107 protein-coding genes and 2 tRNA genes (2 of these 109 running past the window's edge) are annotated in these 112,667 nt (G+C 72.0%); 43 read left to right on the forward strand and 66 right to left on the reverse strand.

The features are described 5' to 3' along the window. The 7 genes from FIP57_RS14550 to FIP57_RS14580 all read right to left on the reverse strand — a co-directional run. A protein-coding gene (locus FIP57_RS14550; RefSeq protein ID WP_148574276.1) for a M3 family metallopeptidase crosses the window boundary here: on the reverse strand, positions 1-407 show its beginning. The gene continues 1,546 nt to the left of window position 1, outside the view; only the first 407 of its 1,953 coding nucleotides appear in the window; the start codon lies at positions 405-407; its stop codon lies beyond the left edge, outside the window. Positions 408-420: 13 nt separating this feature from the next. After that, positions 421-1,701, reverse strand: coding sequence for an ATP-dependent Clp protease ATP-binding subunit ClpX (gene clpX, locus FIP57_RS14555; RefSeq protein WP_148574721.1), 1,281 nt, complete (start codon positions 1,699-1,701; stop codon positions 421-423). Positions 1,702-1,910: 209 nt separating this feature from the next. After that, positions 1,911-2,561, reverse strand: a complete 651-nt coding sequence (locus FIP57_RS14560; protein ID WP_275266171.1) for an ATP-dependent Clp protease proteolytic subunit — start codon at positions 2,559-2,561, stop codon at positions 1,911-1,913. After that, a complete protein-coding gene (locus FIP57_RS14565) occupies positions 2,558-3,160 on the reverse strand; it encodes an ATP-dependent Clp protease proteolytic subunit (protein WP_148574722.1) in 603 nt (200 codons plus the stop codon). The genes FIP57_RS14560 and FIP57_RS14565 overlap by 4 nt, the downstream gene beginning before the upstream one ends. Before the next feature lie 105 nt (positions 3,161-3,265). Continuing rightward, positions 3,266-4,483 (reverse strand): alpha/beta hydrolase, encoded by a 1,218-nt coding sequence (locus FIP57_RS14570; RefSeq protein ID WP_148574278.1) that lies wholly within the window; start codon positions 4,481-4,483, stop codon positions 3,266-3,268. A gap of 96 nt (positions 4,484-4,579) precedes the next feature. Then, entirely contained in the window at positions 4,580-6,019 is a 1,440-nt protein-coding gene (gene tig, locus FIP57_RS14575) for a trigger factor (RefSeq protein WP_162529820.1), read from the reverse strand. Between the two features lie 160 nt (positions 6,020-6,179). Beyond that, positions 6,180-6,252 (reverse strand) — tRNA-Pro (locus FIP57_RS14580). Between the two features lie 147 nt (positions 6,253-6,399). Here FIP57_RS14580 and FIP57_RS14585 point away from each other — a divergent pair. Beyond that, positions 6,400-6,473 (forward strand) — tRNA-Gly (locus FIP57_RS14585). A gap of 7 nt (positions 6,474-6,480) precedes the next feature. On the opposite strand, the gene FIP57_RS14590 is transcribed toward FIP57_RS14585, so the two are convergent. From FIP57_RS14590 to FIP57_RS14615, 6 genes are all read right to left on the reverse strand, one after another. Beyond that, the gene (locus FIP57_RS14590; RefSeq protein ID WP_148574280.1) at positions 6,481-7,608 is read right to left on the reverse strand and encodes a PP2C family protein-serine/threonine phosphatase; all 1,128 of its coding nucleotides are present in this window, start codon (positions 7,606-7,608) and stop codon (positions 6,481-6,483) included. Between the two features lie 76 nt (positions 7,609-7,684). Beyond that, the gene (locus FIP57_RS14595) at positions 7,685-8,530 is read right to left on the reverse strand and encodes an Fpg/Nei family DNA glycosylase (protein ID WP_148574281.1); all 846 of its coding nucleotides are present in this window, start codon (positions 8,528-8,530) and stop codon (positions 7,685-7,687) included. After that, positions 8,523-9,050 carry a ribose-5-phosphate isomerase gene (locus FIP57_RS14600; protein ID WP_148574282.1) on the reverse strand — a complete coding sequence of 176 codons (528 nt, stop codon included), beginning with the start codon at positions 9,048-9,050 and terminating at the stop codon, positions 8,523-8,525. Before FIP57_RS14600 ends, FIP57_RS14595 begins: the two co-directional genes overlap by 8 nt. Before the next feature lie 48 nt (positions 9,051-9,098). Continuing rightward, positions 9,099-9,989: an alpha/beta hydrolase gene (locus tag FIP57_RS14605; RefSeq protein WP_148574283.1), complete on the reverse strand. Its 891-nt coding sequence runs from the start codon at positions 9,987-9,989 to the stop codon at positions 9,099-9,101. Between the two features lie 2 nt (positions 9,990-9,991). Further along, on the reverse strand, positions 9,992-11,803 hold the full coding sequence (gene metG / locus FIP57_RS14610; RefSeq protein ID WP_148574284.1) for a methionine--tRNA ligase: 1,812 nt from the start codon (positions 11,801-11,803) through the stop codon (positions 9,992-9,994). 52 nt (positions 11,804-11,855) lie between these two features. Then, the gene (locus tag FIP57_RS14615) at positions 11,856-12,479 is read right to left on the reverse strand and encodes a mycothiol-dependent nitroreductase Rv2466c family protein (RefSeq protein WP_275266167.1); all 624 of its coding nucleotides are present in this window, start codon (positions 12,477-12,479) and stop codon (positions 11,856-11,858) included. A gap of 138 nt (positions 12,480-12,617) precedes the next feature. Here FIP57_RS14615 and FIP57_RS14620 point away from each other — a divergent pair, with 138 nt between their 5' ends. After that, positions 12,618-14,018 (forward strand): serine/threonine-protein kinase, encoded by a 1,401-nt coding sequence (locus FIP57_RS14620; RefSeq protein ID WP_162529821.1) that lies wholly within the window; start codon positions 12,618-12,620, stop codon positions 14,016-14,018. A gap of 59 nt (positions 14,019-14,077) precedes the next feature. Beyond that, a complete protein-coding gene (pepN, locus tag FIP57_RS14625) occupies positions 14,078-16,645 on the forward strand; it encodes an aminopeptidase N (protein WP_148574287.1) in 2,568 nt (855 codons plus the stop codon). Positions 16,646-16,684: 39 nt separating this feature from the next. Here pepN and FIP57_RS14630 read toward each other — a convergent pair whose 3' ends face one another. Beyond that, positions 16,685-17,065, reverse strand: a complete 381-nt coding sequence (locus FIP57_RS14630; protein WP_148574288.1) for a DUF5130 family protein — start codon at positions 17,063-17,065, stop codon at positions 16,685-16,687. Next, the gene (locus FIP57_RS14635) at positions 17,052-17,429 is read right to left on the reverse strand and encodes a hypothetical protein (protein WP_148574289.1); all 378 of its coding nucleotides are present in this window, start codon (positions 17,427-17,429) and stop codon (positions 17,052-17,054) included. The genes FIP57_RS14630 and FIP57_RS14635 overlap by 14 nt, the downstream gene beginning before the upstream one ends. Before the next feature lie 60 nt (positions 17,430-17,489). On the opposite strand from FIP57_RS14635, the gene FIP57_RS14640 reads away from it, so the two are divergent. Further along, the gene (locus tag FIP57_RS14640; protein ID WP_148574290.1) at positions 17,490-18,506 is read left to right on the forward strand and encodes a mechanosensitive ion channel family protein; all 1,017 of its coding nucleotides are present in this window, start codon (positions 17,490-17,492) and stop codon (positions 18,504-18,506) included. Between the two features lie 45 nt (positions 18,507-18,551). Here FIP57_RS14640 and FIP57_RS14645 read toward each other — a convergent pair whose 3' ends face one another. Then, positions 18,552-18,977 (reverse strand): OsmC family protein, encoded by a 426-nt coding sequence (locus tag FIP57_RS14645; RefSeq protein WP_148574291.1) that lies wholly within the window; start codon positions 18,975-18,977, stop codon positions 18,552-18,554. Positions 18,978-19,084: 107 nt separating this feature from the next. On the opposite strand from FIP57_RS14645, the gene FIP57_RS14650 reads away from it, so the two are divergent. Next, on the forward strand, positions 19,085-19,498 hold the full coding sequence (locus tag FIP57_RS14650) for a globin domain-containing protein (protein WP_148574292.1): 414 nt from the start codon (positions 19,085-19,087) through the stop codon (positions 19,496-19,498). A gap of 29 nt (positions 19,499-19,527) precedes the next feature. On the opposite strand, the gene FIP57_RS14655 is transcribed toward FIP57_RS14650, so the two are convergent. Beyond that, entirely contained in the window at positions 19,528-20,415 is an 888-nt protein-coding gene (locus FIP57_RS14655) for an acyl-CoA thioesterase (protein ID WP_203231277.1), read from the reverse strand. A gap of 66 nt (positions 20,416-20,481) precedes the next feature. Between FIP57_RS14655 and FIP57_RS14660 the strand changes: the two genes are divergently transcribed. Then, a complete protein-coding gene (locus tag FIP57_RS14660) occupies positions 20,482-21,699 on the forward strand; it encodes an acetyl-CoA C-acetyltransferase (protein ID WP_148574293.1) in 1,218 nt (405 codons plus the stop codon). A 134-nt stretch (positions 21,700-21,833) separates the two neighbouring features. Here the strand turns inward: FIP57_RS14660 and FIP57_RS14665 are convergent, their stop codons facing one another. The 4 genes from FIP57_RS14665 to FIP57_RS14680 all read right to left on the reverse strand — a co-directional run bounded on the left by FIP57_RS14665 (position 21,834) and on the right by FIP57_RS14680 (position 26,849). After that, positions 21,834-22,766 carry a type IV toxin-antitoxin system AbiEi family antitoxin domain-containing protein gene (locus FIP57_RS14665; protein WP_148574294.1) on the reverse strand — a complete coding sequence of 311 codons (933 nt, stop codon included), beginning with the start codon at positions 22,764-22,766 and terminating at the stop codon, positions 21,834-21,836. A gap of 232 nt (positions 22,767-22,998) precedes the next feature. Continuing rightward, entirely contained in the window at positions 22,999-24,681 is a 1,683-nt protein-coding gene (gene ettA, locus FIP57_RS14670) for an energy-dependent translational throttle protein EttA (RefSeq protein WP_148574295.1), read from the reverse strand. Between the two features lie 110 nt (positions 24,682-24,791). Beyond that, positions 24,792-25,262, reverse strand: a complete 471-nt coding sequence (locus FIP57_RS14675) for a single-stranded DNA-binding protein (protein WP_148574296.1) — start codon at positions 25,260-25,262, stop codon at positions 24,792-24,794. Between the two features lie 120 nt (positions 25,263-25,382). Then, positions 25,383-26,849, reverse strand: coding sequence for a glycine hydroxymethyltransferase (locus FIP57_RS14680; protein WP_148574297.1), 1,467 nt, complete (start codon positions 26,847-26,849; stop codon positions 25,383-25,385). 342 nt (positions 26,850-27,191) lie between these two features. Here FIP57_RS14680 and FIP57_RS14685 point away from each other — a divergent pair, with 342 nt between their 5' ends. The 7 genes from FIP57_RS14685 (at position 27,192) to FIP57_RS14710 (ending at position 33,402) form a co-directional block, all read left to right on the forward strand. Beyond that, on the forward strand, positions 27,192-28,916 hold the full coding sequence (locus FIP57_RS14685; protein WP_148574298.1) for a nitrite/sulfite reductase: 1,725 nt from the start codon (positions 27,192-27,194) through the stop codon (positions 28,914-28,916). Beyond that, positions 28,913-29,074, forward strand: coding sequence for a hypothetical protein (locus FIP57_RS23720; RefSeq protein ID WP_203231278.1), 162 nt, complete (start codon positions 28,913-28,915; stop codon positions 29,072-29,074). Before FIP57_RS14685 ends, FIP57_RS23720 begins: the two co-directional genes overlap by 4 nt. Then, positions 29,071-29,817: a phosphoadenylyl-sulfate reductase gene (locus FIP57_RS14690; RefSeq protein ID WP_148574299.1), complete on the forward strand. Its 747-nt coding sequence runs from the start codon at positions 29,071-29,073 to the stop codon at positions 29,815-29,817. Before FIP57_RS23720 ends, FIP57_RS14690 begins: the two co-directional genes overlap by 4 nt. 65 nt (positions 29,818-29,882) lie before the next feature. Further along, positions 29,883-30,626, forward strand: a complete 744-nt coding sequence (locus tag FIP57_RS14695) for a sirohydrochlorin chelatase (RefSeq protein WP_148574300.1) — start codon at positions 29,883-29,885, stop codon at positions 30,624-30,626. Between the two features lie 38 nt (positions 30,627-30,664). Beyond that, entirely contained in the window at positions 30,665-32,062 is a 1,398-nt protein-coding gene (gene lpdA, locus FIP57_RS14700) for a dihydrolipoyl dehydrogenase (RefSeq protein ID WP_148574301.1), read from the forward strand. Positions 32,063-32,167: 105 nt separating this feature from the next. Then, entirely contained in the window at positions 32,168-33,031 is an 864-nt protein-coding gene (locus FIP57_RS14705) for a hypothetical protein (RefSeq protein ID WP_148574302.1), read from the forward strand. After that, on the forward strand, positions 33,028-33,402 hold the full coding sequence (locus FIP57_RS14710; RefSeq protein ID WP_148574303.1) for a GntR family transcriptional regulator: 375 nt from the start codon (positions 33,028-33,030) through the stop codon (positions 33,400-33,402). Before FIP57_RS14705 ends, FIP57_RS14710 begins: the two co-directional genes overlap by 4 nt. Positions 33,403-33,600: 198 nt before the next feature. On the opposite strand, the gene FIP57_RS14715 is transcribed toward FIP57_RS14710, so the two are convergent. Genes FIP57_RS14715 through FIP57_RS14725 form a run of 3 tightly spaced genes read right to left on the reverse strand, consistent with a single transcriptional unit; the run spans position 33,601 to position 35,143 of the window. Next, on the reverse strand, positions 33,601-33,966 hold the full coding sequence (locus tag FIP57_RS14715; RefSeq protein WP_148574304.1) for a hypothetical protein: 366 nt from the start codon (positions 33,964-33,966) through the stop codon (positions 33,601-33,603). 35 nt (positions 33,967-34,001) lie between these two features. Beyond that, on the reverse strand, positions 34,002-34,376 hold the full coding sequence (locus FIP57_RS14720; RefSeq protein WP_148574305.1) for a DUF3037 domain-containing protein: 375 nt from the start codon (positions 34,374-34,376) through the stop codon (positions 34,002-34,004). Then, the gene (locus FIP57_RS14725; protein ID WP_203231279.1) at positions 34,373-35,143 is read right to left on the reverse strand and encodes a HipA family kinase; all 771 of its coding nucleotides are present in this window, start codon (positions 35,141-35,143) and stop codon (positions 34,373-34,375) included. The genes FIP57_RS14720 and FIP57_RS14725 overlap by 4 nt, the downstream gene beginning before the upstream one ends. Before the next feature lie 78 nt (positions 35,144-35,221). On the opposite strand from FIP57_RS14725, the gene egtB reads away from it, so the two are divergent. Next, positions 35,222-36,535 carry an ergothioneine biosynthesis protein EgtB gene (egtB, locus tag FIP57_RS14730; RefSeq protein WP_238993491.1) on the forward strand — a complete coding sequence of 438 codons (1,314 nt, stop codon included), beginning with the start codon at positions 35,222-35,224 and terminating at the stop codon, positions 36,533-36,535. On the opposite strand, the gene FIP57_RS14735 is transcribed toward egtB, so the two are convergent. From FIP57_RS14735 to uvrB, 9 genes are all read right to left on the reverse strand, one after another. Further along, entirely contained in the window at positions 36,519-37,337 is an 819-nt protein-coding gene (locus FIP57_RS14735; protein ID WP_203231280.1) for a DUF427 domain-containing protein, read from the reverse strand. The genes egtB and FIP57_RS14735 overlap by 17 nt on opposite strands. Positions 37,338-37,427: 90 nt before the next feature. Further along, positions 37,428-38,039, reverse strand: coding sequence for a DoxX family protein (locus FIP57_RS14740; RefSeq protein ID WP_148574307.1), 612 nt, complete (start codon positions 38,037-38,039; stop codon positions 37,428-37,430). 74 nt (positions 38,040-38,113) lie between these two features. After that, complete coding sequence (locus tag FIP57_RS14745) at positions 38,114-38,659, reverse strand: SDR family NAD(P)-dependent oxidoreductase (RefSeq protein WP_148574308.1); 546 nt, start codon at positions 38,657-38,659, stop codon at positions 38,114-38,116. A gap of 82 nt (positions 38,660-38,741) precedes the next feature. After that, positions 38,742-38,987, reverse strand: coding sequence for an SDR family NAD(P)-dependent oxidoreductase (locus FIP57_RS24095; RefSeq protein WP_238993492.1), 246 nt, complete (start codon positions 38,985-38,987; stop codon positions 38,742-38,744). 40 nt (positions 38,988-39,027) lie between these two features. Further along, positions 39,028-39,222 carry a ferredoxin gene (locus tag FIP57_RS14755; RefSeq protein WP_148574309.1) on the reverse strand — a complete coding sequence of 65 codons (195 nt, stop codon included), beginning with the start codon at positions 39,220-39,222 and terminating at the stop codon, positions 39,028-39,030. Further along, positions 39,219-39,728: a pyridoxamine 5'-phosphate oxidase family protein gene (locus FIP57_RS14760; protein ID WP_203231281.1), complete on the reverse strand. Its 510-nt coding sequence runs from the start codon at positions 39,726-39,728 to the stop codon at positions 39,219-39,221. Before FIP57_RS14760 ends, FIP57_RS14755 begins: the two co-directional genes overlap by 4 nt. Before the next feature lie 8 nt (positions 39,729-39,736). After that, positions 39,737-40,720, reverse strand: coding sequence for an NAD(P)/FAD-dependent oxidoreductase (locus FIP57_RS14765; protein WP_148574310.1), 984 nt, complete (start codon positions 40,718-40,720; stop codon positions 39,737-39,739). Between the two features lie 161 nt (positions 40,721-40,881). Further along, a complete protein-coding gene (locus FIP57_RS14770; RefSeq protein WP_148574311.1) occupies positions 40,882-41,874 on the reverse strand; it encodes a TerC family protein in 993 nt (330 codons plus the stop codon). A 199-nt stretch (positions 41,875-42,073) separates the two neighbouring features. Next, positions 42,074-44,200: an excinuclease ABC subunit UvrB gene (gene uvrB, locus FIP57_RS14775; protein ID WP_148574312.1), complete on the reverse strand. Its 2,127-nt coding sequence runs from the start codon at positions 44,198-44,200 to the stop codon at positions 42,074-42,076. 66 nt (positions 44,201-44,266) lie between these two features. Between uvrB and FIP57_RS14780 the strand changes: the two genes are divergently transcribed. The 4 genes from FIP57_RS14780 (at position 44,267) to FIP57_RS14795 (ending at position 48,447) form a co-directional block, all read left to right on the forward strand. After that, positions 44,267-45,547 (forward strand): phospholipase D-like domain-containing protein, encoded by a 1,281-nt coding sequence (locus tag FIP57_RS14780; protein WP_238993493.1) that lies wholly within the window; start codon positions 44,267-44,269, stop codon positions 45,545-45,547. A gap of 118 nt (positions 45,548-45,665) precedes the next feature. Further along, positions 45,666-45,977 (forward strand): hypothetical protein, encoded by a 312-nt coding sequence (locus FIP57_RS14785; protein WP_148574313.1) that lies wholly within the window; start codon positions 45,666-45,668, stop codon positions 45,975-45,977. A gap of 34 nt (positions 45,978-46,011) precedes the next feature. Next, positions 46,012-47,472 (forward strand): zinc metalloprotease, encoded by a 1,461-nt coding sequence (locus FIP57_RS23725; protein ID WP_148574314.1) that lies wholly within the window; start codon positions 46,012-46,014, stop codon positions 47,470-47,472. A 12-nt stretch (positions 47,473-47,484) separates the two neighbouring features. Continuing rightward, entirely contained in the window at positions 47,485-48,447 is a 963-nt protein-coding gene (locus tag FIP57_RS14795; protein WP_148574315.1) for an MvdC/MvdD family ATP grasp protein, read from the forward strand. Between the two features lie 15 nt (positions 48,448-48,462). On the opposite strand, the gene FIP57_RS14800 is transcribed toward FIP57_RS14795, so the two are convergent. Further along, on the reverse strand, positions 48,463-49,401 hold the full coding sequence (locus FIP57_RS14800) for a DNA-3-methyladenine glycosylase family protein (protein WP_148574316.1): 939 nt from the start codon (positions 49,399-49,401) through the stop codon (positions 48,463-48,465). 21 nt (positions 49,402-49,422) lie between these two features. On the opposite strand from FIP57_RS14800, the gene FIP57_RS14805 reads away from it, so the two are divergent. Together FIP57_RS14805 and FIP57_RS14810 are read left to right on the forward strand one after the other, a co-directional pair. Continuing rightward, a complete protein-coding gene (locus FIP57_RS14805; RefSeq protein ID WP_203231282.1) occupies positions 49,423-50,961 on the forward strand; it encodes an ATP-dependent DNA ligase in 1,539 nt (512 codons plus the stop codon). 93 nt (positions 50,962-51,054) lie between these two features. Next, positions 51,055-52,794 (forward strand): sulfatase family protein, encoded by a 1,740-nt coding sequence (locus FIP57_RS14810; protein WP_148574317.1) that lies wholly within the window; start codon positions 51,055-51,057, stop codon positions 52,792-52,794. A 16-nt stretch (positions 52,795-52,810) separates the two neighbouring features. Here FIP57_RS14810 and FIP57_RS14815 read toward each other — a convergent pair whose 3' ends face one another. Beyond that, on the reverse strand, positions 52,811-53,803 hold the full coding sequence (locus FIP57_RS14815) for a permease prefix domain 1-containing protein (protein WP_148574318.1): 993 nt from the start codon (positions 53,801-53,803) through the stop codon (positions 52,811-52,813). Between the two features lie 5 nt (positions 53,804-53,808). Further along, positions 53,809-54,132 carry a PadR family transcriptional regulator gene (locus FIP57_RS14820; RefSeq protein ID WP_148574319.1) on the reverse strand — a complete coding sequence of 108 codons (324 nt, stop codon included), beginning with the start codon at positions 54,130-54,132 and terminating at the stop codon, positions 53,809-53,811. Positions 54,133-54,239: 107 nt separating this feature from the next. Here FIP57_RS14820 and FIP57_RS14825 point away from each other — a divergent pair, with 107 nt between their 5' ends. Beyond that, positions 54,240-54,935 (forward strand): TetR/AcrR family transcriptional regulator, encoded by a 696-nt coding sequence (locus FIP57_RS14825; RefSeq protein ID WP_148574320.1) that lies wholly within the window; start codon positions 54,240-54,242, stop codon positions 54,933-54,935. A 15-nt stretch (positions 54,936-54,950) separates the two neighbouring features. On the opposite strand, the gene FIP57_RS14830 is transcribed toward FIP57_RS14825, so the two are convergent. Continuing rightward, a complete protein-coding gene (locus FIP57_RS14830; RefSeq protein ID WP_148574321.1) occupies positions 54,951-56,231 on the reverse strand; it encodes an acetyl-CoA C-acetyltransferase in 1,281 nt (426 codons plus the stop codon). A gap of 127 nt (positions 56,232-56,358) precedes the next feature. Here FIP57_RS14830 and FIP57_RS14835 point away from each other — a divergent pair, with 127 nt between their 5' ends. After that, positions 56,359-57,699, forward strand: coding sequence for a 3-oxoacyl-ACP reductase (locus tag FIP57_RS14835; RefSeq protein WP_148574322.1), 1,341 nt, complete (start codon positions 56,359-56,361; stop codon positions 57,697-57,699). Position 57,700: 1 nt separating this feature from the next. Continuing rightward, on the forward strand, positions 57,701-58,606 hold the full coding sequence (locus FIP57_RS14840; protein ID WP_238993494.1) for a MaoC family dehydratase: 906 nt from the start codon (positions 57,701-57,703) through the stop codon (positions 58,604-58,606). Between the two features lie 139 nt (positions 58,607-58,745). Here FIP57_RS14840 and FIP57_RS14845 read toward each other — a convergent pair whose 3' ends face one another. Next, positions 58,746-59,483: a hypothetical protein gene (locus FIP57_RS14845; protein ID WP_148574323.1), complete on the reverse strand. Its 738-nt coding sequence runs from the start codon at positions 59,481-59,483 to the stop codon at positions 58,746-58,748. A 226-nt stretch (positions 59,484-59,709) separates the two neighbouring features. Here FIP57_RS14845 and FIP57_RS14850 point away from each other — a divergent pair, with 226 nt between their 5' ends. Continuing rightward, the gene (locus FIP57_RS14850) at positions 59,710-60,540 is read left to right on the forward strand and encodes a DUF4190 domain-containing protein (RefSeq protein ID WP_148574324.1); all 831 of its coding nucleotides are present in this window, start codon (positions 59,710-59,712) and stop codon (positions 60,538-60,540) included. Between the two features lie 97 nt (positions 60,541-60,637). Here the strand turns inward: FIP57_RS14850 and FIP57_RS14855 are convergent, their stop codons facing one another. From FIP57_RS14855 to FIP57_RS14890, 8 genes are all read right to left on the reverse strand, one after another. Continuing rightward, the gene (locus tag FIP57_RS14855) at positions 60,638-61,468 is read right to left on the reverse strand and encodes an acyl-CoA thioesterase (protein ID WP_148574325.1); all 831 of its coding nucleotides are present in this window, start codon (positions 61,466-61,468) and stop codon (positions 60,638-60,640) included. After that, complete coding sequence (locus FIP57_RS14860) at positions 61,468-62,406, reverse strand: proteasome assembly chaperone family protein (RefSeq protein ID WP_148574326.1); 939 nt, start codon at positions 62,404-62,406, stop codon at positions 61,468-61,470. Before FIP57_RS14860 ends, FIP57_RS14855 begins: the two co-directional genes overlap by 1 nt. Then, positions 62,403-64,340 (reverse strand): 1-deoxy-D-xylulose-5-phosphate synthase, encoded by a 1,938-nt coding sequence (dxs, locus tag FIP57_RS14865; RefSeq protein WP_148574327.1) that lies wholly within the window; start codon positions 64,338-64,340, stop codon positions 62,403-62,405. Before dxs ends, FIP57_RS14860 begins: the two co-directional genes overlap by 4 nt. Before the next feature lie 33 nt (positions 64,341-64,373). Continuing rightward, a complete protein-coding gene (locus tag FIP57_RS14870) occupies positions 64,374-65,309 on the reverse strand; it encodes an SMP-30/gluconolactonase/LRE family protein (protein WP_148574328.1) in 936 nt (311 codons plus the stop codon). A 20-nt stretch (positions 65,310-65,329) separates the two neighbouring features. Beyond that, on the reverse strand, positions 65,330-65,701 hold the full coding sequence (locus FIP57_RS14875; RefSeq protein WP_148574329.1) for a hypothetical protein: 372 nt from the start codon (positions 65,699-65,701) through the stop codon (positions 65,330-65,332). A gap of 56 nt (positions 65,702-65,757) precedes the next feature. Next, the gene (locus FIP57_RS14880; protein WP_148574330.1) at positions 65,758-68,637 is read right to left on the reverse strand and encodes an aconitate hydratase; all 2,880 of its coding nucleotides are present in this window, start codon (positions 68,635-68,637) and stop codon (positions 65,758-65,760) included. Positions 68,638-68,771: 134 nt separating this feature from the next. Beyond that, complete coding sequence (locus tag FIP57_RS14885) at positions 68,772-69,929, reverse strand: class I SAM-dependent RNA methyltransferase (RefSeq protein WP_148574331.1); 1,158 nt, start codon at positions 69,927-69,929, stop codon at positions 68,772-68,774. Then, positions 69,926-71,965 (reverse strand): APC family permease, encoded by a 2,040-nt coding sequence (locus tag FIP57_RS14890; protein WP_238993544.1) that lies wholly within the window; start codon positions 71,963-71,965, stop codon positions 69,926-69,928. The genes FIP57_RS14885 and FIP57_RS14890 overlap by 4 nt, the downstream gene beginning before the upstream one ends. Positions 71,966-72,061: 96 nt before the next feature. Between FIP57_RS14890 and FIP57_RS14895 the strand changes: the two genes are divergently transcribed. After that, positions 72,062-72,724, forward strand: a complete 663-nt coding sequence (locus FIP57_RS14895) for a potassium channel family protein (RefSeq protein ID WP_148574333.1) — start codon at positions 72,062-72,064, stop codon at positions 72,722-72,724. After that, positions 72,724-73,389 carry a potassium channel family protein gene (locus tag FIP57_RS14900; RefSeq protein WP_148574334.1) on the forward strand — a complete coding sequence of 222 codons (666 nt, stop codon included), beginning with the start codon at positions 72,724-72,726 and terminating at the stop codon, positions 73,387-73,389. The genes FIP57_RS14895 and FIP57_RS14900 overlap by 1 nt, the downstream gene beginning before the upstream one ends. Here the strand turns inward: FIP57_RS14900 and FIP57_RS14905 are convergent. The 4 genes from FIP57_RS14905 to dut are packed head-to-tail and all read right to left on the reverse strand — an operon-like array spanning position 73,370 to position 75,678. Next, on the reverse strand, positions 73,370-74,143 hold the full coding sequence (locus tag FIP57_RS14905) for a DUF3159 domain-containing protein (protein ID WP_148574335.1): 774 nt from the start codon (positions 74,141-74,143) through the stop codon (positions 73,370-73,372). The two genes, FIP57_RS14900 and FIP57_RS14905, sit on opposite strands and share 20 nt — an antisense overlap. Beyond that, the gene (locus tag FIP57_RS14910) at positions 74,143-74,499 is read right to left on the reverse strand and encodes an OB-fold nucleic acid binding domain-containing protein (protein ID WP_203231283.1); all 357 of its coding nucleotides are present in this window, start codon (positions 74,497-74,499) and stop codon (positions 74,143-74,145) included. Before FIP57_RS14910 ends, FIP57_RS14905 begins: the two co-directional genes overlap by 1 nt. A 32-nt stretch (positions 74,500-74,531) precedes the next feature. Then, positions 74,532-75,173, reverse strand: coding sequence for a DUF3710 domain-containing protein (locus tag FIP57_RS14915; RefSeq protein WP_148574336.1), 642 nt, complete (start codon positions 75,171-75,173; stop codon positions 74,532-74,534). 7 nt (positions 75,174-75,180) lie between these two features. Beyond that, entirely contained in the window at positions 75,181-75,678 is a 498-nt protein-coding gene (dut, locus tag FIP57_RS14920) for a dUTP diphosphatase (protein ID WP_203231284.1), read from the reverse strand. A 60-nt stretch (positions 75,679-75,738) separates the two neighbouring features. Between dut and FIP57_RS14925 the strand changes: the two genes are divergently transcribed. Together FIP57_RS14925 and FIP57_RS14930 are read left to right on the forward strand one after the other, a co-directional pair. After that, complete coding sequence (locus FIP57_RS14925; protein WP_148574337.1) at positions 75,739-76,221, forward strand: DUF3093 domain-containing protein; 483 nt, start codon at positions 75,739-75,741, stop codon at positions 76,219-76,221. Between the two features lie 51 nt (positions 76,222-76,272). Beyond that, complete coding sequence (locus FIP57_RS14930) at positions 76,273-76,542, forward strand: DUF4235 domain-containing protein (protein WP_162529822.1); 270 nt, start codon at positions 76,273-76,275, stop codon at positions 76,540-76,542. A 21-nt stretch (positions 76,543-76,563) separates the two neighbouring features. Here the strand turns inward: FIP57_RS14930 and FIP57_RS14935 are convergent, their stop codons facing one another. The 3 genes from FIP57_RS14935 to FIP57_RS14945 all read right to left on the reverse strand — a co-directional run bounded on the left by FIP57_RS14935 (position 76,564) and on the right by FIP57_RS14945 (position 78,918). Beyond that, positions 76,564-76,854, reverse strand: a complete 291-nt coding sequence (locus FIP57_RS14935; protein WP_148574339.1) for a DUF4193 domain-containing protein — start codon at positions 76,852-76,854, stop codon at positions 76,564-76,566. Positions 76,855-77,014: 160 nt separating this feature from the next. Next, positions 77,015-77,800 carry an inositol monophosphatase family protein gene (locus FIP57_RS14940; protein WP_148574340.1) on the reverse strand — a complete coding sequence of 262 codons (786 nt, stop codon included), beginning with the start codon at positions 77,798-77,800 and terminating at the stop codon, positions 77,015-77,017. Continuing rightward, positions 77,800-78,918, reverse strand: coding sequence for a ferrochelatase (locus FIP57_RS14945; RefSeq protein WP_148574341.1), 1,119 nt, complete (start codon positions 78,916-78,918; stop codon positions 77,800-77,802). The genes FIP57_RS14940 and FIP57_RS14945 overlap by 1 nt, the downstream gene beginning before the upstream one ends. Positions 78,919-78,968: 50 nt before the next feature. Between FIP57_RS14945 and FIP57_RS14950 the strand changes: the two genes are divergently transcribed. Genes FIP57_RS14950 through FIP57_RS14965 form a run of 4 tightly spaced genes read left to right on the forward strand, consistent with a single transcriptional unit; the run spans position 78,969 to position 84,489 of the window. Next, a complete protein-coding gene (locus FIP57_RS14950; RefSeq protein WP_148574342.1) occupies positions 78,969-80,150 on the forward strand; it encodes an MFS transporter in 1,182 nt (393 codons plus the stop codon). A 24-nt stretch (positions 80,151-80,174) separates the two neighbouring features. Then, entirely contained in the window at positions 80,175-81,464 is a 1,290-nt protein-coding gene (locus FIP57_RS14955) for a D-arabinono-1,4-lactone oxidase (RefSeq protein WP_148574343.1), read from the forward strand. Between the two features lie 16 nt (positions 81,465-81,480). Further along, positions 81,481-82,455, forward strand: coding sequence for a septation protein SepH (gene sepH, locus FIP57_RS14960; protein WP_148574344.1), 975 nt, complete (start codon positions 81,481-81,483; stop codon positions 82,453-82,455). Positions 82,456-82,467: 12 nt separating this feature from the next. Then, positions 82,468-84,489 (forward strand): SDR family oxidoreductase, encoded by a 2,022-nt coding sequence (locus FIP57_RS14965; protein WP_148574345.1) that lies wholly within the window; start codon positions 82,468-82,470, stop codon positions 84,487-84,489. A 10-nt stretch (positions 84,490-84,499) separates the two neighbouring features. Here FIP57_RS14965 and FIP57_RS14970 read toward each other — a convergent pair whose 3' ends face one another. Continuing rightward, entirely contained in the window at positions 84,500-85,309 is an 810-nt protein-coding gene (locus FIP57_RS14970; RefSeq protein WP_148574346.1) for a sulfurtransferase, read from the reverse strand. Then, positions 85,306-86,007: a PIG-L deacetylase family protein gene (locus FIP57_RS14975; protein WP_203231285.1), complete on the reverse strand. Its 702-nt coding sequence runs from the start codon at positions 86,005-86,007 to the stop codon at positions 85,306-85,308. The genes FIP57_RS14970 and FIP57_RS14975 overlap by 4 nt, the downstream gene beginning before the upstream one ends. Before the next feature lie 25 nt (positions 86,008-86,032). Here FIP57_RS14975 and FIP57_RS14980 point away from each other — a divergent pair, with 25 nt between their 5' ends. Together FIP57_RS14980 and FIP57_RS14985 are read left to right on the forward strand one after the other, a co-directional pair. Beyond that, the gene (locus tag FIP57_RS14980; RefSeq protein ID WP_148574347.1) at positions 86,033-86,698 is read left to right on the forward strand and encodes a thymidine kinase; all 666 of its coding nucleotides are present in this window, start codon (positions 86,033-86,035) and stop codon (positions 86,696-86,698) included. Positions 86,699-86,734: 36 nt separating this feature from the next. Beyond that, positions 86,735-87,622: an alpha/beta fold hydrolase gene (locus FIP57_RS14985; RefSeq protein WP_148574348.1), complete on the forward strand. Its 888-nt coding sequence runs from the start codon at positions 86,735-86,737 to the stop codon at positions 87,620-87,622. Positions 87,623-87,631: 9 nt separating this feature from the next. Here FIP57_RS14985 and FIP57_RS14990 read toward each other — a convergent pair whose 3' ends face one another. The 3 genes from FIP57_RS14990 to FIP57_RS15000 are packed head-to-tail and all read right to left on the reverse strand — an operon-like array spanning position 87,632 to position 92,085. After that, positions 87,632-88,753, reverse strand: coding sequence for an alkaline phosphatase family protein (locus tag FIP57_RS14990; RefSeq protein ID WP_148574349.1), 1,122 nt, complete (start codon positions 88,751-88,753; stop codon positions 87,632-87,634). Then, positions 88,750-89,376, reverse strand: coding sequence for a DUF5998 family protein (locus FIP57_RS14995; protein ID WP_148574350.1), 627 nt, complete (start codon positions 89,374-89,376; stop codon positions 88,750-88,752). Before FIP57_RS14995 ends, FIP57_RS14990 begins: the two co-directional genes overlap by 4 nt. Before the next feature lie 21 nt (positions 89,377-89,397). After that, positions 89,398-92,085: a bifunctional acetate--CoA ligase family protein/GNAT family N-acetyltransferase gene (locus FIP57_RS15000; protein WP_148574351.1), complete on the reverse strand. Its 2,688-nt coding sequence runs from the start codon at positions 92,083-92,085 to the stop codon at positions 89,398-89,400. Between the two features lie 89 nt (positions 92,086-92,174). Between FIP57_RS15000 and FIP57_RS15005 the strand changes: the two genes are divergently transcribed. The 3 genes from FIP57_RS15005 to FIP57_RS15015 are packed head-to-tail and all read left to right on the forward strand — an operon-like array spanning position 92,175 to position 97,104. Next, positions 92,175-94,631, forward strand: a complete 2,457-nt coding sequence (locus tag FIP57_RS15005) for a DNA gyrase/topoisomerase IV subunit A (protein WP_148574352.1) — start codon at positions 92,175-92,177, stop codon at positions 94,629-94,631. Next, entirely contained in the window at positions 94,628-95,329 is a 702-nt protein-coding gene (locus FIP57_RS15010; protein WP_148574353.1) for an LppX_LprAFG lipoprotein, read from the forward strand. The genes FIP57_RS15005 and FIP57_RS15010 overlap by 4 nt, the downstream gene beginning before the upstream one ends. Continuing rightward, positions 95,326-97,104, forward strand: coding sequence for an MFS transporter (locus FIP57_RS15015; protein WP_148574354.1), 1,779 nt, complete (start codon positions 95,326-95,328; stop codon positions 97,102-97,104). Before FIP57_RS15010 ends, FIP57_RS15015 begins: the two co-directional genes overlap by 4 nt. 15 nt (positions 97,105-97,119) lie before the next feature. On the opposite strand, the gene FIP57_RS15020 is transcribed toward FIP57_RS15015, so the two are convergent. Both FIP57_RS15020 and FIP57_RS15025 read right to left on the reverse strand, forming a co-directional pair. After that, complete coding sequence (locus FIP57_RS15020) at positions 97,120-98,616, reverse strand: flotillin family protein (protein WP_148574355.1); 1,497 nt, start codon at positions 98,614-98,616, stop codon at positions 97,120-97,122. Between the two features lie 17 nt (positions 98,617-98,633). After that, on the reverse strand, positions 98,634-99,137 hold the full coding sequence (locus tag FIP57_RS15025; RefSeq protein ID WP_148574356.1) for an NfeD family protein: 504 nt from the start codon (positions 99,135-99,137) through the stop codon (positions 98,634-98,636). Between the two features lie 111 nt (positions 99,138-99,248). Here FIP57_RS15025 and FIP57_RS15030 point away from each other — a divergent pair, with 111 nt between their 5' ends. Further along, a complete protein-coding gene (locus FIP57_RS15030) occupies positions 99,249-99,746 on the forward strand; it encodes a beta-class carbonic anhydrase (protein WP_238993495.1) in 498 nt (165 codons plus the stop codon). A 21-nt stretch (positions 99,747-99,767) separates the two neighbouring features. Here FIP57_RS15030 and FIP57_RS15035 read toward each other — a convergent pair whose 3' ends face one another. Both FIP57_RS15035 and FIP57_RS15040 read right to left on the reverse strand, forming a co-directional pair. Next, positions 99,768-99,971 (reverse strand): hypothetical protein, encoded by a 204-nt coding sequence (locus tag FIP57_RS15035; RefSeq protein WP_148574358.1) that lies wholly within the window; start codon positions 99,969-99,971, stop codon positions 99,768-99,770. Then, entirely contained in the window at positions 99,968-102,094 is a 2,127-nt protein-coding gene (locus FIP57_RS15040; protein ID WP_203231286.1) for a DNA gyrase/topoisomerase IV subunit B, read from the reverse strand. Before FIP57_RS15040 ends, FIP57_RS15035 begins: the two co-directional genes overlap by 4 nt. 341 nt (positions 102,095-102,435) lie before the next feature. On the opposite strand from FIP57_RS15040, the gene FIP57_RS15045 reads away from it, so the two are divergent. From FIP57_RS15045 to FIP57_RS15055, 3 genes are all read left to right on the forward strand, one after another. Further along, entirely contained in the window at positions 102,436-102,660 is a 225-nt protein-coding gene (locus FIP57_RS15045; protein ID WP_148574359.1) for a DUF7455 domain-containing protein, read from the forward strand. 77 nt (positions 102,661-102,737) lie between these two features. Continuing rightward, positions 102,738-103,214, forward strand: a complete 477-nt coding sequence (locus FIP57_RS15050; protein ID WP_148574360.1) for a DUF456 domain-containing protein — start codon at positions 102,738-102,740, stop codon at positions 103,212-103,214. A gap of 87 nt (positions 103,215-103,301) precedes the next feature. Continuing rightward, positions 103,302-106,094: an ATP-binding protein gene (locus FIP57_RS15055; RefSeq protein ID WP_148574361.1), complete on the forward strand. Its 2,793-nt coding sequence runs from the start codon at positions 103,302-103,304 to the stop codon at positions 106,092-106,094. A gap of 437 nt (positions 106,095-106,531) precedes the next feature. Here the strand turns inward: FIP57_RS15055 and FIP57_RS15060 are convergent, their stop codons facing one another. Together FIP57_RS15060 and FIP57_RS15065 are read right to left on the reverse strand one after the other, a co-directional pair. Beyond that, entirely contained in the window at positions 106,532-107,953 is a 1,422-nt protein-coding gene (locus tag FIP57_RS15060) for an RNA polymerase sigma factor (protein WP_338039933.1), read from the reverse strand. Further along, the gene (locus FIP57_RS15065; protein WP_338039924.1) at positions 107,853-108,656 is read right to left on the reverse strand and encodes an HhH-GPD-type base excision DNA repair protein; all 804 of its coding nucleotides are present in this window, start codon (positions 108,654-108,656) and stop codon (positions 107,853-107,855) included. Before FIP57_RS15065 ends, FIP57_RS15060 begins: the two co-directional genes overlap by 101 nt. A gap of 76 nt (positions 108,657-108,732) precedes the next feature. Between FIP57_RS15065 and FIP57_RS15070 the strand changes: the two genes are divergently transcribed. After that, positions 108,733-109,182 carry a hypothetical protein gene (locus FIP57_RS15070; protein ID WP_148574363.1) on the forward strand — a complete coding sequence of 150 codons (450 nt, stop codon included), beginning with the start codon at positions 108,733-108,735 and terminating at the stop codon, positions 109,180-109,182. A 6-nt stretch (positions 109,183-109,188) separates the two neighbouring features. Here the strand turns inward: FIP57_RS15070 and FIP57_RS15075 are convergent, their stop codons facing one another. Next, the gene (locus FIP57_RS15075) at positions 109,189-110,655 is read right to left on the reverse strand and encodes a glutamate-cysteine ligase family protein (protein WP_148574364.1); all 1,467 of its coding nucleotides are present in this window, start codon (positions 110,653-110,655) and stop codon (positions 109,189-109,191) included. 65 nt (positions 110,656-110,720) lie between these two features. Here FIP57_RS15075 and FIP57_RS15080 point away from each other — a divergent pair, with 65 nt between their 5' ends. Then, positions 110,721-111,665 carry an SDR family oxidoreductase gene (locus FIP57_RS15080; RefSeq protein WP_148574365.1) on the forward strand — a complete coding sequence of 315 codons (945 nt, stop codon included), beginning with the start codon at positions 110,721-110,723 and terminating at the stop codon, positions 111,663-111,665. On the opposite strand, the gene FIP57_RS15085 is transcribed toward FIP57_RS15080, so the two are convergent. Then, on the reverse strand, positions 111,649-112,667 hold the 3' portion of the coding sequence (locus FIP57_RS15085) for a DUF4192 domain-containing protein (protein WP_162529823.1). It continues 10 nt past the right edge of the window; only the last 1,019 of its 1,029 coding nucleotides appear in the window; its start codon lies off the right edge, out of view — the gene reads right to left on this strand; it ends in the stop codon at positions 111,649-111,651. The two genes, FIP57_RS15080 and FIP57_RS15085, sit on opposite strands and share 17 nt — an antisense overlap.

The following is a 112,667-nucleotide window of genomic DNA, read 5'->3' on the forward strand; positions in this document are numbered from 1 at the left end:
AAGTCGCGCAGCGACCGGTCGAGCATCCGGCGGGCGTCGTCGGCGAGCCCGGCGGGGTCGACCGCGTCGAGCGCGTCGTACAGCCCCCGGTCGAGGCTCAGGTCGGTGAGCAACCGGTGCGCCTCCTGCTCCCGCTCCTGGGCGAGGTCGCGGAGCTGCTCGTCCGGGTGCACGTTGGAGAGCAGCGAGGTCACCGAGAGGACGTCGTCGAGGTGGAGCCCCACCTCGTTCCACTCCTGCAGCACCTCGAGCGCCGGGGCGGACGGGGTCGTGCCCAGTGCGCGGAGCCGGTCGGCCGCGGCGCGCGCAGCGGCCACCCCGCGGGCGCACCGGTCGTCGAGCCAGCCGCCCCAGTCGTCGCCGGGCAGCACGAGGGGCGCGGGGCCCCGGCCGGGACGGTCGGTCACCTGGGGGGCGGCGTCAGGCCGACTTCTTCTTCTTCTCGGTGGAGCGGGGCACCAACGTCGGGTTGACGTTGTCCCGGACCACCTCGGCGCTGACCACGACCTTGGCGATGTCCTCGCGCGAGGGCACGTCGTACATCACGTGGAGCAGCACCTCCTCGATGATCGCGCGGAGCCCACGGGCACCGGTGCCGCGCACCATCGCCAGGTCGGCGACGGCGTCGATCGCGTCGTCGGAGAACTCGAGCTCGACGCCGTCGAGCTCGAAGAGCTTCTGGTACTGCTTCACCAGCGCGTTGCGCGGCTCGGTGAGGATCTGCACCAGCGCCTCGCGGTTGAGCTTGTCGACGGTCGCGATGACCGGGAGGCGACCGATGAACTCCGGGATCAGCCCGAACTTGAGGAGGTCCTCGGGCATCACCTGGGAGTAGATCTTGTCGAGGTCCTTCTCCTCCTGCGTCGGCAGCGACGAGGCGAAGCCCAGCGTCTTCTTGCCGACCCGCTGCTCGATGATGTGCTCGAGCCCGGCGAAGGCCCCACCCACGATGAACAGGATGTTCGTCGTGTCGATCTGGATGAACTCCTGGTGGGGGTGCTTGCGGCCGCCCTGCGGCGGCACCGAGGCGGTCGTCCCCTCGAGGATCTTCAGCAGCGCCTGCTGGACCCCCTCGCCGGAGACGTCGCGGGTGATCGAGGGGTTCTCCGCCTTGCGGGCCACCTTGTCGATCTCGTCGATGTAGATGATCCCGGTCTCGGCCTTCTTGACGTCGTAGTCGGCGGCCTGGATCAGCTTGAGCAGGATGTTCTCGACGTCCTCACCGACGTAGCCGGCCTCGGTAAGGGCGGTGGCGTCGGCGATCGCGAACGGGACGTTGAGCATCCGCGCCAGCGTCTGGGCGAGGTAGGTCTTGCCGCAGCCGGTCGGGCCGATCACCAGGATGTTGGACTTCGCCAGCTCGACGGCGTCCTCGCCGCGGTGGCGGTGGTTGACCACGCCGAGCCCGGCCTGGACCCGCTTGTAGTGGTTGTAGACCGCGACGGCGAGCGCCTTCTTGGCGGTCTCCTGGCCGACGACGTAGGAGTTGAGGAAGTCGAAGATCTCCTTCGGCTTCGGCAGCTCCTCGAGGCCGACCTCGGTGCCCTCGGAGAGCTCCTCCTCGATGATCTCGTTGCAGAGGTCGATGCACTCGTCGCAGATGTAGACACCTGGACCCGCGATCAGCTTCTTGACCTGCTTCTGACTCTTCCCGCAGAAAGAACACTTCAGCAGGTCACCACCGTCACCGATGCGTGCCACAGGCACGCCTCCTCACGACTCGGGCCGACGGGCCAGGCCGACGACCTGGGGTTGGAGCTCCACCGGCTGTGCTTTCGAGTACCACCACTGCGGACGAAAATACCTCCCCGCGCCCCCGTTTGGGATGGGGACACGAGGACTTGTCCTTCCGCCGGGGCGACAGGGGGACCTCGGTCACGCCCGCGGTCCCCCTCAGCCCCACGCGCACCTCAGGCCAGGGCCATCGAGCCCTTGCGCGAGGCAAGGATCGAGTCGATCAGGCCGTACTCCACGGCCTGCTCGGCGGTCAGGATCTTGTCGCGCTCGATGTCGCGGCTGACCTCGTCCTGCGGCTTGCCGGAGTGCTCGGAGATCATCCGCTCGAGGAGCTCCCGCATCCGCAGGATCTCGTTGGCCTGGATCTCGATGTCCGAGGACTGGCCGTAGGTGCCCTCGGTGTAGGGCTGGTGGATGAGGATCCGGCTGTTCGGCAGCGCGAGCCGCTTGCCGGGGGCGCCGGCGGCGAGCAGGATCGCGGCTGCGGAGGCCGCCTGGCCCAGGCAGACCGTCTGCACGTCGGGCTTGATGAACCGCATGGTGTCGTAGATCGCGGTCAGCGCGGTGAACGAGCCGCCCGGGCTGTTGATGTAGATCTGCACGTCGCGGTCCGGGTCCATCGACTCGAGGCACAGCAGCTGCGCCATCACCGCGTTGGCGATGTCGTCGCTGATCGGCGTGCCGAGGAAGATGATCCGGTCCTCGAAGAGCTTGGCGTAGGGGTCGATGCGGCGGAACCCGTAGGAGGTCCGCTCCTCCCACTGCGGGATGTAGTAGTTCACTTCTCTCTCTTCCTCGGTCCTGGGGCCCTGGCGGGCGGTCAGCCCTTGTGGGCGGGTCGGCCCTGGTCGGAGACCTGGCCGGCGCTGGCGACGACCTTGTCGATGAAGCCGTACTCGAGGGCCTGCTCGGCGGTGAACCAGCGGTCGCGGTCGGCGTCCTGCTCCACGCGCTCGATCGGCTGACCGGTGTGCTGGCTGATCAGCTCGAACAGCACCTTCTTGATGTGCAGCGACTGCTGGGCCTGGATCTTGATGTCCGAGGCCGAGCCGCCCATGCCGCCGGAGGGCTGGTGCATCATGATGCGCGCGTGCGGGAGGGCGTAGCGCTTGCCCTTCGCGCCGGCGCAGAGGAGGAACTGCCCCATCGAGGCCGCCAGCCCCATGCCGACCGTGGCGACGTCGTTGGAGATGTAGTTCATCGTGTCGTAGATCGCCATCCCGGCGTCGACCGAGCCACCGGGGCTGTTGATGTAGAGGAAGATGTCGGCCTGGGGGTCCTCGGCGTTGAGCAGCAGCATCTGCGCGCAGATCGCGTTCGCGTTCTGGTCGCGCACCTCGGAGCCGAGGAAGACGATCCGCTCCTTCAGCAGCCGCTGGTAGATGTGCTCGTCGAGACCGTACGACGTGCCGCCGCCGTTCATCTGGATGTCAGTCACGGGTCGACCCTAGCCGGACGTGACGACAGTTCCACGGGACGGGCCGTGTTGTTCGCGGACAGCGGACGGAACCCCTCGCACGGGGTCGGATCAGTCGAGCCAGCGCTCGAGCGCCCGGTGCACGTCGGCGTGGTTGAGCAGGGAGAAGTGGTCGGCATTCGGGAGGTGGAGCACCTCGGCGTCCGGGAACAGCCGCACCGCCGACCGCAGCGTGCCCGTCGCCGAGCCGCGCCGGACGAGCAGGTCGCCGAGCAGCCGGCCCCAGATGCTGCGCTCGTCGCCCAGCGCGGCGGAGACGAGGCGGTAACGGACGTGCGGGAGCGGTGGCAGGTCGGGCAGCCCGCGCTCGAGGTCGCGGATCCCGGGCGAGCGGTGGTCGATGATCCGACCGAACGCGGCCGCCTCGGGGAGCAGGCCGAGGAGCTTCGCGCCGTGGCTCGCGCCCAGCGCGAGGTCGGCCCCGAGGTGCGGTGTCCCGAGCGTCACCACGTCGGTCAGCCGTTCGGTCCACGGCTGCTGCTCGTCGAGCTCCACCGCGCACGCCGCCCGTGCGACGAGCCCGCCCATGGAGTGGCCGACGATCGCCAGCCGGTCGACCCGGGCCGGCCACTGCGTCGTGAGCTGCTGCAGCAGCGAGGTCAGGGCGACGCCGTTCTCGGCCACCGGCAGCCCGGTGTTCGCCCGGAGGAGGACCGGTGTCCAGCCCCGGGCCGCGAGCCGGGTCGCGTAGGTGCCGCCGACCCGCTCGGCCCGGCTGGCCCAGTGGCCCTCGTGCTCCCCCAGGCCGTGGAGGAGGACGACCACCTTGCCGGTGGCGTCCGGGTACGCCTCCTGCAGCGCCTCGCGGTGCACCGGGACGACCTTGCCGTTGACCCGCACCGTCATCGCGAGCGCGAGGTGCGGGTGCTCCTCGCGGAGCCGGTCGCCGATCAGCCCGTTGACCGCCGAGTGGAGGACCCGGCCCGCGGCCGAGTCGTCGAGACGTGGACCGACCTGCCTGGCCCCGACCGCGGAGCACGCCGAGGCGGTGGCCCGGAGGGCGAGCCCCACCCCGCCGTACACGGAGGAGGCGACGCCGTCGTGGACGAGCTGCGGCAGCCGGCCGCCGCCGAGCGTGGCCCGACGGGCAGCCCCGAAGACCCGGTCCGCCACCGCGCGGTGGGTGTCCCGGACGGTGCCGAGGACGATCTCGTCGGTGTACAGCGCGGCGAGCGCGAGCGCGTCGGCCAGCCCCGGCTCGGGGTGCTGCGGCGTGACCGCGGACGGGTCGAACCGGGTGGTGCCCTCACGGGCGACGACGGTGCTCACGCCGGTCAGTCTCCGGAGCACGGCACCCGGGGCACAACGACGACACGCCGCTCCAGTGAACATCTGTTCACCGGAACGGCGTGCTGCGTCGTGGGGTCAGCCCTTGTCGGCGTCGGCCTGCGCCTCGTCGACGGCCTCGGCCACGGCCTCCTCGGCCGCCGCCTCGATGTCGGCCTCGGTGTCGGCCTCGGCCTCCGCCTCCGGCTCGCCGATGGTGCCGTCACCGCGGAGGTTCTTCAGCTCGACCGGGTTGCCGGACTCGTCGGTGACCGTCGCGGCCTCCACCACCCGGGCCAGCGCCTTGCCACGGACGACCTCGGAGACCAGCTCGGGGATGTGGTTGTGCTCGACCATGTGCTTGACGTAGTCGTTCGGGTTCTGCCCCGACTGCTGCGCCCGGCGGAGCATGTGCTCGGTGAGCTCGTTCTGCTCGACGCCGATCTCCTCCTGCTTGGCGATCTCGTCGAGGATGAACTGCGCGGCCACGGCGTCGCGGACCCGCTTCTCGAGGTCGCCCTCGAACTCGTCGATGGTCTGCTCCTCGTTGTCGAGGTACTGCTCCATCGTCATGCCGGCCATCGCGAGCTGCTGCTGGATGCTCTCGCGGCGCGCCTGGAGCTCCTCCGCGACGACGCCCTCGGGCACCGGCACCTCGGTGAGGTCGAGGAGCTTCTCGAGCACGGCGTCGCGGGCCGCGGCGGCCTGCTCGAGCCGCTTGCCGTTGAGCAGCCGGGTGCGGACGTCCTCGATGAGCTCCTCGACGGTGTCGAACTCGGAGGCCATCTGGGCGAACTCGTCGTCGAGCTCGGGGAGCTGCTGCTCCTTGACCGCGGTCACGGTCACCTCGACCTCGACGTCCTCGCCCTCGAGGTCGCCACCGGCGAGGGTCGAGCTGAAGGTCTTGACGTCGCCGGCGCTCATGCCGGCCAGGGCCTCGTCGAGCCCGTCGATCATGCCGCCGCGTCCGAGCTGGTAGCTGACGCCGGCCGCCTCGCCGCCCTCGACGACCTCGCCGTCCTTCGTGGCCTTCAGGTCGATCGTGACGAAGTCGCCCTCGGCAGCCGCGCGCTCGACGTCGAGCAGGGTGCCGAACCGCTCGCGCAGGCTCTGGACCTGCTCCTCGACGTCCTGGTCGGTGACCTCGACGTCGTCGACGGTCGCCTCGATGCCGTCGAGCGAGGGCAGCTCGACCTCGGGGCGGACGTCGACCTCGGCGGTGAACTCGAGGGTCTCGTTGTCCTCGAGCTTGGTGATGTCGATCTCCGGCTGCGCCAGCGGCTGCAGGTCGTTGTCCTGGAGCGCCTGGACGTAGAGCTTCGGGAGCGCGTCGTTGATCGCCTCGTCGAGGACCGGGCCGCGGCCCACCTGGCGGTCGATGATCGCGGCGGGCACCTTGCCGCGGCGGAAGCCGGGCACGTTGATCTGCTGCGCGATCCGCTTGTACGCCGCGTCGAGGCTCGGCTTGAGCTCCTCGAAGGGCACCTCGACGGTGAGCTTGGCCCGGGTGGGGCCCAGGGTCTCGACGGCGCTCTTCACAGGGGTGTCTCCTCGCATTGCTGGCACGGTCGTGCCGGTGGATCGCTGGTCGTTGCTGGGGCGCTGGACGGCGGGCGGCCCGCGCGACCCCGCGCGACGGAGCCGTCCGGCGGACATCACCACCGGACGACGCGACGGGCGTGGTCGACGTCGGGAGCAGTCGGGGCGACAGGACTCGAACCTGCGGTCTCCTGCTCCCAAAGCAGGCGCGCTAGCCACTACGCTACGCCCCGGGGTAGAACGCCGAGAGTCTAGTCAGCGGCCACTCCCCTGTCGAAACGGCGGGGTGCCCGGTGGACGGGGCGAGCCCGGCGCTGTGGCACCATGGGCCCCGCGTCACCGGAGCCCTCGGCCCGCCGAGCAGGCCCGCCGGTGACCACGCGGATGTAGCTCAATGGTAGAGCCCCAGTCTTCCAAACTGGCTACGCGGGTTCGATTCCCGTCATCCGCTCCACGCCCGTTCAGCGGCGCTGCAGCACCACCAGGGCGCAGTCGTCCGCGGAGGTCCCCAGCTTCGCCACGAGCTGCTCGGCGGAACCGTCGAACCCCTGCCGCACGCACCGCTCGGCCTCGCCGATCAGCCGGTCGATCCCCTGGCCGATGTCGCGGCGCGGCCGCTCGACCAGCCCGTCGGTGTAGAGCAGCAGCGCGTCGTGGTGCGCGAGGCTCCCGCGGATCACCGGGAAGTGAGCCCCGGGCACGAGCCCGAGCACCGGTCCCCCGACCTCGTCGAGCACCCGCCACCGCCCCGAGCCGGCGAGGAACTGGATCGCCGGCGGATGGCCGGCAGATCGCAGCTCGAACTCGCCGTTGCTCAGGTTCACGCAGAGGTGGACCGCGGTGGCGAACCCCTCACCCCAGTCCTGGGCGACCAGGTAGTCGTTCGCGGCGGTCAGGAACCGCGGCGCAGGGGAGCTGGCGAGCAGCGCTCCGAAGGCACCCGAGAGCAGCAGGGAGCGCGTCCCGGCCTCGACGCCCTTGCCGGACACGTCCACCACCGCGAGCGACAGCGACGGGCTGACGGTCCCCCGGTGGGCGACGAGGAAGTCGCCGGCGAACGAGGTGCCACCCGCGGACCGGGTGGCGAGATCGACGTACCAGCCGACGGGCAGGGGCGGCACGCGGCCCTGGCGGTTGATCCGGTCCTGCAGGTCGATGAGCATCGCCTCGCCGGCGAGGCCTCCGACACCGAGCCGGTTGCGGCGCGCGCTGACCAGCAGGACCAGCGCCGCCGCGAAGACGACCACGCCGATGGTGACGAGCCGGCGAGGCGGGAACGACGCGTCCTCCGGGAAGAGGTACTCGAAGTAGGTCTCCACGGCGAGCACCGCGAGGATGATCCCGACCATCGCGGGCACCCGCCGGGGGCTGAGCATCATGTCGGTGAGCAGCAGCGGCACCATCAGCGCCGAGGCGACGACCACGCCGGAGAAGACGTACATCAGCACCCCGGCGACCAGGGTCATCACCACGAGGACGGCGAACAGGATGCGGTCGTCCTCGCCGGCCCAGCGGCGTACTGCGTCCCGCCGGCGGAGCACGAGCCTGCTCGAGACCGCCGCGCGACCCGGACGCGCGTTCGCTTCCACGCACCGACCCTAGCGAGGCGGGGTCCCGGGAGTGTCGTATCCCGGAATTTCCGGACGCGCGCGTTTCGTCGGCGGATCAGGCGCGGGCTCGCGACCGGTACCTCGGCTGGCACCGCGGGCACCAGAACGAGTTGCGGCCGGCGAGGACCTCGGTGCGGATCCGGGTGCCGCAGACGTGGCAGGGCTGCTCGTGGCGCCGGTACACGTAGACCTCGCCACCGTGGTCGTCCTTGCGCGGCGGGCGGCCCATCGCCTCGGGGGTGTGCTCGGGGCGCACCGTGTCGATGCGGTTGAGCACGACGCCCTCGGCCATCAGCTCGACGAGGTCCTGCCAGATCGCGTCGAACTGCTTGCGGCGCAGCGTGCGGCCGGGTCGGAGCGGGTGGATCCGGTGGCGGAACAGCACCTCGGCGCGGTACACGTTCCCGACGCCCGCGACGACGGCCTGGTCCAGGAGGAGCTCCCCGATCGAGCGGTGGCTGGTGGAGATCCGGCGCCAGGCGCGCTCGGGGTCGGCGTCGGCGCGCAGCGGGTCCGGCCCGAGCTTCGCGACCACCGCCTCGCGCTGCTCCGGGGTGACCAGCGCGCACTGGGTGGCGCCACGCAGGTCGGCGTACGCCGGGTCGCGGCCGTCCCCTCCCGCCACGATCCGGAGCCGCACGGCGCCGACCGGCTCCACGGGCCGGCCGGGCAGGATCGTGAACTTCCCGATCAGCCCGAGGTGGACGTGGACGACGTGACCGCCCTCGAGCTCGAGGAACAGGTGCTTCCCGGCCGAGTCGGCCGCCTCGAGGAGCGACCCGTCGAGCAGCGCCGCCTCCTCGGCGAACCGGCCCTGCGGGCTGGCGACCCGGACCCGCCGCCCGGCGAAGGTGGCCGTGAGGTCGTCTGCGAGCCGGCGGAGGGTGTGCCCCTCAGGCATCGGTGTCCGCGGCCCCGGCCGGTCCACGGCCGAGGGCGGAGTCGGGCAGCGGGGGCAGCTCGCCGGTGCGCTCGTAGCCCGCGAGCATGCCGATGCGCCGCACGTGGCGCTCCTCGCCGGGGAACGACGTGGAGAGGAACACCTCGACGAACCGGACCATCTCGTCGACCGAGTGCATCCGCCCGCCGACCGAGACCACGTTCGCGTCGTTGTGCTCGCGGGCGAGGACCGCGGTCTCCTCGTTCCACACCAGGGCGGCCCGCACGCCACGCACCTTGTTGGCCGCGATCTGCTCGCCGTTGCCAGAGCCGCCGATGACCACGCCGAGGCTGTCCAGCCCGTCCTCGCGGTCGGCGGCCACCGCCTCGGCGGCCCGCAGGCAGAACACCGGGTAGTCGTCGTCCTTGTCGTGGACGAACGGGCCGTGGTCGACCGCCTCGTGGCCCTGGTCGGCCAGCCAGCCGAGAAGGTGGTCCTTGAGCTCGAGGCCGGCGTGGTCGGAGCCGAGGTGCACGCGCATGGCGCGGATTCTTCCACCGCCCGTCGGGGCCCCGAGGGGTGGCCCGGGTCAGGGGTGGTGGCTGCGGAGGAAGCCGGCGATCGTGCGGGTCAGCGGCTCCGCCGCGTCGAAGACGTCGTGGTGGCGCCAGAACCCGTGCAGCTGCCCGAGGAACCGGATCCCGACCACGGTGACGCCCTCCTCGGCGAGCACCGCGGCGAGCCGCTCGCCCTCGTCGCGCAGCGGGTCGTGCTCGGCGGTCACCACCAGGGTGGGGGGCAGCGTGTGGAGCCGGTCGGAGCGCAGCGGCGCGAGGTCGGGGTGGTCGAGGTCGGCGGGGCCGGCGGCGTACTGCTGCCAGTACCAGGCCGCCTCGCCCGGGTCGAACCCGTCGGCGGCGGTCCGGTAGGACTCCCCCTCGGCGCGCGGGTCGAGGAACGGGTACGTCAGGACCACGGCGCGGAACCGGCCGGGGTTGCGCAGGGCGGCGACCAGCGCGAGGTTGCCGCCGGCGCTGTCGCCGTGGACGTACGCCGGCCCCGCGACCCCGAGCTCGTCGGCGTGCACGTCGAGCCACCGGAGCACCGTGTCGACGTCGTCCGGGGCTGCCGGGAAGCGGTGCTCCGGCGGGCGCCGGTAGTCGACGTTGAGCACCGACACGCCGACCCGGTTCGCGAGCGAACGGGCGACCGCGTCGTGCACGTCGATGTCGTGGAAGACGAACCCTCCGCCGTGGAGGTGGACGACCACGCCCGGTGCGGCGCCGTGGGGGCGCAGCAGCCGGCACCGCACGCCGTCGGCGTCGAGGTCGAGCGCCTCGGCGACCTCCTCGCGCGGCGCGGCCGCCGCCTCCGCCCGGGCCTGCTCACGGGCCGCCTGCACGTCGTAGCCGTCGGAGTGCACCGGCTGCTCGCCCGCCGCGCGCTCGAGGGCGGCGCGGGCCTGCGGGTGGAGCGCCACCGCTACTCGGCAGCCATCCGGGCGAGCTCCTCGTCCACCACCGACGGGTCGAGCTTGCGGAAGATCGGCGTCGGCTTCGCCACGGGGGTGCCGGGCACCAGCGGCCTGCGCTCCCAGCGCGGGGCGTCGGAGTAGTCGCCGGTGATGACCGGGTAGCCGGCGCCGCCGTCGAGGTCCTCGACCTCGTCGATGCGCGGCATCGGCTGGAACTCCCCCTCACCTCCGAGCGCGCGGTGCACGGCGTTCGAGGAGTGCGGCAGGAAGGGCGAGAGCATCGTGTTGCAGTCCAGGACGGCCTGCGCGGTGACGTGCAGGATCGTCGCCAGCCGCTCCCGCTGCTCCTCCCCCTTGAGCTTCCAGGGCTCGGACTCGGAGACGTACTTGTTGACCTCCGCGACGACCCGCATCGCCTCGCCGACCGCCTGCTTCTGGCGGTGCCGGGCGATCAGCTCGCCGACGGTGGTGAACCCCGTCTCGACCGTGTCGAGCAGTGCCCGGTCCTGCGGCTCGAGATCGCCGGCCTCCGGCAGCTCCCCGAAGTTCTTCGCGATCAGGGTGGCGGTGCGGTTCACGAGGTTGCCCCACCCGGCGACGAGCTCGTCGTTGGTGCGGCGGACGAACTCGGACCACGTGAAGTCGGAGTCCTGGTTCTCCGGTCCGGCGGCGGCCACGAAGTAGCGGAACGCGTCCACCTGGTAGCGCTCCAGCATGTCGCGGACGTAGATCACCACCCGCTTGGACGAGGAGAACTTGCGCCCCTCCATCGTGAGGAACTCGCTCGAGACGACCTCGGTGGGCAGGTTGAGCTCGCCGTACTGCCGCGGGGTGCCGCCCTTGTCGCCCTTGCCCGCGTAGGCGAGCAGCTCGGCCGGCCAGATCTGCGAGTGGAAGGTGATGTTGTCCTTCCCCATGAAGTAGTACGACAGGGCCTCCCCCTGCCCGTCGTGCGCAGGGTTCCACCACTCGCGCCAGCGGTCGGGGTCGCCGAGACGACGCGCCCACTCGATCGACGCCGAGAGGTAGCCGACGACGGCGTCGAACCAGACGTAGAGCCGCTTCGTCGGGTTGTCGCGCCACCCGTCCAGCGGGACCGGGATCCCCCAGTCGATGTCCCGGGTCATCGCGCGTGGCTTGATCTCGTCGAGGATGTTCTGGCTGAACTTGATGACGTTGGGCCGCCAGGTGCCGCTCGCCTCGCGCTCGTCCAACCAGCCCTTCAGCGCGTCCGCCAGCGCCGGCAGGTCGAGGAAGAAGTGCTGGGTCTCGATGAACTCCGGCGTCTCGCCGTTGATCTTCGACCGCGGGTTGATCAGCTCGTGCGCGTCGAGCTGGTTGCCGCAGGTGTCGCACTGGTCGCCACGGGCCCCGTCGGCCCCGCAGATCGGGCAGGTGCCCTCGATGTAGCGGTCCGGAAGGGTCCGTCCGGTGGACGGCGAGATGGCGCCGTACGTGGTGCGCTCGACGAAGTAGCCGTTCTCGTAGACGCCGAGGAACAGCTCCTGGACGACGGCGTAGTGGTTGCGCGACGTGGTCCGCGTGTAGAGGTCGTAGGAGACCCCGAGCGAGCAGAGGTCCTCGGCGATCAGCCGGTGGTTGCGGTCGGCGAGCTCCTGGGCCGAGACCCCGGCCTCGTCGGCGGCGATGAGGATCGGCGTGCCGTGCTCGTCGGTCCCGGACACCATGAGCACGTCGTGCCCGGCCATCCGCATGTAGCGGCTGAAGACGTCGGACGGCACCCCGAACCCGGCTACGTGGCCGATGTGCCGGGGCCCGTTGGCGTAGGGCCAGGCCACGGCGGACAGCACTCTGCTCATGCGCCCGATCCTAGGAGGGACCCCGCGGCGACGCGCACGCCCGGGACCCGCCTCAGCTGAAGTCGGGGCCCGCGGTGCGGGTGCGCTTCAGCTCGAAGAAGCCGGGGGTCCCGGCCACCGCGAGCACGCCGTCCCAGAGCCGGCCCGCGGCCTCGCCCTTCGGGGCCGGGGTGACCACCGGCCCGAAGAAGGCGACGTCACCGACGCTGATCACCGGGGTGCCGACGTCCTCGCCGACCAGGTCCATCGCCCGCTGGTGCGAGGCGCGCAGCGCCTCGTCGTGCTCCTCGGAGTCCATGGCGTCGACCAGGTCACCCGGGAGCCCGACCTCGACCAGCGCCTCCTCGAGGAGGGTGCGGTCGATCTCGCGGCCGCCGGGGTGGATCCGCTCGCCCAGCGCCGTGTAGAGGTCGCCGAGCACCTCGTCGCCCGCCTTCGCGGCCGCGGCGATCGCCACCCGGCCGGCCCACCACGACCTGGTCATGGCTGCCTCGTACTGCTCGGGGAGCTCGTCGCGCCCCTCGTTGAGGACCGCGAGGCTCATCACGTGCCAGCGCGGCTCGAGGTCGCGGACCGCCGCGGCCTCGAGGAGCCAGCGGGAGGTCATCCAGGCCCAGGGGCAGAGCGGGTCGAACCAGAAGTCGACGGGGGTGCGGGAGGTATCGTCGGTAGTCACGTGAAGCCTCAACCGACACGATCGGGGCTTTCTTCCCGGGCTCGCGGGCATGTGGCCCAACCCATGCCGGACCGGAGGCTTGGATCAGGACGAGTCGGGCAAGACTCCCCTGATCCTGACGGCGACGAAAGGTTGCGTGTGATCGCGGGGAGGTACGCGCTCAAGGACGAGGTGGGCCGCGGCGGCATGGGCGTCGTCTGGCGTGCCGAGGACGAGCTCCTCGGCCGTGACGTCGCCGTCAAGCGAGTCGGGCTCACTCCCGGTGGAGCGACCCCGGACCTCGCCCGAGCGGCGCGAGAGGCGCGGCTCGCCGCCACCCTGAACCACCCCAACGTGGTCGCCGTCTTCGACCTCGTCGACCAGGACGACCAGCAGTGGCTGGTCATGGAGTACGTCGAGAGCCGCACGCTCACCCAGCTGGTCGCCGAGCACGGGCCCCTCTCCCCCGACGACGCCGCACGGCTGCTCTGCCAGGCCGCCGACGCCCTGGTGGCCGCGCACCGGGCGGGGATCACCCACCGCGACGTCAAGCCGTCGAACATCCTGATCACCTCCACCGGCCGCGCCAAGCTCACCGACTTCGGGATCGCCCGTGCGGCCGCCGACGCGACGCTCACGCAGACCGGGATGATGACCGGCTCCCCCGCCTACCTCGCTCCCGAGGTCGCCAGCGGGCAGACCGCCGGACCGCACAGCGACGTGTGGGCCCTCGGCGCGACCGCCTACCACGCGTTGACCGGCAAGCCGCCCTTCGAGACCGGCGAGAACGTGCTGGGCACGCTGTGGCGGATCGTCCAGGAAGAGCCCCCGCGGCCCGACGACGCCGGCTGGCTCGCCCCGCTGTTCGAGCACACGATGGTCAAGGACGTCGACGCCCGCTGGTCGATGGAGGAGGTCGCCGACTTCCTGGCACGCGGCGCGGGCACCACCACGAGCGGCGGGCTCGGCTCGGCGACGGCCGAGGACGTCGAGCCGGTCCAGGAGGACGGGCGCACGCAGACCGTCCCGGTGGCCACCGGGGTCCCGCCCGCGCCCGTTCCGCCCGTACGACGGAGGAGGCGGTGGGCCCTGGCGGCGCTCGGCCTCGCCGCGGCCCTGCTCGTGGTGCTGGGGGTGGCGGCCTGGAACTGGCTCGACACCGAGCCGGTCGGGACCGACCGGGCGCGCGACGACTCCTCGCAGGACTCGGCGGAGCCCGGACCGTCGCAGGAGCCGCGTCCCGCGCGGCCCACGGCGAAGGGGATGCGGACGTTCGTCGAGGACTACCTCGCGACCGCGCCGGTCGACCAGACCGAGGCGTTCACGATGCTCACCTCGGAGTTCCAGACCGAGAGCGGCGGGCTCGAGGGGTACCGCGGCTTCTGGTCCAAGGTCGCGTCGGCGCAGCCGGTCGACGTCCAGGTGGACCCCCGCTCGCTCGAGGTCCGGTACACCGTGGAGTACGCGATGAAGGACGGCAACGAGTTCACCGACGTCGTGGAGCTCGTCCTCGCCCACCGCGACGGCGAGTACCGCATCGCCGCCGAGCCGACGAGGTAGCCGGACGGGCCGCGCCTGCCCGCTTTGGAACTGTTCGGGGGGCGGTGTAAGCATGCTCCATGCCTGGAACCAACCTCACCCGCGAGGAGGCGCAGACCCGCGCCGCGCTCCTCGACGTCGAGTCGTACACCGTCGACCTCGACCTCACGACGGGTGACACCACCTTCGCCTCGACCACCGTCCTGCGCTTCACCTGCCGCGAGCCCGGCGCCTCGACCTTCGCCGACCTCGTCGACGCGACGGTCCACGAGGTCGTGCTCAACGGCACCGCGCTCGACCCCGCCGACGTCTACGCCGACAGCCGCATCCGGCTCGACGGGCTGGAGGGGAGCAACGAGCTGCGGGTCGTCGCGGACTGCACCTACAGCCGCAGCGGTGAGGGGCTCCACCGCTTCGTCGACCCGGCCGACGACCGGGTCTACCTCTACACGCAGTTCGAGGTCCCCGACGCCCGCCGCGTCTACACGACGTTCGAGCAGCCCGACCTGAAGTCGGTCTTCACCTTCACCGTCACCGCCCCCGAGGGGTGGACGGTCGTCTCCAACGCGCCGACGCCGGAACCGGAGCCGCTCGGCGACGGCAGGGCGGTGTGGCGGTTCCCCACCACCGACCGGATGTCGACCTACATCACCGCGCTCGTCGCCGGCGAGTACCACGCGGTCTACGACGACTACGAGGGGCCGACGGGGAAGATCCGGCTCGGCCACCTGTGCCGGCAGTCGGTGGTGCCGTTCCTCGACGTCGACGAGCTGCTCGAGGTCACCCGCCAGGGGTTCGCGTTCTTCGAGAGCGCCTTCGACTATCCCTACCCGTTCTCGGTGGGCGAGGGCGAGGTGCGCAAGTACGACCAGGCCTACGTGCCGGAGTACAACATGGGCGCGATGGAGAACGCCGGGTGCGTGACCTACCGCGACGAGTACCTCCCCCGCTCCCGGCAGACCCACGCGTTCTACGAGCAGCGCGCCAACACCGTGCTCCACGAGATGGCGCACATGTGGTTCGGCGACCTCGTGACGATGCGCTGGTGGGACGACCTCTGGCTCAACGAGTCGTTCGCGGAGTGGGCCTCGCACCACGCGATGACCCGCGCCACCAAGTACGTCGACGCCTGGACCGGGTTCGCCAACGCCCGGAAGAACTGGGCCTACCGCCAGGACCAGCTCCCCTCGACCCACCCGATCGCTGCCGACAACGTCGACCTCGAGGCGGTCGAGGTCAACTTCGACGGCATCACCTACGCCAAGGGCGCCTCGACGCTGAAGCAGCTCGTCGCCTGGGTCGGCGAGGAGGAGTTCCTCGAGGGGCTCCGCAGCTACTTCAAGAAGCACGCGTTCGGCAACAGCGAATTCAGCGACCTGCTCTCCGCGCTCGAGGCGGCCAGCGGCCGCGACCTGGCCTCCTGGGCCGAGGAGTGGCTGCAGACCTCCGGGGTCAACACCCTCGAGCCGGTCTTCGAGGTCGGCGAGGACGGGCGGTTCACCTCGTTCGCGATCCGGCAGGGCGCGCACCCCGACTTCCCGACGCTGCGGCGCCACCGGGTAGCGGTCGGGCTCTACGACCGGGTCGACGGCCGGCTGGTGCGCCGCGGCGCCCACGAGACCGACATCCACGGCGAGCTCACCACCGTGGACGAGCTCGTCGGCGTGACCCGCCCCCACCTGCTGCTGCTCAACGACGGCGACCTGACCTACGCCAAGATCCGGCTCGACGAGGAGTCCCTCGACGTCCTGGTCTCCTCGATCGACACCCTCGAGGACTCCCTGGCCCGGGCCCTGTGCTGGGGCGCCGCCTGGGACATGACCCGCGACGCCGAGATGACCGCGACCGACTTCGCGGCCCTCGTCCTCCGCGGGATCGGGACCGAGTCCGACCTGACCGCGGTCCAGGCGCTGCTCCGCTACGCCAAGCAGGCGATCGACACCTACTCCGCCCCGGCCAACCGGCCGGCGCTGCAGGCGCAGTGGGAGGAGGGGCTCTCCGGGCTCGTCGACGCCGCGACGCCCGGCAGCGACCACCAGCTGGCGCTGGTCCGGGCGTTCGCCACCGCGGCGAGGAGCGACGCCGCGCTCGACCGGGTCACCGGGTGGTACCACGGCGGCGCCCCGCTCGAGGGGCTCGAGGTCGACACCGACCTCCGGTGGGCCCTGCTCACCGCGCTGGCCGCGCACGGGCGGGCCGACGAGGCGGCGGTCCTCGCCGAGCTGGAGCGGGACAACACGATCTCGGGCCACGAGCGGGCGGCGGCGGCACGCACGGTGATGCCGACCGCCGAGGCCAAGGAGCATGCCTGGCAGGCGACCGTGGTCCGCACCGACACCCCCAACGAGACGCAGCGGCAGATCGCCGGCGCCTTCCAGGTGACCGGGCAGGACGAGCTGCTCGAGCCCTACGTCGACCGCTACCTCGAGGCGGCCGAGACGGTCTGGGAGACCCACGGGGTCTTCAAGGGCGGCATGGTGCTGCAGCTGCTCTTTCCGCGGGCGCTGGCGACGCGGGAGACCCTCGAGCGGGTGCAGGGGTGGCTGCGGACCGCGAACGCGAACCCTGCCGCGCTGCGCTACGTGCGCGAGGGGGCGGCGGACCTGGAGCGGGCGCTGGCGGCGCAGGAGCGCGACGCCCAGGGGTGAGACGACGCGAGCCCGGCTCCTCGGAGCCGGGCCGGCCGCTCACGCGTGCAGCGTGGGCGGCCGCCGGGCGGAGCCGGCGAGCATGTTGATGCCGCGGACGATGCCGCCGCAGAGGTCGTCGTGGGCGAACTGCGACTGCATCTCCACGACGGCCAGCCGCACGTGGTGGTCCTCGAGCGACCGGCGCACCTGGTCGCCGGTCACCACCTCGAGCACCCGGGCGGCGGGGTCGACCGCGATCAGGACCGAACGGGCGGGGGCCACGAGGGCCGCGTGCAGCCGCTCGGCGTACAGCCGGGGGTCCCCTTCGAGCTTCCCGACGTAGACGGAGAACTCGAAGCGGCAGACGGTCTCGGCGTCGCGGATCGCCTTGTCGATCGACGCCCGCTGCGCGTCGGTGAAACCGTCACCACCGGCCACCGGCACCACCCTTGTCCTCGCTCTGCGCGGTCGGCTCGGGGGTGCCCTCGACGCCCTTGCGGGGACCGCCGAACCACTCGGAGCGCTGCTGGAAGGCCAGCGCCGGCTCGGAGGACTGGCCGCGCATCATCGACGGCAGGTACACCGCCAGGGCGAGCAGCGCGATGACCGCCAGCGGGATGCCGCCGAGGATCAGCAGCAGCTCCAGCGCCGAGCCGTTGTCGGGGTCCTCCCACGACTCGGGCGGGGTGGCGAAGGCCGGGGCGGCGAGCGACCCGAGGGCCAACCCCGTCAGCAGCACGAGCGGGCGGGCCACCGCACGGACGGCCCGGAGGAAGGCGGTCGAGAGCATGTCGATCGTCACAGACCGAAGCCTACCGTTCGGCTCGGAGCGGGCCAGCACCGCTCGCTAGCCTGGCGACCCATGATCCCGCTCACCGAGACCACGCCGGAGTGCGAGCAGGAGGACTGGCTCTGCAAGCAGGTCACCGACCTGACCGGCAACGAGTGGCTGGGCGCCGCCGCCGACTGGCTGATCGCCAAGCCCGCCATCATCCTCTTCGTCGTCCTGCTCGGGCTGCTCTGCCGCTGGCTCGCCTACAAGCTGGTCAACCGGCTCGTCGAGCGTGCGTCGACGGGGGTGCTGCCCACGAGCCCGCAGGGGCGGTTCCACACCGACGTCGCGCCCGACAACGCGGCCGCCCGCATCGCTGCGGCACGCCGCAAGCAGCGAGCCGAGACGATGGGCGCGGTGCTCAAGAGCGTCGCGTCGTTCACGATCCTCGTGATCGTCGTGATCATGTCGCTCTCCGAGCTGAGCGTGAACGTCGGGCCGTTGATCGCGGGCGCCGGGATCGTCGGCGTGGCGCTCGGCTTCGGCGCCCAGTCGCTGGTCTCGGACTTCCTGTCCGGGCTCTTCATGCTCTTCGAGGACCAGTACGGCATCGGTGACGTCGTCGACCTCGGCGACGCGAGCGGCACGGTCGAGGCGGTCACGCTGCGGATCACGCGGCTCCGCGACGTCAACGGCACCGTCTGGTACATCCGCAACGGCGAGATCCGCCGGGTCGGCAACCAGAGCCAGAACTGGGCGCGCACGGTGCTCGACGTCACCGTCGGCTACGGCGAGGACCTCCCCCGGATCCGTCAGGTGCTCGCCGAGACCTGCCAGGCCCTGTACGACGACCCCGAGTGGCGCGGCAAGGTCATGGAGGAGCCCGAGGTCTGGGGCGTGGAGCGGATGGAGGCCGACGGCATCGCCGTCCGGGTCGCCATCAAGACCGCTCCCCTGGAGCAGTGGGCCGTCGCCCGCGAGCTGCGCGAGCGCATCAAGCAGCGGTTCGACCGCGAGGGGATCGAGATCCCGTTCCCCCAGCGCGTGGTCTGGCAGCGGTCGGAGCCGCCCACCCCGATGGCCGGCAGCGACGCCGACGACGCCTGACCCCGGCGCGGACCTCCAGGGGTCCGCGCCGGGACCGTCAGCGCGTCAGGCGAGCGACGCGTCCAGCGTGATGGTCGTGCCGGTGAGCGCCTGGGACACCGGGCAGTTCTTCTTCGCGTCCTCGGCAGCCGCCTTGAACGCGTCCTCGTCCATCCCGTCGACCGAGCCGACGAGGGTGAGGTGGATCCCGGTGATGCCGGTGCCCGGCTGGAAGGTCACGTCGGCGGTCACGTCCAGCGAGGTCGGCGGGGTACCGGCCTTCGCGAGACCGTTCGACAGCGCCATCGAGAAGCAGGCCGAGTGGGCGGCCGCGATGAGCTCCTCGGGGCTGGTCTTCCCGTTGGGCTCCTCCGCGCGGGCCGGCCACGACACGTCGTACGTGCCGAGGCCGCTGGAGGCGAGCGTGACCTGGCCGGCGCCTTCGAACAGCGAGCCTTCCCAGTGGGTCTTTGCCTGGCGGACAGTCGCCATGAACAACTCCTTCGCACGTGGTGGGGGCGGGCCGCCGCCACGACGGCCCGTCGGCCAACCTACCCACGCCGCCCGGGGCGTCACCGCCCGGCTGCGACAATGGGGCCGTGAGCGAGAGCCAGACCGAGGGAGCAGCGCAGGAGCAGGCGTTCTTCGACGAGATCGGCGGGCTGCCGGTGATCGAGAAGATCGTGGCGCGGTTCTACGAGGGCGTGGCCACCGACGAGGTGCTCCGGCCGATGTACGCCGACGAGGACCTCGCGGACGGCTCGGCGGCCCGGCGGCTGTCGATGTTCCTGGCGCAGTACTGGGGCGGCCCGTCGACGTACTCCCAGGAGCGCGGCCACCCGCGGCTCCGCATGCGCCACGCGCCGTTCACCGTGAACCGGGTCGCCGCGGAGCACTGGCTGAAGCACTTCCGCGCCGGGCTCGACGAGGCGGGACTCACCCCGGAGCAGGACGCGCGGTTCTGGGGCTACGTCACCTACGCCGCCCAGTTCATGCTGAACAGCGAGGACTGAGACGGGGACGGGCCGGCCAGGCGGGTCCGTCAGCCGGCCGGACCGAGGAGCGCCTGCCGCTGCCGCTCGGAGAGCTCCGCGGCCCGCTGGGTCGCGGCGTCGAAGGCGACCATGACCGCGCGCGAGCGGGACAGCACCTTCTCGCCGTCGCGGATCCACCCCTCGATCACGAACGACGACCGACCGACGTGGGCGACCCAGGTCTGGACCTCGTAGGGCTCCTCCCGGAAGAACATCGGCGTGCGGTAGTCGACGTCGATCTGCGCCACCACGACGCTGTCCGCACCCGACTCCCCCGCCCGGGCCTCCGCGGCCCAGCTCGTCGCCCCGACCTGGGCGATGCGGGCCTCCTGGAAGAACTCGAAGTACTTCACGTTGTTGACGTGGCGGTAGGCGTCGACGTCGGAGAACCGCACCGGGCAGAGCCAGGTGAACCGCCGCTCGTCCGGCACCTCGCTGACCTTCACCGACGCCGGCAGCGGCTCCACGTCGTCGACGAGGAAGCGGCGGAGCACCTCCTGCTCCTCCGGGCGCACGCGCCGCGGGTGCTCGGTCGCGAAGCTGTACGGCGTGAGCACCGACCGGGCCTGCAGGTAGACGCGCCGGCCGTCGAGGGTCTCGTCGAACACCTCGTAGGCGAGGGTGAACGTGGAGGCGCGGACCTCGGTCACCCAGACCTCGATGCTCACCGGCTCGGGGCGGTAGACCAGCGGCGCGAGGTACCTCACCTCGTGGCGCACCACCACGACGCCCTCGGCGAGCTCCTCGCCGCCGCTCGCGGGCGGGTGGACCCGCAGCATGTCGACGCGCGCCTCCTGGAGGTAGTCGACGTACGTCACGTTGTTGACGTGGCCGAGCTGGTCCATGTCCGCCCAGCGGATCGGGCACCGGTAGAGGTGACGAGTCACACCGTGCATGCTCGCAGAGTGCGCGCCTAGTGTGGGCCGCGGCCCACGCCGCCCCTACGAACGGAGACCCAGCCCATGCCTGAGGCAGTGATCGTCTCGACCGCCCGCTCCCCCATCGGCCGCGCGAACAAGGGCTCGTTGAAGGAGATGCGCCCCGACGAGCTGAGCGCGCAGATGGTCCGTGCGGCCCTCGACAAGGTGCCTGCCCTCGACCCGACCGACATCGACGACCTGATCCTCGGCTGCGGCCTCCCGGGCGGTGAGTCCGGCAACAACATGGGCCGCGTCGTCTCGGTGCTGCTCGGGCTCGACGGGGTGCCGGGCACGACCGTCACCCGCTACTGCTCCTCGTCGGTGCAGACCACCCGGATGGCGTTCCACGCGATCAAGGCCGGCGAGGGCGACGTCTTCGTCAGCGCCGGCGTGGAGACGGTCTCCCGCTTCGCCAAGGGCACCTCCGACCACCTCCCCGACACCCGCAACCCCCGGTTCGAGGACGCGGCGGCCCGGACCGCGAAGCTCGCCGAAGGCGGCCAGGACTGGCACGACCCGCGCGAGGACGGGCTCCTGCCCGACGTCTACATCGCGATGGGCCAGACCGCCGAGAACGTCGCCCGGCTCCGCGGCATCACCCGCGAGGAGGCCGACGAGTACGGCGTCCGCAGCCAGAACCTCGCCGAGAAGGCGATCGCGGACGGGTTCTGGGCCAAGGAGATCACCCCGGTCACGCTTCCCGACGGCACGGTCGTGACCGCCGACGACGGCCCGCGCGCCGGCGTGACGATGGAGCAGGTCTCCCAACTGAAGCCGGTGTTCCGCCCCGACGGCATCGTCACCGCCGGCAACTGCTGCCCGCTCAACGACGGCGCGGCGGCGGTCGTGGTCATGTCCGACACGAAGGCCCGCGAGCTCGGGCTCACGCCGCTCGCGCGCATCGTCTCCACCGGGCTGACCGGGCTCTCCCCCGAGGTCATGGGGCTCGGCCCCGTCGAGGCGTCGAAGCAGGCGCTGAAGCACGCCGGGATGACGATCGACGACATCGACCTCGTCGACATCAACGAGGCGTTCGCCGCGCAGGTCATCCCGTCGTACCGCGACCTGGGTGCCGACCTCGACAAGGTCAACGTCAACGGCGGCGCGATCGCGATCGGCCACCCCTTCGGCATGACCGGCGCCCGGATGCAGGCGACGATGATCAACTCGCTGCAGCACCACGACAAGTCCACCGGGCTGGTCACGATGTGCGTCGGCGGGGGTCAGGGCATGGCGCTCGTCCTCGAGCGCCTCTCCTGAGGGGGCTTCCGGAAAAACCCATGGTGCCCTGGGGATCTGGTCCTTGCCATCGGTTGCAATCGATGGGGAGGGCCAGTTCCTCGTGGGGAGTACGCCGGTCGCACGCGGGTCTCGAGGTCAGGCGGCTGACCGCATCATCGACCGGACGATCGAGGCGGTGCGCACGGCGTCGTACAGCATCTCCCACGTGATCCGGATGAAGCGCATCCAGTGACGCGGCGCAGGTGGTCCTCGCGCTGCTTCTCCCGGAACACGGCGTCGCCGGGGTCCTCCCCGGGGCGGAGGTACCGGCCGTACTTGACCTTGCCGTCGAACTCACCGAGCAGGCCGAGTGCGGGCCAGGCGAAGTCGGTGATCCCGATGAGGACGCCGCCGTCGTACACCTCGTACTGCAGCTCGGGGGCGGGTAGCCCGGCCTTCCAGAACAGGTGACAGCTGCGGGTCTCACCCACGGAAGCCCTTCGGCCGTCCGCCAGGCGCACGACGAGCTCGAGGTGCAGGCTCAGCGGCCAGGACGTCATGAGCGCTGCCTGCCCGACCAGCTCCTCCTGGGTGAAGCGGCCCAGGCGGAGCCCCGAGTCCACCAGGCACAGGGCGTGCTCGACGTCGAGCAACGTGGCCGACTCCATAGCGGCACGCACCGCACTGGTCATCGTGAGCCCCTCATGGGTCACGAGATCCTCGGGGAGACAGAGCCCCTCGTGGTGCGTCACGTCCGCAATGACCCTGCCGGCGCCACCGTCCAGACGGGTCACGTGTGCCCGACCCAACGGCACCTCCCACAGGTCTAAGCCATGCAGCAGGCTGGCGCTGTGGTGGCTCGCAGCCACGCGGCCGCCGTGCGACCTGAGAAGGCCTCGGACCAGCAGGACGTGACGGTCCTTGTCGTCGGCAGCGGCCCACAGGTCACCCAGCACGTAGGTCCCTTGCCGGACGCGGACCAGCTCCCCCGACCGGACACCGCGTCGGAGCGCGGCGTCGGTCATCCCGAGCGCGACTGCCTCGTGGCGGAAGAACACGCCGTGCTCGCTGCACAGGCCCCGGAGGACATCGTCGAATCCCGTCATGACCGGGGAGCATGGCGACGTCTCCGGACGACACGACGGGAGCGGTCCGGGGCTGTGGAAGGACCGCCCAGTGCCCGCCCTGGGGATGGTCACCGGCTCTGGAGGTCAGCTCCACGTCTCGTGACAGCGAGCGGCGCGCGAACATCCCTCAGAAAACTGGCCCTCCCCATCGACTGCAACGTGTGGGGAGGGCCGGTTTCCCAGGGCACCATGGGATTTTGCGGAGGACCGCTCAGTCGCGGGTGAGGCGCCGGTGGGTGACCCGGTGCGGTCGAGCGGCCTCGACACCGAGCCGCTCGATCTTGTTCGCCTCGTAGGCCGCGAAGTTGCCCTCGAACCAGAACCACGTGGCCTCGTTCTCGTCGTCGCCCTCCCAGGCGAGGATGTGGGTCGCCGTGCGGTCGAGGAACCACCGGTCGTGGGAGGTGATCACGGCACAGCCGGGGAACTCGAGCAGCGCGTCCTCGAGCGACTGGAGGGTCTCGACGTCCAGGTCGTTGGTCGGCTCGTCGAGGAGCAGCAGGTTGCCGCCCATCTTCAGCGTCAGGGCCAGGTTCAGCCGGTTGCGCTCACCACCGGAGAGCACGCCGGCCTTCTTCTGCTGGTCTGCGCCCTTGAACCCGAACGACGCGATGTACGCGCGGGACGGCATCTCGAAGCTGGCCACCTTGATGTGGTCGAGCCCGTCGGAGACGACCTCCCAGACGTTCTTGTTCGGGTCGATCCCGCCGCGGCTCTGGTCGACGTAGGAGATGCTCACCGTCTGGCCGACCTTGAGCTGGCCCTGGTCGGGCTGCTCCTGCCCCACGATCATCCGGAAGAGCGTGGTCTTGCCGACGCCGTTGGGGCCGATCACGCCGACGATGCCGGCGCGCGGCAGCTTGAAGGACAGGTCGTCGATCAGGAGCCGGTCGCCGAACCCCTTGGTGAGCCCCTCGGCCTCCAGCACCACGTCGCCGAGCCGCGGGCCCGGCGGGATGTTGATCTCGGAGACGTCGACCTTGCGGTTGCGCTCCGCCTCCGCCGCGAGCTCCTCGTAGCGGGCCAGACGGGACTTGCTCTTCGCCTGCCGCGCCTTCGGGTTCGAGCGCACCCACTCGAGCTCGCGCTCGAGCATCTTGGCGCGCTTCGCGTCCTTGGCCCCCTCGACCTTGAGCCGCTCCTTCTTGGTCTCGAGGTAGGTGGAGTAGTTGCCCTCGTAGGGGTGGGTCTTGCCGCGGTCCAGCTCGAGGATCCACGACGCGACGTTGTCCAGGAAGTACCGGTCGTGGGTGACGGCCAGGACGGCACCGGGGTACGACGCGAGGTGCCCCTCCAGCCACTGCACCGACTCGGCGTCGAGGTGGTTGGTGGGCTCGTCGAGGAGCAGCAGGTCGGGCTGCTGGAGCAGCAGCTTGCAGAGCGCCACCCGGCGGCGCTCACCACCGGACAGGTTGTCGACGATCGCGTCCGGCGGCGGGCACCGCAGGGCGTCCATCGCCTGGTCGAGCCGGCTGTCGAGGTCCCACGCGTTGGCATGGTCGAGGTCGGTCTGCAGGTCGCCCATCTCGGCGAGGAGCTTGTCGTAGTCGGCGTCCGGGTTCGCCATCTCCTCGGAGATCTCGTTGAACCGGTCGAGCTTCGCCTTGATCTCGCCGACGGCCTCCTGGATGTTCTCCAGCACCGTCCGCCCCTCGGTCAACGGCGGCTCCTGCTGGAGCATCCCGACCGTCGCCTCGGGGTCCTTGATCGCGTCGCCGTTGTTCGGGTGGTCCAGCCCCGCCATGATCTTCAGGAGCGAGGACTTCCCGGTGCCGTTCGGACCGACGACGCCGATCTTGGCGCCGTGGAGGAACGACAGGGTGACGTTGTCGAGGACGACCTTGTCGCCGTGGGCCTTGCGCACGTTGCGCAGCGTGAATACGTACTCAGCCATGATGCGGCCAGCCTACGGCTCGCCCGCGCACCCGTCCCAATCGAGCCGCCCGCCTGCCGGGCCACCTTGCTCGTCGGACCCGTCCGGACGGGGTCCGACGTACCCGGGGTTCAGGCGGCGTACTCGGCGGCCAGCTCCTCCTCGAGCCCGACCGGCTCCTGCCCCTCGGCCTCCGTGGCGGAGGGCTGGCGGACCTCCTCCTGCGCGCCCTCCGCGGGCGCCGCGTCCCGTCGCGGCTTGGAGAAGTGCGTCGTCCCACGGGTGAGGTCGTGCCCCACCAGCAACGCCTCCACGTGCAGCGTCGTGCTCGGCGCCCCCTCGTCCGGGGTCCAGGTCTCGGTCCTGAGCCGGCCGTGGACGAAGACCGGGTCGCCCTTGCGGATGGAGTGGGCGAGGTTCTCGGCGAGCTGGCGCCAGGCGGTGACCGTGTACCACGTCGTCTCGCCGTCGACCCACTCCCCGTCCTTCTTGAGCCGCGGGGTCGCGCCGACCCGGAAGGTGGCGACGCTGACGTCCCGGGCGACCCGGTGGCGCACGTCGCCGCCGACCCAGCCGCGGAAGGTGACGAAGGTGTCGTTCATGAGCTCTCCTCTGTGTCTGGACTGACACGAGGAGCCTCCGCCACCCGCTGCCGCCGGCCCACCCACCGCCGGCAGGCGGTGGAGAGGACGCGGGTCTCCGCCCTGTGGACGCAGGGCGGCTCAGGTGAGCTCGAGGCCCGGGTACAGCGGGTGCTTGTCCAGGAGCTCCGCGGAGGCGGCCCGCGTCCGCTCGACCACCCCGTCCTCCAGCGTGTACGTCGCCTTGGACGGCGCGCCTGCCGAGGTGGTCTTCGGCGTGGTGCTCGACAGCACGTCGACCACCAGCTCGGCCACCCGGTCGAACTCGTCGTGCCCGAAGCCGCGGGTGGTCAGCGCGGGCGTGCCGAAGCGGATGCCGGAGGTGTACCAGGCGCCGTTGGGGTCCGAGGGGACGCTGTTGCGGTTGGTCACCACGCCGGCGTCGAGGAGCGCCGACTCGGCCTGCCGCCCGGTCAGCCCGAAGGAGGTCACGTCCAGCAGCACGATGTGGTTGTCGGTGCCGCCGGTGACGAGCTTGGCGCCCCGCGAGAGGAAGCCGTCGGCCAGGGACTTGGCGTTGTCGGCGATCCGCTGGGCGTAGTCGCGGAACGACTGCTGGCGCGCCTCGGCGAGCGCGACGGCCTTCGCCGCCATCACGTGCGAGAGCGGGCCGCCGAGCACCATCGGGCAGCCGCGGTCGACCGACGGTGCGAACTCCTCGGTCGCGAGGACCAGGCCGCCACGGGGGCCGCGCAGCGACTTGTGGGTGGTGGTGGTGACGACGTGGGCGTGCGGGACCGGGTCCTCGTTGCCGGTGAAGACCTTGCCGGCGACCAGCCCGGCGAAGTGCGCCATGTCCACCATCAGCGTGGCGTCCACCTCGTCGGCGATCTCGCGCATCTTCGCGAAGTCGATGCGGCGCGGGTAGGCGGAGTAGCCGGCGACGAGGATCAGCGGGCGGAACTCGCGTGCCGCCTCCCGCACCCGGTCGTAGTCGAGCAGCCCGGTCTCGGGGTCGGTGCCGTAGGAGCGCTGGTGGAACATCTTGCCGCTGATGTTCGGCCGGAACCCGTGGGTGAGGTGGCCGCCCGCGTCGAGCGACATCCCGAGCATCCGCTGGTTGCCGAGATCGTGGCGCAGCTCCTCCCAATCGGCCTCTGTGAGCTCGTTCACGTTCTTGACCGCGTGCTTCTCCAGCGCGGGCGACTCGACGCGGTGCGCGAGGATCGACCAGAACGCCACCAGGTTCGCGTCGATGCCGGAGTGCGGCTGCGCGTAGGCGTACTCCGCGCCGAACAGCTCGCGGGCGTGCTCGGCGGCGAGCGCCTCGACGGTGTCGACGTTCTGGCACCCGGCGTAGAAGCGGTGACCGATCGTGCCCTCGGCGTACTTGTCCGAGAACCAGGTGCCCATGGTGAGCAGCACCGCAGGCGAGGCGTAGTTCTCGCTGGCGATGAGCTTCAGGGACGCGCGCTGGTCCGCGAGCTCGGCGCGGGTGGCCTCGGCGACACGCGGCTCGACGGCGGCGATGACCTCGAGGGCCGCGTCGTACGCCTCGGAGGTGCGCCGGGCCAGGTCGGCAGACTGGGACGAGGGAGAGTCGGTCATGCGCGGAAGCCTAGACCCGTGGCTCTTCGCGCGGGACCCGGCGTCCGTACCAGAATGTGGACCTCCATCTCATGGCATGAGACGCGCATTTGTGAGAACGCCGTCCGTCAGTCGAGACTGGTCCGGTGATCAGCGCTGCAACCGCCCAGTTCCTCGTGGCCCGACGCCACGTGGACCTCGGGCGCACCCGCAGCATGATCTGTATGTCGGCCTGACAGTGCCGCCTCCGGCGGCACGACGCCCTGCTCCACGCAGCCAGGTGCGCAGTCGCCGACACCGCCTTCCGACACCGTCGTCGGGGACGTCAGCGCGAGCGCGCCACGACCTACAGGAACGCACCCCATGACGACAGACTCCACCCGCCCTGCGCGCAAGCCCCGAGCCAAGCGCGGAGAGGGCCAGTGGGCACTGGGTTACCGCGAGCCCCTGAACCCCAACGAGCAGTTCAAGAAGGACGACAACCCGCTCAACGTGCGGGCGCGCATCGAGCACGTCTACTCCAAGCGCGGCTTCTCCTCCATCGACCCCAACGACCTGCGCGGCCGGATGCGGTGGCTGGGGCTCTACACCCAGCGGCGCCCCGGGCTCGACGGCGGCAAGACCGCGACGCTCGAGCCGCACGAGCTCGACGACGAGTTCTTCATGATGCGGGTCCGCAGCGACGGCCAGCTCCTCTCGGCCGACGCCCTGCGCGCGCTCGGCAGCGTCTCGACCGACTTCGCCCGCGACACGGCGGACATCACCGACCGGCAGAACATCCAGTACCACTGGATCCGCATCGAGGACGTGCCCACGATCTGGGAGCGGCTCGAGAGCGTCGGGCTCAGCACCACCGAGGCCTGCGGTGACTCCCCCCGCCCGTTCCTCGGCTCGCCGGTCGCCGGCATCGCGAAGGACGAGATCATCGACGGCACCCCGGCGCTCGCCGAGATCAAGCGCCGCTTCATCGGGGACCCGCAGTACTCCAACCTCCCTCGCAAGTTCAAGACGTCGGTCTCCGGCCACCCCAGCCTCGACGGCGCCCCCGAAGTCAACGACGTCTCCTTCGTGGGCACGGTGCACCCGGACCACGGCCCCGGCTTCGACCTGTGGGTCGGCGGCGGCCTGTCGACCAACCCGATGCTCGCGCAGAAGCTCGGCGTCTGGGTCCCGCTCGACGAGGTGGCCGACGTCTGGGAAGGCGTCGTCGGGATCTTCCGCGACTACGGTTACCGCCGGCTCCGCAGCCGCGCGCGGCTGAAGTTCCTCGTCGCCGACTGGGGCGTGGAGAAGTTCCGCGACGTGCTCGAGAACGAGTACCTCAAGCGCAAGCTCGTCGACGGCCCCTCCCCCGGCGCCCCCGACGTCAGCGGCGACCACATCGGCGTGCACGAGCAGAAGGACGGCAAGTTCTACATCGGTGTCGCGCCGACGGCCGGCCGGGTCTCCGGCACGATCCTCACCGCGGTGGGCGACGTCGTCGAGCGGTACGGCGCGGCCGGCGCCCGGTTCACGTCGTACCAGAAGCTCGTGGTCATCGGGGTCGACGGCGCCGACGTCGAGTCGGTCGTCTCGGACCTGGAGGACGTCGGTCTCTCGGCGCGGCCCTCCCCCTGGCGGCGGTCGACCATGGCCTGCACCGGGATCGAGTTCTGCAAGCTCGCGATCGTCGAGACCAAGGAGCGCGCGATCCGGCTCGTCGACGAGCTCGAGCGCCGGTTCCCCGACCTCGACACCCCGATCACCGTCAACGTCAACGGCTGCCCCAACGCCTGCGCGCGGACCCAGGTCGCGGACATCGGGCTCAAGGGCCAGCTCGTCCTCGACGCCGACGGCAACCAGGTCGAGGGGTTCCAGGTGCACCTCGGCGGTGGCATCGGGCTGGCCGGTGCGACCGCGAGCGCGCCGTTCGGCCGCAAGCTGCGGGCGCACAAGGTGATCAGCGCCGGGCTCGACGACTACATCACCAACGTCGTGCACGCCTACCTCGCCGAGCGCGAGGAGGGCGAGCCGTTCAACGCCTGGGTGGCACGCGCCGACGAGGCGTCGCTCAAGGGTGAGCGGGTCCTGGCAGGGGCCTCCGCATGAGCGAGCGCATGGCGCCGTTCCACTGCCCCTACTGCGGCGAGGAAGACCTGCGCCCGCACGAGGTCGCCGAGGGCTCCGGCCACGGCGCCTGGGAGTGCCGGTCCTGCATGCGCGCGTTCAAGCTGTCGTTCCTCGGTCTGCTGAGGCCGACCTCGTGACGGCCGCGACGAGCACGCGCGCCTTCCACGCACGGGGCACCGCGACGGAGGGGCGCAGCGAGCAGGAGCTGCGCGACCTCGTGAGGCACGCCGGCGCCGAGCTGGAGCTCGCCCCCGCCGAGGTGATCATCGAGTGGGCCGCCGCCACCTTCGGCGAGCGGTTCTGCGTCACCTCGTCGATGGGCGACGCCGTCCTGGCCCACCTCGCGTCGTCGGTGGTGCCGGGGATCGACCTGGTCTTCCTCGACACCGGCTACCACTTCGCCGAGACGATCGGGACCCGTGACGCGGTGGCGGCGACGCTGCCGGTGAACCTCATCTCGATCACCCCGGTGCAGAGCGTCACCGAGCAGGACGCCGAGCACGGGCCACGCCTCTACGAGCGCGACCCCGACCTGTGCTGCGCGCTGCGCAAGGTCAAGCCGCTCGAGGAGTCGCTGTCCGGCTACGACGCGTGGGCCACCGGGCTGCGCCGCGCCGAGACCCGCAACCGGGTGATCGCGCCGGTCATCGGCTGGGACGCCCGCAAGCGCAAGGTCAAGGTCTCGCCGCTCGCCCGGTGGAGCGACGACCAGGTCGAGCGCTACGTCGCGGAGAACGGCGTCCTGGTGAACCCGCTGCAGTACGACGGCTACCCCTCGATCGGCTGCGCCCCCTGCACCCGGCGGGTCGCTCCCGGAGCCGACCCCCGCAGCGGCCGCTGGGCCGGCACCGGCAAGACCGAGTGCGGGATCCACGCCTGACCCGACCACCCACCGAACGACACCGAACGACCCCAGAGAAGAACGAACCGAGAGGAGGCTGACCGATGACCGCTCCCGCCCTGGTGGCCCTGGCCCACGGCAGCCGTGACCCTCGCTCTGCGAGCACCGTCCGCCAGCTCATCGACGAGGTCCGCCGGATGCGCCCCGACCTGCGCATCGAGCCGGCCTTCCTCGAGCTCTCCAAGCCGTCGTTCAGCCAGGTGGTCGACCGGCTGGTGAAGGCCGGGTACGACGAGATCGTCGTCGTACCCCTCCTGCTCAGCGAGGCCTACCACGCGAAGGTCGACGTGCCCTCCGTGGTCGCCGAGGCCACCGCCCGCCACGAGGGGCTCCGGATCCGGGTGACCGACGTGCTGGGCCTGGAGCCGGTCTTCCTCGACGTGCTCGACCGCCGGCTCCGCGAGGCGCTGCAGGCCGCGCGGGTCCGCGAGCTCGACGCCCTGGTGCTCGCCGCCGCCGGCACCACCGACGCGCTCGCCAGCCAGTCGATCAGCCGGCTCGCGCGGCTCTGGGGAGCCCGGCACAAGCTCCCGGTGATGGCGGCGTTCGCCTCGGCGAGCCCGCCGGCCACCGGCGAGGCGGTCCGCGCGTTCCGCGCCGAGGGGCGCCGTCACATCGCAGTCGGCGCGCTGTTCCTCGCTCCCGGGTTCCTCTACGACCGTGCGGCCGAGCTGGCGCTCGAGGCCGGCGCCGTCGCGGTGTCCCAGCCGTTCGGGGCCGACCCTGAGGTCGCCCGCACCGTGCTCGCGAGGTACCTCGTCGGCGCGGTCGAGCTCGTCCCCGTCTGACGTCCGGACGGTCAGGTCGGTCGACTAGGCTCAGACGCATGGCCAACAAGTTCGATGTCGTCGTCCTCGGTGCGGGCCCCGGTGGGTACGTCGCCGCCATCCGCGCGTCCCAGCTGGGGCTGAAGACGGCGGTCATCGAGAAGAAGTACTGGGGCGGGGTCTGCCTCAACGTCGGCTGCATCCCGAGCAAGGCGCTGCTCAAGAACGCCGAGCTCGCCCACGTGATCAACCACGAGAAGGACAAGTTCGGGATCACCGGCGACGCCTCGATGGAGTTCGGCCCGACCCACGAGCGCAGCCGCAAGGTCGCCAACGGCATGGCCAAGGGCGTCCACTTCCTGATGAAGAAGAACAAGATCACCGAGATCGACGGCTGGGGCACCTTCGTCGACGCCAAGACGATCTCGGTGGAGAAGGACGGCGGCGAGACCGAGGAGGTCACCGCCGACCACATCATCATCGCCACCGGCGCGACCACCCGGCTCATCCCCGGCACCGAGCTCTCCGACCGGGTCGTGACCTACGAGGAGCAGATCCTCGACGAGCAGCTCCCGGGCAGCATCGTGATCGCCGGCTCCGGCGCGATCGGCGTCGAGTTCGCCTACGTCATGGCCAACTTCGGCGTCGACGTGACGATCGTGGAGTTCCTCGACCGCATGGTCCCGACCGAGGACGAGGAGATCTCCAAGGAGCTCGCCAAGCACTACAAGAAGCTCGGCGTGAAGGTGCTCACCGGCACCAGGGTCGAGAAGATCGACGACTCCGGCGACAAGGTGAAGGTCACCGTCTCCTCGGAGAAGAACGGCGAGCAGGTGCTCGAGACCGACAAGGTGCTGCAGGCGATCGGCTTCGCCCCGCGGCTCGACGGCTACGGCCTCGACAAGACCGGCGTGCGCACCACCGACCGCGGCGCGATCGAGGTCGACTCGCGGGGCCGCACCAACGTCGACGGCCTGTACGCCATCGGTGACGTCACCGGCAAGATGATGCTCGCCCACACCGCCGAGGCGATGGGCGTGGTGGCCGCCGAGACGATCGCCGGCGCCGAGACCGTCGAGATCGACTTCGACATGATCCCGCGGGCGACGTACTGCCAGCCGCAGATCGCGTCGTTCGGCTACAGCGAGGCCCAGGCCAAGGACCGCGGATACGACGTGAAGGTCGCGAAGTTCCCCTTCTCCGCCAACGGCAAGGCGCAGGGGCTCGGCGACGCCGTCGGCTTCGTGAAGGTCGTCGCCGACGCGAAGTACAACGAGATCATCGGCGCCCACATGATCGGCCCCGACGTCACCGAGCTGCTCCCGGCGCTCACGCTGGCGCAGAAGTGGGACCTGACGGCCGACGAGGTGGCGCGGAACATCTTCGCCCACCCGACGCTCTCCGAGGCGGTCAAGGAGGCCGTCGAGGGGATCGCCGGCCACATGATCAACCTCTGACGGAGCCCCCGAGCTCGGCGGACGCCCACCCCCTGGCGCGACCCAGTTTGTGGCATTACATTTGCTACAAAGCTCGGTACACATGGGAGCGTCATGGAGTACGTGGTGTACATCGCCGTGGTCATGCTCATCGGCGGGCTGTTCACGATCTTCTACCTGCGATCGGCCCGTGAAGACGCCGAGGAGGAGGTGCACAAGCGCAAGGTGCTCAACCCCGCCGTGCCGATGTCGCCATCAGTGGAACGGTGGCTGGTAGAGGCGGAGCTCCGAGAGACCCGCTACGTCGGTGTCGGGGGGCTCTGGGGGTTCATGCTGGGCGCCGCCTGGCCGGGAGCGAGTGACGCTCTGCGCGACGCCCCCGCGTACTGGCTGGCCAGCGGCGTGTGCGGCGCCTGTGGCACCGTGCTCGGCTCGCTGCTGGCAGCCCACCGCACCCAACCGCTGCGCGATGGCAGCGTCCGCGTCGCGGAAGTGCGGCGACGCGTTCTCTCCGACTACGTCGGGCTCTGGGGACGTGCCGGGCTGCTCGCTACACCGGCGCTGACGTGCGGGGCGCTGTCCATCGCCGTCGGACTCGACGCGCACGTCGCAGGAAGCACCGCCACGAAGCTCGTGGTGGTCATCGCCACTGCGCTGGTGGTGACGGTCGCGGCACCGATCGTTGCCCGCGCGCTCCTCACGCGGCCTCTGGGCAGCAATGGTCCGGAGGGGGCGTACTGGCACCACACCATGGTGCAGGAGAACGTGAATCGCCTCGCCCGCTTGTCACTTGTCACGGCCTCGCTCAGTGCACTGGTCGCCGTCTACTACACCGCACTCAACGCTGCGTCGCTTCCCGACGCGTTGCTCTCGTCGAGTGCAGCCCTGCTCCTGGCGTGGTGTGCGGTCACCCTGTCGCTGGCTGTTGCCCGGAAGGCAACGGCCTCCGCCGTCAAGGCGAGCTCCATGCACCCAGGGGCGGCTCGATGAACCTCATCGTCGACACCGCGTCCGCCGTCCCGCCGTACGAGCAGGTCCGCGCGCAGATCGCGCAGCAGGTGGCGGACGGGGAGCTCCCGGCGGGCACGAAGCTGGCGACGGTCCGGCAGCTCGCTGAAGACCTCGGGCTCGCGCCGAACACGGTCGCCCGCGCCTACAAGGAGCTCGAGGCCGACGGCGTGATCGAGACCCACGGGCGGCGTGGCACGTTCGTCCGCTCGTCGGCTGCCGAGTCGTCCACGTCCGCGGTCCAGGCGGTCCGCGCGTACGTCGCCGCCGCACGCCGCCTCGGGCTTACCCGCCCCGAGGCAGTCCGGCTCGTCGAGGACGCCTGGCTCGGCGAGCACGCCCCTCCCGCCTGAGGTCGCCTGGTGGTCGGTGACCCCGGGTGTCGGGGTCGTGTTGACCCGCCCGTCGTGGCGCGGGGGGCCGACAGGTCCGGGACCACCCAGATGCGCGGATCTTCACGCCGTAGGGCGCGCAACCCGTCAGGATCCGTTCGGATGCACGATGCGACCCTCTCTCGCCGCGCCACGAGGGGCGGCTCAACACCGCTGGCGTCAGAGGGAGATGACCTGCGAGTCGACGTCCTCGCCGTCGACGGTGAGGACCGCCTTCCAGACCGGCCACTCGACGGCGACGCCGACGATCGAGGCCGGGTAGCGCACGGTCAGCTCGCCGTCGCGCAGGTCGGCGTCCTCGTCGAGCTCCTGCTTCTCGGCGGAGTTGCCGGAGAAGACGTACTGCGAGCGGAAGGCGCCGTCGACCGACCGCTCGTGGCCGAGCTGGAGCCGCTCGCTGCCGTCCTCGTTCGAGATGACCACCGACCACAGCACGGTGGAGCCGTGGATCGACCCCTCCCAGCGGATGTCGAACGCGACGAACTCACCGGCGATCGTGCGCCCGCAGTGGGTGATCTGGACCATGGGCGCAGCGTAGTTCGCGACCCGCTGCGGACGGCTCAGCGCACCAGGGTGTCGAGGAGCTGCTCGAGCCGCGCCGCCGGCTCGTCGGTCAGGCCGCCGTGGATCGGGCCGGGCTGCACGACGGTCGACCGCGGCGCGCTGAGGAACCCGAAGCGGGTGCCGAGCGGTGCCTTCCCGGCCGCGCCGGCGGAGGCGTCGCCGCGACAGACGGCCGCGGCCGCGGCGAGCGCGGAGGAGACGGCGGCGGTGTCGAGGTCGGCCGAGAGGGCGCGCAGCCGCTGCTCGTCGACGTCGTAGCCGCAGGCGAGGAAGTCGGCGTCCTGGCAGTAGAGCACCACGCCGACGTTGACGAACTCCTCGCGGTCGACGCGGGGGACGCACCGGAGCACGACGTACTGGAACCCCTTCACGCCGCACCTCCCGGCAGCCAGCCCCGGGAGCCGGAGACGCGGGCGAGCAGGAAGTCGACGTACGCGCGGCGCAGGGCGGACGGGTCCGCGTCCGGCACCGGCTCCAGCCACTCCTCGGGCACGAGCGCGACGACCTCCTCGAGCAGCTGCTCGGTGACCTGCGGGGCGAGCTCCTCGTCGGCCGCGGCGACTCCGGGGAGGTACGCGCCGAGCACGTGGTCGTCGACCCGGTAGGGCTGGGCGGCGAACCGCTCCGGCGAACCGATGCCGCCGGTCCAGGAGTGGTGGAAGTACAGGCACGCGCCGTGGTCGATCGCCCAGAGGTTGCCGTGCCACATCAGCAGGTTCGGGTTGCGCCAGGAGCGGTCGACGTTGGCGGTGAGGGCGTCGAGCCACAGGATCCTGGCCGCCACCGCCGGGTCGGGGCGGCACTCGGCGTCGTAACCGAACGCGCCGGGCAGGAAGTCGATGCCGAGGTTGAGCCCGAGGCTGGCGGTGAGCAGGTCCTGGACCTCCTCGTCGGCCTCGTACCTCGCGATCGCCTCCTCGAGCTGCACCGCGACCAGGTCGGGGGTCGCGATGCCCAGCCTGCGGGCCAGCTCGCCGACGACCACCTCGGCGACCAGCACCCGGAGCCCCTGTCCGGCCCCGCGGAACTTGCAGACGTAGGTGCCCAGGTCGTCGGCCTCGACCAGCCCGGGCAGCGATCCCCCCTCGCGGAGCGGCACGACGTAGCGGGTCGCTCGGACCGTCGGCAGCGCACTCACGCGGACAAACCTCTCACACCACGCACGAGGGCTCCCGGCTGTTCCGTCCTGTCGGTGCCCGTGCCTACAGTCGGGGAGATGACGGCCCTCCACCCGATGTCCGGAGCCCTCGACGCCGACGCGGACGCGCTGCTCCGCCGGTACGACGAGGTGCGCAGCCACACCGAGGCGCTGGCGCTCCCCCTCTCCCCCGAGGACCAGACCGTCCAGTCGATGCCGGACGTCTCGCCCACCAAGTGGCACCGCGCGCACGTCACCTGGTTCTTCGAGACGTTCCTGCTCGCGCAGGAGGAGGAACGGTTCGCGCCGTTCCAGGACCAGTACTGGTTCCTCTTCAACAGCTACTACGAAGCCATCGGGCCCCGCTACTCCCGCCCCGAGCGCGGGCTGATCAGCCGGCCGGGCGCCCACGAGGTCGGCGACTACCGCCGCAACGTCGACGACCGGGTGCGCGACCTGCTCGGCGCCCTCGACGGTGGTGCGCTCGAGCGGCTCGCCCCGACGGTCGAGCTCGGGTTCCACCACGAGCAGCAGCACCAGGAGCTGCTGCTCATGGACATCAAGCACGTCCTCTCGGTCAACCCGCTGCGGCCGGTCTACGCGGGCGCCCCGCTGCCGCCGAGCGAGCCCGACGCGCTCGGCTGGGTCGACGTCGACGGCGGCCTGGTCGAGATCGGCCACGAGGGGCTCGGCTTCTCCTTCGACAACGAGCTCCCCCGCCACCAGCAGTGGCTCGAGCCGTTCCGCCTCGCCGACCGGCTGGTCACCAACGGCGAGTGGCTGGAGTTCATGGCCGACGGTGGCTACCGCCGTCCCGAGCTCTGGCTCTCGGACGGGTGGGGCAAGGTGCGGGGCGAGGGATGGCAGGCCCCGTTCTACTGGACCGAGGTCGACGGGGTGTGGCTCGAGCACACGCTCAACGGCACCTGGCCGGTCGACCCGGGGCTGCCGGTCACCCACGTCAGCCACTACGAGGCCGACGCCTTCGCCACCTGGGCGGGGTGCCGGCTCCCCACCGAGGCCGAGTGGGAGCACGCCGTCGTCTCCACCGGGGCAGCCGTCGCGGCCGGCAACCTCGCCGACACCGCCACGTTCCACGCCCGACCGGCGCCGGCGGCCACCGGTGGGCTCCGGCAGGTGCACGGCGACTGCTGGGAGTGGACCTCGTCCGCCTACCTCCCCTACCCCGGGTTCCACCCGCCGGCGGGCGCGATCGGCGAGTACAACGGCAAGTTCATGTCCGGCCAGATGGTGCTCCGCGGCGGGTGCGCGCTGACCCCGGACGGCCACGCCCGGCCGACCTACCGCAACTTCTTCCCGCCGGGCGCCCGGTGGGCGATGAGCGGCGTGCGGTTGGCCGACGGCGGCGAGCCGGTCACGACCAGGGGGTGAGCGGCCGCTCCTGGGGGACCCCGTCGAGGACGAGGTCGAGCCGCTCGGTGAAGAACGCCACCATCCCCTTCACCGGCACCGCGTCGTGGCGGGGCTCCTCGTAGCTCCACGCCAGGTCGCGGACGAGCCGGCCCTCGACCTCGGCGGACCAGTACCTCGCGTCGCCCTTGTAGGCGCAGACGGTCCGCCGGTCGCTCGGCCGCAGCAGCTCCATCGCGACGTCCTCGCGCGGCAGGTAGTAGCGGGTCGGCAGCGGCGTCTCGAACAGCAGCGTCGCGCGCCGGCTGTCGGCGAGCGTGACGCCCGTGCGGGAGATCACCACGTGCCGGGTGCTGCGGAGACAGTCGATCCGGTCGAACGGGTCGCGTGGGTGGCCGGTGACCTCCTCGTCCTCCTCGAGCCAGTGCGTGAACGCACCCCAGTCGAGGATCACGTGGTCGGCGAGGTCGGGGTCGTGGGGCGCGAACGCCGCCCCGACCAGGTCTCGTTCCGGCACCCGCACGGTCAGCAGCCGGCCCGGGGTCGAGTGTGCGAGGAAAGGCGTCGACGGGTCGAGCACGGGGGCGTTCACCAGCCCCACGTGGACGGGGCGCTCCTCGGTCGCGGGCGCGTCGTACGGCACCAGGTCGGCGGCGAGGTCGGCCTCCGGCACGGCGTACGACGCGACGACCCGGCGTGGCTCCCACACCAGCAGCGCGGAGCGGGAATCCACGACGACCCGGTCCCCCACGGTGGCGCGGATCCACTTCGGTGAGGGGTGGATCCGGGTCTCGGGCAGGGCCGAGGCCCAGAGGTCAGCCATGCGGACGGCCATCCGCCCTTCATACCGTGCAGACGGGTCCCTGACGAGGTCCGGAAGGACCCATCTGCACCGATGAGGCCGCCGGGCGGCTCAGCTCAGCGAGTCGGGCCGGGTCGCGGAGGCGTCCGCCGGGTCGGCCTCGACGACGGTGTCCGCCTCGGGGCCGTCGTTGTCCACCACGGCCTTGTCGACGGGCTGGTCGGTGTCGGTCGAGCCGGCGACCTGCTTGCCGATCCGCATCGCCGCTGCGGAGGCCGCGACCCCCATGCCGAGCCCGGCGAGGGCCCATCCCGGGCCCCACTCCTCACGGCCGAGCGCGGCGTCGACCGAGAGGTCGCCCGGTCCCGCGTCGATGATCCCGAGGAGGGCGGCGACGAGCACCGCGTTGTACTCCCAACCGCCCTCGGTGTTCCACGGGCCGTTGCTCTGGTGGACCTTGCGGATCGCGGTGACCATCGTGCCGATGAGGCTGGCGCCGGCGAGCGGGGTCGCCGCACCGGCCACGAGGAGCGCCCCGCCCGCGGTCTCGGCGAGCCCGGCGGCGTACGCGTTGGCCTTGGGCGGGTGCATCTCGAGGGCGCCCATCATCTGCTCGGTCCCCTCGATGCCCGGGCCGCCGAACCAGCCGAAGAGCTTCTGGGTCCCGTGGCCGATGAAGAGCCCTCCGATGACCGCGCGTGCGGCGAGCCGTCCCACCTGCATGACTGTTCCTTCCCGAGGGGATGCGTTGGGAAGGTCCTACCCGCGCCGGGCTGGTGCCACGCCCTCCGGTCCGGTCAGCCGCCGAACGCGTGGGTCGCGGTGGCGCCGCCGTCGGCGACGAACTCGGCCCCCGTGCTGTAGGAGCTCTCGTCGCTGGCGAGGAAGACGTAGAGCTGCGCGATGTCCGCCGGGGTGCCGACCCGCTTCAGCGCGACCTTCTGGCCGCCCCAGTGGAGCCCCTCGTCGCCGGTGTAGCCGCGGATCATGCCGGTGTCGATCATCCCGGGGTGCACCGAGTTCACCCGGATCCCCTTCGGGCCGAGCTCGAGCGCGGCCGCCTTCGTCATCCCGCGGATCGCGAACTTGGTGCCGGTGTCGGCCACCAGGGTCGGCATCCCGCCCAGCCCCTCGATCGAGGAGGAGTTCACGATCGAACCGCCGCCGTTCTCGATCATCACCGGGGCGACGGTCCGCATCCCGAGGAAGCAGCCGAGCTGGTTGATCCGGAAGAGCCGCTCGAAGTCGGCGGTCGTCGTCTGCGTCAGCTCCGAGAAGTGCAGCACCCCGGCGTTGTTGACCAGGACGTCGGTCGGCCCGAACGTGTCCACGGCCTCGGCCACGGCCCGGGTCCAGCCCTCCTCGTCGGAGACGTCGAATTGGGCTGCCCCGGGCTGCCGGTCAGCGCGGCCTCGGACGAGGTGTTCACGATGCGGCCGTAGACCGGCTCCCCCGGCCTGCTTCGACAGCGCGCGCCAGTGGGCGGACCGCGTTGCGGCCCAGCAGGAAGTGGCCGCGGAGGTGGATCCGCAGGACCTGGTCCCACTCCTCGTCGCTCATGTCGAACAGCATCCGGTCGCCGGTGACGCCGGCGTTGTTCACCACGACGTCGAGCCGCCCCTGCCGGTCGACGGCCTCGGCACGACCGAGCCCCGCTCCGGCCCGGGTCACCACCGCGACCCGTCCCTCGAGGGACAGTGCTCCGGCACGCTCACTCCTCGATCGACAGCGCGCTCTTGGGGCAGGCGCTCACGGCCTGCCGGATCCGGGGCTCGTTCTCCGGAGTGACGTCGTAGGTGTGCACCTGCAGGTAGTCGTCGTCGTCGATCTCGAAGACGTCCGGGGCGAACCCGGTGCAGAGCGCGTTCGACTCGCAGAGGTCGAAGTCGACCTTCAGCCTCTTCACTGCTGACCTCCTCCACCCGGAAGGATGTTCATCTTGCTGTGGTCCCAGCTGGCGACCTTGTCTGGCGTGACGAGGATCGCCACCCGCTTGAGCACCTGCTTCTCGACGGTGTCCTGGCCCAGCTCGCCGAGCTCGGCGATGTCGGTCACGCCCGCCATCGCGGCGGCGACCCGCGAGCCGATCTCGCGGATCCGGTCGTGGTCGCGGACGATCTCGGCGGTGCCCTGGATCGAGACCCCGGTGAGCTCGAAGTAGTCGCTGCCGGACTCCACCAGCACGCTGACCCGCGGGTCCCGCTCGAGGTTCTTCACCTTCTGCGAGGTGGCGTAGGTCCAGAACCCGATGCGCCCCTCGTGGACGACGTAGAAGAGCGTCGTGAGGTGCGGCATGCCGTCGCGGCCGATGCTCGCGACCTGCACCTTCATCTGGGAGGCGAGGTATGCCTCGACCTCCTCCTCGCTCATCGCGACGGCACGGCGCTGCGAGGCGCGCTTGCTGGTGGCCATCGAGGGATTCAGCCTTCCGAGGAGTGGCCGGGGAACAGATGGGCCGCCGGGTTGATCGCCACCGCCGCGTTGTTGACCGCGGTCGCGGCCTCGCCGAACCCGACGGCGATGAGCCGCACCTTGCCGGGGTAGTCGGTGACGTCGCCGGCCGCGAAGACCCGCGGCAGGTTGGTGCGCGTCGTGGAGTCGACGACGATGTGCCGCTTGTGGACCTCGAGCCCCCACTCCTGGATCGGGCCGAGGTCGGCGACGAACCCGAGGGCGGCGATCACCGCCTGCGCCTTCACGACGGTGGTCTCGCCGGTCTTCACGTGCTCGATCTCGACCGCCTCGAGCCCGTCGTCACCGACGAGCCGGGCGACGTTGGCGTTGGTGATCACCTCGGTGTCCCCCGCGAGCACCTTGTCGACGGTGGCCTGGTGGGCCCGGAACGCCTCGCGGCGGTGCACGAGCGTGACCGAGGCGGCGATCCCCTGGAGGGCGAGCGCCCAGTCGAACGCGCTGTCGCCGCCGCCGACGACCACGACGTCCTTGCCGGCGTACTCCGCCAGCGACGGGACGAAGAACGCGACGCCGCCGCCGGTCCACCCCTCCGCCGCCGGCAGCGGGCGCGGGGTGAACTTGCCGATGCCGGCGGTGATGATCACGGCCTTGGCCACGACCGTCGTGCCGTCGTCGAGCCCGACCCGCACGGGGCCCTCCTCGCCGCCGTCCTCGAGGGTGCGCGCCGTGCGACCGAGGAGGTACGTCGGGTCGGCGGTCGCGGCCTGGGCAACGAGCCCGGCGACGAGCTCCTTGCCCTTGACCGACGGGAAGCCGGCGACGTCGAGGATCTCCTTCTCCGGGTACATCGCGGTGATCTGGCCGCCGAGCTCCGGCAGCGAGTCCACGACCGCCACCGAGAGGCCGCGGAACCCTGCGTAGTAGGCCGCGAACAGCCCGACGGGGCCGGCACCGATGACGAGCAGGTCGACCTCGTGTTCCTCGCTCACGGATTCCTCCTCGTCCGCGCCACCGCGGAAACTGAAACGCGTTCTGGTCTAGCCCGAGGTGCTCGGCCGAGGCCAACAACTCCGCTCGCGGCCCTTCCTACCACGCTCGCGACCCGTCCGGGCTACGCCCGGACGGGTGAGGCGGTCGAGACCAGGCCGGCTCAGCCGGCGGACTCGCGCTCCTTCTCGCGCTGCGCGGAGACCCAGAGGCTCAGCACCGCGGTGACGACCAGGGTGGTCACGATGACCCCGAGGGAGACCACGATCGGGATCTCCGGAGCCCACTCGACGTGGTGGCCGCCGTTGATGAACGGCAGCTCGTTGGTGTGCAGGGCGTGGAGCACCAGCTTGACGCCGATGAACGCGAGCAGGAACGCCAGGCCGTAGCTGAGGAAGATCAGCCGTCGGAGGAGGTCGCCGAGGAGGAAGTAGAGCTGACGCAGCCCCATCAGCGCGAAGACGTTCGCGGTGAGCACGAGGTAGGGCTCCCGGGTGAGCCCGAAGATCGCCGGGATCGAGTCGAGCGCGAAGAGCAGGTCGGTGGTGCCGAGCGCGACGGCGACGATGAACATCGGGGTGAGGAGCAGCTTGCCGTGCTCGCGCACCCAGAGCTTGCCGCCGCGGTAGTCCTCCGTGTGCGGCATGACCGTCCGGACCCAGCGGACGAGCCGGTTCTCCTCGAACTCCTCGTCCTCCTCGTTGCCCTCCTTGGCGAGCTTGGCGCCGGTGTAGATGAGGAACGCGCCGAAGAGGTAGAAGACCCAGCTGAACTGCTCGATCGCCGCGGCGCCGACGGCGATGAAGATGCCGCGGAAGACCAGCGCCAGGATGATCCCGATCAGCAGCGCCTCCTGCTGGTACTGCCGCGGCACCCCCAGCTTGCTCATGATGATGATGAAGACGAAGAGGTTGTCGACGGAGAGGGAGTACTCCGTGAGCCAGCCGGCGAAGAACTCCGTTCCGTACTGGTGGCCGGAGAGCACCCAGACCCCGATGCCGAAGAGCACCGCCATCGAGATGTAGATCGTCAGCGCGACCGAGACCTCCCTGCGGGAGGGCTCGTGCGGCCGCCGGCCGATGATCGCGACATCGACGACGAAGATCGCGACGGTGAGCCCGATCGTCACCCACCAGACCCACTCGGGGACGTTCATCAACTACCTCATAGGTCGGGGACGGCGGACCCGGTCAGTTTCTCAGACGCTCCCAGTGGCCGCGTCCCACCCTCCGGTCGGTGCTTGCGGGGCAGTGTGCCCACGATCGGGGTGTGCGACTCGTCCACGGTCTCGAGCAGCTCGTCGTCGGGGATCGCGCCGCCGACCTGAAACCGGTTCCACCCCGACCAGCCCAGCCTCACCGGGCGCCCGCCTCGATCATCTGGCGCAGCTCCTTCTTGAGGTCGGAGATCTCGTCGCGGAGCCGGGCGGCCACCTCGAACTGGAGCTCGGCCGCCGCGGTGTGCATCTGCTCGGTGAGCTGCTGGACCAGCTCGGCCAGGTCGGCCGACGGGAGCCCGGAGAGGTCGGCACGCTGCCGCTCGTCGCCGCCGCTGCGCAGGGAGGGCACCGGCGCCTTCTTGCGGCTGGCGTCGCTGCGCCCCACCTGCTGCCAGGTCTGGAGCAGCTGCTCGGTGGTCTCGTCCTCGCGGGCCAGCATCTCGGTGATGTCGGCGATCTTCTTCCGCAACGGCTGCGGGTCGATCCCGCGCTCCTCGTTGTAGGCGATCTGCTTCTCGCGCCGCCGATTGGTCTCGTCGATGGCCAGCTCCATCGACGGGGTCACCTTGTCGGCGTACATGATCACCTGGCCCGAGACGTTGCGGGCCGCGCGGCCGATCGTCTGGATCAGCGACTTGTCGGAGCGGAGGAACCCCTCCTTGTCGGCGTCGAGGATCGCCACCAGCGACACCTCGGGGAGGTCGAGCCCCTCGCGGAGCAGGTTGATGCCGACGAGCACGTCGTACTCCCCCAGCCGGAGCTCGCGGAGCAGCTCGATGCGGCGGAGCGTGTCGACCTCGCTGTGCAGGTAGCGGGTGCGGATGCCGGCCTCGAGGAGGTAGTCGGTGAGGTCCTCCGACATCTTCTTGGTCAGCGTCGTGACGAGCACCCGCTCGTTGCGCTCGCTGCGCGTCCGGATCTCGTGGATCAGGTCGTCGATCTGCCCCTTGGTGCCCTTGACGATCACCTCGGGGTCGACGAGCCCGGTCGGGCGGATGATCTGCTCGACCACGTTGCCGAGGCCGCCGACCTTGTCGAGCTCGTAGTTGCCCGGGGTCGCGGAGAGGTAGATCGTCTGGCCGATCCGCTCGAGGAACTCCTCCCACTTCAGCGGCCGGTTGTCCATCGCGCTCGGCAGCCGGAACCCGTGGTCGACGAGGTTGCGCTTGCGCGACATGTCGCCCTCGTACATCCCGCCGATCTGCGGGACCGCCACGTGCGACTCGTCGACGACCAGGAGGAAGTCCTCGGGGAAGTAGTCGAGGAGACAGTTCGGCGCCGAGCCCGGCTTGCGGCCGTCGATGTGCATCGAGTAGTTCTCGATCCCCGAGCAGCTGCCGACCTGGCGCATCATCTCGATGTCGTACGTCGTCCGCATCCGCAGCCGCTGCGCCTCGAGGAGCTTGCCCTGGCGCTCGAACTCGGCGAGCCGGTCGGCGAGCTCGAGCTCGATGCCCCGGATCGCCCGCTCCATCCGCTCCGGACCGGCGACGTAGTGGGTCGCCGGGAAGATGTAGAGCTCCTCGTCCTCGGTGAGCACCTCGCCGGTCACCGGGTGGAGCGTCATCAGCCGCTCGATCTCGTCGCCGAAGAGCTCGACCCGGACCGGGTGCTCCTCGTAGACCGGGAAGATCTCCAGGGTGTCGCCGCGGACCCGGAAGGTCCCGCGGGTGAACGCCTGGTCGTTGCGGGTGTACTGGATCTCGACGAGCCGGCGGAGCAGCTGGTCGCGGTCGACCTCGCCGCCCACCCGGAGCCGGACCATCCGGTCGACGTACTCCTGCGGGGTGCCGAGGCCGTAGATGCAGGACACGGTCGAGACGACGATGACGTCGCGGCGGGTGAGCAGGCTGTTGGTCGCGGAGTGGCGCAGCCGCTCGACCTCCTCGTTGATCGAGGAGTCCTTCTCGATGTAGGTGTCCGTCTGCGGGACGTAGGCCTCGGGCTGGTAGTAGTCGTAGTAGCTGACGAAGTACTCCACCGCGTTGTTCGGCAGCAGCTGGCGCAGCTCGTTGGCGAACTGGGCGGCGAGCGTCTTGTTGGGCTGCATGACCAGCGCCGGCCGCTGGAGCCGCTCCACCGCCCAGGCCACGGTGGCGGTCTTGCCGGTGCCGGTCGCGCCGAGCAGCACGACGTCCTGCTCCCCCGCCTTGATCCGGCGCTCGATGTCGTCGATCGCGGTGGGCTGGTCACCTGCCGGCTGGTAGTCGGAGATGACCTCGAACGGCGCGACCTTGCGCTTCAGGTCGGTGACGGGCCTCATGGGTTCGAGCGTAGCCAGCGGCTCCGACAGGACGCGTCCGTCGGCCGCCCCCGATAGATTCCTCCCGTGGCAGCGCGGAGCAGGTTCCCCGTCGGCGTGCTCGGCCGGTCGTCCTCACGCGTGCCGCTGCGCACCGTCCTGCGCCGGACGCTGCTCGGCATCGTCGGGCTGCAGCTGCTGCTCGCGGTGGCCCTGACCCTGGTCGACTCCTACCGCCGCCGGGGCAAGAAGCCCAAGCCGTTCCCGGTCACCCCGCCGTCCGAGGTGACCATCGGCAGCGGCACCGTCACCTGCTACACCTACGGCGCCGATCTCTACGAGGACATGCTCGCCGCGATCGCGGGCGCGCAGCACCAGGTGCTCCTCGAGTCCTACATCTGGAAGGGCGACGAGACCGGCGAGCGGTTCAAGCGGGCGCTCTACGAGGCCGCGGCCCGCGGGGTCGAGGTCTACGCGATCTTCGACGGGTTCGCCAACCTCGTGGTCTCCCCTCGCTTCAAGCACTTCCGGCCGCCGGTGCGGGTGCTGAAGTACCCCGTGTACGCCGCCGGGCTGCGCTTCTTCGACCTGCGCCGCTACGGCCGCGACCACCGCAAGATCCTGGTGGTCGACGACGAGGTGGCGTTCGTCGGCGGCTACAACATCGGCGCCGCCTACGCCACCGAGTGGCGCGACACCCACGTGCGGATCACCGGCCCCGGGGTCTGGGACTGCAAGCGCGCCTTCGCCGACATGTGGAACCTCCACCGTCGGGGGCGCCACGGGGGCCCGCTGCTGCTCGAGACCCCCTCCGACTGGGAGCCTCGGATCCGGATCCACCGCAACGTGCCGCGGCTCTGGATGTTCCCGATCCGGTCGATGTACCTCGAGGCGATCAACCGGGCGACCCGCAACATCTGGCTGACCCAGGCCTACTTCATCCCCGACGCCGACTTCGTCGAGGCCCTCGAGGGCGCTGCTCGCCGAGGCGTCGACGTGCGGCTGCTGGTCCCCCAGAAGTCGAACCACGTGGTCGCGGACTGGATCGCCCAGGGGTACTTCGGCGAGCTCCTCGAGGCCGGGGTGAAGGTGCACCGGTTCCAGGGGGCGATGGTGCACGCCAAGACCGCCACGATCGACGGCAACTGGAGCACGGTGGGCACCGCCAACATCGACCGGCTGTCGATGACCGGCAACTACGAGGTCAACGTCGAGTTCATCGACCCCGCCATGGCCCGGGTGATGGAGGACGTCTTCCGCACCGACCTCGAGAACTGCGTCCAGCTCACCGCCGACACCTGGGCCGAGCGCGGGGTGCACAAGAAGGCGGTCGAGCTGTTCCTGGGACCGCTCCGCCCGCTGCTGTGACCGGCTGCTGACCGGCTGGTGACCCGCTGCTGACCGGGCAATGGTCCCTTGGGGCCATTGCCCGCGGCGGGGACCGCGAGGAACGTCAGGACGAGAACCAGGCCGTGGAGGCGGACCGATGGAGCCACAGGCACTCGAGGGGTCGTGGACCCACGTCCACGAGGAGGACCGGGACGACGTCCAGGTCTGGCTGCCCAGCGACCGTCCGCTCCCGCCCGCCCGCGGCCGCACGTCGTTCACGCTCCGGCCCGACGGCACGGCCGACGCGGGGTCACCCGGCCCCGACGACCGGGGCGTGACGAGCGAAGACGGCACCTGGCAGGTCGAGGGTGACGTCCTGACGGTCCGCTGCCCCGGGTGGGTGGCGACCTTCGAAGTCGTGGCCGCGGACCCGGACCACCTCGGGCTGCGGCCGCTCCCCTCCTCCTGAAGCGAGGCCCACCGGCCTCGGGAGAGGTCCACGAATGCCACCCAGGAAGCGCACCGAGAGCGCGCCCACCGACGACGTCCCCACCCGCAGGATCTGCGCGACCGACGAGGTGAACGAGAGGCTGCTGAGGACCGTCCCCGGCTACGCCGACACCCGCTCCGAGATCGAGAACCGCACCGGCCGGATGGTCGCCTTCGAGGGGGCGGTGCTGCGCACCGGCTGCACCAGCATCCCCGTCGTCGTCCACGTCGTGCACCGCACGACCGCCGAGAACATCTCCGACGCCCAGGTGCAGAGCCAGATCGACGTGCTCAACGAGGACTTCCGGGCCCGCAACGCCGACCGGACCAACACCCCCGCACCCTTCCAGGGGCTCGTCGCGGACGCCCGGATCACCTTCCGGCTCGCGACGACCGACCCGGACGGGAACCCGACGAACGGCATCACACGGACCTCGACCAGCAGGACGTCGTTCAACTCCGAGGCCGACGACGTCAAGTCCGCCTCGACCGGCGGTGCCGACCCCTGGCCCGCCGACCAGTACCTCAACATCTGGACCTGCGGGAACCTCCGCAACTCCCGGAACGAGGCGCTGCTCGGCTACGCGCAGTTCCCCGGCGGCCCCGCCGCCACCGACGGGGTCGTCGTCCTGCACAGCGCCTTCGGTACGACGGGGTCGGCGACCGCACCCTTCGACCGCGGCCGCACCACCACCCACGAGATCGGTCACTGGCTGAACCTGCGCCACATCTGGGGCGACGACGGCACCGGCTGCTCGGGCGACGACTTCGTCGCGGACACCCCCAACGCCGCGGGGCCGAACTTCGGCGCCCCGACGTTCCCGAACATCACCTGCGGGAACGGACCGCACGGCGACCTGTTCATGAACTACATGGACTACGTCGACGACGCTGCGATGTTCATGTTCACCCACGGCCAGGTGGCGCGGATGCAGGCCGCCCTCGACGGCGCCAGGTCGACGATCGGCACCACCGCCCCCTGCCGCGACAAGGGGTTCGCCGACGACATCGTGAAACCGCTGCCGACCGAGAACGTCAAGGACTTCATCAAGGAGCGCCCGAAGGAGCTGGTGAAGGAGCCGGTCAAGGAGCTCCCGAAGGACGTCGTCAAGGACACCCCGAAGGACACCCCCAAGGAGTTCGTCAAGGAGCGGCCGAAGGAGCTGGTCAAGGAGCTGCCGAAGGACGGCGGGTTCGACCCCAAGGACTTCGTCGAGGGGCCGGACTTCCCCCAGGGGCCGGTCGTCCAGCCGGTCCAGCCGGGGCTGGGCGGCCAGGTGCCGTTCGTGCTGGGCGGCCAGGCCCGGGGTGCGGCCGGCGGCGGCGACCCGCTCCTGCCGTTGGTGCAGCAGGTGGGTGCGCTGCTCTGGGCGTACTCCTCGGCTGCGCAGCAGGGGACGCTGAGCCCGCGCGACTCCGCCCGGTGGCAGCAGCTGTCGGCGGTCTACGCCCAGCTCGTGGCGCTGCTCGGCTGAGCGGGGTCCCGCATGATCGTCGTGGTCAGCTTCCGGGACAACCCACACGTCGAGGCGGTCCTGGAGCACCTCCGGCGCCGCGCCCTGGTCGTGGACGCGGCCGACTTCCCCACCCGGGCCATCCTCGAGGTGCGGCTCGCGGACACCGCCGTCCCCGACCTGGTGGCGCTGGAGACCGTGGACGGCCCGGTGCGCGCCGACCGGATCGGCGCGGTCTGGTACCGCCGCGAGCGCCCGATGGAGCTCGACCCCGCGCTCACCGACCCGACCGCCCGGCTGTTCGCCTGGTCGGAGAGCCAGGAGGCGCTGCAGGGGTTCTGGCGGGCGACGGAGTGCTTCTGGATGAACCCGCCCGACGTCGACGCGCTGGCCCAGCGGAAGGTCCGCCAGCTCCAGCTCGCCCGCGAGGTCGGGTTGGCGGTCCCGCCCACGTTGATCACCAACAGCCCGGCGAGGGCGGCGGCGTTCCTCGAGGCGCACCGCCCCGCCGGGGTGGTGCGGAAGGCGTTCCGCAACCTGCGCGAGGCGCCCCGGTCGACGGCGCTGGTGACGGCCGAGGACGAGGCGCGGCTCGACGAGGTCCGCTTCGCCCCGGTGACCTTCCAGGAGTTCGTCCCGGCCGAGCTCGACCTCCGGGTCGTCGCGGTCGAGGACGAGCTGTTCGCCACCGCGATCCGGTCGACCGCCGAGCACCAGGTCGACTACCGGCCCGGGCTCGGCACCGCCGAGCTCTTCGCCTACCGGCTGCCCGACGACGTCGCGTCCGCGCTGCTCGCGCTGCACAAGCGGCTCGGGCTGGCGTACGGCGCCTCGGACCTCCGGGTGACGCCCGCCGGAGAGCACGTCTTCCTCGAGGTCAACCCGGCCGGGGAGTTCCTCTTCGCCAGCGAGCGGACCGGCCAGCCGGTGCCGCAGGCGATCGCGGCCTGCCTGGACCGCCACGACCGCGAGCACGAGACCCGGTGGTGCTGCTGAGCCGGTCTCCCGAGGTCAGACGCGACCGGGAAGGTGCGTGGGCAGCGTCATCCGGGGCGCCCGCCGCGGCCGGCGCAGCCGCCCTTGCATGACCAGCACCTGCACCCGCAGCCGGTGCGGCCGGTAGGGCTCGAGCAGCTCGGCCAGCCGTTCGTCGTCGACGGGCTTGCCGGTGAGCGCCCACCCGATGTCCTTGGCGACGTGGAAGTCGCCGAAGCTGACCGCGTCGGCGTCCCCGAGCGCCCGCGCCCGGGTCTCGGCCGAGGTCCACACCCCGACCCCGGGCAGCGTGCGCAGCCGGCGGTCGGCCTCCTCGACAGGAACGTCCACGAGCCGCTCGAGGGCCGAAGCCCGCTCCGCCACCCGTACGACGGTCCGCGACCGAGCCGGGTCGACGAGCAGCTGCAGCCACTCCCACGACGGGATGGCCCGGAGCGTCTCGGGGGCGGGCAGCACCATCAGCCCGCGTCGCTCGGCCTCGGGACCGGGTGCGGGGTCGCCGTACCTGCGGACCAGCCTGCGCTGGGAGGTGAACGCCTCCTTGCCGGTGACCTTCTGCTCGATGATCGCGGGGACCAGCGCATCCATCACGAGCCTGGTCCGCGGCACCCGCCAGTGCGGGTAGGCCCCCCACGCCGCGGCGAGCACCTCGTGCTCGGGGTCGAACCCGGTCGGGTCGTCGCCGGCGCCGAGCAGCTCCGGCAGCCCGTCGAGCACCCAGTCGGCCCCCGGCCCCCAGGCCGTCGCCCGCACCTCGCCGTCGCGGGACAGCGCCCGCACCGCCAGGGTCACCAGCCCCTCCGGCGTGCGCCACCCCTTCACCACGGTGCCGTCGGGGTCGAGCTGGAAGGTCGGGTCGCCGGCGCCGCGGCGCAGCGACAGCAGGATCGAGGCGACCGGGCACGGCCAGGAGGGACGCCAGCTCCGCTCGAGCGGGGAGTCGGTCGCAGGCACCGCACCAGCCTAGGCGGCGGGATGGCGCAGAATGACCGCGTGCTCCTCGCCGACCTGGTCCGCGCCTCCGTCGAGATGACCGCGACCCGGTCCCGGACCGCCAAGACCGCCGTGGTGGAGCGGACGCTCCGAGCGGCGGCCCCCGACGAGGTGGAGGTGGTCGCGGCGTTCCTCGCCGGCGCGCCACGGCAGCGGCGGACCGGGCTCGGCTACCGGTCGTTGGAGACGCTCCCCGAACCCGCCACGGAGCCGATGCTCACCGTCCTCGAGGTCGACGCGCTGCTCGAGCGGATCAGCACCACGGCGGGCGTCGGGTCACGGGCCGCGCGCACCGCCCTGGTGGCGGAGCTGTTCGGCCGCGCGACGGCGGAGGAGCAGCGGTGGCTGAAGGCGCTCGTCTTCGAGAACCTCCGCCAGGGCGCCCAGGACTCGATCCTGCTCGACGGCATCGCCAAGGCCGCCGAGGTCCCGGTGACCGCGGTGCGCCGGGCCGCGATGTTCACCCCGTGGTCGGGCGAGGTCGCCGCGGCCGCGCTGTCCGGCGGCCGCGAGGCGCTGGACGCCTTCGGCCTGGTGCCCGGCCGGCCGGTCCGGCCGATGCTCGCCGCGTCCGCACCCGACGTCGCAGCGGCGCTGGAGAAGATGGCGGCCGCGTGCGTCGTCGACCGCAAGCTCGACGGGATCCGCGTCCAGGTGCACCGGGTCGGGGGCGAGGTGCGGGTCTACACGCGCAGCCTCGACGACGTCACCGAGCGGCTGCCCGAGGTCGTCGAGGCGGCGCTCGCGCTCGCGGCCGACCCGGTCGTGCTCGACGGCGAGGTGCTCGCGCTCGCCGAGGACGGGCGGCCCCGGCCGTTCCAGGAGACCGCGTCGCGCACCGGCAGCAGCGTCGCGGTCGAGGAGCTGCGCCGCCGCACCCCGCTGACGGTGTACTTCTTCGACGTCCTGCACCGCGACGGCGAGGACCTGCTCGACGCCGACGGCGCGACCCGGCTCGCGCGGCTCGACGAGACGGTGCCCGAGCGGTACCGCGTCCCGCGGGTGGTCACCAGCTCCCCCGAGGAGGCCCAGGCGTTCTTCGACGCGACCGTCGCCGCCGGCCACGAGGGGGTCGTCGTCAAGGCTCTCGACAGCCCCTACCTCGCCGGCCGGCGCGGCGCCGGGTGGGTGAAGGTGAAGCCACGGCACACCCTCGACCTCGTCGTCCTCGCGGTCGAGTGGGGCAGCGGTCGGCGCAGCGGATGGCTGTCGAACATCCACCTCGGCGCACGCGACCCCGAGGGCGGCGGCTACGTGATGCTCGGCAAGACCTTCAAGGGGATGACCGACGAGATGCTCGCGTGGCAGACCGAGCGGTTCCTCTCCCTCGAGACCTCTCGCGAGGGGCACGTCGTGCACGTCCGACCCGAGCAGGTCGTCGAGATCGCGTTCGACGGCATCCAGACGTCGTCGCGCTACCCCGGCGGGATGGCCCTGCGGTTCGCCCGGGTCCTCCGCTACCGCGACGACAAGACCGCCGACGAGGCCGACACCGTGGAGACGGTCCGGGCGCTGCGCTGACCACGGCTCTTTACCTTTTCGAGAAAAACTCGAACAGCACGCCTGACCTGCCGATACCTTCCGTGGCTGACGTCGAACGACCACGGGGGAGACATGACGGAGGAGACCGGCGGGCGCCGGCACGGGCGAGGAAACCGGTTCGGGCTGGTGCTCGGCGCCGTCCTCGCACTCGCACTGGCCGCACCCCTGGCGGTGGCCGGCGGCGCGACCGCGACACCGGGCGTGGCATCGACCGCCACGACCGTGGCCGCTGCCGGGCCGCGCAAGGTGACCGAGGACAAGCGGCCCAACATCGTCGTGGTGATGGCCGACGACATGCGCGCCGACGACCTGCGCTTCGCCCCCAACATCCGCCGGATCCTCGGCCAGGGCGGCGTCACGTTCGAGAACGCCTTCTCGCCGTTCCCGCTCTGCTGCCCGGCCCGGGCGTCGTTCCTGACCGGCGTCTACGCGCACAACCACGGCGTCTACTGGCACGGCGCTCCCTATGGCTACGGCTCCTTCGACGACTCGCGCACGATCGCGACCTCGCTGTCCGAGGCGGGCTACCGGACCGGGTTCATCGGCAAGTACCTCAACGGCTACGGCAAGGACGCCTCGAAGGTCACCGGCGAGCCGTCGTACCTCTACGTGCCGAACGGGTGGACCGACTGGCGCGCCTCGTTCACCAACCCGGGCGTCCCCGGGATCCACGGCGGCACGTACAACTACTTCGACAGCCCCTACAACGTCAACGGCAAGGTCGACAACCGCTACAAGGGGCAGTACCAGACCGACGTCCTCGGCACGTTCTCGGTGAGGATGGCCCGCCGGTTCGCCGCCTCGCCGAACCCCTTCTTCATGTTCGTGTCGTACGTCGCGCCGCACCACGGCACGCCGTTCGAGCACGACGACCCGCGGCAGCGCACCGACGTCGACGGCACCTACGACGGCTACTCCACGCCGGCCCGGCCCCGCTGGGTCAAGGGGATGTTCGACAAGGTCGTCAAGCGCGGCGCCGGCATCGCACCGGGCAGCCGCTCCGGCGAGCTCGACGTCTCGGACAAGCCGTCGTTCTTCCGGGCCCGCAAGGACTTCACCGCCGGCCAGCTCGCCGCGCTCGCCGAGGTGACCCGGCAGCGGGCCGAGGCGATCTACGTCGTCGACCAGCAGGTCGCCCGCCTGGTGAAGGTGCTCACCAAGAAGGGCGAGTGGGACGACACCGTGCTGGTGTTCACCTCCGACAACGGCTACTTCCTCGGCGAGCACCGGCAGCCCAGCGGCAAGGTCCGCGCGCACGAGCCGTCCCTGCGGGTGCCCTTCCTGGTCACCGGCCCCGGCATGCGCAGCGGCCAGAAGCGCTACGACCCGATCAGCACGGTCGACGTCACCGCGACGATCCTCGACATCGCCAATGCCGCTCCCCCGCTCACCCCGGACGGCACGTCACGGCTGCGGACGATCCGCCGCGGCGACCAGGGGTGGACGGCGCCGGTCGTCACCGAGGCGGTCTACACCGTCGGCGGTCAGCGGGTCGCGCCGGGCTTCGTCGACGGCGACGCCCGGGACTCCGTGGGGCTCCGCACCCCTCGCTACTCGTTCACCCTCTACGACAACGGCGAGGGCGAGCTCTACGACCTCCGGACGGACCCGGCCCAGATGGAGAACCGGTTCGGCGACCCGGCGTACGCCGCGGTGCAGGAGCAGCTCACCGAGACCTGGTGGCAGTACAAGGACTGCGTGGGGGCCGAGTGCCGCACCGCCATGGACCCGGCACTGCGGCAGAGCGTCCAGCAGACCAAGCGGACGACCCGGGGCTACTGGGCCGCGGTCTCGAAGCTCTACGGCCGCTGACCGGTCCCCCGCGAGGTCACCGGGCGACCAGCGCCTTGCGCCACCCGTCGACCACGTCCCAGACGTAGATCACCACGGCGGACAGGACGACGATCAGCCCCACGACGTCCGGGTCGAACTCGGCCCAGTGCTCCTGGATCCCGGCGACCGCGTGGGGGTTGAGCAGCCGGTCGGACGCGGCGAGGTACACGACCGGGGCCGTGAACACCGCGCCGAGGACCACGTTGAGCGTGGCCAGCCGCGTCGTCCACCCGCCCGCGCGGTACTTCACCACCTCGAACACCATCTCGGCGACGATCAGGACGAGCACCAGCGGCAGCCAGAACGTCCAGAGCTCCGGGTCGAGGACCGGCACGTCCTCCCCGTCGTACGACACCGAGGGGTTGAGCTGCTGCCAGACGATCGCGGCGCCGAACAGCCACAGGAAGACCAGCGCCGCGACGAGGTCGGTGACCGAGCCGCGGTGGGCGCGTGACAGCTCGGGAAGCTGGTCGGGCGTCCACACCGCGCCGACCGACTCCCGCACGTCGTCGTCCGGGCCTCGCTCGACGACGGCGAAGACCGCGGTCACCCAGAAGGCCACCTGGACCGCGACGGTGTACGCCGTCCACACGGCTGCGCCGACGACCGACCCGACGTCGCCGCCGCCGAGCGCGTCGATCGTCGCCACCACCAAGGCGACGACCGGCACCACGAGGAGGGTTCCCTTGAGCACGCGGACGTACGACGGGAACAGCTCCGGACCGATCAGCCGGAGCTTGCGCCCCGAGTAGCCGGCCGAGAGCCGCTCCGGCTCCCCCAGCTCCTCGAGGGCGGCGTACTCCGCCTGCTCCGGTGTCAGCCCGGGCCGCTCGTCGAGCAGCGCCTCGACGCGGTCGTCGATGCTGCCGCGCAGCTCGTCGGCGACGTCGGCGCGCTGGTCCTCGGGGAGCCGGCGGGTGGCCGCGTGGACGTAGCGGTCCGCCAACGTCGGCGTGCCGGGGGTCCGCTCACGGCGGTCGGTCGTCATGGTCCTCACCTCAGCTTCTCGATGGATGCGTGCAGCTCCTGCCACTCCGCGAGCAGCGACTCGAGCAGGGACTGCCCGTCGGGGCTGACCCGGTAGAACTTCCGCGGCCGTGACTCCTCGGTGTTCCACTCGCTGGTCAGCAGCCCCTGCTTCTCCAGGCGGCGGAGCAGCGGGTAGAGCGTGTTGGCGTCGACGGCGAAGCCGGCGTCGGCGAGCGTCTCGAGGAGCGCGTAGCCGTACGTCGGGCGGCTCAGCGTGGCCAGGGCCGCCATCACCACGGTCCCCCTGCGGAGCTCCTGGAGGTGGCCGGCCAGGACGTCGTCAGGCATGACTGAGACAATACTGTGCGTCACACACCATTGTCCAGCGCACGCCCTCAAGCTGCGACACGGACACCTGCTGCAACTCCGAGTTGCACGACCGTACGATGTGCCGCATGAGCGAACAGACGACGGCGCCCCCGGGCCCGCGTCAGCGCCGGCAGAGCGCTGTCGACCGCCGCCGGGAGCGCGAGGCGCGGATCATCGCCGCCACGCGCGAGCTGTTCGACGCCAGCGGGGTGCGGGACGCCCAGATCGAGGACGTCGCCCGGGCGGTCGGCATCAACCGCGCGATCATCTACCGCCACTTCACCGGCAAGGAGGAGCTGTTCGCCCTCACCGAGGCGACCTACCTCAAGGACCTCGAGGAGCGGCTCCGCGCCGCCGACGACACCGGCGCCGACCCGGAGACGCGGCTGCGCGCGCTCACCGAGGCGTTCGTCGACTTCGGCCTCGCGCACCCGGCCTTCGTGGACTGCGGCGTCACGATCCTGCGGATGGGCCCGGCGCTGCTCGACGAGCTCAGCTCGTCGGCGCTCTTCAAGCTCGGCAAGGGGATGAGCGACTGCCTCACCCGGGTCGTCGACATCATCCGGGCGGGCCAGGAGACCGGCGCCTTCGCCGAGCAGGACCCCGACCTGGTGGCGAACATGCTCTACTCGCTCGGCCTCGGCGGGCTCCAGCTCGCGCGGCTCGGCGTGATGGTCAAGGAGGGCTCCCCCGGCGTCCCGACCGTCGCCGACATCGACGCCGCCCAGGTCAAGCAGCACCTCGTGGCGTCGAGCCTCGCCCTGGTCCGCCGTCCCGACTGACGGACCAGGACGGGCTCAGCGCTCCAGGATCGCGGTGACGCCCTGGCCGCCGGCGGCGCAGATGGAGATCACGCCCCGGCCGCTCCCCTTCTGGGCGAGCAGCTTGGCGAGGTTCGCGATGATCCGGCCACCGGTCGCGGCGAACGGGTGCCCTGCGGCGAGCGAGCTGCCGTTGACGTTCAGCTTGGAGCGGTCGATCGCGCCGAGCGGGGCGTCGAGGCCGAGCCGCTCCTTGCAGTAGATCGGGTCCTCCCAGACCTTCAGCGTCGCCAGCACCTGCGAGGCGAACGCCTCGTGGATCTCGTAGAAGTCGAAGTCCTGCAGCGACAGGTCGTTGCGCTCCAACATCCGCGGCATGGCGTACGCCGGGGCCATCAACAGCCCCTCCTGGCCGTGCACGAAGTCGACCGAGGCGGTCTCGTGGTCGGTGAGGTACGCCAGCGGCTCCCACCCGCGCTGCTCGGCGTACTCCTCCGAGCAGAGCAGGACCACGGACGCGCCGTCGGTCAGCGGCGTCGAGTTCGCCGCGGTCATCGTCGCGGTCTCGCCCTTGCCGAAGACCGGCTTGAGCTTGGCGAGCTTCTCCATCGACGAGTCGGGGCGGAGGTTCTGGTCGCGCTCGAGGCCGCGGAACGGGGTGACCAGATCGTCCTGGAACCCCTCCTCGTAGGCGCGGGCGAGGTTGTGGTGCGAGGCCACGGCGAGGGCGTCCTGCTCCTCGCGGCCGATCTGCCACTCCAGCGCGGTGAGCGCCGCGGACTCGCCCATCGACAGCCCGGTGCGCGGCTCGCCGTTCTGCGGGATCGAGGGGGCGAGGTACTGCGGCCGCACCTTCGCCAGCGCCGCGATCCGGCCCTGCAGCGTCTTGGCGCGGTTGGCCTCAAGCAGGATCTTGCGCAGCTTCTCGTTGAGCGCGATCGGCGCGTCGGAGGTGGTGTCGGTGCCACCGGCGATGCCGACGTCGATCTGGCCGAGGGCGATCTTGTTCGCCACGGCGATCGCGGCCTGGATGCCGGTGTCGCAGGCCTGCTGGATGTCGTACGCCGGGGTGTCGGGCGCCAGCCTCGAGCCGAGCACCGACTCCCGGGCGAGGTTGAAGTCGCGGGAGTGCTTGAGCACCGCTCCCGCGACGACCTCGCCGACGCGCTCCCCCTCGAGGCCGAAGCGGGTGACCAGGCCGTCGATGGCGGCGGTCAGCATCTCCTGGTTGGAGGCGTCGGAGTAGACGGTGTTGGACCGGGCGAACGGGATCCGGTTGCCGCCGATGACGGCGACCCGGCGGGTCGTGGTCTGCATGGGGTAATACTGACGGGTAACCGGAGCCAGCAGAAGGGCTTGAGGGCCAGATCACGAACTGTGGACTCCGAGTTACACCAGTCGTTACGTTTGAACGGACCCGGACCCGACGCCAGGAGCCTGCACGATGAGTGACCGCTACCAAAGCCTGATCCACACCCCGGTCGGCCAGCTGCTGGCCAAGAACCTCGGGCTCCCGAACCCGGTCGAGCTCGACCGCTGGTCCGAGGGCGACCCCCTCGTGAAGGGCACCGTGGTCGTCGGCGGCGAGGGCCGGCTGACCACCGAGGTCACCGCCGCGCTCGACGTGCTGGGGATCAGCCACACCGACGAGGTGACCGAGGAGGGCCGCTACAAGGGGCTCGTCTTCGACGCCTCCGGGCTCACCTCGTCCGACCAGCTCGTCGAGCTGCAGCGGTTCTTCACCCCCAAGCTCCGCAAGCTCGAGAGCAGCGGCCGCGTCGTCGTCCTCGGCGGCCCGCCGGAGGAGGCCGCCGACGCGCGCGAGCGGGTCGCCCAGCGCGCCCTCGAGGGGTTCACCCGGTCGCTCGGCAAGGAGGTCGGCCGCGGCAGCACCGTCCAGCTCGTCTACGTCTCGCCCGGCGCCGAGGATGCGATCGCCTCGACGCTCGGGTTCCTGCTCTCCCCCAAGTCCGCCTACGTCTCGGGCCAGGTGGTCAGGATCGGCGCGAAGGGCGCCCACAAGCAGCCGGCCGAGCAGGTCGACTGGTCCAAGCCGCTGACCGGCAAGGTCGCCGTCGTCACCGGCGCCAGCCGTGGCATCGGCGAGCAGATCGCGCGGGTGCTGCACCGCGACGGCGCCCAGGTCCTCGGCATCGACGTCCCGCAGGCCGCCGAGGACCTGCACCGCGTGATGACCGAGATCGGCGGCGACACGCTCACCCTCGACATCACCGCGAAGGACGCCCCGGCGCGGATCACCCACCACGTCAAGGAGCAGTACGGCGGCGTGGACGTCGTCGTGCACAACGCCGGCATCACGCGCGACAAGCGGCTGGTGAACATGAAGGAGGACGCGTTCGGCTCGGCGATCGCGGTCAACCTCACCGCGCCCGAGCGGATCACCGACGCCCTCCTCGAGGACGGCGCGATCAAGCCGAACGGCCGCATCATCGGGGTCGCCTCGATCGCCGGCATCGCCGGCAACGTGGGCCAGACCAACTACGCCGCCTCGAAGGCCGGCGTCATCGGGCTCGTCGACGCGCTCGCGCCCGACCTCGAGGACGGGATCACCGTCAACGCGGTCGCTCCGGGGTTCATCGAGACCAAGATGACCGCAGCCGTGCCGTTCACGACCCGCGAGGTCGGCCGCCGGCTCAACGCGATGTCGCAGGGCGGCCTCCCGGTCGACGTCGCCGAGACGATCGCCTGGTACGCCAACCCCGCCTCGACCGCCGTCAACGGCAACGTGGTCCGGGTCTGCGGCCAGATGATGCTGGGGGCCTGAGGTGGCCGCGCGCGACACCCACGGCCAGGTCGGCCCGGTCAAGGTCGTCGACCAGCCGCCGAGCTCGGTCGGGCTGATGGTCCGCGCCGCGCTCCCGGCGATCCCGGGCGTCGCCGCCCTGCCGGGGGTACGACGGACCGCGCGCGACCTTCCCGACCTCGAGCTGGTGCGGCGGGCGGTCCCGGTCGACACCGGCCACGTCGCGTCGTACGCCTCGGTGTGCGGGTTCCCGGCGAAGGACGACCTGCCGCTGACGTACCTGCACATGCTGGCGTTCCCGCTGCACATGCAGCTGATGACCGACCCGGCCTTCCCCTTCCCCGCGATGGGCACGGTCCACCTCGAGAACACGATCACCCGTCACCGGCGTACGACCGCGCGGGACCGGTACGACGTGTCCGTGAGGGCGGCGAACCTCCGCGGTCACGCGAAGGGCAGGGCGTTCGACCTGCTCACCGAGGTGCGCGTCGACGACGCGCTGGTGTGGGAAGAGGTCTCGACGTACCTCCGCCGCGGCAAGGGCGATCCGCACGCTCGTCCCGGCGCCGGCATCCCGCTCGTCGAGGACGGCGGCGTGGAGTGGCGGCTCGGCGGCGACCTCGGCCGTCGCTACGCCGCGGTGTCCGGCGACCGCAACCCGATCCACCTCTACGGCGTCACCGCGAAGGCGTTCGGCTTCCCGCGGCAGATCGCGCACGGCATGTGGTCGATGGCGCGCTGCGTCGCCGCGGTGGAGAACCGGCTGCCCGACGCCGTGCGGGTCGAGGTCGCGTTCAAGACGCCGATCCTGCTGCCCGGCACGGTGCGCTTCGCGACGCGTCGGGGCGAGGACGGCACGATCGGCTTGGGGTTGAGCAACGCGCGGAACGGCGCGCCGCACCTCGCCGGGCGAGCTTCTCGGGCCTGAGCAGTCGCGCCGTGCGTGGCATCCACCGGCACGGCCGAGATCCGACCCCGACCAGCAGCACCACGACCACAACGGCACCGCCGCCTAGCCCTCAAGGCGTTCGCACGTCGGGAGTGTTCGCTCAGCCGTTCGCCTTGACCTACTTCTCGAGGATCTTCGAGTAGCCAGCTGCTCGCGTTCGTGTGGGGGCGACGAACAGGCGGTAGGACGTCTTCTTGGTTGCCCTCACGGTGATCTTCACGCGCCCCTTCGCATCGACCCTCGACGTTCGCACCGTTCGCCAGGTGGTCCCCTTCTGGCGGAGCAGGGAAACCGTCGTCCTTGCCTCGAGCTTCTTGAACCTGCCGCTCCTCGCGTCGAAGTACACGGGTCTTGCAGTCACCGCGTGCTTGCGCCCAGCGACCATCCGCAGCTTCTTGAAGTGGGTGGCCTGCTGGGCTCGGGTCCTTCCCGTGACGCTGCTTCGTACAGTGCCTCTGTACGAGGTCATGAAGTCAGCGCTGAGGCCCCGCACCGCACCGTCAACCACACGCACGGAAAGCGGACCTAGCGGGACTAGAGCCGGGCACGCCATCCACGTGCCGCTCAAGACGGACTCGCTGGAGGACGACTCCCACATTCTCCCTACGACCTCGGGACCGCTTCTCACCTCCAGCTCCAGCGACACGGTCACCCTTCCGTCGACCTGGGGATCAACGGCGTGTCGAACGGTGTAGGCCACCTTCGGACAAGCGGGCTTCTTGTCGTATACGACGGCCCCGACCTTGATCGACTTGACGATGGCATCGACTTGCTGGGTGTCCGCATGCACAGCCGTAGGGGGTCCTGCCAACGTCGCGCTGACCCCGACCATCCCGGCAACCAACAGCTTTCGCATGTGCTGCTCCCCCCTCGCTCGGTCTGGAACGTACCGCAAGGGATCGCCTCGGGTTGCGAGAGATGCGTCCGCGCCCTCGTTGCCGGGTCCTGGCTGCGGAGCTGGCGAATTTGCTCGTTCTCCAGCGTGGAGCTCGTCCGTCGATGAGAATTCGATGGTCTCGGGTTTGGTGCGCGCGCTCGCCGAAGCTCTGCCGAGGCCGACCGATCACCTAACTGGGGGAACCTTGTCCTACACCGAACAGCCCGTCCAGCACCCGTACCCCGGCCCGTACGCGCCGCCGCCCGCCAAGGGCAGCAACGGTCTCGCGATCGCTGGCTTCGTCCTCGGCCTGCTGGGTCTGCTCAGCTCGTGGATCCCGCTGCTGAACATCGTCGGCATCCTGCTCGGCGTCATCGGCGTCGTCCTGGCCGGCGTCGGCCTGGCCAAGTCCAAGAAGGCCAACGCCGGCAAGGGCCTTGCCATCGCCGGCATCATCCTCGGCGCCCTCGGCGTCGTCATTGCCGTGCTCGTCAACGCCGTGTTCGTGAGCGCGGTCGACGAGGCGATCGACGAGACCACCAAGACGACCGTTCAGGCTCCCTCGAAGTCGGGCGCCGAGGGCTCCTCCGACGAGAAGGCACCTTCCGACGCCGAGGTCGGCACCACGCGCGAGAACCCCGCGCCGCTCGGTTCCGCCATCACCGGCGACGACTGGACCGTGACGATCAACTCGGTCGAGACGGTGGCCCAGGACTCGATCGGCCAGAAGCCCGCGGCCGGCTCGACGCTGATCAGCGTCAACCTGACCGCGACCTACAACGGTGACGACGAGCAGGGCTCGACGCCGTGGGCGACCGTCAACTTCGTCGGCACCGACGGCACCACCGTCGACACGACGAGCGGCTCCACGATGTTCATCGCCGAGAACGAGTTCGACTCGCTCAAGACCCTCTACACCGGGGCGTCCGTCCAGGGCGACCAGCTGCTCGAGGTTCCCACGGACTCGTGGAAGGACGGCGTCCTGGCCGTCTCACCGGACATGTTCAGCGACGACACCTTCGTCGCCGTCAAGTGACGCACTGAGCCGACCGGCTGACCGCAAGCAAGCGGCCTCGACTCCATGGAAGTCGGGGCCGCTTCCGCTTGCCTGAGCACGAAGCGAGCTACACGACTCAGCGCGGCCGGATCAGCCCCTCCTGCGCCACGGTCGCGACGAGCCGCCCGTCCTCGGTGAAGAGCCGGCCCAACGCCAGCCCCCGCGCGCCGGACGCGCTCGGGGACGACTGGTCGTAGAGCAGCCACTCGTCGGCGCGGAACGGCCGGTGGAACCAGATCGTGTGGTCCAGGGAGGCGACCTGCACGTCGGGGCTGCTCGGGGTGCGGCCGTACGGCACCAGTGCGACGCCGATCAGCGTCATGTCGCTGAGGTAGGTCAGGACCGCCTCGTGGACCAGCCGCTGGTCGGGGAGCTCCTGCGCGGTCTTGACCCAGTAGCGGCTGCGCGCGCCAGGGGTCGGGTTGCCGGCGTGGCGCAGCTCGAGCGCCGCCCACTCGCGCAGCCACTCCTGGCGGTGCTCCGAGCCGGGCTTCGAGAGCGCCGCGGCGATGTCGGTCGATTCTGCCGGCGACGGCACCTCGGGCATCGGGTCCTGGTGGTCGAACCCCTCCTCGACGCGCTGGTAGCTCGCGGTCATCGCGTAGATCGGCCGCCCGTGCTGGCGCGCGAGCGCGCGCCGCGTGGTGAACGACCGGCCGTCGCGCACCCGCTCGACGTCGTAGACGATCGGCACGGAGGTGTCGCCGGGGCGCATGAAGTAGCTGTGCAGCGAGTGCACCGCCATGTCGTCCGGCACCGTGCGGGTCGCGGCGACCAGCGCCTGCGCGGCGACCTGTCCACCGAAGACCCGCTGCATCGTGGTGTTCGGCTGCTGGCCACGGAAGAGGTTGAGGTCGATCGTCTCGAGGTCGAGCAGCGCCACCAGCTCGTCCGCGGTCGCCGGCATCAGTCGTCCTCGGATTCGGCCTGGGAGGCGAGGAACCGCTCGAACTCGGCGCCGAGCTCCTCGGCGGTCGGGAGCTCCTGCTCCTCCGCGAGCGGCAGTGGCCCCTCCTCGGCGGCGCGCGCGAAGGCGTCGTACTGCTGCTCGAGCCCGGCGACCACCTCGCCCACCTCCGGCGACTCGGCGACCTGCTGCGCGATCTCCCCGCTCCGCACCACCGCGGCCGTCTGGAGCTCCTCGAGCTGCCACTGCAGCCCGGTCACGACCTCCAGGCACTCGAGCAGCTTGACGGCCGCGGCCGGGTAGTCGCCCTGGGCGACGTAGTGCGGCACGTGCGCGACGAACCCCGTCGCGTCGTGGCCCCACTCCCCCAGCCGCTGCTCGAGCATCGACATCGCGCTCGCCGGGATCCGGATGACGCCGCGCCACACGTTGCGGCTCATCAGGAGCTCGGAGCGCGTCGCGTGGTTGGTCACCATCACCGGCCGGCTGTGCGGCACCGCCATCGGGACCGCCCCCATGAAGACCACGAGCCGCACCCGGAAGTGCTCGACGACCTCGCGGACCGCGCGGGCGAACGCCTCCCAGTGGGTGTCCGGCTCAGGCCCGTGCATGAGGAGGTACGGCGTGCCGCCGGCGTCGGTCTGCAGCCGCGCGACGAGCCGAGGAGCGACGTACCCCTCGTAGTGGTCCTCCACGAACGCCATCGCCGGCCGGCGTGCGCGGTAGTCGTAGAACGCGTCGATCTCGAAGCTCGCGACGACCTTGCCGCCCTGCTCGTCGGGCTGGATCCCCAACAGGTGGTCGACGGCGATCCGCCCGGCGTTGCCGGCGTCGAGGAACCCGTCGAGCGCGACCAGCAGGACCGGCCCGGGTGCGGCCGGGTCCGCCCCGCCGTCGAGCTCGGGGACGTCGTCGACGATGTGGACGTGCTCGCTCATCGGGCCCGGTCGACGTCGACAAACGGGTCACGGACGGAGGTCGGGGCGGGGCCGTCGTCGAGCGCGGTCACGTCCTCGACGATGCTGCGCGCCAGCGCCTGCGGCGTGAGCCCGATCTGCTCGAGGATGCTGGCCCGCTTCGCGTGGTCGAGGAACCGCTGCGGGATGCCGTGCAGACGGACCGGCGTGGTGACCCGCGCCTCGGAGAGGGTCTGCAGGAGGACCGAGCCGCAGCCGCCGACGACCCCGTTGTCCTCGACGCTGACGACGAGGCGGTGGTGGCGGGCCAGCTCGACCAGCGCGGGGTCGACCGGCTTGACCCACCGCGGGTCGACCACGGTGGTGCCGATGCCCTGGTCGCGGAGCCGCTCGGCGACCTCCACGCAGGTGGCACCCATCGCGCCCACGGCGACGATCAGCACGTCGCGCGCACCCTCGCGGACGAGCACGTCGGCACCGCCGACCTTGTCGACGGCGGCGACGTCGGCGATCGGCGGCCCCTTGGGATAGCGCACGACCGTCGGCGCGTCGTCGACCTGCACCGCCTCCTGCAGCAGCTCGCGGAGGCGGGTGGCGTCGCGCGGCGCGGCGAGCCGCAGCCCGGGAACCACCTGGAGCACCGACATGTCCCACATGCCGTTGTGCGAGGCGCCGTCGTCGCCGGTGACCCCGGCCCGGTCGAGCACGAACGTGACGCCGCACCGGTGCAGCGCGACGTCCATCAGCACCTGGTCGAAGGCGCGGTTGAGGAAGGTGGCGTAGACGGCGACGACGGGGTGCAGCCCGCCCATCGCGAGCCCCGCGGCCGAGGTGGCGGCGTGCTGCTCGGCGATGCCGACGTCGAAGGTGCGCTCCGGCCACCGCCGCGCGAACAGGTCGAGCCCCACGGGGTGGAGCATCGCGGCGGTGATCGCCACGACGTCGGGCCGCTCCTCGCCGATGCGCAGCATCTCGTCGGCGAACACGTCGGTCCAGATCTGGCCGCGCACCGCTTCCTTGCCGGTCGCCACGTCGAACGGCCCCGGCGAGTGGAACTGGTCGGCCTCGTGGGCCTCGGCGGCGCGGTAGCCGAACCCCTTCTTCGTCATCGCGTGCACGATGACCGGCCCGTCGAACCGCTTCGCCTTCGCCAGCGCCTGCTCGAGGGCGGGGCGGTCGTGGCCGTCCACGGGGCCGACGTACTTGAGCCCGAGGTCCTCGAAGAGCCCCTGCGGCGCGAGGGCGTCCTTCATCCCCTTCTTGATCGCGTGCAGCGCGTCGTAGACCGGCTGACCGACACCGGGCACGCCGGTGAGCCGCCGCTTCACGAGCTCGAGCACCGGCTCGTAGCGCGGGTCGGTGCGCAGCGCGGTCAGGTGGTTGGCCAGCCCGCCCACGGTCGGGGTGTAGGAGCGGCCGTTGTCGTTGACGACGATCACCAGCCGGCGGTGCTCCGCGGAGCCGTCGGTGGTGGCGATGTTGTTGAGCGCCTCCCAGGCCATGCCACCCGTCAGCGCGCCGTCGCCGATGACCGCGACGACGTGGCGGTCCTCGCCGCGCAGCGCGTAGGCCTTCGCGAGCCCGTCGGCGTAGGACAGCGCGGTGGACGCGTGGGAGTTCTCCACGATGTCGTGGTCGGACTCCGCCTGGCTCGGGTAGCCCGACAGCCCGCCCTCCTGGCGCAGCGTGTGGAACTGCTTCGCCCGCCCGGTGAGCATCTTGTGGACGTAGGCCTGGTGGCCGGTGTCGAAGACCACCCGGTCGTGCGGGGAGTCGAAGACGCGGTGGATCGCGAGCGTGAGCTCGACGACGCCGAGGTTGGGGCCGAGGTGGCCCCCGCGCGGCGAGCAGGTGGTGACCAGCAGGTCGCGGATCTCGGTCGCCAGCTCGTCCAACCCCCCGTCATCGAGCGCGCGCAGGTCGCGCGGCCCGGTGAGCGAGTCGAGGTGCCCCATGCGGTGACCTTCCTGGTGGCGGTGGACGACGCTTCAGTCTATGAGGTCGAACCAGGCCACCGCGGGCTCGACCAGGCTGCCGAGCCAGACCCGGCCGTGGTGCTCGCGGACACCGGTGACGACGTGGTACGCCGCGGCGTCCAGCGGCCGGTCGTGCACCACCCGGCCGTCGGCGTCGAAGGCCATCACCCGGGTGTTCCGCTTGGGGGCCGGCTGGAGCGCCTCGGGGAGCCGCCACGCGAGCTGCCGGAGCCGCAGCGGGGAGGTGATCAACCTCTCGACGACGGGGTCCGTCGGCGAGGCGATCGTCACCCACACCAGCCCGTCGGTGCCGGTCGCGATGTTGTCGGGGTAGCCGGGCAGGTCGACGACCAGGTGGTCCCGTCCCCCGCCCACCCGGTGCCGTACGACGGTCCGCCCGGTCGTCTCGGCGACGTACACGCAGGAGCGGTCCGGCGCCAGCGCGACGCCGTTGGCGAACCGCAGCCCGTCGAGCACGACCTCGACCCGCCCGTCGGGGTCCCGGCGCAGCAGCCGGCCGGTGCGGGTGTCCTCGACCATGTCCGCCTTCCACCGCTCGATCGGGTGGACCCGGGAGGAGTCGGTGAACCAGATCGTGCCGTCGTCGTGGACCGCGGCGTTGTTGCAGAACACCATCCGCTCGCCGTCGACCTCGGTCACGAGGGTCTCGACGGTGCCCGAGGCCACGTCGACCGCCAGGAGCCCGGCGTGCGCGTCGCAGACCAGCAGCCGGCCGTCGGGGAGCCACTCGAGCCCGAGCGGCCGTCCCCCGGTGCGCACCACCCGCCGGACCGTGTCGCCGTCGGCGGAGACCGCGAAGACACTGCCGTCGTCGGTCCCGGTGTAGACGGTGCCGTCCTCGGCGACGAGGACGTCCTCGGCGCCGTTGCCGGGCACGGGGACGACGGTCACGGGCTGGAGTCCGCTCTGCTGCGTCGTGGTCTGCACCCGCCGCAGACTAGACACCGTCACAGCCGGGCCACGAACCGGCGGCCGCGCAACGCCTCCTCGACCAGCAGCACCGCCCGGTGCTCGCCCAGCAGCCGGACCTCCTCGGCCTGCCAGGCCAGCACCGCACGGTCGACGGTGTCCGGGTCGGCGACGTCGCGGAGCACCGCCCGGGCCTCGCTCAGCCCCCGCCGGACCGCCGCCTGGCACCCCTCGACGTGGAGCCGGGCGAACCGGGCGAGCACCACCTCGTGGCGGCGCAGCACCGGGTAGCCGCGGTACTCCGGCGGGCAGAGGTCGAGCAGCCACCCGACTGCGCTCCGCTCCCACCCCGGCACGCCCGGGGGCCGGACCTGGGACGGCCACCCCGGAGGTACGTAGGGCGTCGTCATGGGATGACGATACCCCCGGGTCGAACAGGTGTTCGACCCGGGGGTATCGGGGCAGGTCAGCCCTTGAGCAACGAACGGAGCACGTACTGCATGATCCCGCCGTGCCGGTAGTAGTCGGCCTCGCCCGGGGTGTCGATGCGGACCACCGCGTCGAACTCCTTGTCGCCGGCCTTCACCTTGACCGTGCGCGGGGTGTCGCCGTCGTTCATCGCGGTGACCCCCTCGATCGAGAACGTCTCCTCGCCGGTGAGCCCGAGCGACTCGGCGTTCTCGCCCTCGGGGAACTGCAGCGGGAGGACGCCCATGCCGATGAGGTTCGAGCGGTGGATCCGCTCGTACGACTCGGCGATGACCGCCTTGACGCCCAGGAGCGCGGTGCCCTTGGCCGCCCAGTCGCGGGACGAGCCGGAGCCGTACTCCTTGCCGGCCAGCACGACGAGCGGGGTGCCCTGCTCCAGGTAGTGCTCCGAGGCCTCGTAGACCGAGGTCACCGGGGCGTCGTCCTGGGTGAAGTCGCGGGTGTAGCCGCCCTCGGTGCCCGGGGCGATCTGGTTGCGGAGCCGGATGTTGGCGAACGTGCCGCGGATCATGACCTCGTGGTTGCCGCGGCGCGAGCCGTAGGAGTTGAAGTCCCGCTGGTCGACGCCGTGCTCCCGGAGGTACTGCCCCGCCGGGGAGTCCTTCTTGATCGCACCGGCCGGCGAGATGTGGTCGGTGGTCACCGAGTCGCCGAGCTTGAGCAGCACCCGGGCGCCGGTGATGTCCTCGACCGGGGCGGGCTCCTCCGGCATCTCGTCGAAGTACGGCGGGCGCCGCACGTAGGTCGACTCGCCGTCCCACTCGAAGGTGTCGCCCTCGGGGGTCGGGAGGTTCTGCCACCGCTCGTCACCGGCGAACACGTCGGCGTACTCACGGGCGAAGGTCTCCGGGCTCATCGCGTCGGCGATGACCTCCTCGACCTCCTGCGGCGAGGGCCAGATGTCCTTGAGGAAGACGTCCTGGCCGTCCTTGTCCTGCCCCAGCGGCTCGTTGAACAGGTCGACGTCCATCGAACCGGCGAGCGCGTAGGCGACCACCAGCGGCGGCGAGGCCAGGTAGTTCATCTTCACGTCTGGGTTGATCCGGCCCTCGAAGTTGCGGTTGCCGGAGAGCACCGCGGTGACCGCGAGGTCGTGGTCGTTGACCGCCTGCGAGACCTCCGGGATCAGCGGGCCGGAGTTGCCGATGCAGGTGGTGCAGCCGTAGCCGACGAGGTTGAACCCCAGCTTGTCGAGGTACGGCGTGAGGCCGGACCGCTCGTAGTAGTCGGAGACGACCTTCGAGCCCGGGGCCAGCGACGTCTTCACCCACGGCTTGCGCACCAGGCCGCGCTCGACGGCCTTCTTGGCCAGCAGCGCGGCGCCGATCATCACCGACGGGTTGGAGGTGTTGGTGCAGGAGGTGATCGCGGCGATCGTCACGGCGCCGTGGTCGATCTCGAACTTCGAGCCGTCCTCGAGCTCCACCTGGACCGGGTTCGACGGACGGCCCTTGGCCTTCTCCTTGTTGACGTGCCAGTCGTTCGGCTCGCCGCCGCCGTTGGTGTCGGCGGAGTACGCCGGGGCGTCGCTGGCCGGGAACGACTCGGCCGAGGCCTCGTCCGCCTCCGACACCACGCCGTAGGGCTCCTCCTGCTGCGGAACGCCGGGCTTGCGGTCCTCGCCACCGGTCTCGTCCGCGGACACGTAGTCGGCGAGGGCGACCCGGAACGCCTCCTTCGCCTCCGAGAGCGCGACCCGGTCCTGCGGGCGCTTCGGCCCGGCGAGCGACGGGACCACGGTGGAGAGGTCGAGCTCGAGGCGCTCGGAGTAGCGCGGCTCGACGTAGCCCTCGGCGGACGGGTCGTGCCAGAGACCCTGCTCCTTGGCGTAGGCCTCGACGAGCTGGAGCTGCTCCTCCTTGCGACCGGTCAGCCGCAGGTAGTTGATCGTCTCGCCGTCGATCGGGAAGACCGCGATGGTGGAGCCGAACTCCGGCGACATGTTGCCGATCGTGGCGCGGTTCGCCAGCGGGAGGGCGCCGACGCCCTCGCCGTAGAACTCGACGAACTTGCCGACGACGCCGTGCTTGCGCAGCATCTCGGTGATCGTGAGCACGAGGTCGGTCGCGGTCGAGCCCTCGGGGAGCTCGCCGGTCAGCTTGAAGCCGACGACCCGCGGGATCAGCATCGACACCGGCTGGCCGAGCATCGCGGCCTCCGCCTCGATGCCGCCGACGCCCCAGCCGACGACGCCGATGCCGTTGACCATCGTGGTGTGGGAGTCGGTGCCGACGCAGGTGTCGGGGTAGGCCTGGGTGACGCCGTCGACCTCACGGGTGAAGACCGTGCGGGCCAGGTGCTCGATGTTGACCTGGTGCACGATGCCCGTGCCGGGCGGGACGACCTTGAAGTCGGAGAAGGCGCCCTGGCCCCAGCGGAGGAACTGGTAGCGCTCGCGGTTGCGCTCGTACTCGATCTCGACGTTGCGCTCGAACGCCTCCGGGCTGCCGAAGATGTCGGCGATCACGGAGTGGTCGATGACCAGCTCCGCCGGAGCGAGCGGGTTGATGCGGTTGGGGTCGCCCCCGAGCTGGGCCATCGCCTCGCGCATCGTCGCGAGGTCGACGACGCAGGGGACGCCGGTGAAGTCCTGCATGATCACCCGCGCCGGGGTGAACTGGATCTCCTTGCTCGGGTCGGCGTCGGGGTCCCAGCCGGCGAGCGCCTGGATGTCGTCGGCCGTGATGTTGGCGCCGTCCTCGGTGCGGAGCAGGTTCTCCAGGAGCACCTTGAGGCTGTAGGGCAGCGACGCGACGTCGAGCCCGTCCCCGGAGACGGCGTCCAGCCGGTAGATCTCGTAGGAGGAGCCCTCCACGTCCAAGGCGCCCTTGGCACCGAAGCTGTCCACGCTCGCCATCACCGTCTCCTGTCCTCGTCCTGCACTGGTGCGACCCCCAGCGCTTACCCATCTTGCCGCTCGCGTCAACGCACCCGCCGAGCACTTCTCTTGACGTCAAGATACATGACGTCAAGCAAAAGCGGCAGGCGGGGTCAGCGGCGGGTGAACGTGCCAACGACCTCGACGTGCTGCGTCATCGGGAAGAGGTCGAAGGCCCGGAGCCCGGCCAGCTCGTAGCCGGCCTCCGCGAGCAGCGCGGTGTCGCGCCCGAACGCCGCCGGGTCGCAGGCCACGTGCACGACCGTGCGCGGGCGTCGGGCCGCCAGCTGCGCGACCACGGCCCGCTTCGCCCCCTCGCGCGGGGGATCCAGCACCACGACGTCCACGGCTGTGTCCACGGCGTCGTGCGGGGCGCGCTGCAGGACCCTCGCCACCGGGCCGCGCACCACCTCCACCCACGGGTACGACGCGAGGTTGGCGCGGGCGTGGTCCACGGCGGCCCGGTCCCCCTCGACCGCGAGGACGTGGCCCCGCTCCCCCGCCGCCTCGGCGAGCGGCGCGGTGAAGAGCCCGACGCCGCAGTACAGGTCGACCACCCGGTCGCCCTCGCGGACCCCGGCTCCCTCGAGCACGGCGGTCACCAGCGTCTCGGGCGCCCCCTGGTGCACCTGCCAGAACCCGTCCTCCGCCACGTCGTACCGGCGGCCGAGGACGACCTCGGTGAGAACGTTCCCGGAGCGCGGCTCGCCCTCGACCGCCACGTGCGCGCCCGGCGCCTGCAGCAGGCAGTCGTCGACCGGCACGACCCGGTGGGAGCGGTGCGCCCGCAGCCCGAGCCGCCCCTCGCCGGCCGGGTGGAACCGCATCCGGGTGCGGTAGCGCAGTCCGTCGTCGTCGCCGGGCACGCCCTCGACGACCACGTCCCGGTGGATGCCGGCGAGCCGGCGAAGCTGCTCGGCCACCACCTCGCCCTTGAGCCGCCGCTGCGCCGCGACGGTGAGGTGCTGGAAGTCGCAGCCGCCGCACCGGCCGGGGCCGGCGTAGGAGCACGGCGGGACCACGCGGTCGGGCGAGGGCCGGTGCACCTCGACGGCGTCGGCGCGGAGGAACCGGTCGCCGACCCGGCCCTCGGTGACCTCGACCGTCACCCGCTCTCCCGGCGCGGTGTGGCGGACGAACACCACCGTGCCCCCCACCTCCGGCACCTCCTCGGGCAGCCGGGCGACGCAGTGGCCACCGTGGGCCACCCGGTCGACCTCCACGTCGTACCGCTCGCCGACGAGGTCCCGCCCCGACGGACGCGCGGTCACGTGTCCCGCCGCCGGTTCTCCGACCAGGGGCCGTAGGCACGGCTCGCCTTCATCGCCTCCTCCTGCCGCAGCGCCCGCTCCTCGCCGATCCGGGACGAGCGCAGCTGGTAGGGCACCGAGGTCATCATCACGCCGGGGGTGAAGAGCAGCCGGGTCTTCAGCCGCAGCGCGGTCTGGTTGTGGAGCAGCTGCTCCCACCAGCGGCCGACGACGTACTCGGGGATGAACACCGCCACGACGCCGCGAGGCTGCGCCTTCCGGATCGCCTTGGCGTACTCGACGATCGGCCGGATGATCTCGCGGTAGGGCGAGTCGAGGATCTTCAGCGGCACGTCGATGCCGCGCCGGTCCCACTCCTCGACGATCCGGTCCCGGTCGACCGGGTCGGTGGCGACGAGCACCGCCTCGAGCACGTTGGGGCGGCTCGCCTTCGCGTAGGCGAGCGCCCGCATCGTCGGCTTGTGCACCTTGCTGACCAGGACGATCGCGTGCACCCGGGTCGGCAGCACCTGGTCGTCGGCCTCGATCGCGAGCTCCTCGGCCACCGTGTCGTAGTGGCGCCGGATCGACTTCATGATCATGAAGAAGGTGCCCATCGCGAGGATCGCGATCCACGCGCCGGCGAGGAACTTGGTGACCAGCACGATGACGAGCACCAGCCCGGTCATCCCGAGCCCGAAGGCGTTGATCGCCCGCGAGCGCACCATCCGCCGCCGCGCCACGGGGTCGACCTCGGTCCGGAGGTGCCGGGTCCAGTGCCGGATCATCCCGAGCTGGCTGAGCGTGAAGGACACGAAGACGCCGACGATGTAGAGCTGGATGAGCCGCGTGGTCTGGGCGTCGAAGACCACGACCAGCACCATCGCGAACACCGCGAGGATCAGGATCCCGTTGCTGTAGGCGAGGCGGTCGCCACGGGAGGCGAGCTGGCGCGGCAGGTAGCCGTCCTTCGCGAGGATCGAGGCGAGCACCGGGAAGCCGTTGAAGGCGGTGTTGGCGGCCAGCACCAGGATCACGCCGGTCATCGCGATCACGAAGTAGAACGCCGGGTCGAAGTGGTCGAAGACGCCCCGCGCGATCTGGGCGATCACCGTGTGCTGGTCGTAGCCCTCGGGGAGCGGCGACCCGTCGGCCTGCACGAGCCGGTCGAGGTGGTGGGGGTCGACGTACTTCAGCCCCATGTCCCGGGCCAGCGTGATGATGCTCAGGATCATCGCGATGGAGAGAGCGCCCAGCATCAGCAGGGTCGTCGCGGCGTTGGCGCTCTTCGGCTTCCGGAAGGCCGGCACCCCGTTGGAGATCGCCTCGACGCCGGTCAGCGCGGCGCAGCCGGAGGAGAAGGCCCGGGCCAGCAGGAACACCAGCGCGACCGTGGTGATGGTGTCCTCGTAGCCCGCCTGCGGGACGATCTCCAGCCCTGCGGACTCGACCTCCGGGAGGGTGCCGAGCAGGTCCCGGCCCAGCCCCCAGGCGGCCATCCCGAAGATCGCCACCATGAAGCCGTAGGTCGGGATCGCGAACCAGGTCCCCGACTCGCGGACGCCGCGCAGGTTGAGCGCGGCCAGCGCGAGGATCAGCAGGCAGGCGTACGTCGGCTCGTGCCCGTTGACGAAGTCCAGGGCCGCGCCGGCGTTGTCCACGCCGGCCGAGATCGACACCGCCACGGTCAGGACGTAGTCGACGAGCAGCGCCGAGGCCACGGTGGTCCCTGCGGTCCGGCCGAGGTTGACCGTGGCGACCTCGTAGTCGCCGCCGCCGCTGGGGTAGGCGCGCACGTTCTGCCGGTACGACGCCACCACGGTGAGCATCACCAGCGCGACCGCGAGGGCGACCTTCCAGGAGTAGGCGTAGGCGGTGGCCCCACCGGCCGCGGCCAGCACCAGGAAGACCTCGTCCGGGGCGTAGGCCACCGACGACAACGCGTCGCTGGCGAAGACGGGCAGCGCGACGCGCTTGGGCAGGAGGGTCTCCCCGAGCTGAGAGGAGCGGAGCTTCCTGCCCACGATGATGCGCTTGGCGACGTCGGCGAGGGCCACGAGCGTCAAGGCTAGGTCATGGGCCGAGCGCGTCGGCTCCGCCGCCATGCTGCCGGCGGACCTAGCGGCCGGGCGCGTCGGTGTAGCGTTCCCCGCGTGCACGTCGTGATCATGGGTTGCGGCCGCGTCGGAAGCACCCTGGCGCGGAGCCTCGAGGACCGCGGCCACTCGGTCTCGGTGATCGACAACAACGCCGACGCCTTCCGCCGCCTCGGCCCCACCTTCGCCGGCACCAAGGTGCTCGGCATCGGATTCGACCAGAAGGTGCTCGAAGAGGCCGGCATCGACAAGGCCGACGCCTTCGCCGCGGTCTCCTCCGGCGACAACTCGAACATCATCGCCGCCCGGGTGGCGCGCGAGACCTTCGGCATCCAGATGGTCGTCGCCCGGATCTACGATCCCGGCCGCGCCGAGGTCTACCAGCGGCTCGGCATCACCACCGTCGCCACGGTGAAGTGGACGGCCGACCAGGTGCTCCGCCGGCTGCTGCCGGTCGGCGCGGAGCCCGACTTCCGTGACCCCAGCGGCACGATCCGGCTCGACGCGATCGCCGTCAACGAGCGGTGGACCGGCCAGCGGACGGTGGTCTTCCAGGAGCAGTCCGGCAGCCGCATCGCATGGGTCGACCGGCTCGGCGAGGGGGTCCTGCCGACCCGCGACAGCGTCCTGCAGGAGGGCGACATCATGCACCTGGTGATGCGTGAGGAGAACGCCGAGCAGGTGCTCCGCGTGTTCGAGCGCGGACCGGAGGTCGACTGATGCGCGTGGCCATCGCCGGGGCCGGGGCCGTCGGCCGCTCCATCGCCCGCGAGCTGATCGAGAACGGCCACAAGGTCCTGCTCATCGACAAGGAGCCGTCCTCGATCCGTCCCGAGCGGGTCCCCGACGCCGAGTGGCTGCTCGCCGACTCCTGCGAGCTCTCCTCCCTCGAGGAGGCCCGGCTCGAGACCTGCGACGTGGTGATCGCCGCGACCGGTGACGACAAGGTGAACCTGGTGACCTCGCTGCTGGCGAAGACCGAGTTCGCCGTCCCGCGGACGGTCGGCCGGGTCAACCACCCGAACAACGAGTGGCTGTTCACCGAGGCGTGGGGTGTCGACGTCAACGTGTCGACGCCGCGGATCATGTCGGCGCTCGTCGAGGAGGCGGTGACCGTCGGCGACGTCGTGCGGCTGTTCACCTTCCGCCAGGGCAACGCCAACCTCGTCGAGATGACGCTCCCCGCGGACTCCCCCTACGTCGGCAAGCCCAGCGGGCTCATCCCGTGGCCGGAGAACTGCCGGCTGGTGACGATCCTCCGCGACGGCATGGTCTACACCCCCGACGCCGAGCAGCCGATCGAGGTCGGCGACGAACTGCTGTTCGTGGCCGCCCCGGAGGCCGAGGCGGAGCTCGACCAGCTGCTCAACCCCGCTCGGCAGTAGCCCCGTCCGCGGTCCCGTCCTGGCTGACCGGCGTCCGGTTGCGGGCCAGCAGCCACACCATCACGGCCAGGGCCGAGAGCTGGAGCGGCCACCCCATCGCGACGCGGGCGAGCCCGAGCGCGGCGACGTAGCCGTCGGCGTTGTCCGCGGCCTTGCCGCCGAGGTAGATCGGCAGCTGCACGAGCACCCGCAGGACGCAGGGCACCACCAGCACCCAGGTGAGCCGGCTGCAGAGCTTGACGATCTGCGGGTCCTGGCGCCACTCGGTGGGGTCGTCGGAGACCGCGCCGACGAGCAGCCCCACCACGGGCCAGCGGGCCAGGATGCTCAGCACCATGCCGACCGCGTAGGCCGCGTTGTAGATCAGCCCCGGCAGGAAGTAGGCCAGCGCCTGCTGCGACTGGTCACCGCCGTTGCGCCCGCCCAGCCAGACGAAGAAGCAGCCGACGCCGATGCCGACGAGGGCGTTGAAGACGTACTGCACCGTCGACCGCTGCACGATCCGGGCGAGCAGCGCGACCAGCACGATCGAGACGCTGAACCCGATCGCCAGCCGGATCTCCTTGGTGGCGACGTAGGTGAAGGTGAAGGTGATCGTCGGGGCGGCGGCCTCGACCATCCCCCGGCGGCCGCCGAGGGCCCGGGCCAGCTGGCGTCGTACGGCGGCCTCGACGGTGTCGGCGCCGACGTGGTGGTGCTTCTCCGCCGGAGGGTCGGCGAGTGCCTGCTCGCTGGGGGTCGGCTCGCCGCTCATCAGTACCGCAGCTCGTATCGCGGGTTGTACATGACGCGGTGGCCGCCCTGCGTGCCGATGCGCCCCTCGACCTTGACCGCGCGCCCGGGCTCGATGCCGACGATCCGCCGGCGCCCCAGCCAGATGACGGTGATCGTGGAGCTGCCGTCGTAGAGCTCCGCCTCGAGGGCCGGGACCCCGCCACGGGGCCGCAGCGTCACCGTGCGCAGCACGCCCTGGAGCGAGACCCGCTCCCGGTCGTCAGCCTCCACGATGGGGCAGCAACCGGCCTGGACGGTGGTGTTCTGGAGCTCCCGGTCGTCCCGGACGGTGGTGCTGGCCCAGCGGTTGAGGCTGGACCGGAGGCGGTCCGACACGTGTCTCACAGAACCCAGCGTAGACCGTGCGCTCAGCCCATGCGGCGGGCACCGGAAGGCAGCTTGAGGGGCAGCGGGTCGCCTGGCGCCATCGGCTCGCTGCCGCGGGTGACCACGACCTTCCTCAGGGTGCGCTCGAGCAGCCCCTCCGGGTCGTACGCCGCGGCGGGCCTGCCGAACATCGTCACCCGGAGCATCCAGCGGGGTCCGGCGATGCCCATCACCACCGACTGCTGGGTGCCGCGCCGGCCCTCGCTGTCGACGACCGGCATGGTCAGCTGCAGCGCCGGGCCGTAGGGCCCCTCGACCTCCTCGGCCGAACCGCCGTGGCGCGAGGCCTCCTCGACGAGCCGCGGGCGCAGCTCGTCCCACAGCTCCTCGTTGCGGGCCGAGGCGAAGGCACGCAGCTCCATCGCGCCGTCCTGCGCGACCAGCATCACCGCCTGCACCTGCTGGCTGGCCTCGTCGACCTGGAGCCGGAGCTCGACCTCGGGGTGGCCCTCGATCGAGAGCGCGCCGAGGTCGGCGCGGGTCTCGTCGTCCTCCTCGACGGTGAGCTCCGAGGAGTCCCAGGGCCCGTCGGAGCGGTGGCCGGGCGCCGTGGGCGCCGCCGCCTCCTCGACCGCCTCGGCCGGCTCCGCGCTGTCCGCGGCCTGCTTCCTGCGCAACCTCATACGGGGATCACCCGTTCCTCTCGCCGTTCACGTCCTCGGGGAGGTCGAAGCCTCCGGTGGAGCCGTACCCACCCGCGCCGCGCGCCGACACCGGCAGCTCGTCGACCTCGACGAACCGGGCGTGCTCGACCCGCTGCACGACCAGCTGGGCGATCCGGTCCCCGCGGCGCAGCCGGACCGGCACCCGAGGGTCGAGGTTCACCAGCGCCACCTTGACCTCCCCGCGGTATCCGGCGTCGACGGTGCCGGGCGCGTTGACGATCGACAGCCCGCTGCGGGCCGCCAGCCCGGACCGCGGGTGCACGAGCCCGACGTACCCCAGGGGGAGGGCGAGGCTGATCCCCGTCGGCACCAGGGCCCGCTCCCCCGGCTCGAGCCGGACGTCGACGGTCGTGGTCAGGTCCGCGCCGGCGTCGCCGGGGTGGGCGTACGACGGGAGCGGCACGCCGGGGTCGAGCCGCACGATCTGCACCTGCACGCCGTCGTGCTCGCCTCGCCCGTCCATGGGGGTCAGCGTAGGAGCCCGGGAGCGCCGCCCACCCGCCCGGGTGACACAATTCGGCCCGTGCCGCCCCAGACCCCGACCTCCTCGACGTTCTACGAGGAGCGGCTCCGGGTGCCGCTGCGCTGGTGGGCGGTCGCGACGATGTTCTGGGTCTCGCTGCTGCTCGCGTTCCTGGTCGCGCTCCCCGCCGCGGCCGCGCTGCTCTTCGCCGGCGCCCTGGGCGCCGCCGTGGTCGCCCTGCTCGTGTCGTACGGCGGCGCGGTGGTCGGCATCGCCGACGGGGTGTTCCGCGCCGGCCGCGCCCGGATCCCGGTCCACCTGCTGGCCGACCCGCGGCCGCTGGACGCCGACCGGGCGCGCGCCGTGGCCGGCATCGAGGCCGACGCCCGTGCCTACCTGCTGCTCCGCCCCTACGTGCGCGAGGCGGTGCAGGTGCGGGTCGTCGACGCGGCGGACCCGACGCCGTACTGGCTGGTGGCCACCCGCCACCCGGCGCTGCTCGCCGAGGAGCTCTCGGCGGCGATCGCCGGGTCCCGGGGGTAGTCGGGGCGACGGTCGGGCAGGATGGCCCGGACCGGACGAGCAGGAGGACGAATGTCGGGCAAGGCGCACAACGCGCTCGCACTGGCGAGCACCCTGGGGGCCACGGCCGCCGTCAAGAAGGCGGTCGACGCGACCTGGAAGCTGGGCTCGAAGGGCAAGGAGCCGCCGACCGACCCGGCCGACCCGGACCTCGACCTGCGGGAGGCGATCCTCTTCGCGGTGCTCAGCGGCGCCGCGATCAGCGTGGCCCGGCTGTTCATCGCACGGAAGTTCGCGGTGAAGGAGCGGCGCGAGGAGCGGGTCCAGCGCGCGACGCGCTGATCCCCGCCCCCGTCGACGGGGTCAGGCGCAGTCGCGGCAGATCATCTTGTCGGCGTCGGCGAGCTGGCTGCGGTGGTGCACCAGGAAGCAGCTCATGCAGGTGAACTCGTCCTCCTGACGAGGCTTCACCTCGACCGCGAGCTCCTCGTGGGAGAGGTCCGCGCCGGGCAGCTCGAACGACTCGGCGGCTTCCGCCTCGTCCTCGTCGACCTTGCCGGAGTTCTTGTCGTGGCGCCGCGCCTTGAGCTCCTCGATGCTCTCCTCGCCGGCTTCGTCGTCGGTCTTGCGCGGTGCGTCGTAATCAGTAGCCATCGTGGTCGTCTCCTGCCCCGAGTCCAGCGTGGGTCACCCTTGCGAGCCCCCGTACAAGGTCTGCGGCGGCCCAGGTATTCCCGGGGCGCGTGGCGGATTGTGCACCATGCGTCCCCCCGCGTGCACGGCGGCTCCCTGTCAGCCCGGGATCGGCCCCCGATCAGCCCAGGAACCCGCACTCCCGGACCACGTCGAGCCACTCGTCGTACCCGTCGGCGGGGGCGCAGACCACGCACTCCATGCCTCCGGCGCCGGGCAGGACGTCGATGCGCGCGCCAGCCTCGGTCGCCACGAGCCCGCCTGCCGCGCGGTCCCAGAGGTTGAGCCCCTCCTCGACGTAGGCGTCGGCCCGTCCCGCGCCGATCGCGCACAGGTCGAGGGCGGCCGAGCCCAGGCGGCGGATGTCCCGCACCCGGGTCAGCAGCCGGCTGACCGCGGGGCCCTGCACGGCGCGGACCCGCTCCTGGTACTGGAACCCGGTCAGCGCCAGCCGCTGCCCCATCGGCACGGTGGCGCGGACCCGGAGCGGCCGGCCGTCGCAGGTGGCCCCCGCCCCGAGCGCGGCGCTGTAGCGCGTGCCGGACGCCACGTCCACCACGGCGCCGGCGAGCGACCGGCCTTCGTCGTCGACGGCGGCGACGCTCACGGCGTACTGCGGGATGTCGTAGAGGAAGTTCACGGTGCCGTCGATCGGGTCGACGACCCAGGTGACGCCGGAGCTCGAGCTGCCGCGGCCGCCCTCCTCGCCGAAGAAGCCGTCTTCCGGGCGGAGCTCGGCGAGCCGACGCCGGAGGAACGCCTCGGACTCGCGGTCCACCTCGGTCACCACGTCGACCGGGCTGGACTTGGTGGTCTCGACCTCGACCGCGCTGCGACGCCGCTCGCGCACCAGCTCCGCCGCCTCGGTCGCGACGAGCTCGGCGACCCGGCGGAGCTCGCCCTCCATCAGTCCGCCCCGCACAGCGCGGGACGGTCGCCACGCAGGTTCGCGCAGCAGCGCGGCGGGCAGACGTCCCACGACGGCGGCAGCGAGCCGACCGCGGCCCTGGTCGGGGGCAGCCCGGTGCGGCCCGCGGCGGCGCTCTCGACCGCGGCCCGCTCGAGCACGAGGTCACGGACCATCGCGACGAACCGCGGGTCGAGCCCGGCCGTGGCGGCGCGGGCGAAGGAGACACCGGCGTCCTCGGCGGCCGCCCGGGCCTCGGTGTCGAGGTCGTAGATGACCTCCATGTGGTCGGAGATGAAGCCGATCGGCACCACCGCCACCGCCGGCACGCCCTCCTTGGCCAGCTCGGTGATCCGGTCGCCGACGTCGGGCTCCAGCCACGGCACCGACGGCGGGCCGGAGCGCGAGCAGTAGACCAGCTCGCTGCCGAACCGGTGACCGGTCTGCTGGCGGACCCGCTCGGTGATCTCCGCCGCCACGCTGACGTGCTGGGCGACGTAGGCGCCCCCGGCCCCCGGGCCGCCGCTCGCGTCGTTCATCGCGGTGGGGATCGAGTGGGTGACGTAGAGGATCCGCGCGTCGTTGCGCTGCGCGGCCGGCAGCTCCGCGAGGGCGGCCAGGGTGGCGTCGACCATGGGCTCGACGAAGCCGGGGTGGTTGAAGTAGTGGCGGACCCGGTCGAGCCTCGGCGCGCCCTGCCCCACCTCGGCGACGGCGGCGGCGAGGTTCTCGCGGTACTGCCGGCACCCGGAGTAGCTGGAGTAGGCGCTGGTGAAGAAGCACAGGGCCCGGCGCACCCCGTCCTCGCGCATCGCCCGCAGGGCCTCGGGGAGGTACGGCGTCCAGTTGCGGTTGCCCCAGTAGACCGGAAGGTCAAGCCCGGCCCCCCGGAAGTCCTCCTCGACCGCCGCGAGGAACTCGCGGTTGAGGTCGTTGATCGGGCTGCGCCCCCCGAAGCCGTAGTAGTGCTGGCCGACCTCCTCGAGCCGCTCGACCGGGATCTCCTTGCCGGCGGTGACGTTCTGGAGGAACGGCACCACGTCCTCGGGCTTCTCGGGGCCCCCGAAGGACACCAGCAGGAGTGCGTCGTACGGAGCGGCGGAGGGGCGGGCGTCCATGGCGGCAATCCTAGGGAGCCACGCCTGAGCAGCGCCCCTAGCATTGCGCGGTGCCCTCCACCCCTTCGGCGTACCGGCGCGTCCTGACGACGCCGGGCGCACTCGCCTTCAGCGCCGCCGGGCTGGTCGCCCGGTTGCCGTTGTCCATGGTGGGGCTGGGGATCGTGCTGGCCGTGACGGCGGCGACCGGCAGCTATGCGGTGGCCGGCGGCGTCTCGGCCGCGTACGTCGCCAGCAACGCCGTCTGCGCGGTGTTCCTCGCCCGGCTGGTGGACCGGCTAGGCCAGCGGCCGGTGCTCGCGTCGGCGGTCACCCTGTCCACCAGCGCCCTCGCCGGCCTCGTGGTGGCCGTCGAGCTCGGGTGGGCGAACCCGGTGCCGCACCTGTTCGCGGCGCTGGCCGGAGCGACGATGCCGAACGTGGGCGCCGCGGTCCGGGAGCGGTGGTCGCACGCGGTCCGCGAGCGGTCCCTGCTCGACACCGCCTTCGCCGTCGAGGCCGTCAACGACGAGGTCGTCTACATGGTCGGGCCGGTCCTGGTGACCGCGCTCGCGGTGGCGGCCCACCCCGTTGCCGGCCTCGCCACGGCGGGGGTCGCCGCACTGCTCGGCACGTGGGTGCTCGTCGCGCAGCGCTCGACCGAGCCGCCGCGTCACACGGCCGAGGTGCGCACCGCCCTGCCCTCGGAGCCGATGCCGTGGCTGCGGCTGAGCCCGATGGTGGTCGGCGCGGTCTGCCTGGGGGTGCTCTTCGGCGGCACCGAGGTCGCGGTGGTCGCCTTCGCCGAGGATGCCGGGCACCGGGGGGCGTCCGGGCTCCTGCTCGCGGTCTGGGCCCTGGGCAGCCTCCTCTCCGGCGTGGTGTCCGGCGCGGTGGTCTTCCGGCGCTCCGCGCTGACCCGCTACCGGATCGGGATCCTGGCGCTGGCGCTGCTGATGGTGCCGCTGCCGTTCGTGGAGTCGTTGGCGGTGGCGACGGTCGTGCTGTTCCTCGCCGGCTTCGCGATCTCGCCGACGATGATCGCGACGGTGTCGTGGACGAAGGACGTCGTCCCGGCCTCGCGGCTCAACGAGGGGATGACCGTGGTCAGCACCGGGATCTACGCCGGCGTCGCCCCCGGCGCGGCGCTCGTCGGGATCGTCGTGGACGCGGCCGGGGCCTCCCCGGCGTTCTGGGTGGCCGCCGGCGCCGGGCTCGTCGGGGCCGGGACGGCCTGGCTGGCCTCCGACTAGTGCGGTTCCACTAGGTTCGCCCCCGTGACGTGGCGCAACTGGTCCGGGCTCGCCACCGCCGACCCCGCGAAGGTGCTGGCCCCGGCGACCCCCGAACAGGTGGCGGAGGCGGTGCGGGACGCCGCCCGGTCAGGGCTCCGGGTGCGGATGCACGGCACCGGCCACTCCTTCACCGACGTGGCGGTGACCGACGGCGTGCACCTGCAGCCCCACCGGCTGAGCGGCGTCGTCGCCGTCGACCGCCGCGCGATGACGGTCACCGCGCTCGCCGGCACCACGCTGCACGAGCTGAACGCGCGGCTCGAGGCGCTCGGGCTGGCGCTCCACAACATGGGCGACGTCGACCCGCAGACCCTCGCCGGCGCGGTGTCGACCGGCACCCACGGCACCGGCGGCGTGACCGCCTCGCTGTCGGGGCAGCTCGAGGCGCTCCAGCTCGTCACGGCCGACGGCGAGCTCCGCACGGTCGACCGGGACCACGACCCGGAGCTGTTCCACGCCGCCCGCGTCGGTCTCGGCGCCGTCGGCGTGATCACGGCGCTCACCTTCCGTGTCGAGCCGGCGTTCCACCTCCACGCGGTGGAGCAGCCGATGGCGTGGGAGGAGCTGCTGGAGCGTCACTCCACCCTGGTCGAGGGGCACCACCACGTCGACGCCTACTGGTTCCCGCACACCGACCGGTGCCTGGTGAAGACCAACGACCGCACGCTCGAGCCGCCGGCGCCGCTGTCGCGGCGGCGCGCCTGGGTCGAGGACGAGCTGCTGTCGAACACCGCCTTCGGCGCGGTCGACCGGTTCACCACGCGGTTCCCGCGGACGGTCCCGACGGTCAACCGGCTCACGGCTCGCGGCTGGGGCGCCCGGGAGTACGTCGACCTCTCCCACCGGGTCTTCGTGGCCAGCCGCCGGGTGGTCTTCCGGGAGATGGAGTACTCGTTGCCGCGCGAGCAGGGCATGGCCGTGCTGCGGGAGGCCCGGCGGCTGATCGAGCGGCAGGGGTGGAAGGTCGCCTGGCCGGTGGAGATCCGCGCGACCCCGCCCGACGAGGCGTGGCTCTCCTCGACGTACGGCAGGGACTCGGTGTACCTCGCGTTCCACGTCGGCCAGGGGGTCGACCACCGCCCGTACTTCACCGGCGTCGAGCGGCTCCTCCGCGAGCACGACGGCCGCCCCCACTGGGGGAAGCTGCACACCCGCACCGCCGCCGACCTCGCGCCCGCCTACCCCCGCTGGGCCGACTTCGCCGCGGTGCGCGACCGCGCCGACCCGGAGCGACTCTTCGCCAACGACTACGTGGAGCGGGTCCTGGGCTGAAGTAGGCTCCACCGTCATGGAGAGCGTGCTTCGCCCCCGCGACATCCAGGCCAGGATCCGGTCCGGGGAGAGCCCCGAGTCGGTGGCCGCGGCGGCCCAGGTGACCGTCGACCGGATCATGGGGTTCGCGACTCCGGTGCTCGCCGAGCGCGCCTACGTCGCCCAGCAGGCGCAGAAGGCGTCGGTGCGCCGCCGCGCCGGCGACGGTCCGGTCGGCCACCTCGGCGACGCGGTCGCGGAGCGGCTGACCCGCGAGGACGTCGACCCCGGGGCGGTCGAGTGGGACGCGTGGCGGCGTGAGGACGGCCGCTGGACGCTGGTCGCCGACTACCCCGCCGCGGACGGGCAGCGTCGCGCGCAGTTCGTCTTCGACGTCGCCGGCCGCTACGTGGTCGCCGACGACGACGAGTCGCGCCGCCTGGTGGGCGAGCGGTCCACCGCGCGCCCCTCGCCCGACCAGCCCGACGACCAGGTCTCGCTGGGCGACGACGCGATCGCGCTGGTCACCGGCCGCCCGGTCGCCGCGGTGGTCGACCCGGCCGAGCGGGGAGCGCCCGAGGCCCGCCCCGACACCGCCGACGAGCCCACCGAGGAGCTCTCCGAGGTCGCCCGCCCGCTCCGTGCGGTCCCCACCTCCCCGCCGGCCGCGGACTGGATCGCCACCCAGGCCTCCGAGCGGCCACCGGCCCCGGAGCGGGCAGCTGAGCCCGAGCCCGAGCCGGAACCCGAGCCGGTCGCCGAGCCGGTCGCCGAGCCGGTCGCCGAGCCGGTCGCCGAGCCGGTCGCCGAGCCGGTCGCCCAGGCCCCCGCGACGCCCGCCGCGCCCGACCAGGACACGCTCTTCGAGGTCGCTCCCGAGCCGGCCGAGGAGCCCGGCCCGGAGCCGGAGCCCGAGCAGCCGGCGAAGCCGCGACGCTCCTCGAAGTCGAAGGGGCGGGCCTCGGTGCCGAGCTGGGACGAGATCATGTTCGGATCCGCCAAGAACGAGTAGGGTCCCGAGGTCGTGGCCTACTTCGTGACCGGCGCGACCGGCTTCATCGGGCGGTTCCTCGTGCAGGAGCTGCTCGACCACCGCGAGGGCGAGGTCTTCGTGCTCGTCCGCCCCGGTTCACGCCACCGGCTCGACCGGCTGGTCCGCCGCTGGGGCCCCCAGGCCAAGCGGGTGACGCCGGTGCTCGGCGACCTCGGCGAGGCGGCGCTCGGTGTCGACCCGGCCTGGGTGCGTGAGCACGAGGGCACGATCGACCACTTCTTCCACCTCGCGGCCGTCTACGACATGACCGCCTCCGACGAGCAGAACGAGACGTTCAACGTCGGCGGCACCCGCAACGCCATCGAGCTCGCCGCCGACCTCGACGCCGGCGTCTTCCACCAGGTCTCCTCGATCGCCGCGTCGGGCGACCACGAGGGGCTGTGGGACGAGACGATGTTCGACGTCGGCCAGGGGCTGCCGTCGCCGTACCACCGGACGAAGTACGAGTCCGAGCGGATCGTCCGCGAGGAGTCCGCGGTCCCGTGGCGGGTCTACCGGCCGTCGATGGTCATCGGCCACTCCGAGACCGGCGAGATGGACAAGGTCGACGGGCCCTACTACTTCTTCCCGCTGCTCAAGGTGCTCCGAGACTTCCTGCCGTCGTGGACCCCGCTGGTCGGCGTCGACCTCGGCGACACCAACGTGGTGCCGGTCGACTACGTCGCCAAGGCCATCGACCACCTGGCGCACCTGCCCGGCCGCGACGGCGAGGCGTTCCACCTGGTCAACCCCGAGCCGCAGCGCACGGTCGACGTGCTCAACCTGTTCGCGACGGCCGCCGGGGCGCCGAGGCTCGCCACCCCGGTGGACCGCGAGGTGACCAAGGTGGTCCCGACCGGGCTGCTCCCCCGGTTCGCGCGGCCCACCTCGCTGCTCAAGTCGGCGCTCCGCACCCCGCCCGCACAGCTCGCGCTGCGCGAGACCGTCGGCCGGCTCGGCATCCCGCCCGAGGTCGTCGAGCACGCCTCCTTCCCGACGACGTACGGCGCGCGGCTGACGCAGGACGCGCTGAGCGGCTCCGGCATCGCCGTCCCCGACCTGGAGAGCTACGCCGAGCGGGTCTTCGGGTTCTGGGAGGAGCAGCTCGACGACTCGCTGTCGCGCGACCGGCGGACCGTGAAGGCGCTCGAGGGGCGGACGGTGGTGATCACCGGTGGCTCGTCGGGGATCGGCGCGGCCACCGCGCACAAGGTCGCGCAGGCCGGTGGGATCCCGGTGCTGGTCGCCCGCGGCAAGGACAAGCTCGAGGTGATCAAGGACGCCATCGAGGCGCGCGGCGGCACCGCGCACGTCTTCCCGTGCGACCTCTCCGACCTCGAGGCGATCGACGACCTGGCGGCGCGGCTGTCCAGCGAGCTGGGGTCCGTGGACTTCCTGGTCAACAACGCCGGCCGCTCGATCCGCCGCTCGCTGAAGCTGAGCCACGACCGGTTCCACGACTTCGAGCGCACGATGCAGCTCAACTACTTCGGCGCGATCCGGCTGGTCATCGGGCTGCTGCCGCGGATGCGGGAGCAGAAGCACGGCCACATCGTGAACATCAGCTCCATCGGCGTGCAGACCAGCCCGCCGCGGTTCAGCGCCTACGTGGCGTCGAAGGCGGCGCTGGACGCGTGGAGCAACGTGGTCAGCTCCGAGGTCGTCGGCGACGGCATCACGTTCACCACGATCCACATGCCGCTGGTGAAGACGCCGATGATCGCGCCGACGAAGCTCTACGACCGGTTCCCGACGATCAGCCCCGCCCAGGCCGCCGACATGGTGGTCCGGGGGCTGGTGGACCGCCCCCACGAGATCAACACCACGCTGGGGACGATGGGGGCGCTGGCCCACACGCTCGCGCCGCGCGCGGCGTTCCGGGTGCTGCACCTCGCCTACCGGGTGTTCCCCGACTCGGCGGCGGCACGGGGCGAGGCGAAGGCCCACCAGCCGGAGCCGACCAGCACCCAGCAGCTGGTGCTCGCGCGGCTCACCCGCGGCGTGCACTGGTAGCGCGGGCGGCTCACCCCGTCGCGACCGGCCGCTCCGGGTCGGTCACCCACTCGCTCCACGAGCCCGCGTACAGCGCGGCACGCACGCCCAGGAGCTCCAGCGCGAGCACGTCGTGGGCGGCGGTCACGCCCGAGCCGCAGTAGACCGCGACCTCGTCCGAGGCCAACGCGGCCGCGTAGACCTCGCGCAGCTCCTCGACCGTCCGGAACCTCCCGTCCTGACCCAGGTTGGCGGCGGTCGGCACGTTGACCGCGCCGGGGACGTGGCCGGCCACCGGGTCGACCGGCTCGACCTCGCCGCGGTACCGCTCCGGAGCGCGGGCGTCCACCAGCACGCCGTCCCCGGCGATCCGCGCGGCACCGTCGGCGTCCACGACCGGAAGGTGACCAGGGTCGGCGTCGAAGCTCCCCCGTTCCGGCGTCACCGGTCCGGCCTCCACGGGCGAGCCCGCGGCGCGCCACGCCGACCAGCCGCCGTCGAGCACCCGGACGTCCGGGTGGCCGTGGAACCGCAGCAGCCACCAGCACCGCGCGGCGGACGTCCCACCCACGTCGTCGTACACCACGACCGGACGGTCCCGGTCCACGCCGCAGCGCCGCATCTCCTCGGCGAACCGTCCGGGTTCCGGGAGCGGGTGCCGCCCGCCCGCGCCGGCGGGGTCCGCGAGGACGGTGTCGAGGTCGACGTACACCGCTCCCGGGACGTGGCCGGCCTCGTGCTGGGCACGACCGTCGCTCCTGCCGAGCTGCCACCGGACGTCGAGCACCGTCACCGAGCCGAGTGCACGGGCGAGCTCCGGGACACCGATCAGCGGGCTCACCGGCTGACCTCCGCGAAGCTCTCGACCGCGACCCACCGGGCGAACGCCTCGTCACCGAGGGCCTCGAAGATCGGGCCGGTCTGGCTCCACTGGTGGCGCAGCGCCGCGACCTTACGCCTGAGCAAGGAACCCTCGAGCTCGAGCCGCAGGTCCAGCTCCTCGCGGGGCACCAGCCGCGGCTCCCCGAGCTCGTAGACGCCGAACCGCTCGTCCACCGCCGCGCCGGCCGCGTGGTCCTCCGGCGTCATCACGGCGTGCAGCACCCGCACGTCGGTGCGCTCGCCGACCGCGAGCTCGACCCAGCGGCTGACCGCACGGTGGTCCGGGTGGCCGGTGAACCCCTCCGGCCCGAAGGTCAGCACCGTCGCCGGCCGTACCTCCTCCAGCAGCGCTCGGAGCTGGGCGACCGGGACGTCGAGCTCCACCTCGGCGCACCGGCCGTCGGGGTGGCCGAGCCAGTGGTGCTCGTCCACGCCGAGCTCGCCGAGCGCATCCGCCAGCTCCGCCTCGCGGGTCCGGGCCAGCAGCTCCCGCGTCGCCTCGTCGGCGGAGGGGTCCCACGCCTCGCCGTACGTCGCGGTCACGCAGACCGCCCGCTCCCCCGCGTCCCGCAGGGCGGCGAGCACCCCGCCTGAGAGGTAGGTCTCGTCGTCCGGATGCGCCCAGACCGCCATGGTCGTCCCCAGCACGTCGTCCACGGCACCAGGGTGGCATGATCCCGCCGTGGCCGAGCTGACCTTCTACTGCGGGACCATGGACGCGGGGAAGTCGACGCTGGCGCTCCAGACCAACCACAACCACGCCGCCCGTGGCCGCGTGGGGCGGATCTTCACCTCCCACGACCGGGCCGGCCCGGCGACGCTCTCCAGCCGGCTCGGGCTCCGCCACGACGCGCTCGAGGTGTCGCCGGGGTTCGACTTCTGGGCCTACGTCGTGGACTCGCTGACCCACGGCGCGCGGATCGACTACCTGATCTGCGACGAGTGCCAGTTCTACGAGCCGACGCAGGTCGAGCAGCTCGCCAAGGTCGTCGACGAGCTCCAGATCGACGTGTTCTGCTTCGGCATCCTCACCGACTTCCGCACCCGGCTCTTCCCCGGCTCGGCCCGGCTCGTCGAGCTCGCGGACCGGATGCAGGTGCTCCAGGTCGAGGCGCTCTGCTGGTGCGGCAACCGCGCCACCCACAACGCCCGCACCGTCGACGGCGAGATGGTCACCGAGGGTGACGTGATCGTCGTCGGTGACGTGGACGACCAGGCCGCCCAGGAGGGGCCACCGCCCGAGGTCGCCTACGAGGTGCTCTGCCGCCAGCACCACCGCCGCCGGCTCACCTCCGCCCGGGCCCAGGCCATCTCGAGGATCGCGGAGCCGTTGCCGTTCGGCAGCTGACCGATGAGTCCGGCGCGCGCCGCTCGTCCACCCCGCATGACCAGCACACACTCCGCTCGGACGACCACCCGGACCCTGAGGACCCCGCACGCCGACCTCGCCGTCGACGTCCACGGACCGCTCCCCGCGCCCGACGGCCGTCCCCCGCTCCTCCTCGTCGGCGCCCCCATGGACGCCTCCGGCTTCGCCACGCTGGTGTCGCTGCTGCCCGACCGGACGGTGGTCACCCACGACCCCCGGGGGCTGGGACGGAGCACCCGCAGCGACGGCCGCGACGACCACACCCCAGAGCAGTACGTCGAGGACCTGTGGGCCGTCGTCCAGGCGGTCGGCGGCGGGCCGGTCGACGTGTTCGCCAGCAGCGGCGGCGCCGTCACCGCCCTGGAGCTCCTCCGGCGACGTCCCGGGGTGGTCGGCACCCTCGTCGCGCACGAGCCGCCGGTGCTGTCCGTGCTTCCCGACGCGGAGCGGGCGTTCGCGGCCGAGCGGGCGGTGCAGGAGGTGTACCACGCCAGGGGGTGGGGTCACGGCATGGCGGCGTTCATCGCGCTGACCTCGTGGTCGGGCGAGCTGACCGACGAGTTCGCGGCGCGCCCGCTGCCCGACCCGAGGGCGTTCGGGCTGCCGGCCGGCGACGACGGCACCCGTACCGACCCGCTGCTCTCCGGCACCTCGAACGCGGTGACCGCCTACTGCCCCGACGTCGAGGCCGTCCGCAGCTCCGGCGCGCGGGTCGTGGTCGCCGTGGGCCGGGAGTCGCTCGGCTTCCTCACCGGCCGGACGTCGCAGGCGCTCGCGCAGCAGCTCGGGGTCGAGCCCGTCGTCTTCCCCGGCGGCCACAGCGGCTTCATGGGCGGGGAGTTCGGCCAGACCGGCGAGCCGGAGGAGTTCGCCGACCGGCTGCGCGCCGTGCTCGCCGGGTGACCCCGGTCGTCAGCCGAGCAGCACGGGGACGAGCATCTCCACGGGGGTCAGCGACCCGTGCATCCCCAGCAGCCGGGCCTCGTAGGGGAAGGCCGAGCTGATCATCACGGCGTGGTCCTCGCGGCAGGCGACGACGACGTCGCCGATGCGGGGCCGGACCTCGCCGTCCACCTCGCCGAACCAGCCGCGGGCGAACGCCTCGTCCTTCTCCAGCACCTCCCCGCGGTCGCCGACGACGCCCCGCCAGGCGGCGAGCACGTCGGCGAGGGCACCGGGACGGGTGTAGACGTGGCGGAACCGGGCCTCGCCGCCGAGGACGGCGACGCCGTCGCGCAGCTCGGGGTGGTCGTCGACCTCGATCCGGTGCTCGACGGGCACGTCGACCATCCCGTGGTCGGCCACGACGAGCAGCCGGGTGTGCGTGGGCAGCTCGTCCCGGAGCTGCTGGGCGGCGGTGTCGATCGCGGTCAGCTGGCTGCGCCACTGCTCGGAGTCGACACCGTAGCGGTGGCCGGTCCAGTCGAGGTCCCCGTCGTACATGTAGGTGAGCGAGGGTGCCCGCTGGGCCGCCCGGCGCACCGCGACCAGCCGCTCGCCGGCCCGGTCGGCCCCGACGAAGGTGGCCCCGCGGCCGCTGACGTCGGTCAGCCCGGACCCCTTGAACTCGCGCTTGTTGACCATCGTGGTGTGCACGCCGGCCTCCGCCAGCCGGGCGAACGCCGTCGGGTGCGGCTGCCAGGCGTGCGGGTCGACGTGCTTGCTCCACATCAGCGCGTTGAGCAGGTCGTCGGTGCCGGGGATCCGGCTGGTGAACCCCACGACGCCGTGCCGCCCGGGCGTCAGGGCGGTGCCGAGCGTCGTCAGGCTCGTCGCCGTGGTCGACGGGACACCGACCGTCGCCGGGCGGGTGCCGTCGAGGAGCGAGGAGAGGTACGGCGCCCGGTCGGCGTGGGCGCGGAGCAGCTCGAACCCCAGCCCGTCGACGAGGAAGAGCACGTAGGACGGCGCGTCCGGCAGCTCGAGGTCGGCGGGCGGCTCACCGAGGGCCTCGCCGCACCCCAGCGCGTGGGCCACGGCCGGGACGACGTCGGCCAGCGACCGGTCCCGGTAGGCCGGGGCGACGAAGCTCACCGGCGGTCGGCGGCACCGACGGTGCGGGCGTTGAGGATCCGGGCGAAGTCGAGGAGCTCGGCGACCGCCTCGGGCCCCTCGGCCGCGGCGCTGAGCCGCAGCGAGAAGTCGTCGGAGCCGAGCACCCCGGTGTAGCCGTGGTCGGCCTCGCAGCTCGGGTCGGCGCACCCGGCCGGCTCGAGGTCGATGCGGCTGACCGCGCCCCAGCCGATCGTGAGCACCGCCTCGCTCGCGTCCGGGACGGGGCCGGGCTGGCCGTCGTAGGACGCCGGGTTGGCGACCATCCGGTTGACCACCACGGTGCGGATCGCGGAGAGCCGGATCGCCTCCGTCGTCGAGGAGGTGTACGGCGCGGGGAGCACGTCGTCGGGGGCGTGCTCGTCGGTGTGCGCCAGGATCAGCCGGGTCGGGGTCAGGGCCAGCACCGTGACGTGGCGGCGCACCTCGTCACGCTCGTCGATCGTCGGCTCGTGGTGCACCAGGTGCGCCTCGACGGGCTCCCCCGCCACCGCCGCGAAGACGGCGTCCGCGACCACCTCCGGGTAGTAGCCGGAGGCCTCGATGGCCGAGCGGAGCGCCGGCGACCGGTCCGGGGCGTGCGTGGTGTGTCGCGAAGGCGGCATGCCGTTCAGTCTGTCACGCCGTCAGCCCGGGAGGGTCCCGCCCTCGAGGCTGGCCATCCGGCGCACGAACCAGTCGGTGCGGGCGTCCACGGCCGGCTCGATGCGGGCCTCGGCGGTCAGGACGGTCACCCCGGTGTCCGAGACGTTGACCAGCGACAGGTCCAGGCAGCGGACCTGCGGGAGGTCGTTCTTCAGCTGGGCGACCCTGAGCAGCAACCGCTCGAGCCCCTCGGTGTCCACCGGCACGCTGCCGCGGTAGCCGAGCAGCAGCGGCGCCGCCTTGATCTCGCGCACCATCTCCGCGGCGTCCAGCGGCTGCATCGGCGGGATGCGGTAGGCGGTGTCGCCGAGCAGGTCGCTGGCCACCCCGGAGACGCCGAACGACACGACCGGGCCGAAGAGCGGGTCCTCCACGCCGCTGACCTGGACCGGCACGCCAGCCGGCGCGGTGCGCTGGACGACGTAGGCGGGCGTCGTCTGGGTGTCGTCGATGTAGCCGTGCATCGTCTTCCAGGCGTCGCGCATCTCGTCGGCGGTGTCGATGTTGCGCCAGACGTGGGCGAGGTCCGGGCGGTGCTTGAGGTGCTCGGCGGTCGCTTTGAGCACCACGTCCCAGCCGAGCTCGGCGCCGGCGGCGATCGCCTCCTCCAGGGTCGCGACCGGCAACCGGGGCCACTGCTCGATCCCGTAGGCGCCGAGCAGCTCGGCGAGCTCGTGGTCGTCGAGGGTGCGCCCCTCCGGGGAGGCGACCAGCGCCTGCGTCACGACGGTGCGGGCCCGGACCTGGTCGCCCTCCTCGGGGAGGGGCGCGGTCACCTCGTCGGGACGGTCGAGCCATGCGGCGTACTCCACGGCCCGGGCGAGCGCCTGGACGGCCGCCTCCGGGGAGCCGTAGGAGGGCACGGAGCCGCGGCCGGCCGTGCTGCCGGCCACGTCGGGCACGCGGAGCAGCTCGGGGATGCCCTGGGCGGCGAGGAAGGTGGAGAGGATCGGCTTCTCCGACTGCTCACCCACCAGCGCGAGGACGGTCGCGACCTCGTCGCCGCTGGTGTCCACGGGCGGGATGTACACCACCAGCACCGCGTCGACCTCGGGGTCGTCGATGGCGGCGTCGAGGTGCTGCTCGAAGTCGTCGGCGCTCGCCTCGGGGTGGAGCCCGCCGGTGGTGCGGACCTGGAGCCCCGCGGCGGCCGCAGCATCGGCGGCGAGCAGCGCGAGCGCGTCGGAGTTGCCGACGATCGCGACCCGGTTGCCCCGCGGGAGCGGCTGGTGGGCGACCAGCTGCGCGACGTCGAACATCTCGTCGAGGGTGTCGACCTGGATCACGCCGGCCTGGCGGAACATCGCGTCGACGGCGGCCTGTCCAGCCTCGCTGACCCGGACGGCGTGGCCCATCGGGACGCCCTGCGTGGTGCGCCCGGACTTCACCGCGATCACCGGTTTGCGCCGGCTGACGCGGCGGGCGATGCGGCTGAACTTGCGCGGGTTGCCGATCGACTCGAGGTAGAGCAGGACGACCTCGGTGGTGTCGTCCTCCTCCCAGTACTGCAGGAGGTCGTTGCCCGAGACGTCGGCACGGTTGCCAGCCGAGACGAAGGTGGTGAGCCCCAGCCCGCGGCGGGAGACGTTCTCGAGGATCGCGATGCCGAGCGCGCCGGACTGGCTGAAGAAGCCGGCCCGCCCGCGGGGCGGCATCAGGGGCGACAGCGAGGCGTTCAGCGCGGACTCCGCGGCGGTGTTGATGATCCCGAGCGCGTTGGGGCCGACGAGCCGGAGCCCGTAGGAGCGGCACAGCTTCAGCAGCTGGCGCTGCAGCCGACGCCCCTCCTCGCCGGTCTCCGCGAAGCCGGAGGAGACCACGACCATGCCGTGGACACCCTTGTTGGCGCAGTCGAGGACGACGTCGAGCACCTTCTCCGCGGCCACCGCCACCACCGCGATGTCCACCGGGTCGGGGATGTCGGAGACGCTGGCGTAGGCGGGCATCCCGGCGACGGCGTCGGCCGCCGGGTTCACGACGTAGACCTTGCCGCGGTAGTCGCCGAGCACCAGGTTGCGCACCAGCCGGCGGCCCACGGTGTCGAGCCGCCGGCTCGCGCCGACGACCGCGACGCTGCGCGCGGAGAGGAACCGCTGCACCGAGGCCCGCTCGGCGCGGTGCTCGCGGGCCTGCATGACCTCCAGCGAGGTGGCGGTGGTGTCGATGGGGAACTCGAGGTGCATCACGCCGTCCTCGAAGCCGCCCTGGACCTGGTAGCCCGCCTCGCGGAAGACCTGCAGCATGCCGATGTTGTCGGGAAGCACCTCGGCGACGAACTTCGCCACCCCGAGCTCCCGGCCGATCTGGGCGAGGTGCTCGAGGAGCAGCTGGCCGACCCCGCGGTGGTGGTGGCGGTCCTGGACCAGGAAGGCCACCTCGGCCTCGCCGCCCGGGAGCCGCTCGAACTGCCCGATCGCGATCATCCGCTCCGCGACCGTCAGCACCAGGGCCACGCGGTCGTGGTGGTCGACCTCGACGAACCGCTTGACCTCGCGCTCGCTGAGCGTGGGCATGGCGGCGAAGAACCGGTAGTACTTCGACTGCGGCGAGATCTGCTCGTAGAAGGACACGAGCAGCGAGGCGTCGTCCGGCGTCACCGGACGGAGGTGGGCCGTGCCGCCGTCCCTGAGCAGCACGTCGGCCTCCCAGTGGCGGGGGTACGACGTCACGGGGACGAATCTAGCGTGCGGCCCCGACGGTCCCTGCCCCTCGGCGTGCCCGCCGAACGCTCACCGACGCCCTCGGGGACAATGCGTCGGTGGCCCGACGAAGCACCCCGACCTTGGTCCCCGACGACTTCGAGGAGCACATCGTCGACATCGACGTCGGCGACGAGATGCGCACCTCGTTCCTGGAGTACGCCTACTCCGTCATCTACAGCCGCGCGCTCCCCGACGCGCGCGACGGGCTGAAGCCGGTGCAGCGGCGGATCCTCTACACGATGGCCGACATGGGGCTGCGCCCCGACCGCGGCCACGTGAAGTCGGCCCGCGTCGTCGGCGAGGTGATGGGCCGGCTCCACCCGCACGGCGACGGCGCGATCTACGACGCCCTGGTGCGGATGGTCCAGTCGTGGTCGATGCGGCTGCCGATGGTCGACGGCCACGGGAACTTCGGCTCCCCCGACGCCGGCCCCGCGGCGATGCGCTACACCGAGTGCCGGATGGCCCCGGCCGCGATGCCGATGACGACCTCGATCGACGAGGACACCGTCGACTTCAAGCCCAACTACGACTCGCGCGAGCTCGAGCCGACGGTCCTGCCGGCGGCGATCCCCAACCTGCTGGTCAACGGCGCCTCCGGCATCGCCGTGGGCATGGCGACCAACATGGCGCCGCACAACCTGGTCGAGGTCGTCCAGGCGCTGCGCCACCTGATCAAGCACCCCGGCGCCGACCTCGACGCGCTGATGCGGTTCGTCCCCGGCCCCGACCTGCCGACCGGCGGCAAGATCATCGGCCTGTCCGGCGTGCGCGAGGCCTACGAGACCGGGCGCGGCACCTTCAAGATGCGCGCGACCGCCCGCGTGGAGGCGGTGACGCCGCGCCGCAAGGGCATCGTGGTCACCGAGCTGCCGTACGGCGTCGGGCCGGAGAAGGTCATCGAGCGGATCAAGGTGCTCGTCCAGGGCAAGAAGCTCCAGGGCATCTCCGACGTCAAGGACCTCACCGACCTCGAGAAGGGGCTCCGGCTCGTCATCGAGGTCAAGAACGGGTTCAACCCCGAGGCGATCCTCGAGCAGCTCTACAAGCTCACGCCGATGGAGGACTCCTTCGGGATCAACAACGTCGCGCTCGTCGACGGGCAGCCCCGCACCCTCGGGCTCAAGCAGCTCCTCGAGGTCTACCTCCAGCACCGCTACGACGTGGTGCGCCGCCGCTCGACCTACCGCCGCGGCAAGGCCGCCGACCGGCTGCACCTGGTCGAGGGGCTGCTGCTGGCGATCCTCGACATCGACGAGGTCATCCAGCTGATCCGGTCGAGCGACAACTCCGGCGAGGCCAAGGAACGGCTGATGTCGGTCTTCGACCTCTCCGACCCCCAGGCGACGTACATCCTCGACATGCAGCTGCGCCGGCTGACCAAGTTCTCCCGGCTCGAGCTGGAGACCGAGAAGACCGAGCTCGAGGAGCTCATCGCCCAGCTCGACGCGATCCTGTCCGACGAGGCGGAGCTGCGGAAGGTGGTCTCCGACGAGCTCGCCGAGGTCGCCAAGGCCCACGGCACCCCGCGGCGCACCGTGCTGCTGGCCTCGGCCGGTCAGCCGTCGGCAGCGGTGCCGCTCGAGGTGGCCGACGACCCGTGCTTCGTGCTGCTCTCCTCCGCCGGGCTGCTCGCCCGCACCACCGACGCCGAGCCGCCGGGCACCGGCGAGGCGAGGACCAACCACGACGTCGTGGTCTCGGCCGTGGCCGCCACCGCGCGCGGGCAGGTCGGCGTGCTCACCACCGCCGGCCGCCTGGTGCGGCTCGACGTGCTCGACCTGCCGACGCTCCCGCCGACCGCGAACGCCCCGCACCTGCAGGGCGGCGCCCCGCTCGACTCCTTCCTCGCGCTCGACGGCGGCGAGGAGGCGCTGGCGCTGTGCCGGCTCACCGAGGAGGGCCCCGGGCTGGCGCTCGGCACCCGACAGGGAGTCGTGAAGCGGATCAACCCCGAGCTGCTCAACCGCGACTCGTGGGAGGTCGTGCGGCTCACCGAGGGCGACACCGTCGTCGGCGCCGTGGAGCTGCGCGACGGCGAGGAGGAGCTCGTGTTCGTGACCAGCGACGCCCAGCTGCTGCACTTCCCCGCGTCGGCGGTCCGCCCCCAGGGACGCAGCGGCGGCGGCATCGCCGGGATCAAGCTCGGCACCGGCGCCCAGGTGGTCTTCTTCGGCGCGCTCCACCCCGACGACCGCTCCGTGGTGGTCACGGTGTCGGGCTCCGGGACCGCCCTGCCCGGCACGGAGGTCGGCTCGGTGAAGGTGGCGCCGTTCTCGGAATACCCGGGCAAGGGGCGCGCCACCGGCGGCGTGCGGTGCCACCGGTTCCTCAAGGGCGAGGACCGGCTGCTGCTCGCCTGGGCGGGCACCGGGCCCGCGTGGGCCGCCGCGGACTCCGGCGCCCCGGTCGACCTGCCCGCCGCCGAGGGACGGCGTGACGGCTCCGGTGTGCCGCCGTCGCAGCCGCTCGCCGCGGTGGCCGGGCCGGTCCGTGACAGGGTTGCCCCATGACGTCGACGCCCCCCGCCCGCATGGCGGCCGCCGTACCCCTGCTGCTGCTCGCGCTCGTGACCGGCTGCAGCGACGACGAGGGTGACGGCGGTGGCGAGGCGAACGAGGACCCGCTGGCGGAGGCGAAGACCCAGCTCGACGAGACCAGCGGCGTCTCGATCTCGCTGGTGACCGAGAAGCTCCCCGACGGGGTCAACGGCGTGCTGTCCGCCGTCGGGGTGGGCACCCACGACCCGGCGTTCGAGGGCGACCTCAAGGTCCGCGCCAACGGGTTCACCGTCGACGTGCCGGTGGTCTCGGTCGACGGCACGGTCTGGGCCGAGCTGCCGTTCACCAACAAGTTCAACAAGGTCGACCCCGGCGACTACGGTGCGCCGGACCCCGCGGCGCTCATGCACCCCGAGGCCGGGCTCTCCTCCTGGCTGACCGCGGTCGAGGACGCCGAGGAGGGCGACGCCGTGCGCGAGGGCGAGAAGGTGCTCACGCCGTACTCCGGCACCCTCCCGGGGCAGGCCGTCGCCGAGGTGATCCCCAGCGCCGACGAGGCGGCGGAGTTCGAGGTGACGTTCCGCCTCGACGACGACGACCGCCTCGAGAGCGCGGAGATCGTCGGGCCGTTCTACGGCGATCAGGGCGACGTGGAGTACGCCCTCACGCTCACCGACTACGGCACCGAGAAGGACATCACCGCCCCGTGACCGAGGCCGACGCCGGGACGCCGCCCGACCGCGGAGCCCGGGTCCTCCTCGCCTTCGCGACGGTCGCGGTGGCGTTCGCGGCCGCCGACACCTACGTCGTCGTTCTCGCGCTGCCGGACATGATGGCCGGGGTCGGGCTCTCCGCCGACGAGCTGCAGCGGGCGGCGCCGATCGTCTCCGGCTTCCTGCTCGGGTACGTCGCCGTGCTGCCGCTCGTGGGCCGGCTCGCCGACCTGCGGGGCCGGCTGCCGGTGCTCCTCGGCTCGCTGGCGGTCTTCGCGCTGGGCTCCCTGGTGACCGCCGCGGCGTACGACCTGCCGTCGATGGTCGCCGGACGGTTCCTCCAGGGCGTCGGTGGCGGCGGGCTGGTGCCCGCGACGCTGGCCCTGGTCGCCGACATCTACCCGGCCCACCGTCGCGGCGTGCCGCTCGGGATCGTGGGCGCGGTGCAGGAGCTCGGCAGCGTCCTCGGCCCGTTGTACGGCGCGGTGGTGCTCGCCGTCGGCTCCTGGCGCTCGATCTTCTGGGTGAACCTGGCCGTCGGGCTGGTCCTCGCCGCTGCCCTCCGCGCCGTGCGGAACGAGGCCCGGGTGGCCCGGAGCGGCACAGCCCGGCGGTGCGACGGGTGGGGGGCGGCCCTCACCGTGCTGCTGCTCGCGTGCCTGCTGCTGACGATGCTCGAGCCGGACGCGATCGCCCGCGACGTCACGCTCGGGCTGGCGTTCGTGCCGCTCGTCGGTGAGACCCGGTGGCTGGCGCCCGCCGGGCTCGCCACGGCCGGCCTCCTCGTGCTGCTGGTGGCCCGCTGCCTGACGGCCCGCCACCCTCTGGTCGACCTGCGCGGCTGGGCGGCCGTGTCCCGACGCGTCGACGCCGCGGGCGCCGCGCTGCTCTCGCTGGCGCTCGGGTGCGTGATCGTCGCCTTCGCCTCGGCGGATCCCGAGGTGCAGGTCTTCTCCCCCCTCGGCCCCTACCTCCTCGTCGTGGCCGCGGTCGCCGCCGCCGGCTTCTGGTGGCGCAACCGGGTGGCCCGCGACCCGCTGGTGCCGCGTCGGTCGCTGGCGGCGCTGCCGGCGTGGGGGTCGCTCGTGGTCAGCTTCTTCGTCGGCAGCGCGCTGATCGCCGCGCTGGTCGACATCCCGATCTTCGCGCGGATCACCGTCCACCCGGACTCCCAGCTCGCCGCGGCGCTGGTCCTGGTTCGCTTCCTGGTCGCGCTTCCCGTCGGCGCGGTCGTGGGCGGCTGGCTGACCCACCGCGCCCCGGCCGGGGTGGTGACGGCGGCCGGCATGGTGCTCGCCGGGGTGTCCTTCTGGCAGATGTCCACCTGGGGGCTGACGACGCTGGAGAGCGCGTGGACGACCGTGCCGCTGGCGGTGGCCGGCTTCGGGTTCGGGCTCGCGATCGCGCCCGTCAACGCGGCGCTCCTGGCCAGCACCGCCCTCGAGGTGCACGGCATCGCGAGCGCGCTGCTCGTGGTCGCGCGGATGGTCGGGATGCTCGTCGGGATCAGCGCGCTGACCACGCTCGGGATGCGGCAGTACTACGCGGAGCAGGCCGACCTGCCCGCCCCCATGGACGTCTGCGGGGAAGGCGTCAGCAAGTGCTCGGAGTTCACCCTGATCCTCCGCGAGGCCGGGCTGACGGAGCTCCAGGTGATCTTCCTCGGCGCCGCCGTCTGCTGCGCGTTGGCGGCCGTCTCGGCCGTGGTGCTGTTCCGGGGCGCCGAAACCCGCGCGGTGCGGAGCTCGCCGCTGGAGGCGGGCATCGGCTGAACCCGGTCCCGGTGGTCAGGCCGGGTCGACGGCGGCCTCGCTCCGGGCACGCCCCACCGAGCGGTGGATCATCTCCTCGAGGTCCAGCCCGGTGGAGGTCTTCAGCATCTGCAGCGTCTGCACGATGTTGTCGTTCACCTGCTTCGGCAGCGCGCCGGCGCCGTCGGTGGAGAGGACGGTGAGCTGGTCGATGGCGCCGATCGGGGCCGCGACCTCCTTGGCGATGCGTGGCAGCACCTCGATGAGCATCTGGAGCACGGCTGCCTCGTTGTAGTGCGCGAACGCCTCGGCGCGCTTGTCCATCGCCTCGGCCTCGGCCTGCCCGACCGCGAGCACCGCGGCCGCCTGCGCCTCGCCCTCGGCCCGGGTCGCGTCGGCCTCGGCGGTCCGTCGGGCCTTCTCCGCCTCACCGCGCCGGGCACCCTCGATCGCCTCGGCCTCGGCGAGCGCGGCCCTGCGCGACTTCTCGGCCTCACCGGTCAGCCGGGCCTCCTCGGCCTTCGCCTGCGCGGCCGCGATCGAGGCCGCCTTGCGTGCCTCCGCGGCGGCGATCTCCGCGGACCGGTTCGCCTCGGCCTCCTGCTCCACCCGGTAGCGCTGGGCGTCGGCCGGCTTGCGCACCTCGGTCTCGAGCTGCCGCTCGGTGAGCGCGGCCTGCCGCACCGCCACCTTCTCCTGCTCGGTGAGGATCGCCTGGTCGCGGTCGGCCTGGGCCAGCGGGCCGGCGGAGGCGGCATTGGCGGCCGCGGCGTCGGTCTCGGCCTTGATCTCGGCCTGCCGGAGCGCCAGCGCGCGCTGCGAGACCGCGATCTCCTCCTCCGCCTTGATCCGGGCCTGCTCCGCCGCCTGGCGAGCGTTCGCCTCGGCGATCGACGCCGCCTGCTGGATCCGGGCCGCCTCCGGGCGACCGAGGTCGGCGAGGTAGCTGCCGTCGTCGGTGACGTCCTGGATCTGGAAGGTGTCGAGGATCAGCCCCTGGCCGGTCAGGGAGTTCTCCGACTCGTCGGCCACGCGCTGGGCGAACGCCGCCCGGTCACGGATGATCTGCTCCACGGTGAGCCCGCCGACGATCGAGCGCAGCGCACCGGCGAGCACCTCCTGGGTGAACGGCTCGATGTCCTGCTGCTGGCTGAGGAACCGCTGGGCGGCGAGCCGGATCTGGTCGGCGTTGCCGCCCACCTTGACGATCGCCACACCTTCGACGTTGAGCTTGATCCCCTGCCCGGAGACCGCACCGCGGATCTGCACCGAGATCCGCCGCGACGACAGGTCCATCGTCGCCAGCTTCTGCACGAACGGGATCACGAAGGTGCCGCCGCCGAGGATCACCTTCTGCCCCGACAGGTCGGTGGTCAGCGCGCCCGTCTCCGGGTTGAGCACCGCCTTGCCCTTGCGCCCGGTGACGATGAACGCCTGGTTGGGCCCCGCGACCTTGTAGCGGCTCGTCACCAGCAGCACGACGAGCACCAGCAGGACGACGAGGCCGCCGAGCGGCACGAGCAACGAGTCCACGACAGATCTCCTTCAGGTCAGGGAAGTTCGTTCCAGACGGGGGCGACGGTGACCGCCGTGGGCGAGAGGACACCGGTGACGTGGACCGCGGTGCCGACCTCGATCGCGGAGTCGGCGCGCGCGTTGAGCCGGAGCAGCTGGCCGTCGACGTACACCCGGACGACCCCGAAGCCCTCCGCCGGGATCCCGGTGACGACCTGCCCCTCACGACCGACCGTGTCGGCGGTGCTCGGCGGCGCATCCGTCCCGCCACCGCGCAGGAGCCGGGTCAACCAGGCGGCGAACCAGCCGAACGCGACGCCGGCCACCAGCCCGACCGGGAGCGCGACCACCATGCCGAACCCGGCGGCCTCGACCGCCGCGGCACCGAAGCCGAACGCCGAGACGAAGGCGCCGATGACGGCGGTCGAGAAGGCGTCCCCGGCGACGACGTCGAGAGCGCCGTCGAGGACGTCGCCCAGGACCAGCGAGACGCCGAGCAGGACGAGGCCGACGACGCCCAGGACGAGGAACACGGTCATGCTCGCTCCCCCGTCCCGGCCTGCGGGCGGGCGCAGCGCCCGCCACTCGGTCGGCCCATGAAACCAGACGGTGCCGTCCTCCGCCCGGAGCGCCCGGGTAGCGTCACCCCCGTGACCGACGAGTTCAAGGACCTCCTCGCTGCCAACCGCCGCTTCGCCGAGTCGTTCGCGCTCGCCGGATTCGACGGCATCGCCCACGCCGGGGTCGCGATCGTGACCTGCATGGACTCCCGCATCGACCCCCTCGGCCTCCTCGGGCTGAAGGCGGGCGACGCCAAGATCTTCCGCAACCCGGGTGGGCGCGTGACCGACGCCGCCCTCGAGGCGCTGGTGCTCGCGGTGCACCTGCTCAACGTCGACCGGGTGCTGGTGGTGCCGCACACCCGGTGCGCGGTGGCGTCCAGCACCGAGGACGAGCTCCACGAGCGGGTGGCCGCCTCGGCCGGGATGGACACCACCTGGCAGCGGTTCCACGTGGTCGACGACCAGGTGCGCACGCTCCGCTCCGACGTGCGCCGGGTGACCTCGCACCCGCTGGTGCCCGAGAGGGTGAAGGTCGGCGGCTTCATCTACGACGTCGACACCGGGCTGCTCGACCGGAAGGTCTGACCGGCCCCGCCCCGGACCGGGCTACTCCGGCGGGTCCAGGCGGTACGACGTGCGCCGGGCCTCGTCGAGCGCCTCCTGGCGGCGCTGGTCGGCCTCGCGCCGCTCACGGATCCGGTCGGCGGCGAGGATCCCGTCGCGCACCGCGAGCCGGACCAGGAGGTAGAGCACCTGCAGGGCGACGAGCCCGCCGACGACGGCGAGGACGACCAGCAGCAGCTCGTTCACGCGTCGATCAGCTCGGAGTCGATCTCGTAGGCGCCCGCGACGATGAACTCCTTGCGGGGTGCGACCTCGCTGCCCATCAGCAGCTCGAAGACCGAGGCGGCCGCCTGGGCGTCGTCGACGGTGATCCGCCGCAACGTCCGGTGGCGCGGGTCCATCGTCGTCTCCGCGAGCTGGTCGGCGTCCATCTCACCGAGCCCCTTGTAGCGCTGCACGGGGTCCTTCCAGCGCAACCCCTTCTTCGTCAGCTCGGCGAGCTTCCGCTGCAGCTCGGCGTCGGAGTAGGTGTAGACGTACTTCGCCATCCCCTTCTTCGGGTTGGTCAGCTCGATGCGGTGCAGCGGCGGCACCGCGGAGAAGACCCGGCCCTCGGTGATCAGCTCGGGCATGTACTTGAAGAACAGGGTCGTCAGGAGGCAGCGGATGTGGGCTCCGTCGGAGTCGGCGTCGGCCATGAACACGATCCGCCCGTAGCGCGCCTGCTCGAGGTCGAAGGTCCGCCCCGATCCGGCGCCGACGACCTGGATGATCGAGGCGCACTCGGCGTTCTTCAGCATGTCGCCGACCGACGCCTTCTGGACGTTGAGGATCTTGCCCCGGATCGGGAGCAGCGCCTGGAACTCGGAGTTGCGGGCCAGCTTCGCGGTGCCGAGAGCCGAGTCGCCCTCGACGATGAACAGCTCGGTGCGCTCGTTGTCGCTCGACCGGCAGTCGGCGAGCTTGGCGGGAAGCGCGGAGGACTCCAGCGCGCTCTTGCGCCGCTGGTTGTCGCGCTGCTGCCGGGCCGCGATCCGGGTCCGCGAGGCGTTCGCGACCTTCTCGAGGACCAGCTTCGCCTGCGCCTTCTCCGCCCGCTTGCTCGAGGTGAGGAACTTCTTCAGCTCCGCGTTGACGACCTTCCGCACGATCGAGCGGGCCGCCGGGGTGCCGAGCACCTCCTTGGTCTGCCCCTCGAACTGCGGCTCGGCGAGCCGCACGGTGACCACCGCGGTCAGCCCCTCCAGCACGTCGTCCTTGACCACGTCGGGCTCGGCGACCTTAAGGGTCTTGGTCTCGCGGAGCACGTCGTTGAACGCCCGGGTGACCGCCGCCTCGAATCCCCCGACGTGGGTGCCGCCCTTCGGGGTGGCGATCACGTTGACGTAGGAGCGGATCTCGGTGTCGTAGCCGCTGTCCCAGCGCAGCGCCACGTCGACGTCGAGCTCGCGCTCGACGTCCTGCGGGGTCATGTGCCCCTTCTCGTCGAGCAGCGGGACCGTCTCGGTGAACCGGTCCTTCCCCTGGAGCCGGAGCACCTCGGTGACCGGCTCGCCATGGGTGAGGAACTCGCAGTACTCCGCGATGCCGCCGTCGTGCTTGAACTTCTCCTCGGCCGGCTCGGGGCCGCGCAGGTCGCGGATCACCAGCTCGAGGCCGGGGACGATGAAGGAGGTCTGCCGGGCCCGGGTCACCAGGTCGTCGAAGACGAAGCTCGCGTCCTTGGTGAAGATCTGCTTGTCGGGCCAGAACCGGATGCGGGTGCCGGTCACGCCCTTCTTCAGCCGCTTGCCCTTGTGGAGCCCGGAGCCGGGCTCGAACGTCGCCGTCGGCCCCTCGCCGTGGAACACGCCGGGCGCACCCCGCTGGAACGACATGTGCTGGGTGGCCGCACCCCGGTCCACCTCGACGTCGAGCCGCGCGGAGAGCGCGTTGACGACCGAGGAGCCCACGCCGTGGAGGCCGCCGGTGGCGTTGTAGGAGCCGCCGCCGAACTTGCCGCCCGCGTGGAGCTTGGTGAACACGACCTCGACACCGGAGAGCCCCGTCTTGGGCTCCTTGTCCACCGGGATGCCACGGCCGTCGTCGTGCACCTCCGCCGACCCGTCGGGGTGCAGCGTGACGTCGATCGTGGTGCAGAAGCCGGCCAGCGCCTCGTCGACGGAGTTGTCGATGATCTCCCACAGGCAGTGCATGAGCCCGCGCGTGTCGGTGGACCCGATGTACATCCCGGGCCGCTTGCGGACCGCCTCGAGCCCCTCGAGGACGAGGAGGTGCTGGGCGTTGTAGGTGTTGTCGATCGTGGGCCTCCGGCGTGCGTGACGGACGTCGGAAAGCGTATCGAGCGGCTCCGACGATCCGTGCGCCACGCGCCGGGCGGCCGCTTGGCCACCGGGGTATACCTGTCGTTGCAGGATCGATATCGACGAAGTCGGGCGGGTCGGCCGCACACTCGTGGCAGAGTGCGCACACACTGAACGCCATCCGAACCGCACGACCCTCCGGAAGACACCACGACCCACGACGACCCAGGCCCATCCGTCCGCGCACGCTGACCGAACCCCGCCTGTGAGCGAGTTCACCCGGTCTCACGACCAGGACCGCTCGGGGCAGGAATCAACCCCCGTGTTTGGATTGTTGAGCCGAAGGAACACTCACGGCGACCATCAGAGTCGACCGGGGCGACCCAGGACAGAAGGGAAAGGCCACCGTGACCACTGCTGTTGCACCCAGCCCCCTGACCGCGAGCGACCGTTGCGATCGCTGCGGCGCCCAGGCCTACCTCCGCGTCCACCTCGCCAGCGGGAGCGAGCTGCTCTTCTGCGCCCACCACGCGCGTGAGCACGGCGAGAAGCTGAAGAAGGTCGCGGTCAACGTGCACGACGAGACCTCGAAGCTCCTCGACTCGCCGACCCGCTCGGAGAGCGAGCGCTGAGACGCCACGCACGAGACGTCACGAGGCCCCGGCACCGCCGGGGCCTCGTCCGTTTCCCCACCGCCTAGGGTGAGCGCGTGCAGACCGCCGACGTCCTCGCCGCGCTGACGATCGCGGTCGGGCTGGTCGGCATCGTCGTCCCGCTCCTGCCGGGCACCCTCCTGATCGGCGCCGCTGCCCTCGGCTGGGCGTGGTACGTCGGCGGCGGGACCGCGTGGGGGTTCGCCCTGGCCGCGGTGGCCGTGCTCGTCGTCGGCACGGTGGTCAAGTACGCCGTACCCGGGCGGAACCTGAAGGCGAGCGGGATCCCGAACCGCACGCTCCTCGCCGGCGGCGTCCTGGGCGTCGTCGGGTTCTTCGTGGTGCCGGTCGTGGGGCTCGTGCTCGGCTTCGTCGTCGGGATCTACCTCTCCGAGCTCCAGCGGCTCGGCAGCCACGCCGCGTGGCCGGCGACCCTGACTGCGTTGAAAGCGGTCGGGCTCTCGCTGCTCATCGAGCTCGCGGCCGGGATGTGCGCGGCCGTGCTGTGGCTCGTCGCCGCCTTCACGACGTGAACCGGACCCCCATCCGGTCCAAACCAGTCCGGCGGGCCGCCGTTCCGCCTACTGTGGAGGGGTGACCACGGTGGAAGCGGGCGACGCGTGACGGATGCTGCTTTCTTCCGCCATGTCGTGGACTCGGCCGTGGACGGGATCTGGGTCTGCGACCCCACCGGCCGCACGCTCTTCGCCAACCCCCGGACCGCCGAGCTGCTCGGCCGGTCCCCCGCCGAGATGGAGGGGTTGTCGCTCTTCGACGTCCTCGACGCGCAGGGGCGCGAGGAGTTCGCCGCCCACCTCGAGCAGGTGCGCCGGACCGGGCCGAACCTCGAGGACGTCGAGTGCGTCTACCACCGCCCCGACGGCACGCCGGTGCGGCTGGTGGTCAGCGAGAGCGTGCTCCTCGACGAGACCGGTGAGATCTCCGGCTTCGTCTACCGCCTGACCCACGACGCGCGGCTGCGCGTGCTGCTCCACGAGCTCTCCTCGAGCCGCGAGCAGCTCGACGAGGCCCAGGCCATCGCGCGGCTCGGCAGCTGGGAGCTCGACCTGCGCACCGACCGGCTCCAGTGGTCGCGCCAGATGTACGTGATCTTCGACGTCGACCCCGCCACCTACGTGCCGTCCCTCGAGGGGTTCTTCCGCCGGATCCACCCCGACGACCAGCCGGTGCTCGAGGAGTCCATGCGCAACGCGCGGCTCGGCCAGCCCGGGTACGGCCTCGACTTCCGCTACGTGCGCAAGGACGGCAGCATCGGCTGGTTCCGCGGGCTCGGGCGCACCCAGCACGACGACCAGGGCCGACCCGTCCGGATGCGCGGCACCGTCCAAGAGGTCACCGACCTCAAGGAGACCGAGCTGCAGCTGCTCGACTCCGTGGTGCTCAACACCCTGATGCAGGTGATGGCCGCCGCGGCGAACGAGTCGGCCACCCTCGCCGAGGCGCTCGCGACCGTCCGCGAAGCGCTCCTCGGCCACGACGACTGGCAGCGCGCGGTGGGGTTCGAGGTCGTCCCGGGGGCCGACGGCACCCGCGACCTCGAGGTCTACCGCGGCGTCGAGGCCGCGCAGGAGGAGCCCACGCCGGTCGAGCGGGCACTCGCCGAGCGGGTCCTGGAGAAGGGCGGGGTGGTCTTCGAGGAGACCGCCCACCCGGAGACCCCCTCGATCGGCTTCCCGCTCGTCCTCGGCGGCGAGCCACTCCTGGTGGTCGTCATCACCGCGTGCAGCCCCTTCGAGCGGCACGCCATGCTCCGCTCCCTGGTCGGCCAGGTCTCCGACCAGCTGGCCCGTGTGGCCGAGCGCGAGCAGGCCGCCAAGGAGCTGGCGTCGGCGCGCGACGCCGCCATGGAGGCCTCCCGGCTGAAGTCGCGGTTCCTGGCCACGATGAGCCACGAGATCCGCACGCCGATGAACGGGGTGATCGGGCTCAACGAGCTGTTGCTCCGCACCGACCTCGACCCGCACCAGCGGCGGCTGGCGCAGGGGGTCCAGATCGCCGGCCAGGCGCTGCTCGGGCTGATCAACGACATCCTCGACTTCTCCAAGATCGAGGCCGGCGAGCTCGAGCTCGAGGCGGTCGAGTTCGAGGTGCGCGGCGTCTTCGACCAGGTCACGACGATGCTCGCGTCGTCGGCCCGCGACAAGGGGCTGGCGATGGAGATCCGCGTCGACCCCGATGTCCCCGCCCGCGTGGTGGGCGACCCGACCCGCCTCGGCCAGGTGTTGTCGAACCTGGTCTCCAACGCCGTGAAGTTCACCCGCGAGGGTGGCGTCGACGTGCACGCCACCGTCGTCGAGCAGGCCCCCGACGAGGTCACCCTCCGCTTCGAGGTCGCCGACACCGGGATCGGGATCAGCGAGCCCCAGCGGCAACGGCTCTTCGAACCCTTCCGCCAGGCCGACGCCTCGACCACCCGCACCTTCGGCGGCACCGGTCTGGGGCTCGCGATCGCCCGGCAGCTGGTCAGCGCCCTGGGCGGCGAGCTGGGGGTGGAGAGCACCCCCGACGCCGGCAGCACCTTCTGGTTCACCGCCCGGTTCGCCGCGGCGTCCACCGTCGAGACCACCAGCAGCCGCCCCGGCGCCGCGCCGTCGCCCGCCTCCACGAGCAGCCGGCTGGGCCACGTGCTCGTCGTCGAGGACAACGAGATCAACCAGCTCGTCGCCCTCGGGCTGCTCGAGGCGCTCGGCTACACGGCCGAGGTCGCCCCGACCGGCGAGGAGGCCGTCAAGCTGGTGCACGGCCGCCGCTACCACGCCGTGCTGATGGACCTCCAGATGCCGGGGATGGACGGCTACGCCGCTTCCCGGCAGATCCGCGCCGAGGAGCCCGAGGGGCACCGGGTGCCGATCGTCGCGATGACCGCCTCGGCGATCGAGGGCGAGCGCGAGCGCTGCCTCGCCGCCGGCATGGACGACTTCCTCACCAAGCCGGTCACCAGCGCCCGGCTCGAGGCGGTGCTGCGCCGGTACGCCGCGACTCCGACTGCCGTCCCCGAGGTCGTCGAGGAGCCCCCGGCCCCGTCGGTCCCGGCGTTGGACCCGGGGCGCATCGACGAGCTGCTCGCCCTCGGCGAGCGGGCCGTGCCGCTGGTGGAGCGGGCCGTCGGCAACTTCGTCAAGGGGATGCCCGACGTGCTCGCCGAGCTGGGGAAGGCGGTCGCCGACGAGGACGCCGCCGCTCTCCGCGCGGCCGCCCACAAGCTCAAGGGCAGCGCCCTCAACCTCGGGGCCAAGCAGGTCGCCGACGTGAGCCGGCGGCTCGAGGAGCTCGCCGACGAGGGGCGCACCACGGACGCCGCGCCCGTGCTGGAGGAGCTCCGTGAGGCCGCGCCACGGGCGTGCGAGGCCCTCGACACCTACCAGGCCGAACGGCTCGCGGTCCGGGGCTGAGCCCGCACCCAAGGAGTGTCGAGCCGCCCCTCGTGGCGCGCGTGGACGGTGTTGAACCGCCCCTCGTGGCGCGCCGAAAAGCAGGAAGGTCCCGGGCTTCGCCTCCCAACGAAGATCCGGGACCTCACACGTGGCAGACCTCGCAGCCCGCCTCGCCTGGTGCACGGATGGCCTCCCCACCGCCCGTGCTGCGGCGGCCCTACCGGCCGCCACTTCCAGCATCGGCAGGCAGCCGATGTCACTTGAGCCTTCGCGTGAACAACTTCGTGTCAGCGCGGTCACACCCCGGGCCGGCGCCTCCCCCGGGACACGGCAAGGCCCCCGGCCGCGTCTCTCCCAAAGACACCACCGGGGGCCTCGCCTGTGTATCCCCGGGCGTCATCCTGCCGTCCCGGGTGCCGAAAGGGGGCACAACCGGGAAAAATGACCAGCCCGGATCAGTCGAGGTAGTCCCGCAGCACCTGCGAACGGCTCGGGTGGCGGAGCTTCGACATGGTCTTCGACTCGATCTGGCGGATCCGCTCGCGGGTCACGCCGTACACCTTGCCGATCTCGTCGAGGGTCTTCGGCTGGCCGTCGGTGAGGCCGAACCGCATCGAGACCACGCCCGCCTCGCGCTCGGAGAGCGTGTCGAGCACGGCGTGGAGCTGCTCCTGCAGCAGCGTGAAGGAGACCGCGTCAGCGGGGACGATGGCCTCGGAATCCTCAATGAGGTCACCGAACTCGCTGTCGCCGTCCTCGCCGAGGGGAGTGTGCAGGGAGATCGGCTCGCGGCCGTACTTCTGCACCTCGATGACCTTCTCCGGGGTCATGTCGAGCTCCTTGGCGAGCTCCTCCGGAGTGGGCTCGCGCCCGAGGTCCTGCAGCATCTGCCGCTGGACGCGGGCGAGCTTGTTGATGACCTCGACCATGTGCACCGGGATGCGGATGGTGCGGGCCTGGTCGGCCATCGCGCGGGTGATCGCCTGGCGGATCCACCACGTCGCGTAGGTGGAGAACTTGTAGCCCTTGGTGTAGTCGAACTTCTCGACCGCACGGATCAGACCGAGGTTGCCCTCCTGGATCAGGTCGAGGAAGAGCATGCCGCGGCCGGTGTAGCGCTTGGCCAACGAGACGACGAGCCGGAGGTTCGCCTCGAGGAGGTGGTTCTTGGCGCGGCGACCGTCCTCGGCGATCCACTCGAGCTCCTCCTGGAGCTTCTCGCTCATCTTGCCGCCCTTGGCGAGCTTCTCCTCCGAGAAGAGGCCGGCCTCGATGCGCTTGGCGAGCTCGACCTCCATCTCCGCGTTGAGGAGCGGGACCTTGCCGATCTGCTTGAGATAGTCCTTGACCGGGTCGGCGGTCGCACCCGCGACCATGACCTGCTGGATGGGCTCGTCGGTGTCGTCCGCCGCGGAGATGACGAAGCCCTTGCTCTCGTCCTCCTCCTCCTTCAGCGTCGGGTCCTGGGCGAGGTCCTTCTCGAACTCCTCGTCCGGGATGTCGGGCAGCACCTTCTTGCCGTCCGGTCCCACGGCCGGCGCCGCGGCACCCTCGGCGGGCGCGGCGTCCTTCTTGTCGCCTGCAGCCTTCTTCGCCGGGCTCTTCTTCGCCGCCGACTTCTTGGCAGCAGCCGTCGTCACCTTCTTCGCCGTCGAGGTCGCGGCGGCGACGTGCTTGCGGCCGACCGCGTCACCGGCGGAGAGGTCGACGCCGACACCCTCGTCGCTGAGCAGCTTGACGAGGGCCCGCAGCTGGTGCGGAGGGATCCCCGCTGCCTCACTGGTCTGACGGACCGCCTCGGCGGGAACCTGGCCGACTGCCTTGCCCAGCTTGACCAGGGCGACGACGTCGGGATGTGTGAGCGCCTCGGGGGACAGCTTGCGGGACGTGCTCGAAGACACGAACTACCTCTCGTCCGAAGTGTTGCGGGGCGCGGCAAAGCCCGGAGTCGTCAAGTGCCGCACGTGTCATTGTGGCACGCCGCCAACGCTTTCCAAGACGAACCCCGCGTGTTGACGAGCGACGCGCCGAGGCTTTCTGCTCCTTCTTGAAGGCGCGCACGCGCTCCAGCGACGGGCCGTCGACGACGTCGGCCACCGAGCGGAACGAGCCCGGCTCGGCGTACGCACCCGCTGCCGCCTCCCAGCCGTCGGGGCGGACGCCGCGCTGCTTGCCCAGCAGCGCGACGAAGATCTGCGCCTTCTGCTTGCCGAACCCCGGGAGCGCGCCGATCCGCTTCAGCAGGTCGCGCCCGTCCGCCGCCTCCTCCCACAGCCGCTCGGTGCGGCCCTCGTAGACGTCGACCACGTGCGCCGCCAGCGCCTGCAGCCGCGCGGCCATCGATCCCGGGAACCGGTGGATCGCGGGCGGCACGCTGCACAGCGCCGCGAACTCGTCGGGGTCGGCGACGGCGATCTCGGCCGGGTCGAGCGAGCCGAACCGCTCGAGCACCTTGGCGGGGCCGGCGAAAGCGCGCTCCATCGGGAACTGCTGGTCGAGCATCATCCCGGCCAGGAGGGCGAAGGGGTTCTCGTCGAGGACGGCGTCCGCTTTCGGGTCGCCGGTGAGGTTCAGTGCCATGCCCTCATCCTGCCCTGCTCCCGCAGCTGTGGAGACCCGGCTCCGTCTGTCGTCGAGGCCCGGCAGACTGTGGCCGGTGGCGACGGTCGGGGACGCGGAGTGGCGGCTGGAGGTGGGGCGGACGCGTGCTGCCCACCGACGGCGCGCGCTGCCGCTGACGGTCAACGTCGGGGTCCCGGCGGGACCCCGGGTGACCGCGACGCTGCCGTGGCCGCCGCCCCGCGAGCTCGACGCGGGGCTCCGCTTCGATGTGGTCGACGCGGTCCTCGACCAGTGGCTCGACCAGTGGCTCGACCAGTCCCCCGACCGGGGCCAAGACGACGGGCCGGCCTGCGCCTGGACGACCCGTCCCGGCGTGCCCAACCTCCACGACGAGGACCAGCTCTGGCACGCCGCGGCGCGTCACGCGTTCGAGGCGCGCGAGGTCGGGCTCGTCACCTTCCGCACGGTCACCCACACCGGGTGGCTCGACGTGGTGACCGGCGAATCGACGACCTGGCGGCGGCTCAGGCTCTCGGCGTCGTGACGAGCGTCAGTCCCACTCGTGGACCGGCTGGTTCTCGTGCATCCGCTCGCGGTAGTCGCGCAGCACCCGGCGCAGCACCTCGTGGCGGTCGCCCTCGCCCGCGCGCGCGCCGACCTGGTCGACCATCCAGGACGCACCGTTGCGCCCGGTCACGCAGCGTCGCTCGATGATGTCGAGCAGCTCGCCGGCCTGCTCGGCGTCGACGCCCCAGCAGTCGAGCCCCTCGGCGGCCAGCGGGAGCAGCCGCCGGACGACGAGCTCGGAGGCGGGCACCTGACCGACGCCCGGCCAGTAGACACGGGCGTCGAGGCCGTTGCGGGCCGCGGCGTGGAAGTTCTCCTCCGCAGCGGTGAACGACATCTGGGACCACACCGGTCGGTCCTGCTCGGCCAGCGTGCGGACGAGCCCGAAGTAGAACGCGGCGTTCGCGACCGTGTCGATCACGGTCGGCCCCGCCGGGAGCACGCGGTTCTCCACCCGGACGTGGGGGGTGTCGTCGACCACGGCGTAGACCGGGCGGTTCCACCGGTAGATCGTGCCGTTGTGCAGCCGCAGCTCGTCGAGCTGCGGGGTGCCGCCGGCCTCGAGGACCGCGGCGGGATCCTCGTCGGAGAGGACCGGCAGCAGCGAGGGGAAGTACCGCACGTTCTCCTCGAAGAGGTCGAACAACGAGGTGATCCACCGCTCGCCGAACCACACCCGGGGACGCACGCCCTGCGCCTTCAGCTCCTCCGCGCGGGTGTCGGTCGCCTGCTCGAACAGCGCGATGCGGGTCTCGCGCCACAGCTCGTGGCCCAGCAGGTACGGCGAGTTGGCGCCCACGGCTAGCTGGAGCGACGAGATCGCCTGGGAGGCGTTCCAGTACGCCGGGAACTCCTCGGGGCTGACCTGCACGTGGAGCTGGGTGCTCGTGCACGCCGCCTCCGGGGCGATCGAGTCCGCGGTGACCCGCAGCCGCTCCGGACCGTCGATGTCGAGCACGATGTCCTCGCCGCGGGCGGCCAGGATCTCGTCGCTGAGCAGCTGGTAGCGGGGGTTCCCGCTGAGCACGTCGCGCTGGAGGTGGCGCTCGGTCAGCGTCGGCAGGATCCCGACCATCACCAGCCGCGCGCCGACGTCGTTCGCGGCGGCCTCGGCGGCGTTGAGGCTGTTGCGCACTCCCTCGACGAACGCCGACAGCCCCTGGTCGACCAGCCGCTTGGGGGCGACGTTGATCTCGAGGTTGAACTGCCCCAGCTCGGTCTGGAAGTCCGGGTCACCGAGGGCCTCGAGGACCTCCATGTTGCGCAGCGCCGGCTCCTCGTCCTCGTCGACGAGGTTGAGCTCGATCTCGAGCCCGGTGGCCGGCTGGTCGGCGTCGAAGCGCGACTGCACCAGCATCCGCTCGAGGACGTCGAGGCACGCACGGACCTTCTCCCGGTAGCGAGTCCGGTCCTCGCGGGTGAAGGACTGCTGCTCGACTTCCTCGCCCATGCGCACACACTAGAGCGCCGCGCCCCACGTGACAGGGGACGCGGCCTCTTGCCAGGGTGTGCTCCATGCTCCTCACCTCCAGGCTCCGCCGGTCCTCCCCCCGCACCGACCTCGCCGGCAAGGTGGCCCTCGTCACCGGAGGTGCCCGCGGGATCGGCGCCGCTACGGCCGCCGCGCTGGTCGGCCGCGGGGTCCGGGTGGTCCTCACCGACGTCGACCGGAAGGCCCTGGACGAGGTGGTCGCCGGCCTCGGCGAGGAGCACGCCCTCGGGATCGTGGCGGAAGTCTGCGACCTGGCCGCCATGGAGGACGCCGTACGACGCGGGGTGGAGCGGTTCGGAGGGATCGACCTGGTCCTCGCCAACGCGGGGATCGCGAGCTACGGCTCCGTCATGGGCGTCGACCCGGCGACCTTCCGCCGGGTGCTCGACGTCAACGTCAACGGGGTCTTCCACACCGTCCGCGCCGCGCTCCCGTCGGTCATCGAGCGGCGCGGCTACATCCTCGTCGTCTCCTCCCTCGCCGCCTTCGCGCCGGCTCCGGGGCTGGTGGCCTACAACGCCAGCAAGGCGGGCGTCGAGCACCTCGCCAACGCGCTCCGGCTCGAGGTCGCCCACCACGGCGTCATGGTCGGCACCGCGCACCCGTCGTGGGTCGACACCCCGCTCGTGCAGGACGCGAAGCGTGACCTGTCGGCGTTCCGCGAGATGATCCACCGGCTCCCCGGTCCGCTGAAGCGGACCACCGACGTCGAGACGTGCGTGCAGGCATTCGTCGACGGCCTCGAGCGCCGCAGCCGCCGGGTCTACGTGCCCGGATGGGTCGGCGCCGTCGCCCAGGCGCGGATGCTCCTCACCACGCCGCTGGGCGAGCGCCCGACGCTGCAGCACGCCCCGACGCTCCTCCCCCGCATGGACGAGGAGGTGGCACGGCTCGGCCGCTCGACCTCCGCGCGCAACCTGGCCGCTGACGTGCGCGAGGACCGCGAGCCGGTCACACCGCGAACCTGAGCGACTTCGGGCTCACCGGGCGCCAGACGGTCGGGGGCACGGCACGGTCGAGCAGGTCCGAGACGATGCGGCCCAGGCTGTGGCCCGGGTCGCCCGCGAAGCAGCGGTCCACAGCGCACCAGGCGAGCGCACCGTCCCCGCTGAGCCAGGCCGCGAGGCCGCAGAGCGCCGCCGCCGGCCCGACGAGGTCGTCGGGGCTGCGGAGCACCACCTCCCGCCAGAACCGCACCTGGTCCGGCGCACCCTCCTTCGTCCAGTCGCACCAGACCACGTCGCGCACGTCGGGATCGGCCACCGCCCGCAGCAGCCGGGCCACCTGCCGCGGACGCAGCGGCCGCGCGGTGCCCGTCCTGCGGCGCGTGGTCCGCCGCGCCCAGGCGGCCTCCTCGCGGAGCTCCTCCTCCCCCGTCGGCAACGGACCGAGCGAGGCGTGGGCGACGGCGACGGCCGTCACCGCGTCGGCGTGGTCGGCCGTCGGGCGGAGGGAGGCCGCGAGCTCGTCGCGGCTCCGGAAGGTCACCTTCCCCTCGTAGACCCCGCGGGTGGTGAGCGGGTGGTCGGTGAGGTCGTAGGGATGCCCGCGGTCGCCGTCGGGCCCGACCGCGTGGAGCCCCAGCCGCCACCACCTGGCGCCGTCGGCGCGGAGCCGGGTGAGCACCTCCACGCCCTCGGCCTCGAGGAGGTCCACCACCCGCGCGGTCGCCGCCTCGGCCAGCAGCGCCTCGTCGGTGTAGGCGACCACGACGCCGCGCACGCCACGGACGCCGCGGCCCCGCCGCCCGCCGCTCCGGCAGGACAAGTGGTCGAGCACGGTGCCCATCAGCTCCTCGACCACGGGCAGCAGCTCCGCCGGGTCGTGCGGCAGGTCGAAGCGCGCCTGGAAGGGCCGGCTCCCCGAGAAGAGCAGCAGCACCAGCGACTGCTCCGGGTGGAACCCGAGCGTGTAGGGCACGAGGGCCAGCAGGTCGGTCTCGTCGGTGATGCGGATGGGCGGGTCGGTGT

Source organism: Nocardioides caldifontis (assembly GCF_008087345.1).
In the GTDB taxonomy this organism is placed as follows: domain Bacteria; phylum Actinomycetota; class Actinomycetes; order Propionibacteriales; family Nocardioidaceae; genus Marmoricola_A; species Marmoricola_A caldifontis.

What these genes read in the sequence shown, in the direction of transcription:
- FIP57_RS14565 (WP_148574722.1), bottom strand. Translation starts at nt 3,160, where the DNA reads ATGAACGGCGGCGGCACGTCGTACGGTCTCGACGAGCACATCTACCAG.
- FIP57_RS14595 (WP_148574281.1), bottom strand. Translation starts at nt 8,530, where the DNA reads ATGCCTGAGGGGCACACCCTCCGCCGGCTCGCAGACGACCTCACGGCC.
- FIP57_RS14600 (WP_148574282.1), bottom strand. Translation starts at nt 9,050, where the DNA reads ATGCGCGTGCACCTCGGCTCCGACCACGCCGGCCTCGAGCTCAAGGAC.
- metG (WP_148574284.1), bottom strand. Translation starts at nt 11,803, where the DNA reads ATGAGCAGAGTGCTGTCCGCCGTGGCCTGGCCCTACGCCAACGGGCCC.
- pepN (WP_148574287.1), top strand. Translation starts at nt 14,078, where the DNA reads ATGCCTGGAACCAACCTCACCCGCGAGGAGGCGCAGACCCGCGCCGCG.
- FIP57_RS14640 (WP_148574290.1), top strand. Translation starts at nt 17,490, where the DNA reads ATGATCCCGCTCACCGAGACCACGCCGGAGTGCGAGCAGGAGGACTGG.
- FIP57_RS14645 (WP_148574291.1), bottom strand. Translation starts at nt 18,977, where the DNA reads ATGGCGACTGTCCGCCAGGCAAAGACCCACTGGGAAGGCTCGCTGTTC.
- FIP57_RS14655 (WP_203231277.1), bottom strand. Translation starts at nt 20,415, where the DNA reads ATGCACGGTGTGACTCGTCACCTCTACCGGTGCCCGATCCGCTGGGCG.
- FIP57_RS14660 (WP_148574293.1), top strand. Translation starts at nt 20,482, where the DNA reads ATGCCTGAGGCAGTGATCGTCTCGACCGCCCGCTCCCCCATCGGCCGC.
- FIP57_RS14665 (WP_148574294.1), bottom strand. Translation starts at nt 22,766, where the DNA reads ATGACGGGATTCGACGATGTCCTCCGGGGCCTGTGCAGCGAGCACGGC.
- ettA (WP_148574295.1), bottom strand. Translation starts at nt 24,681, where the DNA reads ATGGCTGAGTACGTATTCACGCTGCGCAACGTGCGCAAGGCCCACGGC.
- FIP57_RS14675 (WP_148574296.1), bottom strand. Translation starts at nt 25,262, where the DNA reads ATGAACGACACCTTCGTCACCTTCCGCGGCTGGGTCGGCGGCGACGTG.
- FIP57_RS14680 (WP_148574297.1), bottom strand. Translation starts at nt 26,849, where the DNA reads ATGACCGACTCTCCCTCGTCCCAGTCTGCCGACCTGGCCCGGCGCACC.
- FIP57_RS14685 (WP_148574298.1), top strand. Translation starts at nt 27,192, where the DNA reads ATGACGACAGACTCCACCCGCCCTGCGCGCAAGCCCCGAGCCAAGCGC.
- FIP57_RS23720 (WP_203231278.1), top strand. Translation starts at nt 28,913, where the DNA reads ATGAGCGAGCGCATGGCGCCGTTCCACTGCCCCTACTGCGGCGAGGAA.
- FIP57_RS14695 (WP_148574300.1), top strand. Translation starts at nt 29,883, where the DNA reads ATGACCGCTCCCGCCCTGGTGGCCCTGGCCCACGGCAGCCGTGACCCT.
- lpdA (WP_148574301.1), top strand. Translation starts at nt 30,665, where the DNA reads ATGGCCAACAAGTTCGATGTCGTCGTCCTCGGTGCGGGCCCCGGTGGG.
- FIP57_RS14710 (WP_148574303.1), top strand. Translation starts at nt 33,028, where the DNA reads ATGAACCTCATCGTCGACACCGCGTCCGCCGTCCCGCCGTACGAGCAG.
- FIP57_RS14715 (WP_148574304.1), bottom strand. Translation starts at nt 33,966, where the DNA reads ATGGTCCAGATCACCCACTGCGGGCGCACGATCGCCGGTGAGTTCGTC.
- egtB (WP_238993491.1), top strand. Translation starts at nt 35,222, where the DNA reads ATGACGGCCCTCCACCCGATGTCCGGAGCCCTCGACGCCGACGCGGAC.
- FIP57_RS14735 (WP_203231280.1), bottom strand. Translation starts at nt 37,337, where the DNA reads ATGGCTGACCTCTGGGCCTCGGCCCTGCCCGAGACCCGGATCCACCCC.
- FIP57_RS14740 (WP_148574307.1), bottom strand. Translation starts at nt 38,039, where the DNA reads ATGCAGGTGGGACGGCTCGCCGCACGCGCGGTCATCGGAGGGCTCTTC.
- FIP57_RS14760 (WP_203231281.1), bottom strand. Translation starts at nt 39,728, where the DNA reads ATGGCCACCAGCAAGCGCGCCTCGCAGCGCCGTGCCGTCGCGATGAGC.
- FIP57_RS14770 (WP_148574311.1), bottom strand. Translation starts at nt 41,874, where the DNA reads ATGAACGTCCCCGAGTGGGTCTGGTGGGTGACGATCGGGCTCACCGTC.
- uvrB (WP_148574312.1), bottom strand. Translation starts at nt 44,200, where the DNA reads ATGAGGCCCGTCACCGACCTGAAGCGCAAGGTCGCGCCGTTCGAGGTC.
- FIP57_RS14785 (WP_148574313.1), top strand. Translation starts at nt 45,666, where the DNA reads ATGGAGCCACAGGCACTCGAGGGGTCGTGGACCCACGTCCACGAGGAG.
- FIP57_RS23725 (WP_148574314.1), top strand. Translation starts at nt 46,012, where the DNA reads ATGCCACCCAGGAAGCGCACCGAGAGCGCGCCCACCGACGACGTCCCC.
- FIP57_RS14795 (WP_148574315.1), top strand. Translation starts at nt 47,485, where the DNA reads ATGATCGTCGTGGTCAGCTTCCGGGACAACCCACACGTCGAGGCGGTC.
- FIP57_RS14805 (WP_203231282.1), top strand. Translation starts at nt 49,423, where the DNA reads ATGGCGCAGAATGACCGCGTGCTCCTCGCCGACCTGGTCCGCGCCTCC.
- FIP57_RS14810 (WP_148574317.1), top strand. Translation starts at nt 51,055, where the DNA reads ATGACGGAGGAGACCGGCGGGCGCCGGCACGGGCGAGGAAACCGGTTC.
- FIP57_RS14815 (WP_148574318.1), bottom strand. Translation starts at nt 53,803, where the DNA reads ATGACGACCGACCGCCGTGAGCGGACCCCCGGCACGCCGACGTTGGCG.
- FIP57_RS14820 (WP_148574319.1), bottom strand. Translation starts at nt 54,132, where the DNA reads ATGCCTGACGACGTCCTGGCCGGCCACCTCCAGGAGCTCCGCAGGGGG.
- FIP57_RS14825 (WP_148574320.1), top strand. Translation starts at nt 54,240, where the DNA reads ATGAGCGAACAGACGACGGCGCCCCCGGGCCCGCGTCAGCGCCGGCAG.
- FIP57_RS14830 (WP_148574321.1), bottom strand. Translation starts at nt 56,231, where the DNA reads ATGCAGACCACGACCCGCCGGGTCGCCGTCATCGGCGGCAACCGGATC.
- FIP57_RS14835 (WP_148574322.1), top strand. Translation starts at nt 56,359, where the DNA reads ATGAGTGACCGCTACCAAAGCCTGATCCACACCCCGGTCGGCCAGCTG.
- FIP57_RS14845 (WP_148574323.1), bottom strand. Translation starts at nt 59,483, where the DNA reads ATGCGAAAGCTGTTGGTTGCCGGGATGGTCGGGGTCAGCGCGACGTTG.
- FIP57_RS14855 (WP_148574325.1), bottom strand. Translation starts at nt 61,468, where the DNA reads ATGCCGGCGACCGCGGACGAGCTGGTGGCGCTGCTCGACCTCGAGACG.
- FIP57_RS14860 (WP_148574326.1), bottom strand. Translation starts at nt 62,406, where the DNA reads ATGAGCGAGCACGTCCACATCGTCGACGACGTCCCCGAGCTCGACGGC.
- dxs (WP_148574327.1), bottom strand. Translation starts at nt 64,340, where the DNA reads ATGGGGCACCTCGACTCGCTCACCGGGCCGCGCGACCTGCGCGCGCTC.
- FIP57_RS14875 (WP_148574329.1), bottom strand. Translation starts at nt 65,701, where the DNA reads ATGACGACGCCCTACGTACCTCCGGGGTGGCCGTCCCAGGTCCGGCCC.
- FIP57_RS14880 (WP_148574330.1), bottom strand. Translation starts at nt 68,637, where the DNA reads ATGGCGAGCGTGGACAGCTTCGGTGCCAAGGGCGCCTTGGACGTGGAG.
- FIP57_RS14900 (WP_148574334.1), top strand. Translation starts at nt 72,724, where the DNA reads ATGCGCGTGGCCATCGCCGGGGCCGGGGCCGTCGGCCGCTCCATCGCC.
- FIP57_RS14905 (WP_148574335.1), bottom strand. Translation starts at nt 74,143, where the DNA reads ATGAGCGGCGAGCCGACCCCCAGCGAGCAGGCACTCGCCGACCCTCCG.
- FIP57_RS14915 (WP_148574336.1), bottom strand. Translation starts at nt 75,173, where the DNA reads ATGAGGTTGCGCAGGAAGCAGGCCGCGGACAGCGCGGAGCCGGCCGAG.
- dut (WP_203231284.1), bottom strand. Translation starts at nt 75,678, where the DNA reads ATGGACGGGCGAGGCGAGCACGACGGCGTGCAGGTGCAGATCGTGCGG.
- FIP57_RS14930 (WP_162529822.1), top strand. Translation starts at nt 76,273, where the DNA reads ATGTCGGGCAAGGCGCACAACGCGCTCGCACTGGCGAGCACCCTGGGG.
- FIP57_RS14935 (WP_148574339.1), bottom strand. Translation starts at nt 76,854, where the DNA reads ATGGCTACTGATTACGACGCACCGCGCAAGACCGACGACGAAGCCGGC.
- FIP57_RS14940 (WP_148574340.1), bottom strand. Translation starts at nt 77,800, where the DNA reads ATGGAGGGCGAGCTCCGCCGGGTCGCCGAGCTCGTCGCGACCGAGGCG.
- FIP57_RS14945 (WP_148574341.1), bottom strand. Translation starts at nt 78,918, where the DNA reads ATGGACGCCCGCCCCTCCGCCGCTCCGTACGACGCACTCCTGCTGGTG.
- sepH (WP_148574344.1), top strand. Translation starts at nt 81,481, where the DNA reads ATGGAGAGCGTGCTTCGCCCCCGCGACATCCAGGCCAGGATCCGGTCC.
- FIP57_RS14985 (WP_148574348.1), top strand. Translation starts at nt 86,735, where the DNA reads ATGACCAGCACACACTCCGCTCGGACGACCACCCGGACCCTGAGGACC.
- FIP57_RS14995 (WP_148574350.1), bottom strand. Translation starts at nt 89,376, where the DNA reads ATGCCGCCTTCGCGACACACCACGCACGCCCCGGACCGGTCGCCGGCG.
- FIP57_RS15010 (WP_148574353.1), top strand. Translation starts at nt 94,628, where the DNA reads ATGACGTCGACGCCCCCCGCCCGCATGGCGGCCGCCGTACCCCTGCTG.
- FIP57_RS15025 (WP_148574356.1), bottom strand. Translation starts at nt 99,137, where the DNA reads ATGACCGTGTTCCTCGTCCTGGGCGTCGTCGGCCTCGTCCTGCTCGGC.
- FIP57_RS15065 (WP_338039924.1), bottom strand. Translation starts at nt 108,656, where the DNA reads ATGGCACTGAACCTCACCGGCGACCCGAAAGCGGACGCCGTCCTCGAC.
- FIP57_RS15075 (WP_148574364.1), bottom strand. Translation starts at nt 110,655, where the DNA reads ATGGGCGAGGAAGTCGAGCAGCAGTCCTTCACCCGCGAGGACCGGACT.
- FIP57_RS15080 (WP_148574365.1), top strand. Translation starts at nt 110,721, where the DNA reads ATGCTCCTCACCTCCAGGCTCCGCCGGTCCTCCCCCCGCACCGACCTC.